The organism is Amycolatopsis sp. H20-H5 (assembly GCF_035828755.1).
Classification (GTDB): domain Bacteria; phylum Actinomycetota; class Actinomycetes; order Mycobacteriales; family Pseudonocardiaceae; genus Amycolatopsis.
The window spans coordinates 1-100,512 of the sequence record NZ_JAYMZS010000021.1 but is presented as its reverse complement, the minus strand read 5'-3'; the positions used below and the strand labels follow the sequence as shown (position 1 = coordinate 100,512).

At 69.5% G+C, this 100,512-nt stretch carries 42 protein-coding genes and 1 rRNA gene; 15 read left to right on the top strand and 28 right to left on the bottom strand.

Going from position 1 to position 100,512, the window contains the following annotated elements; genetic code table 11:
- Positions 1–268: 268 nt before the first annotated feature.
- The 3 genes from QMK34_RS15155 to QMK34_RS15145 form a co-directional block, all read right to left on the bottom strand.
- Complete coding sequence (locus QMK34_RS15155; RefSeq protein ID WP_326414586.1) at positions 269–1,246, bottom strand: acyltransferase domain-containing protein; 978 nt, start codon at positions 1,244–1,246, stop codon at positions 269–271.
- A gap of 33 nt (positions 1,247–1,279) precedes the next feature.
- Positions 1,280–3,712, bottom strand: a complete 2,433-nt coding sequence (locus QMK34_RS15150; RefSeq protein ID WP_326414585.1) for a hypothetical protein — start codon at positions 3,710–3,712, stop codon at positions 1,280–1,282.
- A 177-nt stretch (positions 3,713–3,889) separates the two neighbouring features.
- A complete protein-coding gene (locus QMK34_RS15145) occupies positions 3,890–4,240 on the bottom strand; it encodes a hypothetical protein (protein WP_326414584.1) in 351 nt (116 codons plus the stop codon).
- Positions 4,241–4,613: 373 nt separating this feature from the next.
- Here QMK34_RS15145 and QMK34_RS15140 point away from each other — a divergent pair, with 373 nt between their 5' ends.
- Entirely contained in the window at positions 4,614–5,423 is an 810-nt protein-coding gene (locus tag QMK34_RS15140) for a hypothetical protein (protein ID WP_326414583.1), read from the top strand.
- Between the two features lie 35 nt (positions 5,424–5,458).
- Here the strand turns inward: QMK34_RS15140 and QMK34_RS15135 are convergent, their stop codons facing one another.
- From QMK34_RS15135 to QMK34_RS15115, 5 genes are read right to left on the bottom strand one after another with little or no spacing between them, the layout of a single operon-like run.
- Positions 5,459–6,220: a class II glutamine amidotransferase gene (locus QMK34_RS15135; protein ID WP_326414582.1), complete on the bottom strand. Its 762-nt coding sequence runs from the start codon at positions 6,218–6,220 to the stop codon at positions 5,459–5,461.
- A gap of 19 nt (positions 6,221–6,239) precedes the next feature.
- Positions 6,240–7,109, bottom strand: a complete 870-nt coding sequence (locus tag QMK34_RS15130; RefSeq protein ID WP_326414580.1) for an amino acid ABC transporter permease — start codon at positions 7,107–7,109, stop codon at positions 6,240–6,242.
- Positions 7,106–7,750, bottom strand: a complete 645-nt coding sequence (locus QMK34_RS15125) for an amino acid ABC transporter permease (protein ID WP_326414579.1) — start codon at positions 7,748–7,750, stop codon at positions 7,106–7,108. The genes QMK34_RS15130 and QMK34_RS15125 overlap by 4 nt, the downstream gene beginning before the upstream one ends.
- A 12-nt stretch (positions 7,751–7,762) precedes the next feature.
- Entirely contained in the window at positions 7,763–8,725 is a 963-nt protein-coding gene (locus QMK34_RS15120) for a glutamate ABC transporter substrate-binding protein (protein ID WP_326414578.1), read from the bottom strand.
- 32 nt (positions 8,726–8,757) lie between these two features.
- On the bottom strand, positions 8,758–9,486 hold the full coding sequence (locus QMK34_RS15115) for an amino acid ABC transporter ATP-binding protein (RefSeq protein ID WP_442785154.1): 729 nt from the start codon (positions 9,484–9,486) through the stop codon (positions 8,758–8,760).
- 96 nt (positions 9,487–9,582) lie between these two features.
- Here QMK34_RS15115 and QMK34_RS15110 point away from each other — a divergent pair, with 96 nt between their 5' ends.
- From QMK34_RS15110 to QMK34_RS15095, 4 genes are all read left to right on the top strand, one after another.
- Complete coding sequence (locus QMK34_RS15110; RefSeq protein WP_326414576.1) at positions 9,583–10,494, top strand: LysR family transcriptional regulator; 912 nt, start codon at positions 9,583–9,585, stop codon at positions 10,492–10,494.
- A gap of 474 nt (positions 10,495–10,968) precedes the next feature.
- A complete protein-coding gene (locus QMK34_RS15105; RefSeq protein WP_326414575.1) occupies positions 10,969–62,436 on the top strand; it encodes an MFS transporter in 51,468 nt (17,155 codons plus the stop codon).
- 55 nt (positions 62,437–62,491) lie between these two features.
- A complete protein-coding gene (locus tag QMK34_RS15100; RefSeq protein WP_326414574.1) occupies positions 62,492–63,103 on the top strand; it encodes a LysM peptidoglycan-binding domain-containing protein in 612 nt (203 codons plus the stop codon).
- A gap of 16 nt (positions 63,104–63,119) precedes the next feature.
- Positions 63,120–63,755, top strand: coding sequence for a S1 family peptidase (locus QMK34_RS15095; RefSeq protein WP_326414573.1), 636 nt, complete (start codon positions 63,120–63,122; stop codon positions 63,753–63,755).
- A gap of 6 nt (positions 63,756–63,761) precedes the next feature.
- Here QMK34_RS15095 and QMK34_RS15090 read toward each other — a convergent pair whose 3' ends face one another.
- Positions 63,762–64,520: a FadR/GntR family transcriptional regulator gene (locus tag QMK34_RS15090; protein ID WP_326414572.1), complete on the bottom strand. Its 759-nt coding sequence runs from the start codon at positions 64,518–64,520 to the stop codon at positions 63,762–63,764.
- A gap of 261 nt (positions 64,521–64,781) precedes the next feature.
- Here QMK34_RS15090 and QMK34_RS15085 point away from each other — a divergent pair, with 261 nt between their 5' ends.
- Positions 64,782–65,267: a peptidase inhibitor family I36 protein gene (locus tag QMK34_RS15085; RefSeq protein ID WP_326414571.1), complete on the top strand. Its 486-nt coding sequence runs from the start codon at positions 64,782–64,784 to the stop codon at positions 65,265–65,267.
- A gap of 240 nt (positions 65,268–65,507) precedes the next feature.
- Here QMK34_RS15085 and QMK34_RS15080 read toward each other — a convergent pair whose 3' ends face one another.
- The 6 genes from QMK34_RS15080 to QMK34_RS15055 all read right to left on the bottom strand — a co-directional run bounded on the left by QMK34_RS15080 (position 65,508) and on the right by QMK34_RS15055 (position 70,630).
- Entirely contained in the window at positions 65,508–65,909 is a 402-nt protein-coding gene (locus tag QMK34_RS15080; RefSeq protein ID WP_326414570.1) for a DUF4352 domain-containing protein, read from the bottom strand.
- Between the two features lie 339 nt (positions 65,910–66,248).
- Positions 66,249–67,574: an MFS transporter gene (locus QMK34_RS15075; RefSeq protein ID WP_326414569.1), complete on the bottom strand. Its 1,326-nt coding sequence runs from the start codon at positions 67,572–67,574 to the stop codon at positions 66,249–66,251.
- Positions 67,575–67,682: 108 nt separating this feature from the next.
- Positions 67,683–68,432 (bottom strand): SDR family NAD(P)-dependent oxidoreductase, encoded by a 750-nt coding sequence (locus tag QMK34_RS15070; protein WP_326414568.1) that lies wholly within the window; start codon positions 68,430–68,432, stop codon positions 67,683–67,685.
- Entirely contained in the window at positions 68,425–69,432 is a 1,008-nt protein-coding gene (locus QMK34_RS15065; protein WP_326414567.1) for an alpha-ketoacid dehydrogenase subunit beta, read from the bottom strand. The genes QMK34_RS15070 and QMK34_RS15065 overlap by 8 nt, the downstream gene beginning before the upstream one ends.
- A complete protein-coding gene (locus QMK34_RS15060; RefSeq protein ID WP_326414566.1) occupies positions 69,429–70,406 on the bottom strand; it encodes a thiamine pyrophosphate-dependent dehydrogenase E1 component subunit alpha in 978 nt (325 codons plus the stop codon). The genes QMK34_RS15065 and QMK34_RS15060 overlap by 4 nt, the downstream gene beginning before the upstream one ends.
- Positions 70,403–70,630, bottom strand: coding sequence for a lipoyl domain-containing protein (locus QMK34_RS15055; protein WP_326414564.1), 228 nt, complete (start codon positions 70,628–70,630; stop codon positions 70,403–70,405). The genes QMK34_RS15060 and QMK34_RS15055 overlap by 4 nt, the downstream gene beginning before the upstream one ends.
- Positions 70,631–70,725: 95 nt before the next feature.
- On the opposite strand from QMK34_RS15055, the gene QMK34_RS15050 reads away from it, so the two are divergent.
- Positions 70,726–71,439: a FadR/GntR family transcriptional regulator gene (locus QMK34_RS15050; protein ID WP_326414563.1), complete on the top strand. Its 714-nt coding sequence runs from the start codon at positions 70,726–70,728 to the stop codon at positions 71,437–71,439.
- Positions 71,440–71,441: 2 nt separating this feature from the next.
- Here QMK34_RS15050 and QMK34_RS15045 read toward each other — a convergent pair whose 3' ends face one another.
- Positions 71,442–71,930, bottom strand: coding sequence for a PPC domain-containing DNA-binding protein (locus tag QMK34_RS15045; protein ID WP_326414561.1), 489 nt, complete (start codon positions 71,928–71,930; stop codon positions 71,442–71,444).
- Positions 71,931–72,325: 395 nt separating this feature from the next.
- Between QMK34_RS15045 and QMK34_RS15040 the strand changes: the two genes are divergently transcribed.
- Positions 72,326–75,406, top strand: a complete 3,081-nt coding sequence (locus QMK34_RS15040) for an AfsR/SARP family transcriptional regulator (RefSeq protein WP_326414560.1) — start codon at positions 72,326–72,328, stop codon at positions 75,404–75,406.
- Positions 75,407–75,572: 166 nt separating this feature from the next.
- Here the strand turns inward: QMK34_RS15040 and QMK34_RS15035 are convergent, their stop codons facing one another.
- From QMK34_RS15035 to QMK34_RS15020, 4 genes are all read right to left on the bottom strand, one after another.
- Positions 75,573–78,716 carry an AfsR/SARP family transcriptional regulator gene (locus tag QMK34_RS15035; protein WP_326414559.1) on the bottom strand — a complete coding sequence of 1,048 codons (3,144 nt, stop codon included), beginning with the start codon at positions 78,714–78,716 and terminating at the stop codon, positions 75,573–75,575.
- Positions 78,717–79,225: 509 nt separating this feature from the next.
- Positions 79,226–79,756 (bottom strand): hypothetical protein, encoded by a 531-nt coding sequence (locus QMK34_RS15030; protein ID WP_326414558.1) that lies wholly within the window; start codon positions 79,754–79,756, stop codon positions 79,226–79,228.
- Positions 79,757–79,772: 16 nt separating this feature from the next.
- Positions 79,773–81,170: a hypothetical protein gene (locus QMK34_RS15025; protein ID WP_326414557.1), complete on the bottom strand. Its 1,398-nt coding sequence runs from the start codon at positions 81,168–81,170 to the stop codon at positions 79,773–79,775.
- A gap of 396 nt (positions 81,171–81,566) precedes the next feature.
- The gene (locus tag QMK34_RS15020) at positions 81,567–82,475 is read right to left on the bottom strand and encodes a hypothetical protein (RefSeq protein WP_326414556.1); all 909 of its coding nucleotides are present in this window, start codon (positions 82,473–82,475) and stop codon (positions 81,567–81,569) included.
- Positions 82,476–83,046: 571 nt separating this feature from the next.
- Between QMK34_RS15020 and QMK34_RS15015 the strand changes: the two genes are divergently transcribed.
- Positions 83,047–83,817, top strand: a complete 771-nt coding sequence (locus QMK34_RS15015; protein WP_326414555.1) for a C40 family peptidase — start codon at positions 83,047–83,049, stop codon at positions 83,815–83,817.
- Positions 83,818–84,163: 346 nt separating this feature from the next.
- Here the strand turns inward: QMK34_RS15015 and QMK34_RS15010 are convergent, their stop codons facing one another.
- Entirely contained in the window at positions 84,164–85,540 is a 1,377-nt protein-coding gene (locus QMK34_RS15010; RefSeq protein WP_326414553.1) for a transglycosylase family protein, read from the bottom strand.
- A gap of 808 nt (positions 85,541–86,348) precedes the next feature.
- Here QMK34_RS15010 and QMK34_RS15005 point away from each other — a divergent pair.
- Both QMK34_RS15005 and QMK34_RS15000 read left to right on the top strand, forming a co-directional pair.
- Positions 86,349–87,893, top strand: coding sequence for a hypothetical protein (locus QMK34_RS15005; RefSeq protein WP_326414551.1), 1,545 nt, complete (start codon positions 86,349–86,351; stop codon positions 87,891–87,893).
- Between the two features lie 590 nt (positions 87,894–88,483).
- Positions 88,484–89,431, top strand: a complete 948-nt coding sequence (locus QMK34_RS15000) for a hypothetical protein (RefSeq protein WP_326414550.1) — start codon at positions 88,484–88,486, stop codon at positions 89,429–89,431.
- 337 nt (positions 89,432–89,768) lie between these two features.
- Here QMK34_RS15000 and QMK34_RS14995 read toward each other — a convergent pair whose 3' ends face one another.
- The 3 genes from QMK34_RS14995 to QMK34_RS14985 form a co-directional block, all read right to left on the bottom strand.
- Entirely contained in the window at positions 89,769–90,527 is a 759-nt protein-coding gene (locus QMK34_RS14995; RefSeq protein WP_326414549.1) for a choice-of-anchor P family protein, read from the bottom strand.
- Positions 90,528–90,568: 41 nt separating this feature from the next.
- On the bottom strand, positions 90,569–91,471 hold the full coding sequence (locus tag QMK34_RS14990) for a L,D-transpeptidase (RefSeq protein WP_326414547.1): 903 nt from the start codon (positions 91,469–91,471) through the stop codon (positions 90,569–90,571).
- 129 nt (positions 91,472–91,600) lie between these two features.
- Positions 91,601–91,957, bottom strand: coding sequence for a winged helix-turn-helix transcriptional regulator (locus tag QMK34_RS14985; RefSeq protein WP_326414546.1), 357 nt, complete (start codon positions 91,955–91,957; stop codon positions 91,601–91,603).
- A 91-nt stretch (positions 91,958–92,048) separates the two neighbouring features.
- Here QMK34_RS14985 and QMK34_RS14980 point away from each other — a divergent pair, with 91 nt between their 5' ends.
- Positions 92,049–92,888, top strand: coding sequence for an SDR family oxidoreductase (locus QMK34_RS14980; RefSeq protein WP_326414545.1), 840 nt, complete (start codon positions 92,049–92,051; stop codon positions 92,886–92,888).
- A gap of 97 nt (positions 92,889–92,985) precedes the next feature.
- On the opposite strand, the gene QMK34_RS14975 is transcribed toward QMK34_RS14980, so the two are convergent.
- The gene (locus QMK34_RS14975) at positions 92,986–93,609 is read right to left on the bottom strand and encodes a TetR/AcrR family transcriptional regulator (protein ID WP_326414544.1); all 624 of its coding nucleotides are present in this window, start codon (positions 93,607–93,609) and stop codon (positions 92,986–92,988) included.
- 81 nt (positions 93,610–93,690) lie between these two features.
- On the opposite strand from QMK34_RS14975, the gene QMK34_RS14970 reads away from it, so the two are divergent.
- Together QMK34_RS14970 and QMK34_RS14965 are read left to right on the top strand one after the other, a co-directional pair.
- Positions 93,691–94,242, top strand: coding sequence for a nuclear transport factor 2 family protein (locus QMK34_RS14970; protein WP_326414543.1), 552 nt, complete (start codon positions 93,691–93,693; stop codon positions 94,240–94,242).
- A 253-nt stretch (positions 94,243–94,495) separates the two neighbouring features.
- Entirely contained in the window at positions 94,496–95,458 is a 963-nt protein-coding gene (locus QMK34_RS14965; RefSeq protein WP_326414542.1) for a lysyl oxidase family protein, read from the top strand.
- Positions 95,459–95,463: 5 nt separating this feature from the next.
- Here the strand turns inward: QMK34_RS14965 and QMK34_RS14960 are convergent, their stop codons facing one another.
- Positions 95,464–96,990 carry an alpha/beta fold hydrolase gene (locus QMK34_RS14960; RefSeq protein WP_326414541.1) on the bottom strand — a complete coding sequence of 509 codons (1,527 nt, stop codon included), beginning with the start codon at positions 96,988–96,990 and terminating at the stop codon, positions 95,464–95,466.
- A 623-nt stretch (positions 96,991–97,613) separates the two neighbouring features.
- Positions 97,614–99,605 carry an NAD-dependent DNA ligase LigA gene (gene ligA / locus QMK34_RS14955; protein ID WP_326414540.1) on the bottom strand — a complete coding sequence of 664 codons (1,992 nt, stop codon included), beginning with the start codon at positions 99,603–99,605 and terminating at the stop codon, positions 97,614–97,616.
- A gap of 107 nt (positions 99,606–99,712) precedes the next feature.
- Between ligA and QMK34_RS14950 the strand changes: the two genes are divergently transcribed.
- Positions 99,713–100,300 (top strand): dihydrofolate reductase family protein, encoded by a 588-nt coding sequence (locus QMK34_RS14950; RefSeq protein WP_326414539.1) that lies wholly within the window; start codon positions 99,713–99,715, stop codon positions 100,298–100,300.
- Between the two features lie 87 nt (positions 100,301–100,387).
- On the opposite strand, the gene rrf is transcribed toward QMK34_RS14950, so the two are convergent.
- Positions 100,388–100,504 (bottom strand): 5S ribosomal RNA (gene rrf / locus QMK34_RS14945).
- Positions 100,505–100,512: the final 8 nt, after the last annotated feature.

Below are 100,512 nucleotides of genomic sequence, written 5' to 3'. Positions count from 1 at the left end.
AACGCAGCAGTGGGCGGTTTGGAACCGCCCCCCACAGGGAGGTTCCGGAGGGCCTACCTCCATCGTCCGCACAGCACCAGGTCCGAAGCTATACCTACATCAAGCTTCCTTCCTGTTCAGGACACACGGACCCATAGGAGACATACTAGGCGTCCCGCCGAAGCCTGGTAAGCGCGCTTTAGCGAGGGTTAACTGGTACTTCGAGCAACCCTGTCACAGCTCCCTGACCTGCGGAGAGTCACCATCCGAGCACCCGGTCGGGTGGCCGTCACCGCAGTGGTGGCCACCGGAGGGCCGGCAGGACGCTCACCGCGTCACCCATTTCCACGTACGACGTCGACGCTCGCATCGGGGCCACGGCCACCACCTCGGGGGCGATCGAGGAGATCGACCTCACCAGATTCGACCCCGGCCCGCATTCGACCATCGCGGTGATCCCCGCATTGGCGAGCGTCCTGATACTCGACGCGAAACGCACCGGCATCGTGAAATGCCGGGAAACCGTCCAGGATGGATCGTCGTCCAAACCGAACCACCGCTGCTCGTGCGAAAGGAATATCGGCACGGAGGGGGGCCGCATCAGAACCATGGCCAGCGATTTCCGGAAAGCGTCCTGCGCGGGCGCGGCGAGCCGGTGGTGTTCGAGCCGGGGTGCCCGCACCCGAGTGCACCGGACGCCTTCGGCCAGGCAGAGTTCGGCCAGCTCGGCAAGGCCGCCGATCCGGCCGGACACGATCGTCTCTTCGGAGGTGTTCTGTGCGGCGACGGTCAGTTCGCCCCGGGAGATCAAGGACAGCAGCCGAACGGTTCCGGGTAAGGACGAGCCGATCGTCAGGAGACCGCCGGGCGGGCAGGGGTGCCGCAGAAAGGCTCCGCCACGTTCGCACACCGCGCGGGCGCCGTTCTGCACCGAGAAGACACCGGCCATGGTCAGCGCCGCGAGTTCGCCCATGCCGTGGCCGAGCACCGCGTGGGGGAAGACGCCGAATTCCTGCGTCAGCACCTCCGCGAGCGCCACCGAGGTGGCGAAGATCGCCAGGTCGTAGAGGTTCGGATCGCCAAGCAGCCGCTGGACGTCTCCCGGCGCCGAGCCCAGCAGCAAGGGGGACACCGGCGGCCTGCCGAACCGCCCGGCCACCTCGTCGATGATCGCCAGCGTCCGGCGGTGCTCACCACCGCCGAGCAGGGAAAACGCACCGGGGAGGTACGCGCCCTGGCCGGGGAACACGAAAGCGGTTCGCACCACGGCAGGCACCTCCCCTCACCCGCGGTCCGGGGCTCAAGCCGAATGGCGACCGGACTGCGGAGCCGAGCCCGCTCCGGACCGCGACGACCCGCCGGTGGTCGCCTGCCGGTCCGCTCCTGCTTTCGACTGACGGCTGCCGGAGGTTGCCGCCTGCCGTTGTCCCTTGGACATCGGTGTCGCCGCCGACGACCCCGCCCCACCGGGCCGCGACTTGCTGGTGCCGGAACTCGACGCGGCCGCCGGTGTGCGGCCGCCGGTCCTGGACCCGGCAGCCGGCTGCGGCGACGCCTCGGCGCCCTGACCGCCGGACGCCGTCGTGGAGGACGAGTCAGCGAGGCCGCCGGAATCCGATGAGGCGTCGGCAGGCAGGCTGTCCTGCGCACTGGACCCGTTCTGCTGCGCGGCGGCCCGCAGCGCGAGCCGGATCGCTTTGCCGACCACGGAACCGTGGCCCCCGGACTTGCCAGCGTCCGCGCCGGTCAACCGCTGGGTAACGGCTTCGCGCACCTTGTCCTGGAGCGAACCGGCCGTGGGGTCCGCGGACGGCGCCTGATCCTGGACGGGCCCGGCGCCCGCGCTGTCACCGAGCTGCTGCGCCACCGCGTTGTGCGCCTTGTCCCGCACGGAGTCGATCGCGGCGTTGCTTGGCAGGCCTTGGCCGGGCCCCGAGTCCGGACCTTTGTCGCCGAGCCGCTGGGCGACGGCTTCGTGGACCGCGTCGCTGATGACGTTCATCGCCGCGTCGACGGCTTGGTGCGCCTGATCCGCCTTGGACGGCGGCGAGTCGCTGACGCCGCCACCGGCGGGACGGGCCGCTCCCCCGTTACCCGCGGCCTGGTCCAGCACCGCGTTGACCCGGTCCAGATCGGACTGCGGCGCGCCGGGCGTGGAAGCCTGGCCGGGGCTGACGACCTGGTCCAGGGTGTCGGGAACAGCGGGGAGTGCGGCCTGCGGGACGTCGGCCACCGGGATCCGCGGGAGCGGCGAGGCGCCGGGCCCGGTCGCCGGACGGAGCGAAGCCGACGGATCGGACGACGGCACCGGAAGGGTCTGAGGCAGCCCGTCCGGATTCCGCGCGGCTCCCGGATGCGGGAAGAGCTGGGTGTCCGGGTAGGCCTGCGCCACTCCCGGGTACGCGGCGTTCTGTGGGTCTCCGGGATAGACGACGTTCTGCTCGGCAGCTGGGTCGGCGGCCAGGCCCGGCTGGGGAAGGACCGCCGTGCCCGGCACCTGGCCGTCCGGCGGGGTCACGCCGCCGGACGGCGCGGGTGCGGCCGGGCGGGACGGGTCCGGCGGAGCGCTCGTCCCCGCGGTGGGCGGCTTCGGGACGGTCTTCGCCGGGTGCGGCACGACAGCCGGGGTCTGCGGCTGACCGGCGGTGGGCTGCTTGGGCTTGTCCGGCTGCCGCTTGGTGAGGGCGAGCACCGAGTTGACGATGGGTTCGGTGGTCTTGGCCAGGTCGGCGGGCGGGTTGGCCATCGTCGTGGCGATCCCGGTCTGCGCGCCGTCGACCAGCCCCTTCAGCATGTCCCTGCGCTTGGTGACGGCGCCGAGCTGCGAGGAGAGCTGCTCCCGCGCCGCCGTCGACGCGGGGGAAGCCTGGTCCAGCGGCAGCGCATCCATGGCCTTGCTCAGCCGGGCGCTCTCTTCCTGCGCGCCGTCGTACATGGTCTGCGTCTGCTTCAGTGAGTCGATCCCGGATCCCAGCGACTCCAGGGCCATCTCCTGCTGCTGCAGCGTCTGGGCCTGGGCCTGGGCCTGCTTCACCGGGTCGTCCGCCGCCTTGGCGGGAGCCTTGGCCGACGAGGCCTGGTACTGCTTGGTCGCGGACTGGAGGTCGCCGAGTTGCTTGTGGACGGACGCGAGCCGCACCTTGAGCTGGTCGGCCCACTGGTCGAGGTTCTCCGGGCCCGACACGGCCACCGGCTGTGGCGGCCGTCCGGCGTTGAGCGACTGGGTGTTCGACTGACCGGCGGGGGGCACCTTGCCGCCGCTGGAGGGCAGCAGGGCGCCTTCATTGGTCACCATGATGGCCCCGCCGACCAGAGCGCCGACGGTGCCGAAGGCGATGGCCGCCTGCCTGCCCTTGCCGCTGGCGACCTTCTTCTTCCCGTTCTTGCCGCGCCGGACACGTCGGACCTTCTCCGGCTTCACCGGCTCGCGCCGCCTGCTCGCCTTCGGGCGCACAGGCTCGTCTTCCACCGGCTCGAGCAACTCCGCGTTCATGGTGTCGTCGACCGACACCTCGTCGGGCACGGACAACCGCTCCGGGGGCACGGTGAACGCCGTCCTGAGGGAGAAGACCTCGTCAGCCCCTATCTTGCGGTTGGCCTGGCTGGCGCGGCGGACCCGCCGACCGGCCGCGCGGTGTTCCGCGCAGCAGTACTTGCGGCGAGGTCCATCACCGGGCGGCTGCTCGATGAGCACACCGCACCCGTCGAGGGAACAGAGATCGCTTTCGTTCACCACGGCACACCCCGATATCACTGAAGCGAACTGTAATTCCTTTGCTGGAATTACAGCAGAAACTTGATCAAGGTCAAGTGATAGTTCTTATACCACTACGCAATGCATGCCGATTAGAGACTTATCCCGCTGACAAGGCATAGCAATTAACCCGCGTTTCGGCAAGTGTTCCCCGCGTCACGACTTGGCGGCCGAAGGTGGCGGCTGACGCCGCACAGCCACTCCCACAGGCTTGGCGGGGCTCGCCGGGGCGGCTCCGTTCGTCGGCAGGGAAGCCCCGCTCCTCGCCCAGTTCTTGACGTCCTTCACTGGCAGGGCACCGAATTCGGCCAGTTCCTCGGCGCTCACGTGCTGGGTCGCGGCCGCGACCACCGCGTGCAACCTGCGCTCCGCCTCGGCTGCCTTGCCGACCGCCTTCTGCCACTGGCCTGCCGCGCCGACGACGGCCAGGACCGCCTCCTCACGCGCTTTCAATCGGCTCGCTTCGGCTTGCAAAAGCTGCTGCCGGATCTGTCGAGCACTCGGCATGGAACACCTCCTGAATCCGGGTGACGTGAAATCAGCCTCGCGCGGTCCGGTGGAATTGGCAACCCGTCGGCAGCAGAAATATCGGCGGCGGCGCTTGACCGGTGAGGCTCCGGGCTCGTATCGTCGTTTTCGACTCTTTCGGCGGTCGCCGGATGCGATGTCGCTCCGCACACCGCACGCGACCACCGCGGCTCGGTGTGCCGTCCTCCGCCGGGCGTTGGCCAGACCAGGGCCTCCGGCGTGCCCGCTCCGCCGGGAACCGGCCCGTGCAAGCATCCCGCCCGTCAGCTGCCGGATCCAGGAGCGCCCGTCATGCCGGAAAACACTGCCCTTCCCCCGTCCCCCCCAGCACCCGCGCCTCCGGCGCGCGCTCGTGCCACTCGGTCTCGCCGCCGGGGCGGGTGCGCTGTGGCTGGGTGCCGCGCTGGTCGCCCCTGGCATGGCGTCGGCCCAGGAGATCGGCACGACCGAGGACACCGGGCCGACGGCCCCGGAGCCGCCTTCCCTGCCGATCGACGTCGGTGCCTTGCTTCGCGCGGTACTGCCGACCACCCGTGAGGAGTCCGCCGCGCCCGCGGTCTGTGGCACGTCCCGTTCCCGGTGCGAAGCGGCGGAAACGGACGAAGAACAGCCTGCGCCGGTGTTCGCGCGAACCCCGCGGGTGACCGCGCCGGATGCCGACGTCACGGGAACCGCTTGCGCCGCGACTCCGGCCTGCGAGCCGCGGGTACACCGGCGGCACTCCTCGCGGCGATCCTGTGCCATGGCCGCCACGGAGATCCCGCAGGTGTGCACGACTCCCCTGCCGCCCTGCGCGACGGCCGCCGTTCCCCAGACGGCCGCTCCGGCACCGGCCGCGAAAGCCGTCCCCGCGCCCAAGAAACCCGCCGCCAAAGCCGCTCCCAAGAAGAAGCCCACGGCCAAGAAGCCCGCGCCGAAGACGTCCACGGGCAAGGGCCCGGCCGCGGAGAAGCAGAAACCCGCAACCCCGAAAACACCGAGTCCTGGCCCGGCGGCCGCGAAGCCGGCTCCGCCCGCCCCGCCGCAGACCGTGCAGACCAGCGCCCAGACGGCCAAGAGCGGCGACCACGTCGACTGGCTCGTGAACCTGCTGGCCGGGATGTTCGCCGGAGTCGTGCTGACCATGTCGGTGCTCGCCTTCCGGCGCAAGCGGCGCAGCTGAGCCCAACCGGAGGATGCCGGTGCCCACGGGCAGGGTCAGCGGTAGCAGGACGCGGCGAGGCGGTGGATCGACACCCGCAGATCGGATCGGCGGATCTCCAGGACGGTGCCGGACACGAGCGGTTCCCACGTCGGCAACGGCTGCTCCCAGCCGCTGGACGCGACCAGGACCGCGCGCTCGGAAACGCGGAACCGCAACTCGTAGGAGTGTGCTTCGGGATCGGCGGGGACGGCCTTCTCGTCGTAGAACGCGAACGCGTACAGCGCCTGGTGGGTCAGCATCATCGTGTTCAGCGCTTCCACCTCGGCCAGCTCACCGATCATCGTCGCGGCGCGCAACATCGCCGACGCCGGATCGTTCGTCCGCATCAGCGCGAGCACGAGGCTGAAGTACCGCTCGCTGTCGGTCTCCCCGACGGGCGGGACGGCGTTGAGTCCCTCGAGCAGCTTGTCCACTTCGGGGTTGAGCTGGAAGAACCCGTTGTGGGCGAACGCGATACTGCCCGCCGAGAAGGGATGCGTGTTCTCGGTGGACACCGCCATCCCGGCCGAAGCCTTGCGCAGGTGCATCAGCGCGGCATCGGTGGTGGTCCGTTCGCACACGTCGATCAGGCCGGGCTCGACGAGTGCGGCCGTCGTCTGTCTGTGCAGATCCAGATCACCGGCAGGAGTCCAGGCGGCAAGCCCCCAGCCGTCGCAGTGCACCGAAGCCAGCCGGGAAAACGGTTCGAGTTCGTCGGTGAGGATCTCCGTCAGTGGCGCCGGCTCCGCCGAGACCACGCCGAGCAGTCGGCACATGGGCTTTCACCTTTCGTGTTCAGGCCACGGGGGCGTCGAGCGCGACCGGGTCCGCGGCGCCGGCGATCGGCGCCACGCGGCCTTGGATCCGGCGTCGCCGCATCCGGCGTTCGACCAGATTGGCCAGTTGTGACAGCGCGAAGTTCAGGATCACGTAGAGCACGGCGATGATGAGGTAGGCCTGGATCAGCAGGTGCGTGTAGACGGTGAGGTCGTTGCCCTGCTTCATCAGTTCCGGGTAGCTCACGATGTACCCCAGGGTGCTGTCCTTGAGCAGGTTGACGAGCTGGGCCACCAGCGTCGGCAGCACCAGCCGGACGGCCTGCGGGAGGACGACCAGCCGCATCGACGGCCAGTACCGCAGCCCGATCGCCGACGCGGCCTCGGCCTGCCCCCTGTCGAGGCCGAGCACACCGGCACGGAAGATCTCCGCGAGCACCGCCGCGTTGACCATCACGATCGGCACGACGAGCTTCCAGAAGATCGGCAGGTTCACCCCGTAGCCGGGCAACGCCAGCAGGAACGCGTAGAGCAGCAACAGCAGCGGCACGCTGCGGAACAGTTCGATGTACGCGGTCGCCAGCCAGCGCACCGGCCTGCTCAGCGAAAGCCGCAGCAGCGCGAGCAGCGCACCGGCCGGAAACGCGAGCAGCGCGCTCATCGCGGTCGCCGCCAGCGTGCCTTCCAGACCCTGCCACAGGAATTTCAGGTACGACGTCTGCGTGAACGGCGTCCACCGGTCGGCCGCGAGCTGGCCGTGCTGCCCGAACTGCCGGAGCGCGACCGCGACGAGCAGCACGAAGAGCAGCACCGAAACGACGGTGAAGACCCGGATCCGGCGACGGGCCCGTGGCCCCGGCGCGTCGAACAGCACCCGGTCCGCGGTCATCGCTTGATCGCCACCTTACGTTCGAGCCAGCCGCCCGCTCCGGCGCCGGCGAGCGCCAGCACGACGTAGAACGCGCCCGAGGCGAGGAAGAACAGCACGGCTTCGGCGTAGCGCAGGGTCAACTGCTGTGTCCGGTTCGTCAGTTCGGCGACGCCGATCGCGGCCGCCAGCGACGAACTCAGCGCGACGCCGATGAAGACGTTCGTCAGCGGCTGCACCATGGTCCGCAACGCCTGCGGCAGGATCACCGAACCCAGCGACTGGCGGAAGGTCAGGCCGATCGCCCTGGCGGCCTCGGCCTGCCCGATCGGGACGGAGTTGATCCCGCCGCGGATCGCTTCGCACGCGAAGGACGCGCCCGACAGGACGAGGCACAGCGCGGCGGAGGTGAACAACGAGTACGTCACCCCGACGTCGGGCAGGCCGAACACCACGAGGATCAGCAACGACAGCAGCGGGATGTTGCGGAAGAACTCGACGTAGACCGTGCCGAGCACGCGCAGCGGCGCGATCGGCACCACCCGGCACACCGCGAGCACCGTGCCCAGAACCAGCGCGCCGAGGAAGCCGATGGCGGTCAGTTGCAGGGTCACGCCGAACCCGGCGAGCAGATCAGTGAGATGGCTGAGAACGACGTTCACCGGACGCGCCCCTCACGATCCGGGGACGGAGCCGATTTTCGGCGGCTCCGGGGTCGCGCCCTGCACGACCGTGCCCAAGGTCGCCTTCCACAGCTTCGCCCACTGACCACTGGTGAACATCGTCTGCAGCCACGCGTTGACGAACTGTTTCGCGCTGGGATCCTGCTTCGGCAGGCCGATGCCGTAGGGCTCGTGGGTGAACGGCTGCCCGACGACCTTGACCGCCGGGTTGCTGCTGGCGTCGCTGACCAGGATTCCCTGATCCAGGACATAGGCGTCAGCGCGGCCCTGCTGGACGGCGGCGACGCATTCGGGGTCGTGCTGGAACAGCAGGAGGTTCGCGTTGGGCGCGAACTTCTTGATCTCGAGCGCCGCGGTCGAGTCGGCTTCGGTGACCACCGTCTTGCCGTTGAGGTCGGCGACGGAGTTGATCGAGGTGTTGTCCTTCTTCGTCATGATCGCGTCGCCCGACTCGTAGTACGGACCGGCGAAGTCGACCTTGGCCGCACGGGGCGGGGTGATCGTGTACGTGGCGAAGACCGCGTCGATGGAGGAGTTCTGCAGCAGCGCCTCGCGGGTGTCGACGGTCGTGATGGTGAGCGTCGTCAGGTCCTTCACCGCGGACTTGCCGGTGATGTAGCGCGCGAGCATCTGCGAAAGCCCGGCGTCGAATCCGGTCAGCTCGCCGTTGTCGAGACTCTTGATCGAGAACAGCGGCCCGGCGTCGGTGCCGCCGACGCGCAAGTTCCCCTGAGCGCGGATCTTCGACGCCCACGGGCTCGCGTCGACCAGGGACGTGGGCGCGACGGGTGCGCTCTGGATCAGCGCGTCGTAACCTTCACCGCCGGAAGCGCCGGGCAACGCGGGCGCGTTCGGGGAATCCCCGCAACCGGCGGCCGCCCCGAGCAGGGTGATGGCCGCCGCCACGACGGTCCAGCCGCGTTTCCCGCCTCTGCGGAGCTGGGTAGAGGACATCATCACTCCTTGGTCGGTCCGGGCACGCCGGATCAGTGGGTCAGGATCTTGGACAGGAAGGCCCTGGCACGTTCGGTGGCGGGCCGCTCGAAGAACTCGCCGGGCGCGCCGGACTCGACGATCCGCCCGGCGTCCATGAACACGACGCGATCGGCGGCGCGGCGCGCGAAGCCCATCTCGTGCGTGACGACAACCATCGTCATGCCTTCGCCCGCGAGACCGGTCATGACGTCGAGTACTTCTTTGATCATCTCCGGGTCGAGCGCCGAGGTCGGTTCGTCGAAGAGCAGCACCTTCGGCCGCATGGCCAGCGCCCTCGCGATCGCGACACGCTGCTGCTGGCCGCCGGAGAGTTCGGCCGGGTACGCGGACTCCTTGTGCTCGACCCCGACCCGCTCGAGCAGTTCCAGCGCTTCGCGCCGGGCGTCTTCCCGGCGCAAACCCCGGACCCGGACGGGCCCGAGCGTCACGTTCTCGAGCACCGTCTTGTGCGCGAAGAGATTGAAAGACTGGAAGACCATGCCGACGTCGGCACGCAGCCGCGCGAGCTTGCGGCCTTCCGTCGGCACTTCGACGCCGTCGATCAGAATGGCGCCGGAGTCGATCGTCTCGAGCCGATTGACACAGCGGCACAGGGTCGACTTGCCGGATCCCGAAGCGCCGACGACGACAACGACCTCGCCGCGGGACACGTCGAGGTCGATATCGCACAGTGCGTCGACGGCGCCATAACTTTTCCGGGCGCTACGCACACTCACCAACGGCTGGACTGACATGCGAGGAACCTAGGGAACCACAGCCGGAAAAGGCAAATAGAGATCCTGTTGTCTTCCGCCAGAATTCTTTTATAGTTGGGTATGCTGGATCCCGGACAGTTGAGGTTGCTGCAGGTGGTCGCGCGCACTGGTTCCTATTCCGCCGCCGCTCGCGAACTCGGTTACACCCAGCCCGCGATCACCTACCAGATGCACAGCCTGGAACGGTCCGCCGGGAGCACACTGGCGGTGCGCAAGGGCCGCAGTATGCGGCTGACGGCCGCCGGGGAGCTGCTGCTCGCCCACGCCGACCGCATCCTCGCCGCGGTCCGCGGCGCGGAGAACGACCTGGCGGCGCTGGCCGGGGTGCCCACGGGCACCGTCCGGCTCGCCGCCTTCCCCAGCAGTTGCGCGTCGCTGGTCCCGTCGGCGATGGTGTCCATGCGCCACGGCCATCCCGGAGTCCACATCGAACTCGTGCAGGCGGAGCTGCCACAGGCCCACGAGTTCGTGCAGCGTGGCGAGGTCGATCTCGCACTCACCTACCACTTCGGACAGCCTCGGACCGACGAGACGGTCGTCGACAACAACAGTCTCACCCGGCTGCCCATCACCGTCGACGACGTGCACCTGATCCTGCCCGCCGACCATCCGGCCGCGGGCAGGCACGAACTCGGGATCGAGGAGCTGCCCGGCGAGACCTGGATCGTCGCCAGTCCCAAGTTCCACGGGATGCTCGACGCCGCGGCGGCGCCGTTCGGGTTCACCCCGCGCGTCATGCACGTCGCCGACGACTACGTCACGATGCAGTCCCTCGTCGCGCACGGGTTCGGCGTCGCGCTGGTACCGAACTTGGCGCTCACCGCGCACCGCGACAGCAGGGTCGTGCCGCGGTCGCTGCGGGGTTGGCCGCAGCGCCAGATCGAGGTCGAATGCTGGCCGGACATGCTCCGCGTGGACGCCGTCCGCGTGCTCATCGAACACCTCGAAAAGGCGGCGGGCGCCAGTACCTGAAACGGCCCTTTTCCCGGCCACCGTGACGCGGAAAACGTGCTTGGACGCGAAGGAGAAAACGGCCGTTCCGGTTCATCGCGAAAGACCGCGATCGCGCGCAAGCGGAAGCCGGGAAACCGCCCTTCCGGCAACCGGTGAACAGGCTCGGGAGCGAGACCGCCGGAGGAAAAAGTTGCCATCCCCGCACCACCGGACCTAACCTTGCGAGATCTCTAGCTTCGGCTGGAGCCAGCGGTCTGGACAGATCATCGCCGAACAGGTGATGAGACGGGCTTGGTGTGTATCCCCGCCAAACCGGAAAAGACCAGCTGGACCTGGTGTTCTTATGGATACCGGGCGAGGTCGCAGGCGCTGCCGCGACCGTTTACGCATCTCGCGTAGCACCTCTGTGTTCCTCTGTGTTCCGCATCCCCCTTCGGCGTTTCCCGCCGGTCCCAGGCCCTCTGGCCACCCTGCTTCCCAGGAGCGACTTCGATGTCCAGCCACACCCCGCGCAGCACCGCCGTGATGGCGGCTGTGTGGCGTGCGGCGAAGTGGACAGGACAGGCGCTGGGGAACCTGCTGGTGTGGTCGTTCGCAGTGTCCGCAGGCATCGTCACGGTGTGGTTCGCGCTGAGCCTTCTGGGCTCGCCCCACACCGCCGAAGCAGCAGGCCTCCCTGGCGGCGGCGGACGCGCGATCGACATCAAGCCACCGACCCAGAAGGTCCAGAAAGCGACCGGCGGCGGAGGCGACAAGAAGGCCCAGGGAAGCTCGGGCAGTGGCCCCAAGCCCCAGGGCAACTCGGGCAACAGCGGCCCCAAACCCCAGGGAAGCTCGGGCAACAGCGGTTCGAAACCCCAGGGCAACAGCGGGCCCAAACCCCAAGGCAACTCAGGCAACAGCAGTCCCAAACCCCAAGGCAACAGCCAGGGCAACAACCAAAGCCACCCCACTGGAACGAGCAACCAGAACCGCTCCAACTCCGGCAAGTCGAACGATCAGATGGCGCGGGAGAACCCCTCCCTGCGGCCCGACTTGCACCCGAACACCCCCCAGGCGCACGCGGCGCAGGACTACCAGCGCCAGCAGAGCGACATACAGCGCCAGCCCGGCGTGGCCGACTCACGGCAGCAGGCGCAGAAGCGGATCGACAACGCGTTCTCGGGCAACCAGAACACGAACAAGCCGGGCCCGCAGAGCTCGCCGATCCCCCAGCGGTCGACACCTTCGTTCGACTCCAGCATGCCGGGCAGCGATCGCAAGGACCAGCGGACCGCCCGGCAGAACGCCAGCGACGGCGTTCCGAACGGCAACAGCAACGGTCGGCCCGCCGCACCTCCGCAGCACGCGGCACCGGCACCGGCCCCCGCGGTGCGGACCCCTCAGGTCCCCGCGGCACACAAGCCGACCGCCGCTCCCAAAGCACCAGGAGCCGACGTCGCGCCGCTGCTCGACGGCAAAGCAATGGTGGGCCCGGTCGGCCCTGGCGCGGCTATCGGACAGGTGATGAGCGCCGGGCAGAAGAAGGACCTCGCCAAAGAGGAGCTGACAAGTGACCTGAACCAGGTGAGTCGCTCGGACTCGCGCTCCGGCGCCGTCGTGGGCAGCAAGACAGCGCTGAACTACGCCCATGCGAACGGCAAGTCCACGATCAACGACGTCGACGTCAGCGGGCGGGGCCAGGTGGACAACCGGGTGGGCACCCCGGACGGGCAGGCGTACTCCGAGTTGCACGGGAACGCCTCCTCGTGGAACGCGACCAGCAGCACCCGCGCGGTCTCCGGCGGGCCGGTCGCGACGCAGCACACCGAGGGCAGCGGCCCCGGCACGAACACCTCGGGCAACGGCAAGGGCGGTCCGCAGCTGGCGGTGTCCGGCAAGGGCAAGAGCGACGGCTCGAACGGGCTGGGCGACTCGGTCCACAAGGACGGCACCGGCAAGCTCGCCATGACCACCGACGCCAAGGGCAAGACCTCGCTCGACGGCCACGTCACGGGCGTGGTGGACACCAAGAGTGTGCGCGGTAAGAACATCGACCAGGCTCATCTGGCCGGTGACCTGACCACCCACCAGGAGTTCGCCGACCGCAACGGCAACGGCGGTCACCTCAGCTTCAGCGGGTCCAGTGCGCCCGCACCCGACAGCGTCTCGGTGCAGAGCACCCGCGGCGGCGGCAGCCGGATGATCAACGGCCAGGGAAACTTCGGCGGAAACCCGGAGACACTCGGCCAGACGCGGTTCGACTTCGGTGACCAGAACGGCGCCGGCGCGCGCGTCCGGAGTTCGGTCAGCAGCAACATCAGTCCCCAGAGCCCGCCGGGCAGCCCGCTGCAGGGCACCCTCACGACCACGGCGGTCAACGGCGACCGGGTGCGCAACTTCTCGTTCGGCGGCTCCGAGGGCGGGGTGGACCATCAGTTCGGCGACGCCACGGGTGTGGGCAGCAGGACCGACTTCGCCGGGAACGGCCGCTTCACCACCTTCGACAGCCAACCTGGCCGCAGTTCCGACCACGGGGAATGGGTCGGTGACGGTGTCCAGGGCTACCACGACTTCCGCACCGCCGCGGGCGGTGCGATGGGCGGCACGGTGCAGGCGGGCACCGTGACCCTGACCAACGCCGAGAACCAGTCCCGCACGGTCGGCGGCCGCGACGTCGGAGCCGGCCTGCTGATCCCCGACGCCCAAGGCGGGCACAACGGCCAAGCCGTGTCGATCGGGCCGGACAGGAACGGCTACACCTCGGGCACCGACCCGAACCCGTTCCGGATGCTGCCTTCGAACGCGGGCGTCATCGAGGCGGTGGGAGTCGCCGGTCAGGAGCAGAGCCAGCAGGCCTCCCTGACGCAGTCGCCGCCCAGCGCGGGCCAGGCGCCGAACGAGTTCGCCAGGCTTCAGAACCAGGCGTCCGAGACTCTGCTCGGCCTCGACAGCGCCGACCGCGGAGCGCTGCAGGCGTACAACACGAACCCCCAGCTGAAGACTGCCGTCGACCAGTTCACCAAGGACTTCAACGCCGCACAGGCGGCGGGCGACACCAGCCCGGCGACGCTGGCGAACCTGAACAAGCAGGCCAAGGCTATCAACACTGTCGCGCCCGGGTTCGCCGGAGGCTGGGCGGACGCCCGCGGGAAGATCCAGAACGCCGAGCAAGCGGGCTGGACCCCGCCGACGATCACCGCCGCGCAGGCGGCACTGATCTCGAACCCGGACCTCGTCTCCAAGTACGTGCGCACTTACACCGGCGGCCGGGCACCCACCTCCGCGGAGGTGCAACAGGCCGCCGGGGCGATGGTCACCGACATCACCACGCAGCACTCGACAATCCTCGCCAACAACGTCACCACTCAGCTCACCTTGACGCCTAGGGTCGCGGCCCTGAACAAGGCGGGCGAGAGCTATGTCGGCAAGGTCGACGCGATCAACGCCCGCGGCGGGCTGACCCCGGCGGAGGCCGACAAGAGCAACCCGAACAGCCTGATCAACCAGCTCAACGCCGAACGGGCCTCGCTGCAGGCGGCCGGGCAGGCGATCGACGCCGACCGAGCGACGCTCCAGGCGTCGAGCGACGCCGCGCAGCAGAACCTGCGCTCCGTGGAAGGCGCCGTGGCGGCGGCAGCGGCCACCGGCGACCCCGGTGTTCCCCCGACCGGCGCCGGAGGTTCCGGCAAGCTCGTCGGTGCGGGTATGCCGCCGGGAAATCTCGGCCAGCCCCCCTCTTTGAGCAGCGCCTACGCGTCCGGGCTCCAGTCCGCGAACGCGGGCCTGACGTCCGCGGAGAACGCGGACCGCGCCGGGCTGCTCCTGCCCGCCGATCCCCACAACGCGGGGGTGAAGTCCGCCCTCGACAACGCCGCCGCGCTCGCCGGGCTCGGCTACAACTCTTCGCTCGGCCAGCAGAGCCCCACCGGCGTCCTGGCCGGGCTGAAAGCCCCGTCGCAGGGCTACAACGACTATCTGCCGGTGGCCACCGCGGCCAAGAACCTGCCTGACTTGGCGCAGCTCAGCGGTATCCCGCGTGACCAGTACGCCAAGCTCAACGCGGACCAGCGCGCCCAGGTGGCGAGCGGGAACACGGCCCAGCAGTTCACCGACAAAGTGCTGACGCCGACCAACGGGGACAACTCCGGGCTGACCAACGGGGTCAGCAAGGCCTGGATGAACGTGTCCAACGACCTGTCGGAGGCCATGCAATGGGCCACCCGGACCGGCGAATCGATGAAATCGGCACTGCCCCCGTCCCCGATACCGCAGACGGAGTTCATGACGGAGACGAACTCCTTCCTGGAGCAGCTGCCCGCCAACGTCTCCGAAGGGATCCGCAAGGCTGCGACCGAAACCGGCAACGTGATCAACCCCTGGGGCCCTGGCGGTCCGTGGGGCTCGCAACTGCTGGCACCGCAGCCGGGAGAAGATCCCAATGCGATGTTGTTCACCGAAGCCTGGAACAAGCAGCTCAACGCCACGGTGACCGCCGCGGACGGCACCGTCAAGGGCACCAGGGCGGACTACCTCCCGTTCACCGCGATGGTGAACACCCAGGTCCGGGATCTCACCCAGGCAGCCGCCCCCGCGGTGACCCGGGGCGACTTCGCGCCGCTGGGCCACTACTTCTCGAAGCCTGCCAACATCTACAGCACCGCGTTGCTGGCCGTGCCGGGGGGCGCCCTCACCAAGGTGGCCGCTCGCACCGCGGGCGATGCCGCGGCGGTCGCGGCGGCGGAGACCTCCGGTGCCGCGTCGGCCTTCTTCAAGGGCACCCAGTACACGATGAACGGCATCGGCAGGGTCGCCTCGATACCCGGCAGAATCGCCACCGCCCCCGCCATCCCGTTCCGCGCCGCCGCGGGCGGCACCCTGGAAGCGACCTCACGCGCCATGGGCATCTCGGCCAACGTGGCGGACGCCGGTTCGATCGCGGCCCGCAACCGCGGCACCGCCGCGCGCGACGCCGGTAACACCGGCCGGGCGCAGGTCTGGGACGGGACGTCGACCGCCCTGCGCGGCGCCGCCACCGGTCTCACGAGTGCGGGCAAGGTGGTGGGCAAGACCGGGCAATGGGTCATGCCAGGGCTGCTGAAGGGCCCGTCGCAGAGCGCCGAACCGCAATCGCGGCCGGACCCCGACGGCAACTACGTGAGTCACGTACCTGGGGCCAGGGGCCAGTCCGGGCCCACCCCTGCCCAGGCACGGCAAACGCTGGGCGGCCTCTCCAGGACCGCGACACCGGCGGAGATCAACCGCGCTTACAAGAGGGAATCCAGGACTCAGCACCCCGACTTCGGTGGGTCCAATGAGGCAATGGACAACCTGGGCGCCGCACGAACCAAGCTGACAGAGGACTACAACGCGCGAGGCTGGGCCAGCCGGACACTGCTGCCCGTCACCGGACGTCTCGGCGACGCGTTCGACAGCGCGCGCACCCGGCTGTTCGGCGACCGGGCACCGGCCGCGGCGCCAGCACGCGCACCGGCACCGATTGCAGCGCTGACCACCGGCCGCGCCCTCGCGGAAGAGGGCGCCGCGCCGATCGTGACCGAACGGCCTGTCACCGCCGAGCAGCCGACGCCCGCGACGGCGCAACGTGCCCTCACGCCAGAGGACAGCTGTGTCGGCGCCGTGTGCAACCGCCTCGACGACGTCGAAGCACCGCCAGGCCTGGCCACCCGGGAGTCACAGCAGACGGCACTCGCCATCCGCGCGGCCAACGGCATCGAACAGCGGTACGGCAGCACGTTCCAGCCCGCCGACTTGGGCGCCATCGCGACCTCGCTGGGGTTGGCGCCCAACGGTCTGCCCCGGCCGGGGGAACAACCGGTTCCGGACGGCAAGTACGGTGTCGCCGCACTCTGGAACAAGGACGCGGCCGGAAAACCGGTCGGCGCCATGCACCTCGTCACCGTCGAGGTGATCGGCGGCAGGATGCAGGCCGTCGACTGGAACCCCGCGCTGCGCGAGTACCAGACGCTGGACCCGGCCGACCCGGCGCTGCGGAACGTCCAGGCCTTCATGAACCGCAAGGAACCCACCTCGGCACCGGGGATGGACCTGAGCAAGATGCCGACGGAGGTCGGCGCCCGCGACGGCGCGCTCGAACCCGTCCCGGCGGAACGGCCGACCTTGCCCACCGAACGACCGAACGTCCCGGCCAAACGCGCCGCTGTTCCCGCCAAAGTCAACGTCCCCGGTGGACGGGTGGGCACCCCCGCCGAACAGGTCAACGTCCCCGGCGGGCGGGTCGACGTCCCCGCCGGACAAGTCAACGTCCCCAGTGGACGCGTCGAAGCCCCCGCCGGACAACCGGTGTCCGTCGAGAACCCCGGCGGCCCCGCCGTCGCCGTCCGTAATGGCACCCCGGCAGTCGCAGAAGGCGCACGGCCCGGCTCCCAGGTGGCAGCCGGTCAGCCGGTCACCGCCAGTGACAGCGGGCCACAGCCCGTGCCGGTTCGTCCCGTGGCCGCGGCCGTCCAGGTCGGACACCCGGGCGCGCCGGTCGCAAAGGGAACGACAGCCGACGCCGCGACGCAGCGGCCCGGCGCCGTCACACCCGGCCGGGCAGCAGCGGAGCCAGGCTTCGTACCGGCAGCCGCTCCTGTCCGGAACAACGGTGCACCAGTCGAACCGGCCGCACCGGTGGTTCAGGCTCGTCCGGCGGCGCCCCCGGTCCAGCAGGCCGCGCGGGCCCCTGACATGGCACCCGACAGCGCTCTCCTCGCGCCAGAAGTGACCGAGACCAGCAGCCCCCTCGCCGAACCAGCACCACGACTTGCGTCGGCGAAAGCCGACAGCCGCCCCATCGTCCAGCAGCACCACGCCACGGACGGCGAGCGCCATCCGGCCAACCGTGACGACGGCGATGGCTCCGGCGGCACCCCACAGCAGCCGCTGGCCGTCCAAGCCCCGCCCGCACCCCGCGTGGTGCAGGAGGAATCGGGCACGGCCGGTGGGACCGGCGGGACCGGTGGCTCAGGCGACGGCGGTGATGGTGGCGGGCCGGACGACGTCGGCATCGACATCGACGTCCTGCTGGCAGAGATCCGCGACGTGCTCGACAACAACCGGACCAAGGTCGCCGCGGTCAGCGGCGAGCTGGACATGCCCCCACCGGTCGGCACCTCAGCGTTCACGACCCTTCTCGACAACGTAAGGGCTCTGCTCAACGGCACGACGACGACAGGAGACCTCCCCGACTTCTCCGAGAGTGGCCTCACCCGGAGGCAGCAAGCAGAACTGCACGACAGGCTCAACGACTTCATCAACCAGTGGACCAACCTGCGGACGGACGAGCTGTCCGACCAGCAGCTGCAGGCCAGGCAAGCCCAGCTGAACCGACTGGGTCAGCAGGGCACCCCGTTGTCCGAAACCATGATCCTGTCCTTCGCGCTCACCGCGGAAGCGATCCTGCGGGCGAAGGGCGAAACAGTAACCCTCGAACAGGTGGCTGCCGCCATCTTGATGACCCGCGGGCACTGGGCCGAAATGAAGACCGGCGAAGGCAAGTCCAACGCCATCATCCTGACGGCGAACCACCGGGCAGTGCACGGACGGGACGCGAACGGCGACCCGGCACCGGGCAAGACTGTCCTGGTCATCACCTCCGATACCAAACTCGCTCAGCGCGACGCCGAAACACTGGCCAGGGTCAACCGGCTCCTGGGTCTCACGGTCGGCCGCGACGCGCCGGGAATGACACTGCTGGAACGGCAGAACGCCTACAACGCGGACGTGACGGTCACTGACCCGAACACCCCGGTCTTCACCTACCAGGCCGACGGTCTCGCCCAGTCGCTGGCCGAGCAGGCCTTGCGCACGCCGCAGCTCATCATCGGTGACGAGATCGACTCACTGGTGCTCGACCAGCAGACGGACGCCATCACGACCCAGCGGGACCCGGCGGCCGCCAGCGCGGCGCTCGACGCCGACGTGCAGACCGCCGCAGGACTGGCCCTGCGGCTCGACCCGTCAGTGCACTACACGGTGACCTGGAACGGGATCGAGTTCACCGAAGCGGGTATCGCCCGGATAGAAGACGCACTACTGGGCGTCGACAAGGTGTACGCCTCACCAGCTCAGGTGCACATGATGCACCTGATCGAGCAGTCGCTGGTGGCCATCCACCACTATCTGGAGAACGAGCGCTGGATCCCCGGTGAAGACGGCGGGATCCAGATCGTCGACGAAGCGAGCGGGCTCCCGCTGCCCGACCGGCGCTGGCAGGCCCAGCTGGACTCGGTCATCCAGGCGCTCGCCCGGATGGATTCCTCGGCGACGCCGAGCCGCACGGTGGCCTCGATGTCGGTGAAGTCCTTCTACGGCAGGGCCCCCGAGGTCGTCGGGACGAGCGCCACGCTCAGCCCGGCCGCTGAGGAGATCCGGCGGACCTGGAACGCCGAGGTCGTCCGGATCCCGCGGCACAACCCGTCGGCCCGCCAAGACCTCCCCGACCGCTTCTACACCGGCAACGGCCCGAAACTGCAGGGCGTGCTGGACAGGATCGCCGCCGCCCACGCGAACGGCCAGCCGGTCCTGGTCGGGACGCCCTCCGTGCTGGCCTCGAAGACGCTTTCCAAGCTGCTGACCGGCCGGGGGGTCCCGCACGAGGTGGTCAACGCGACGAACGCAGACGAGCTTGCCAAGATCATCGACACCTCCGCGCGCGAGGGCGCGGTCGTCGTCGCGACCAACCTGGCCGGTCGAGGGCAGAGCCCGATAGCGGGTGGGCATCCGGACAGGTTCCCCGACGCCGCAGCGAACGCGGAAGCCGTACGGGCCGCTGGCGGGCCGCTCGTGCTCGGCACCGAACGCAGCCCCTTATCCAGCCGCATCGACGAACAGCTCGCCGGTCGGACCGCGCGAAACGTGTATGTCGGCAAGGACGGCATCGAGCGGCCCAACCCGGGCGAGGCCGAGTTCCACGTCTCCGTCGACGACCGGCTGATCCGCGAGTTCGCCGATCCGGCGATGCTGGCGGCGCTGCTGAAGAAGGCCGGGAAAGACACGGAGATCGGCCCGGAACACCCGCTCTGGAACGACTTCCGCGACTTGGTCACCGACGCCCAGCTCAAGGCCGAGGAACACTACGCCGCACAGCGCGAACACCAGGCAGACTACGAAAAGGTCGTCGCCGAGCAGGAGAAGGCCCACCGCGGCAACCGCGACAACGTCCTCCGCAGCGGGCACGACCCGCGCGCCGTGCTGGTGGACGGCCCGCCGGTCGGCGACAGCCCGCTCAACCCGGACGTCGTCCGCGACAAGCTCGGCGCCATGGTGGAACGGATCGCCCGCGAGCACCTGGGCCTGATCGTCACCAAGGCCGACCTGGCCGCGCTTTCGCAGCACCTCGCCCAGCTCTACGCCCTCGGCGTCGACCTCCAGGCGCCCGGCACCCGGCTATCCGGCCGCAAGGCGATCATCAGCAAACTGCGCGACGACATCGGCGCGGCCTACGACCGCTACGCCGCGGGCCTCGGCCCGGAGAAACTGCGCGCCCGTGATCGGCGTGACCTGCTCGCCATCGACGACGCACTGTGGTCACAGCACCTCGAGAACCTGGCCGAGCTTCGCACCGACGCGCAGCTGCACGCGGCCGCGGGCCTCGACCCGCTCGAGGTCTACCGCGGCGAAGCCCGGAAGCTTTTCGACGCCATGAACGACCAGGTGTGGGAGAACTACAGCCAGACCGTCTTCAACGGCCAGGCACTCCCCCAGGCCCGTGTCCCGGAAGCGGCCGTCGAGCGGGCGCCCGAAACAGCCGTGAGCCGCGACCCGGTGACGGCCGCCCAAGGCGAGTTCGACCACCAGCGTGCGGTCGCCGAAACCGGTAACCAGATCGACTACTGGCAGCGGACCGTCGACCACACCGCGGCGGAACTGGACGCGACCCGGGCGCCAGGCACCGGGCTGGACGACCTCACGAACCGCATGGCCAACCTGAACCGGGCACTGGACCTGGCCCGCGAGCGTGGCGACGTCGCCGCTGAGGACGTCCTGACCGACCAGCTCGCCCGCGCCGAACACGCACGGGCACGGATCCAGGGCATGCTCGACGAGCGCACGGCGCTGCTGGACCGGGCACGCGACCAGGTCGCCGCCGCGCAGCGCCGCTACACCGAGCTCACCGGCCGGGCGTACGAACCGGCGTCGGCCGCAGCTCCCGCCGAACCGCTGTTCACCGTTCCCGAGAACCCGGCCAAGATTGACCTCCCGCTGTACGACGCGATCACCCGCGGCGAGAAGCCCGAAGGCCTCACCACCGGCGAGGACGGCGACCTCGCCCGCATCGGCGAGCTGATCGACGAGTTCGGCGACCGGCTGCTCAACCCGGTGACGGATCTGGAAAAGGCCGCGGCTCGCGAGGTGGCCGCACTGATCCCCGCGCGGCCCGAGCTGGTCCCCGTTCGCAGGCAGCCGGGCAAGTTCAGCCTCGGCCGCGCGGTCAGCGCCGTGGTCGCGACGACGCTGTACGTGGTCAACCCGCACGCCGCGCCGGTGGACGTTCCCCCGGTCGTCACGGATCTCGCGCCGCACGACACCGTGGACACCGCCGCGCCCGGGGAGACCGGCGGCACGGGCGAAACCGGCCAAGGCTCCACCGGGCAGGTGCCACCGGGCGCCGAAGTCCCGACCGGCGGCACCGGCGACGAGACCCCGCGCCAGACGACGACGTCCACCGAGCTTGTCCAGCAGCACCCCGAGACCCCCGCGACGACCGGTCTGGACCGGGCGACGGGCACCGGCACCGCGGCCGAAACCGCCCAACCGGGCAGCTTCGGCTGGTGGCTCACCACGGCGGCCAACCAGGACGACCAGCGCCACCTCACCACCGACCGGCGGATCGTCGCGCCGGAGACGGTGGGCCAGTACATCCGAACGCCCATCGGCCTGCTCGACAGGACCGCCATCAGTGCGGCCCGCCGGACGGCGCCGGAGGTCCCGGATCACCACGTTCCCTTTGTCCCCCATCACCTGTGGTGGACCGCTGACCGCGCGGTCGCCCGCGGGCAGCTGGCCGGGCGGCTCGGGATCTCCGAGCAGGAAGCCGAGATCGTGCTGTCGGCGATCTCCACCCTCTACGCGATGGGCGAACCGACCGAAGGCCTGTCGGCGCAGGATCGTGAGCTGTACCGGGGCCAGCTGATGGCTTCGGCGAAGGCGGCGAACACCGCCGGACAGCAGCAGGTGCTCGAAGCCTTGGCGGACCTGGTGTTCACCGGAACGACGATGAGCTGGGACGAGCTGCGCCTGCTCTACGCCCACCTCGTGCAAGGCGCCGACACGGTCGAACTGCTGGAGCAGCTGGATCTGACCGACGCGCACCGCCGGTCCGTGCTCGAGACCATCGAGGAGTATCTGACCGCCGTCGCCCAGACGACGAGCAACCCGCCGTCCACCATCCGTGACTACGTCGCCAGCAGGCTCGGCCCGGCCGTGGCCGACGGGATGACCACGGCCGACCTCATCGGGCAATACATCCGGCTCGCGTCGCTGGAGGACGTCCGTGACGCCGATGGCAAACAGGCTCTCTACACCTACCTGCGCTCCCGCATAAGCGGCGAAGGCGGCAAAGAGGCACTCGCCGCCATGCGAGCGCAGGTCCTGGCTCACGACGGCGCGGACGCCGGGCTGCTGGAGCCGGAGGACCTGGCCGATCGTTACCTGGCTCTGGCGCAGGCCGCCCACCTGGCGACGACGCTGGAAGGAGCCTTGGGCAAGCTCGGCGCGCCGTCGATCCGAGCCGCCGTGGCGCTGGCCGCCGAAGCCGAAGGTGAGCCGTGGTCGGCGCTGGCGGGCACACAGCTCGACGTGGTTTCAGGTGCCTACCTCGGCACCGTGACCCGCCCGGCCCACCAGGTCGCCGGGGCGGCGTACCACGGCCATGACGACCGGTTCACCGAGAACGCCGAGCTGGCCGACGCCACCGACCTGCTCGACGCGTTGACCAGGGCTGCCAACGCGGTCGAGGTGGCCCGGGAGCACCGCGACGAGACACGGACCGCGGGTGGATCGGACCTCGACGCGGCGGAGAAGGCGCTCGAAGCCGCCGAAGCCGAACTGACAGCCGCCAAGAGCGCGGCCGCCGAGGCCGCGACGGTTCCCACCACCCGAACCGATCACCGCCGCCCGCTCGTCACCGTGTTGCAGCGGGCGTTCGCCGACCTCGCCGACGACTTCACCGATCCGCTGGACGCCGTGGCAGGCAAGGTCGGCGCCACCCCGGAGCAGCTGGCACGGCTGTTCGGCCTCGGGCTGATCCCGGCGGGCGGGAACGGCCGCCGCGGTGGCTCCGGCCCGGCCGACGGTGTGACGCCAGGGCGACGTCCGCTGCCCGGCCCCACGGAACAGGAGCGCACCGAAACCGACCAGGGCAACTCCGGTCAGCCGGACCCGGCCAACTCGGGACGGGACCCGCCATCGGGCAACGGCCCGGCCAACGACGACCCCGCGTCGTCCGCTGGCAGCACCGCCCCCGGCACCCCGGCGGGCGAGGAGGAACTCGGCACCCCGAGTTCCACTGTGGACCCGAAATCGCTGCGGGGCAGGCTGACGACGGCCTTCACCCGGCTGGGCCGCAAGGTGTACGTGCCTGTCGAGCTGGGCCGCACGGCGCCGTCCATAGTGGACAACGTCGGCCGCATCAGCACGTCGCTGGCCAACGGCGAGATCATCGAGCCGACCGGCACCGTGGTCGCCGAGGACGAGCGCTACTACTACGTGGCGACCAACAAGCACGGGGTCGAGAAGCCCGTCGGCGACATCCGGTTCGACCTCGGCGGCAGCCGATTCGTCCTGACACCGCATAGTCAGCACGCCGTGCGGGACGTGGCGGTCCTGCGGCTGGACAAGGCCGCGGTCCAAGCCAAGCTGGGTTACGCGCTGACCATGCCGGTGCTGGACGACACCGAGCAGCACCCCATGGACCTCGTCGGGATCGTCGGCTACCCCGGCGGCGGCGGGCACCCGGCGCTCGCGGTGGGTCGTGTCGGAAACATCGGCAAGCACATCACCGTGACCGGCCTGTCGCGGGTGACCCAGGGCTCCTCCGGCAGCCTCGCCTTCCGCTGGACGGGTGACCCGGACTCGCCGCCGGTCGTGATCGGCATCTACGTCGGCTGGAACGCCGAGTCGACACCCGAACTGGACAGCCTCCTGATCCCGGTGACCGTGCTCACCGAGCTGCTCGCCGGCCGAAGCCCAGCAGACGCCCCCGCCGCCGACACCGGCACCGGTGACGTCGTTCCCGCCGGGTTCACCACCGGCCCCAAACCCACCGGTGATGAGTCCGACGCACCGCTGGACCAGCCCGGCGCACAGGTTGGCCCGATCGCCAGGTGGGCGGCCGTGGTGAGCGCCGAGGCGCGGCAGGGGATGCTGCGCATGGGCGGAGTGTTCGACGGACGTGCACGGCGCCATGCGGAACCAATGGCAGCACGGATACGGTCCGCGGTGATCCCGCCAGCACTCACGATAACCGCAGGCCTGATCCAGCTCACCTTCGCCGCAGTGCTGGGAGCTTGGGCACTCGTGATCGCCGCTCCCACCGCGATCCCCGCGGCGATCATGCTGCCGCAGCGCAGCGGCCGGTTGAGCACGGCTGGACGGGAGGCGCGCCGCGCCATCGCTGGCTACGTGGCAGAGCTGACCACCCAGGCAGAGCAGCTGAACCACGCACGGCGGGACTTCGAAGCGGCCGACCAGACCAATGCCCCACCGCTGCTGAACAAGCTGAACAAGCTGCGCGAGGACGCCGGCACCAAGCTGGCACGCGGCCCCGCCATTAAAGCTGAGCTGCTGAAGGAGGCGAGCGAGGCCGGCATCAGCCGCCCGTACCTGGCACGGCTGGCCAGCAAGCTGGACACCGCCCAGCAGCACCTGCGCGACCGTCACCGTCCCGGTCGGGCAAGCTGGCAGCACACCTGGGCCGAACGGTTCGCGAACTGGATCGTGGTGCTGGTAGCGGGCAACTTCTTCATGAACGGCTACACCCCGCCGCTGCTCGGTGACCCCCTGCGGGAGCACCTTCACGTCAGCAACAGTCCGATCTACGGCATCGCCCTGGTGGCAATGGGCTTGATCGGTTTGCCGCTGTCCAACCTCATCCCGCGAACCGGGGTGGCCCGATTTGTGGCGATGATGGCAACCGTGGCGGCAGCCGGGTTCGCCACGTTAGCCCTCGCACCCCTCGCCCCCACTCTCACCGTCACCCAGGTGGTGGTCTACGCCGGGATGGCGCTGATAGGAACATCCGTAGGCGGATTCTTCGCGATCACCGGATACCTGACCTCCCAGGCACATCAACGATCCCAGCAGCTTGAACGCGCCCGCCAGCCACGGGAGCGCACCCCCGGCGAGATCAGCGGGCGGAACTACATGGTCATCCTCGGAGTGGTGACCGGGCTGCGGTTCGTCTACGACGGCGCGCTGCGCACATCCTGGCCGCTAGGCCTCGCGGTCGGGATCGGACTGAACGTCCTGTTCGGCGTAGTGGGCTGGCGATACGCCAGCCACGACAGGTCCGCCGAGGACAAAATCAACGTCTTCCAGGCATACGCTGGGATTAGCCGGGCGCTGCGCCAGCACGTCCTGGCACGCTGGCTGGCAGCGATGAGGTTCTTCACCGGCGGGCTAGGGGCAGTGTTCGAAGGCACTGTGGTCACCGCGTTACGTCACCGCCCGTTCCCGGACCTGCCCACCATGGTGGCACCAGTCGGTTTCATCTACCTCCTCGGCGGCTGGGCGTCCGCGTGGCTCTCCCGCTTCATCAACCGCTACCCCACGCAGCTGCTGGCGGGAGCCGTGCTGGGCACCCTCGCGGCCGGCGTCGGTCTGCTGAGCGGTGAGCTACTGCTGACCCCCCGTGCGTTGACCGCTGCCTGGTTCGCCAACCTGGCGGTCTGGTACCTGGTCATCGAGACCTCCACCAGCACCATCACCGTCGCCGCCCCCGTGTTCATGGCCGGCAGGGTCAGCAAGAACGAGAGCATGGCCACCCAGAACACGGTCACCTTCACCCACTACATCGGCGGCACCATCCTGTCCTACGTCGGTCTCAGATTCTTCGACCTCCATTGGCTCCCCACCGCCTTTACCGGACCCGCCGCCCTCATCGCGTTCCTCGGAATCGGGGCGGGCATCGCCACCTACGGCTTCCGCCGCGCAACACGCCCGGCCACCGACCCCAACACCGTGACCGCAGCGGCGCACACCGGACGGAGCCGGCGACTGACCAAGGCGGCGGCCAAGGCAGTGGTTGTGACCGCGATCCTTACCACGACTATCTTGTTCCTCGGACCAGGCGTGGCCAGGGGCGCCGCGGATGGGCACGCGACGCCACCTTACGGCGGCACCGGCTCCAGCCAGAAAAACCCCTCGCCCGAGAACACCGACGGTCACGGTGCCCAAACCGACCAGCTTCCGCCGAAACGCGGACCACCGCCGCAGACTGGCACCACCACGAACGGCAACGTCACCGACGGCAACGTCACCGGCGCTGCCGAGGAAGACAACGGCCCCGACAACCCGACCGTAATCCAAAACCACGCCGGAACGAAGCCAACCACCGCACGAATGACGGTGATCGCTCAAGCGGGCCAGCCGACCGTGGTCCTCGCGGGCTTCCCGGTCCCGGCCGCCGACGAGCCGTCCGGCCGGGCGCCGACCGAGCGCGTGCTCGTCGTCGACGACATCCCCTACCGGCTCACCGGCGAGCCGGTCGGCCTCGGCGACCGCGACGACATGGGCGTCTACCTCAACCTCCGCACGCGGCGCGGTCACTACGCGACGGTGCGATACGACCCCGCTGCCGGTGAATGGACCTTGCAGACCGAGGGCGAGTACCGGGTCACCAGTCGCGGCCGGACACGAAGGTACCTGCACCTGCGGCCCGGCGACACCCTGCGCTTCGACGGCCACGAACTCGTGTTCGGCGAACTGTCCGAAGCGGACAAGGACGTGGCGCCGGCGCCGGCACTGCGTGCGAACCCGCTCGCGGACCGCCGCCGGGGAATGGCGGCGAAACAGGCCGCCACGAGCTACGTCGAAGCGCAGGAACATCTGCGCTGGCTCGACTGGGGCGTGCACGAACAGGTGACGGAACCGGGGATGCGCTACAGCACCCTGCAAGCCGCGCGCAAGGCACTGAGCGACGCCCTTTGGGAGCTGCGGGGCATCTCGACCCCTGGCCTGGCCAACATCGTCGGGCTGAACGCCGCGGTGGCTGGCAAGGCCTTCCCGCTCACGCCGGAGGCGGTGGACGTTCTCAGCTCGCTGGCCCAGTCCGTCCTCGACGACCGCACAGTCGAGTACTCCGGCACCCCGGACACCGCCGTTCCGCCCGGAGCGTCCCTGATCGTCGACGACGTCGAACTCGAACTGACCGGTGAGCCGCTGACCTTCGGCAGCGACCGGGACGCCACCGTCGTCGTGCCACAGGACTACGAGGTCAACGGCGAGCAAGCCGCGGTGAACCACGTCCCGGGTGTCGGCTGGGTGCTGCGACAGACTGGTGGCCGCGGGATCCTGGTCAACACCAGGTCCGTTCCGTACTGGCACCTGCGGCCGGGAGACGAATTCTCCCTCGGCGACGTCAGGATCCTCTTCATCGACGAGTCGGCGGGAGAGCCGGACGAAGGCGACGTGGTCCAGGCCGGTTTCGGCAGCGCCGGTCCCGACCAGCCGCGGGACGAGCCGGACGAACCGCGCACCTTCACCCTCGACGGAGTCCCCCACCTGCTCACGGGTGAAGCGGTCGGCATCGGTTACGGCGACGCCATGGGGCTCCGGCTGCCCAAGCGGCGCGGAATCAGGAAACACCAGGCGACCGTCCGCTACGACCCGGGTTCGCGGGAATGGACGCTGCAGGCCCGGCCCGGTGGCCTGATCAACGTCGACCGCGTCGCGCGGCCGTATGTCACCCTCGTTCCCGGCAGCACCGTGGTCATCGGCCGCCACCTGCTGGTCTTCGGCGGACTCGCAGACGCCGTCGGCACCATCCCGGTGGCGCGGGCGCTGGAATCCGTGCCCGACACCGACGCCGAGCTCGGCAAGATCGCCAGGCGCGCGGCCCACTTCTACGCCGGCTGGCAGCGCGGGCTCGCCGACTTCGACCGCAGGATCGAACTGGAGCCGCGCAACATCGACCTGTTCAACGACCGGCGGACGGCCAGCGCCGGCATCGAGGCCTGGAACACCGCCGGGGCCGGGGCGTTGCGGGGGATGTCCACGACCGCCCTCGAGAACATCCTCGGGCTCGCCGCCGGCCTGGGCAGAGCACCGATCACCCTGGACCGGACCACCCAGGTCGTGCTGGGTTCGATGGCCGCACGGACACTCGACGAACGGCTCCTCGAACGGCGGGGCGGGCCCGCCGCCGAACCCGTCCGGCTGCCGACGGCGTGGTTGATCGTCGAGGGCCGCCACCACGAAGTGACTCGCCGGGCCACCACCGTGGGCAGCGGCCCGCAAGCCGACGTCGTCCTGCTGGACGACCACGCGGTGGATCAGCGACACGTCACGCTGTACTACGAGCCGAGTCTCGGCTGGTTCGTCCAGGCGGAGGAAACCCACGGGATCGGCTTCGGCGAGGCCACCATCCCCTACGCGCACCTCATGCCCGGCGACTTCTTCCGGCTCGGCCGGACCGTCGTCCAGTTCGCGGGCGACCCGGGAGCCCGGGGCGACCAGGACACGACGGCGCTGGTGCTCGCCGCCCGCCCGACGACACCGGCCAACCATGAAGCCACCCCGGGCACGCCCGACGTGATCAGCCACACGACCCGGACGACCGGCCGGGCAGGCCGCGACGACACCGCCGTTCTCACCCCCGGGGGTGCACCCATCACGACGACGAGCCGGTCCGCGCTGACGGCCATCGCCCGCGCGGCACTGCGGACCGCCCGCTCGGCCAACAACATCCGCGCACCCTCACTATCCACTTCGGACACCACCCGCACCGCGGCACGCACCGGGTCCACCCGGCTGCTCACCGCGGCCCTCGTGCTGCCCGTCACCGTCGCGGCGGCGACGCTGCTGAACACCGCGACAGCCGCCGCCGACACCCTCGACGCCGCACCGGCGATCCACTCCGGCACGGCGTGGATCGCCGCGGCCGGGCTCGCGGCGGCGACACTGCTGCACTCGAGGGCGCGTGCGGTAGTCCTGACCATTCTCGGCGGGCTGATTCAGCTGACCGCGGCCACGGCACTCGGCCTGCACCTGCTCGACCGCACGATCGCCGGCCCGCTGGTACCGGGCCTGCGGACCCCGCCGAACCGCCACCTCGCCGACCGCATGAACGGCTGGTTGGGCGAAATCGCCGAGCACCGCCCGGAACTCACCGTCTTGGAAGCGGAACTGGCGAAAGCCCAACGGCGCTACAACTCAGCGCTGCCGAAGTCGCGGCGTCGCGGGAACGACGATCCCACGCTCACCGCCCTGGACAAGGAACTGGCCCAGGCAAAGGATCGGGTGGACGCCGTGCGGGCGAAGCTCGACCGGGCGCTGCGTGAAGCCGTCGAGGCAGCCGAGAACGCGGGAGTGACCGTCCGGGGGCTGCGTAAGCTCCATGACGCCGCGATGACCAGGAACCAGCAGGCACAGGGTCCGTGGATCGGCCGGTTCAACGGACTCGGCGGTGCCGCCGACCTGTTCCCGTCGATCGCCGCGCTGATCATCGCGAAAACCTACGACGACCTCACCACGCCGTACCTCGACATTCCGGTGACCAAGGTGCCGATCCTCGCTTCGGTCGCGCTCGCCAGCACCGCGGTGGGCTTGCTGCTCGTGTCTTTCCTCGGCAACCGGCTCGGCCTGAAGAGCGTGGCGGTCATCGCCGTGATCACCAGCGCCGCCTTCCCCGCCATGGCCTTGCTACCGCACACGCCGGCGGGATTCACCTACGGACTGATCCCCGCCTTCTTGGTCGTCGGGCTCTATGGCATAACCGGCGGCGTGGTCCGCGACGAGCCACGGACCCGCCACCCCGTGTCGTCACTGGCCGAGATCCGGCGCGACTCCCAGATGCAGGCCAACTCGGGGCTGGCGGCGGCCGCGTTGCTGGCCGTCGACGTGGCAGCCATCGCGTTGTTCGGGCTGGGCATGGCATTCGTGCTGACTGGGGCGATTGTCGCCGGGGTCACGGCCCGCGCGCTGTGGGTCAGCTCCGGCGGCATCGTCCCCAACCGCAAGAGCACCATCGCCCCGGCCAGGGCCCTGCCCCGGAACTGGGGCTGGACCGCGATGACCGAATCGACCAACACCTACACTGTCATCGCCGGAATCACCTTCGGCCTGATGTCCGCACCGTTGGGGACGCTGGCCATCGCGCATCTCCCCGGGCTCAGCTCCGGCATCCAATCGCTGGCGATCCTCGGGCTGGTGCTGGCGAACAAGCTCGTCAGCGCGAGCGTTCAACAGGTGTGGCCACGGCTGCTCGGACGACTGTCCCCGGCCGCCGTCACCCGCCTCCCGGTCAGCCTGACCCAGTGGCACCTCGGCGTGCTCACGGTGCTGTTCGCCGTGGAGTTCGCTGTCTCGTCGATCGTGACGCTGAACTTGCTCCTCGCGGCGGCCGGGGTGTTCTACCTGCTGCCGTATTCGTCGATGAACGCGCTGTCGCCGGGTAAGGCCAACAAGACACGCATCCTCGCCTCGACCATGTTCGGCGGCTTCCTCGGCTCGCTCCTGTCCACAGTGGTGCTGGGACCGCTCGAAGGTCCGACCGGCGCGCTGCCCGCCCGCATGTCCGTCCTGCATCTCGCCATCCCCTACCTGGCCAGCACCATCCTCACCCTCGCCGCCGCCACCAAGCTGATCAACCGGGGCGGCCCGCTCCACCTGCTCAAGACCCGGCTCGAAGAAGAACTCGGCAAGACCTACTGGAAGAACAAGCCAGGCATCGGCAGCAGCAGCGACCTCACCAACGCCCTCATCGACCGCAAACTCACCACCGTCGGCGATGTCGCACACTGGCTCACCACCATCACCGCGGACACCGCCACGCACGCCGGATTCAGCGCGGATCAGGTCGACCTGATCCGCCAGGCGATCGCCCCGCTGCGGCCCGGACAAAAGAAAGGCCGCCCCACCGGCGCCGGTGAAGACCCGCGCTTGGGCAAACACGTCATCCCCGCACCGGAAACCGACTCCGGCGAGAACACCGACGGCGAGGGCCGGGTGTTCCCCGCCGCCCACAGCAGCAGGCCAGGAAAGGAACCGCGGCCGGACGACGTCGATCAGCGGCAGACCCGGGACGGTGATCGGGGTGGACACTTCCGGGCCGGGGCGTTGGTCGGCTCCGCGGTGGCCGGTCTCGCCGCGGCGGCGAAGACCACGCTCGCCGTGGCCACCCTGCTATTCGACAGCGCGATGTCGGCCCCGGGCGCAGGCTCCCGGGAAACAACGACCGCCGCGGTGTCCACCCCGACCGCGCGCGAACGCCTCGCACCCCCAGGTGTCCTGAATGCCGACGTGCCTGACGCGGCGGGCCCACCGGTAGCCGCCACACCGGCCACCACCACCGCGGGGCACACCGCGAACCCGTGGGAACGCGGCCGCGGACCACCGCCGCGGATGGCTACCGTGCTCCAGCGGCTGGCCGCCGCGGTGACGTTGCTCGCCACCATGGCGGTCGGGCTACTCCTGAGCGCGGGCACCGCCGACGCGAGCACACCGGCCGCCACGTCGTGGACATCCACGATGCTCACCGCCGTGTCCGCGAATCCGGACCAGGCGGCACTTCCGACGCATCTGGTCGTGCCGGGCGACACGCTCAGCGGGATCGCGAGGGGGAAGAACACCTCGCTCGAGCGGATCCGGCAAGCCCCGGCCAATGCCGGGAAGATCTTCTTCGGTGACCTCATCCATCCCGGCACCGTGCTCGTCCTGCCGCCATTGCCGGCAGGCATGGTCCAGCTCCGCCACGGCGACAGCTGGTGGCGCCTCGGCGAGCAGTACCGCGACAAGCACGGCGTGCCGCTGGTGCAGGCCATCGCCGAACTTCGCAGCCTGAACCAGAACCTCAAGACCAACAAGCTCGACGAAGGTGGGGAATTCCGCATCGCGCCGACACCGACACCCGAGGAGGAACCAGCACCGATCCACCAGAAGGAGCCAGCCAAACCGGTTCCGCCTCAGCAGAAGCAGCCCGTACACCAACCGGGCACCTCGCTGTGGGACGGCCTGAAGGGCGTCCCCGGCACGGTGACGGCACTGCTGGGCAAGTCCGTCACGACCCTGCTGGCCGAACTCGGTGGGCTGGTGGCGCTCGTAGGCGCCTATCAACGGATCAGGAAGTGGCGCAAGCCCCCAACAGCGAGCGGGACGAGTGGCCCGGCGCTGAGGCCGAGCGACCGCGGACAACGGGCAAGGCTCCCGCTGTGGTCGCAGGATCGGGCGGGCCGCCGGGAGCTGCGCGCGTTCTTCGACGAGACCCGCTCGGCGGCGAAGCGAACTCGGGACCTGGCCAAGGAGCTCATCACGGCGCAGCGATCGGCCGCGAGGGCGAACCAGGTGATCCAGGCACAGCGACGGCGAGAGGAGGCCGCACAACGAGTGGCCCAGATACGGGCTGATCTCCGGGGCGGCCCGGGTGTCGCACAGCGAGTACGGCTAGTCACGGCCCTGCTGAGCGCGTCCATCGCTTACACCACCGCGGTGGTGAGCGGACTGGTCGCATCGTGGCGGGTGCCTGCCGGGCTGCGAGCCGAAGATTGGCCGGGCACACTGGCCGCGCTTCAGCGGACGGTGGACGCACTGACCAGTGACTACACGGACGCGAAGCAGCGCAGGGATGACGCCGCCCACCGGGGCCGGACCGAAGCGAACGCCGCCGGATTCTCCGGCAAGCGGATCACCCGGGCCGAGAACTGGGCCGCCGGGCGGTGGCTCGCGGTCCTCGCCGAACTGGTGGCGTTGTTCGATGGCGAGACCTCGGTGGCGACTCAGCTCAACAGCATCGCCTCCGCGCCGCTGGCCGGGCAGACCGGGATGAAGCCCACCGAGGTGGCGCGAGCCGGCTCGTCCGCCGGGAATCTTTCGATCAGCGGCGCGCTGGCCGGCGCGCTGTTCGGCGACCGGCTCAGCAAGAACATGATCGTCATCAATGTCGGCGGGATCGCCGGAGTCGCCGGGCTGGTCCTGCTGGCCACCAGCCACAACGCGGCGACGCTGATGTTCTCGATGTACTTGATCGCGGCCGGGCGTGCGGTCGTCGGGCAGATGCGGGGCCGCTACGACGTCCTCTTCCCGGTTCACGGTGACGACAAGACCCGCCGGGAAGGGCGCTACCAATCGACATTCCGGCTGCACCAGGTCGGCCGCCCGCTGCTGTACGTCCTCAGCTTCGCGACCGTCGGCGTCCCGGCCACCTTGCTGAGTGCGGCTGGACTGTTCGCCGTCGTCCTTGGCCTGTCCTTCGTCGCACTGCGCCGGGCCGACCCGCTGGCCCGCCCCCGGCCGCCACCGACACCTCTCAGGTCGCTCACCGGCCTGCTCGGCCAGGTGCTGGGCACCCCACGCGGCATTCAGCGCTTCCTGGCGTCGCCGACGCTGATCGTCCTGTTCTCCGGGCTGTACTTCTATGGCCTGGCGGGCGGAGTGCTCGATCAGGTCGTCGGCCTCAACGCCCCGTTCGAGGCCAAGGCCGCGATCGGTGTCTTGGTCGGGCTGCTCATCGCCGTCTCCCGCGGCGTCACCGTCCTGATCATCAAGGACTGGAAGCGGCTGAACAAGGTGCTCGGCTCCACCGGTGGCTGGCGGCTGTTCCGCGACGAGAACGCCCAGGTAGGCCCGTTCAGCGAGGCCAGAGTGCTCCGGGCGGTCACGCTGCTGCCCATCACACTGGTGCTTCCGGCGGCGGCCATGGTCCTGTGGCCTGCCAGGATCGAGCCCCTGCTGGTCATGCTCACGATGGGGTCGCTGTTCCAGTCACTGGCCCAGATCCCGCCGATCAAGTGGACCGAAGGCGGCGCCGGGGCCAGCATCAACAACGCCGCCAAAGCCAGCGGCCCCGTGCTCGGCACGAAACTCGGCCTGTTCGCGATCGGTGGCATCGGCCTCGCCGTCGCCCAAGCCGTGACTTCCGGCGCGAGCGTCGAGTCGGTTCACGATCTTGTCCGGGCAGCCAATCTGGCCATCGCGGTGATGACTCCGGTCGTCGTCGGCATCCCGTTCATCCTCTCCAACCGGATCGGCAAGCTCCGCAAAGCACCCAAGGACACCCTCGTCCTCGCCCTCAAGGCCAGTGGCATCGGCGACCGGCTCATCGAGCAGATCACCGGAGCCCTGCAAGCCCGTGGACTGCGCGACCTCGGCTCGATGGCGGCGGTGCTGTACCCCGGGAATTGGACTCCCTCGATCCCCCTCGGCCGGGCGGGACGTTTGGTACTGGGGCAGCAGCGCCGGGACGACCTCATGGGCGACCTCGACCACATCATCGAACAGGCCGCCGCCGACGCATCTCCCAGCGAGAAGCAGGCCGCCAAACAGGCCGCCACGGAAGCCGTGTCCGCCTTCCTCGACATCGTGCGGGACTATTCCGAAGACGCCGAGGGACACACTGACCACTCCGGTGGCGGTAACCGCAGCCCACCGGACGCCGGTGAGCGCACCACACCGACCGCGACCAGCACCGGACCCATCCGGCCGCTCACCGCGACCCTCGCCGTGCTCGCGAAGTTGTCCGGGCGCGTTCAGTCCGCGGTGCTCTCGCTGGCGCTGCCCGTAGCCGCCGCTCTGCTTCAGCTGACCGTGGCCACCGCACTCGGCCTGCACCTGCTCGACCGCGCGGTCGCCGGCCTGCTGGTACCTGCCTTGCGGACCCCGCCGAACCGCCACCTCGCCGAAAGGATGGACGGCTGGCTGCGGGACATCGCCGGGCCCCGCGGGGAACTCACCGCACTGGAAGCCGAACTCGCACAAGCCCAGCGACGCTACAACTCCATGCTCCCGAAGAAATCACCGCGACGCCGGACCATCACCGAGCCGATCGCCGCGGCTCTCAAAGCGGACCTGGCACAGCTGCAGGAACGGGTGAACACCGCCCGCGCCACGCTCGACCGGGCCTTGCGTGACGCCGTCGCGTTCGCCACCAACGCCGGGGTGAAAGGCAGCAAGCTCAACGCACTGCACCGCGCCGCAATGACCAAGCACCAACGGGTCCAGGGCCGGTGGATCGGCTCACTCATCGGGCTCGGCGGTGCAGGCGACCTGTTCCCCTCCATCGCCGCACTCGCCATCGCCCGCACCTTCGACGACCCCGCCACACCGTTCCTCGACATCCCCGTCACCCACGTACCGATCCTCGCCGCCATCGCACTGGTCAGCACCACCGTCGGCATGCTGATCATGCACCGCGTCGGCGACCGCGCCGGGCTGAAGACCGTCGCGTTCATGGGCGCGCTCACCGTCACCCCGTTCCCGGTGATGGCGATGCTGCCCCACACCCCGGCCGGATTCACCCTCGGCATGATGCCGCTGTTCGTCATCGTCGGGCTCTACGCCATCACCGAAGGCGTCATCCGCGACGAACCCCGCACCCGCCACCCCGTCTCACCCCTCGCCGAAATCCGGCGGGACGCCCACATGCAAAGCTTCTCCCAGCTCGCAGCCGCGGGTCTGCTGGTCGCCGCCGTCGAGGCCATCGCCTGGTTCGGCGTCGACACCGCCTTCATTCTCACCGGGCTCATCCTCACCGCCGTCATCAGCCGCGCCCTCTACGTCACCTCCGGCGGCATCATCCCTGACCGGAAACCCACCACCGACGACGCCGAGGACAGCAGCGGCACCACCGGTGGCACCCCGGCCCGCGCGCTGCCCGCCACCCGCGGGTGGGCCGCCATCCGCGGCTCGCCCAACACCCACACCCTCATCGTCGGCATCGCCTTCGGGATGATCTCCGCCCCGCTAGGCGCGCTCGCCGGCGCGCATTGGCCGGGACTTCCCTTCAGCATCCTGTCCCAGCTCATCGTCGGGCTCGTGCTCGCCAACAAGGTCTTCGGCGCCGTGGCTCAGCAACTGTGGCCGCGGCTGCTGCACCGCCTCACCCCCGCCGGGCACGCCCGGCTCCCGGCAACGCTGTCCACCTGGCAGCTCGCGGTCACCAGCGCGCTGTTCGGCATCCTGATCGCCGCGCCGTCGTTCGGCACACTCGGCCCGGCCATCGCCGCGGTCGGTGTGTTCTACGGCCTGTCGTTCTCTATGACCATGGCGCTGGCACAAGGAAAGTCCGCCAAGACGGGCATCCTGATGTCCACCATGTTCGGCGGTTTCCTCGGCACCACCCTGTCCACCGAACTCCTCGGCCTCCTCGAAGGCCCCACCGGCGACCTGCCCGCCCGTTACGCCGACCTCATCCTCGCCGTCCCCTACGAACTCGTCATCGCGGCCTCCATCGCGGCGGGCGTCATGCTGTTCAAGGCCCGCGGCGCACCGATCGCCCTGCTCAAGGCCCGGCTCGAAGAAGAACTCGGCAAGGCCTACTGGAAGAACAAGCCAGGCATCGGCAGCAGCAGCGACCTCACCAACGCCCTCATCGACCGCAAGCTCACCACCGTCGGCGATGTGGGACGCTGGCTGGACACGGTGACCGCAGACATCGTTACGCACGCCGGATTCAGTGCCGATCAGCTCGACCTGATCCGCCAGGCGATCGCCCCGCTGCTACCCGTGCGAGAGAAGGACGGCCCCACCGGCGCCGGTGAAGACCCGCACTTGGGCGACCACGTCATCAAGGCGCCGGAAACCGACCCCGACGAGAACACGAACGGCGAAGGCCCCGTGTTCCCCGCCGCCCACAGCCGCCGGTCCGGGGAAACCGGCCCCAGCCAGGAAACCGTGCGCCGCGCGGTGCTGGGCGGGGGCCTGTGGGCCGAGACCACGCTGACCGACGACCGCGTGGTGATCACCATCCACGAGGACGCCGGTGGCAACCTGGCCGAGGTCTCGGTGCGCCGGAACCGATTCACCGGGTTGGTCAACGGCAAGCTGCGGGCCAGGCTGATGGCCGACCTCGAGCAGGTGCTGGTGGAGGGGCAGCGGGCCGACTCGGCCACGCAGGTCCGCGTGGTGAAGCCGGTGCTCGACGGAGCCAAGGCCGCGCTGGACGCCGCCGCTGACGCGGCGTCCCCGATGGCCGGTCACCAGCTGTGGCCCACCGTGTCGGCGGCGCTGGACGCGGCGCGCGGCGCGCTGCGGGTGGACCCCCACGGGGCGGCCTTGACGCGGGCGTTGACCGGACTGACCGAGACGGCCACCTCACTGTCCACTGTGGACGGTATGGGTCCGGTGGAAATCGCGATGCTGAACGCGGCGGCGGTGCTGCGCCGGGCGCTGCCGGTGCTGACCGCGACCGATGTGCTGCGACCCGGCTTCGGCACCGGCCCGCTCACTCCGGCCGACCGGCAGAGTGAGGCCGAACTGGTGGCACGCGCGGAGCAGATCGCCGCGGCCACGCCGGAAACCGACGGCGGCCATCTGCTTCACCTCCGGGCGCAGTCGATCCGGCTCCAGCAACTGCGGCAGGCACTGGCCAAGGCCGGGCTGGCGAAAAAGATGGACGACCTCGTCGACGTCCGGCGCGCCCTGCTCGGCGACGCGGCCCGGCGCGTGGCCGAGCAGTACGGCGGACGCCGTCGCCCCCGGGTCACCCATACCGCAGACCGGTGGTGGGTCACGAAGACCCTGCTCGAGCTGGGTGCGGTGACTGGAACGACGATCACCCCGGCCGATCCCGGGATTTACCAGATGCGCTACGACGGTGGGGAACTCCTGCTGGACATCCCGCCGCCGCCCGCCGTCATGGACCTCACCCACGCCCGGTGGGCCTTGGCAGGCGCGATCGCTCAAGCGGTGGCGGCGCACCGTGGCCTGTCCGGACCCGAACTGTTCGTCCGGCACGCGCTGGACGACGCGACCCTGGCCGCGCTGCGGCGCGGGGACCTGCCCGAGCGCGCGGTGAAGGACGCCGGTATCGCGGTCTGGTGGACCGCGTTCATCGAGAGCTGGCAGCAGGCCCCGCGGTGGCAGCGGCTGCTCTGGCGCCCGCTGCTGCGCCGCAAGGCCCACGACTCGGGCTTCCTCGGCGGAAGGCCGGGCAACCCAGACCGAGAGGAGAAGCTCGACGCGTTGCGGGCCACCCATCCCGCCACCGCTGACTGGCTGCGGAAGGAAGCGCGCCGAGGACCGCGCGCGCGGCCGCTGCCAGCGCCGGGCGAGGACCGGGAACGGCTGTACCTGCCCCTGTTCAGCGAGCACTCGCTGCCCGGGTTGGTCGACCTGCTCACCATTCACGAGCGCTCGTTCACCGTCCGGCTCGAGCCCGGGGGGACCGCCGTGATCGAACGGCCCGACCTCGAAGTGCGCATGACCACGACTCACGCGCCACTGCCAGGGAACAAGGATTCCCGGCTGCTGCAACCTTCTGCGACTCTGTTCGACGGCATCGTCGACAGCGCGCTGGACGACCGCCGAGGCGGCCATGAATGGCTTGAACTCCTCTACGGCGCGGTCAGCGTGGCCACCAGAACGCCCGTGTCACCCACCGCCGCACAGCTCGCGTTGCGGGAGCGGAATCTGGCGGCCGCGTCCAGCACGGCGGACAGGCGCCTGCAGCTGGGCGACCTGCGAGCTCACGTCGACACCGTGGACCGCACGACCCTGAGCCCCGCGGCCGCGGCGTTCGTGCTGCGGGCGCTCTTCCCGGGGCGCGCGAAGTCCGGCGACGTGGAACGGCTGGGTACAACCGGCCCGCTGCCGGGCAGCCCGGCGCCGAACTCCAGACTGTCTCCGGAGGCCCGCGCGAAGCTCACCAGCGGCGACCGTCCGTCGCGAGTGGCGACCTACCCGTTCTTCCTCGCCGGGTGGGCCATCGCGCGGATTCCCATCGGGCTGATCACCTCCGCGCTGGGGATCCTGCACGGCCTCGCGCCGGTGCGGGCGCTCGCCACACTCGCGTACGAGGTGGTCAACGCCGTGGGCAACTCGCGGATGATCTACCTCAACGAGACCAACACCAACAAGACGCAACGCGAACTGGTGAAAACCCAGGAGGAGCGTGGCGTCGCGGGTCGCGCGTCGGCGGGTGACAAGGTCTTCGACCTGCTCAAAAACGCCATCGCACCAGGACGGACGCACCAGACGCCGCCGGAGCGGGAGAACGGCGAGGTGCTGGCGAGCAGGCACGCGGACACCAGGGCGGGCGCTGTGCGGTTCACCCGCATCCTGGCCGCGGGTCTCCTGGGCGCCGCGGCGCTCGTGGGCAGCGCGGTCGTCGCGGGCTACTCGACCGGCGAGTGGGAACTGGCACGGGGCCTGGCCACCATGATCGCGTTCCAGTGGCTGCTGTCCTCGATGAACCAGCGGGCCCTGTCCAGCCGCGAGATCCGGCTCCGCAGCGCCCAAGAGGCCTTCGACGACAACCACGTGGAGGCGGGCCAACGCCGCCTCGCCGCGGACAGCACCGCGACGCTGACCGGCCGCCCCGCACCCGCGCTGGGTGGCGACGTCTGGCACACGGCGCCGTTCGCCGGCACGCGTCCGTCGCGGACCCTGAACTGGATGGATCAGCTGATCGCACGGCAGTGGGGTGAGCTCTACCCCGCGGTGATCGGCGCGTTGTCTGTGTACTTCCAAAACCCCTCAGCCGCCGCGATCGTCCTCGCCTCCGGTCTGGTCCGCTGGATCGTCGGCGGCTGGGTGTCGACGAACTTCGCGCTGCGCAACGAGCACCCGCTGCTACGGCTGGTCTCCCACCTGCGTCTCGCCGTGGAAGGAACGCGGGACACCGACGTCCAGCGGGCCATCGCGATCGCCAGGACACGGGGCGGGCTGCCCAGGTCGGCGCTCACCCCGGTGCTCCCGGACCACACCTCGCCGATGCGGGAGCAGACCGGCAGGAGGCCGGTCTGGCAGTTCATCGCCTACGCGGCCTTGCCGTCGACGATCATCGAAATGATCCTGTCGCTGGGTGCCAACCTGGTGCCCTCGAAGCCTCTCAACCTCACCACCGCCAAGCAGGCGGGCGAGCAAGCGGGCCTCTATCACCAGAAGGCCCAGACCTACGCCGGGAGCGACACGGCCACCGGTATCTACACCCCCGCCGCCGACTCACTCCTGGGCCTCGAGTCGGCACTGACCCGCTACGAAAACCTCAAACTGACCTACGACCTGAACCCGAGTCCCGCGAACCTCGCCGCCATGGACCAGGCCGAGGTGGCCACCCAGCACGCCAGGTCCGCCGCGCAGTCACTCACCCAGGCGGCGGTGGAGTACGACCAGGGCAAGACCACCACCACGGGCGTGGTCAACGTGGGCAGCTACAACTTCTTCGGCGCCCTCGGCGGGCTCATGACCTGGCTCAAGGAGATCCCCTCCGAGGTCAGCGCCGCGCTGTGGACGATCCTGAAGGCCTCCGACCAGATCACCGAGTCCTATGTGGACGCCGCGGCGAGACTCGGCGACCAGCTGGCCGCCGGGGAGCTGATTCCCACCGGGGTCACCGACCCGAATCACGGCGAAGGCCCCGTGTTCCCCGCCGCCCACAGCAGCCGGTCCGGGGAGGAACCGCGGCCTGACGACGTCGATCAGCGCCAGGCGCGGACCGGTGCTCCGGGCGGACAGTTCTGGACCGGGGTGCTGGTCGGCTCTGCGGCGACTGGCTTCGTCGCGGCTGCCGCGAACCTCATCCTCCCCGGCGTCGCGCTCACGACCGTCCTGCTGACCGCCGCGGCAGTCTCGGGCGTCGCGGCGATCTTCCGCGGTCAGTCGCGGCCGCGGCGGGGGGCGGCAGACCGAGCCACGGCACTCGCGGCGGCCAACGCCACGCTGGCAGCGGCTCGGGAATCGTTGGCGGAGGCTCAGAAGGCTCTCGCGGCGAAGAGGGCCGTGAGCGACGCTGTCACCTCCCAGCTCAACTACTTCGAGCAGGCATTGCTCGACGTGTGGGCGGACCACCTCGACAACCAGAGCATGGCGCTCCAGACGGCAGTCATGCAGAACCTGCAGCGGGCGGTGCAATGGCTGATCGACCGCTACGAAGGCCAGCTTCCCCAGATCATGGCGGAGATCAGCATCCAACTGCCGGTCGCGGTTCCCCCCGGTGCGCTCGTGCACTGGATGTCCCGGACGCCGCGGCGTCCGGGCCTCCACGCCGTCGGTCCCCGTGGTCTCGCCGTGGCCGAGGCCGCACTGACCGCCGCACTCGACACCATGCTCAACGACGAAGCCCGCGACCGGCTCGCGCTGTCGAAACAGATCGAACACGCACAAAACGCGCTGAACGCGCAGCGGGACGAACTCGAAGAAGCCGCCGTCGCGGTCGCCGCGGCAGAAGCCGGGGTCCGCGCCGCGAAGGTGGCCGAACAGGGCGCCGAGCTGGCTGTCAAAAAGGCAGAACAGCGCGGCCGACGGAACCCTGCCGCTGCCCGGCGAGCCTTCGGTACACTATGGACAGTCGCACGGACCTGGGTGGAGCGTCTTGCCCAGCCGTTCCGGACCTGGCTGAGCACCGCCTCCGAGCGGCAGCTCGCGGCACTGAAGTTCGTCGTCCTGCCGCTCGCGGCCACGCTCGTCGTCGCGGCGGTCGCCGTGCTCGCGTACCTGCTGGCCCAGCAGGTGGCCGCCGGGCTGTTCGGCAGCGCGGTGTTGCCCCTGGGCGCACGCTTCTTGGGAACGAAGCCCACCGAACGCCGCGCGCCCCCAGGTGTCCTGAAGGCCGGGGCACCACCCACCGCGGTGCACCCGGCGGTCGCCACACCGGCCACCACCACGGCGGCGCATACCGTGCGCCCGCAGGCACGCGGCCGCGGACCGCCGTCGCGGACCACTCGCGTGCTCCGGCGGCTGGCCGCCGCGGCGACGGTGCTCGGCATCGTCGCGGGCGGGCTGTTCCTGGGCGCGGGCATCGCCGAGGCGAGCACACCCAGCGCACCGGCCGCCACCTCCTGGACGTCCACCGCGCTCACCGCGGTGAGCTACCTGGCGGCCGCGGTCCTGGCGGGTTCCGTGCTGGAGCGGATCGGCCACGCAGGGTTCGCCCGCGCCCATCCGCACCTGGCGGCCGGTCCGACAGCCGCCACCTCGGCGGTGCCGGACCTCGTGTTCAACCTCCGCAAGGGCACGGCCTCACGGCTCCCGCTCCGGCTGCGCGGACGCCAGGGCCGGGCGCTGGCCGCTCAGGTGCGCCAGCGCCTGGACGCGGTCCGGGCGGCACAACGGGAACTCGCCGCACTCGGCCCGCGGGCACGGAACGAGCCCGGACCGGAACGGCGGAAGCTCGACAAGGCCGTGGAGGACGGCGTCTTCTTCGCCGTCCTGACCGCGAGCCTGCCCGCCGACCGCACGAAGCAGCGGTTCGACCGGGCCGCGCTCGGGTTCCGGCTCGCCACCCAGGGCACCGTCGTCGGTGACTACGACGGATGGGGTGGGGCGATCATCCGGATGACCGGCCTGTTCGTGGTCCCCCTCGCCATGGCCTACGGCGTCAGCATCGGTGACGCCATGCTGCTGTCGATCGTGGCCGGGATCAGCGGCTCCGTGTCGCTGTTCCTGTTCTCGGTCATCGGCAAATACCTGGGCCTCAAGACGATCCAGGCGATGCCGGTGGTCGCGGGCGTCGCGTTGGTGGGCATCGCGCTGTCCCCGAGTTGGTCGGTGGCCCTGGTGCTGGGTGTCGCACTCGGCGCCTACGACGCGACGGCGGGAATCGCGCTCGACAAGCTGGACTGGCATCCACTATCCGCCGCCCAGGACGCCCGGCGGATAGCCGCGTTCGCGTCGGCCGGTGCCCTGGCATGGGCTGTCGTCCCGACGATCTTCGTCGTGGGCAGCAGCGCAGTCCCGGCCTTGCTCGGTGCGAGCCCGGAATTCGCCGTCCGACTGACCCTCACAGCGCTCGGCATCGCCACCATCGCTCGCGGCCCGCTTTACCGCTGGTCGATGGCGGGCGGTACCCCGCCGAACGGCGAGATACGGGCACCGGCTCGAGGCCTGCGCGGCAGGATCGCCGCCGTCAGGGAAGTCCTCAATGACATGAAGACCTCCATCGACCGCATAGTCAAACGGATACGCGCTTACCCGGCGACGGTGGGCCGGCTGGTGTTCTCACCCATGGCGCACATGTTCTTCACCGGCATGGCCGCCACCATCCTGCTCGGGCAACTCGGCATCCTGGTCACCGCGCACTTCCCGGAAGTCGCCTCGGCCGTGCTGTTCTACGAGGTCGGCATCAAAGCCCTCGGCTCTCAGGTACTGAAACGAACACCAACCATCATGAGATGGCTCAGTGGTGGCAAAGACAATCCGAAACGACTGCTCATCGCCAGCACGGCCACCCAGCTGACGGTGCTGCCCGCTGCGCTTGTCCTGCTGCCCACCGCGGGGCTGGTTGCCGCGGCCGCACTGTTCGTCACGTTCATGCTGGCCGACCTAACCTCACAACTGTCGGAAATCACGATGTTCGACTACGCCCTGGACGGGTCGGCCAAAACCCGGGTGTTCAGTGGCCGCGTCGCCGGGATGTTCGCGGCGGGCAACATGCTCGGGCTCTGGCTCAGCAGCAAACTGGTCACCGCGCTGGACCAGCATGTCCCCGCCGAGCAACTCGACATCGCCCGGCACAGCACCGAACTCCGGTTGGTGCTGACCTACACGGGCGCGGCCCTGCTCACCCTGCCCATCGTGTGGGCGATGAGCCACTTCTCCGGCCCGCCTTTGCGCGTGCTGATGGCGCGGATAGGAGCCCTCCACCACGAGGAACATCCCGAGGACGAGCCACACCACATCAAGGAACACGCGGCGGAACTGGAGAGTGTCTTTGTCGCGACGGCTGTTCACGACCAGGGGACGGCCACCAGACTTCCTTCGGTTGAGCTGAACAAACTCACTGACCTCGACCGGCTGCTGCTGGCACGACTGCGGGCCGCGCTGAGCGGGAGGAACGACCAGGACCCCGGGAACGGGCCGAAGGCACGGGTGCTCATCGGGCCGGTCCTGATGGCGTCGCCGCTGCTGGTGCCCGGCCTCTCGGCACCGATGTCGCTCGGCTTGGTGCTCGCCGGTGCGGGCCTGACCGTCGCCGGGGTCGGCGGCCGTGGTGGTGTACGCGGCGGTTCGGCCGTGCTCAACGCCGCGCACGCGCTCCTGAACGCCGCCCGCGGCGTCGCGACCACGGTCACGACGACCGCGATCCGGCTGGCGCACCTGCTGGCCCGGATCCGCGGCCCGCCGTGGCTGACCCGCGCGCTGGTGCTCCTCACCGCGATTCCCGTGCTCTCGCTGCTGAGCGAAGGCACGGCGATCGCGGACGTGCTCACGCCCTCGGCGGCCACCACCACCGGCACAGGCTGGGTGTGGCCCGCCGTGACGACGGCAGCGGGTCTCCTCGCGGCGGCCGCGCTGCACCGGCACCTCAAGGCAGGGCGGGACACCGCGCGGTCGTTCCTCCCGCCGGTCACGCGGGTGAGGGCCGCCGCCGGTGGCGAACGGAGGAACTGGTTCAACCGCAACCAGGGCGCGCTGGTCGGGTTGTTCAGTTCGGTCGCGCTCACCAGCGCGCTGTTCGCGTCGTATCAGGCCTTCTACCTGACGCCCAACTATCCCGGCTCAACCTCCACGCAGGTGGCTCTGTTGTCCGCCTACGGCTGGGGAATCGGCCTCATCGGCTTCACCCTCAACGCGCTCTACGGCAACCGCCTCGGCCAGAAATGGTCACTCGGCACCGCGATCGTGGGCAGCGTCGCCGTGATGGCGCTGCCGCTGACGCCACCCAGCTTCACGCTGCTGCAAGTCGTGTTCTCCGCCGCGGGCGCCTACTCCTGGGCGGCGGGGCTGTTCCAGGCCCGAATGGATCGGCACCGGCTGAGCAAGGAGGACGACGAGAAGCGCCGAAACCAGTTCGTCGTCTGGGGCGCCATCGGCCGGGCGGTGCTGCCGCTGGCCGTCGCGGGCACGGTGTGGGCACTGGGCTACCACGCCGGGAACTACACCCTCGGCGCCACTTACGTCGCACTGGCCTTGGCCACGTGGGCGTCCGTGCGTGGCGGGGCGGAGGTCGAACTCGCCCGGCAAAGCCGCTGGCAGATCGTCGTCTCGCCACTCATCGCCATCAAGGCGGCCTGGAACCGCACGTTCTCCTCGCCGCGGGCGCTGCTGCTGTTCGTCGCCGCACCGGCGTTGCTGGCCACCGTGGCGGGAGTCGGCAACGGCATCCTGCTCGCGCCGCTCAACCCGCTGCTGAAGATCCACGAACCACTCGTGACCGGGGCGGCGCTCGTCTGGTACGCGGGGCTGCTCACCTTCGCGTTCCGCACACTGGGAGCTGTCTCGAGCTGGCTCCAGCCGAAACTGAACAAGCGGCTGCCCGCCGTCCTCAACCGCAACGCGCTCGTGTACACCACCGCGACCACGCTGCTGCTCGTCGGTCCCGCGGCCGTAGCCCTGCACCTGGCCCCCAGCACGCTCACGCTGGTCCTGTACTACCTCGCCGCCGGGATCGCCATCCAGTTCCCCCTCGGCCCCACCACCACCGGGTACGTCTTCGGCGGCCCCGGAGTCACTCGCGTCCTGTTCGGCGTCCTCGGCGGCGCCGCGCTCGGCGTCATCCTGTCCAAGGCCACCATCCTGCCCGCGGGCAACATCACCGCGACCCAGCTGCCGCACGTCGAAGACGTCACCAGCAGCACCTACCTCGTCATCTCCGCGACCTCACTCGTCGTCGCCTATGCCGTCAGCAAACTCAAGATCGGCAACGTCAAGGACCTCACCACCAGGCTGTCCCAGCTCAACCCCGCCGACACCGACCGGATCATGAGTTACTTCCCGGCCATCGGCGTGCTCACCCTCGGCGACCTGACCAGCGTGACCCGCGAGCAGCTCGCGGCGATGATCCTCGACCGCGTCCACCCCGGACTGGCCGAGGACGAAGGGGTGGCCGCCGAAGTCAGCAGCCACGTCGATCAGATCGAGCAGGCGCTCGCCGGGCTCGCCCTCCAGCTGCGCACCACACCGGCCGACTGGAGCCGCCTCACCTCCTGGCTCACACACCACCGGGTCGCCCTGGCCACCGCCGCAGCCGGAATCACCGTCCTGGCCACCACCGGCTCCCTCGCACTCGCGACCCAAGCCGCCGTACTGGCCGCCGCGACCACCTGGGCCGTCATCCAAACTCGACTCGGCCCGCCAGCGAAAACCGACCCCGACCAGCCACTCGCCCTCCAGCCGAGCACCACACCGGCTGACTGGAGCGGCCTGACCTCCTGGCTCACACACCACCGGGTGGCCTTGATCACTGCTGCGGCCGGGACCCTCACGCTGACGCTGACCGGCTCCCTCGCACTCGCGACCCAAGCCGCCGTACTAGCCGCCGCGACCACCTGGGCCGTCATCCAAACTCGACTCGGCCCGCCGCTGAAAACCGACCCCGACCGGCCACTCGCCCTCCAGGCCACGGCGAGAATCCCCGACAGCGTCGTCCGTGCCCTGCAAGCCCTGCGAGACCGCCTCGCCGCAACAACCGGGAACGCGAGGAATCTGCTCACCAGGCTCAGCCGCGACCCCGCGACCGTCACGGCCTCGGCCACCGGAATCCTGACCTACGCGCTCACCCGGTCCCCGGCGCTCGCGACCGACGCGGCCGTCATTGCGGCGGCGACCGCCTGGGTCGTCGTCCAGTTGCGCCGGGAACGCGCCCCGCCGACCGAGCGCGAGATCGCCGAATGGGCGAGCGTGCGACCGGCGGCCTATCCGGCCGCCCGCACCTGGCTGCCCATCTGGCGCCTGATCGCCGTCACCCAGCACACGCGCGCCGCCGTTGGCAGCCACGTGCGCGGCTTCACGCTGGACGACGTCCGCCGCGGACTGGCCGGTCTGCTCCCCGCGACCGCACCCGCCTGGGCACGCGCCCTCGCCGGGGAGGCCGCCGCGCGCCTGCGCACCCGGCCCATGACCGCGGCACGGGCGCTCGTCGACCCGTTGGTCGCGCACGGCCTGCTCGTGGCCGACGACCACGCGGGCACCACCTACTACCGCCTTCCGGACGGCCTCTCCGGGCTGCTGGCCGGGCTGCCCGCGGAGTACGCGGAAGCGTTCCTCGCCAACCCCGGGCGCCTGATCGGCACCCACCTCGACCGGCTGCCGGTGGCCGAACTGGCCGCCGTCCTCACCACCGAACTCCGCACGGCACACGAACGCTGGGGCTTCACCCGCCCCGTCCACCGCGAGCTTGTCCCGTTCCGCTTCGGCTCACCCGCGGAGCGGCTGCTCGCGCGGGACCTTCGGCGGATCAAGCAGACCAGGAGGCTCATCGACGACCTCGAACGTCTCATCGACGACGCGCGGCGCATCGGAGCCGCCGAGGTCGCCGGGCAACTCGGCACAACGCTCAGCGACGCCAGTACCCGCCTTGGCAGGCTGATCGACACCACCCGCACCACGTCGATCATCGCCGGAATCACCATCGACCGCACTGAAGTGATCGTCCAGAAAGCCGCCCGGCAGCGCGGTGCGGTGACCAACACCAACCACTCCGGCAACGCACCTCGCCGAAGCCCGGCAGCCCTCACTCTCGCGGCTCCGGCCTACCTGATGCTGCCGCTGCTGGTTCCCGGCCTGTCCGGCTTCGTGCTCGCAGGTGTCGGCCACGCGCTGCCCTGGCTCCTGCCGATCGCCGCGGTGAGCCTGCTCGGCGGGGCCGCGCTGGTCCATCGCACGCGACGGCTGCAGCGCGAGGCCCACCAAGCCGCAGTGGCACTCGACAACGCGAAGACAGCGCTCGCCGCCGCTCAGGCGGCCGCTGCCAGGACACACGACGAAGCGAATCAGGACACCACCCCCGCGCTGAACGCCCCGGCGGAGGCCGCCGAGCAGACTCTCCGTGAAGCCGAGGCGGCACTCGCCGCCCTGCTCACCGAAGCGTCCACAAAGGACTCTGCGACCAACGTCCGGCGCGCGATGGTCGCCAGCATGGTCGGCAACCTCATCGAGTCCTATGATTTCCTGCTCTACGCGCTGGCGGCGGCGGTCGTCTTCCCGACCGTGTTCTTCCCCAGCCAGGGTCCCGTGCTGGCCGCCGTGCTCTCGTTCTCGACCTACGCCGTGGCGTTCCTGGCCCGCCCGGCGGGCGCGGTGGTCTTCGGCCGCATGGGCGACCGGTTCGGCAGGCGCCGGGCACTGGTGATCACCGTGTCGATGATGGGCTCGGCGACCGTCGCCATCGGACTGGTGCCGGGCTACTCGGCGATCGGCTCCGTGGCGGCCGTCATCCTGATCGGTCTGCGGATCGTGCAAGGCGTCGCGCTGGGCGGCGAATGGACGGGCGCGAACCTGCTCGCGATGGAGTCGGGTCCCCGCGACCGGGTCGGCTACCGGACCGGGTTCGCGCAGTCGGCGAACCTGCTGGGCATGGCGATGGCGAACCTCGCCGTGCTCGCCGCCCGATCCTGGCTGCCCAAGGCGGACTTCCTCGTCTGGGGCTGGCGGATCCCGTTCGTGGCCAGCGCGGCCTTGCTCGGCGTCGGACTCTGGCTGCGCTTGCGCGTCAAGGAAACGGAGGAGTTCACGAAGCTGGCCGAAGGCGGCGAGACCGTCGACAAGCCCGTGCGGGCGATGATCCGCGGACAACCCGGCACACTGGCGCTGACCACGGTCATGAAGTTCGGCGACATGATCGCCTACTTCGTGTTCACCGTGTTCACCCTCGACTACGGCAGCCGGGTCCTTGGCTACCAGCAGAATTTCCTCCTGCTCGCCGTGGCGGGCGCGGCGCTGGTGAACGGATTGGCGACCCCGCTGGTCGGGCGCCTCGCCGACCGGCTCGGGCACGAACGCGTCATGCTGACCGGCGCGCTGCTCACCGCGGGGCTGGCCACGGTGTTCTTCCCCTTGCTGAGCCTCGGCAACCCCATCCTGGCCGCCGGGCTGATCTTCACCGGACTCTTCGTGTACACCCTGATGTACGCCCCGCAGGGAGCGGTGTACGGCAAGGCGTTCAACCGGGCTTGGCGCTACACCGGCGGCGCCGTGGCACTCAACCTCGCCGGGGTACTGGCCTCCGCGCCCGCGCCGATCTTGGCGAGGCTGTTCACCGAGATCGGCGGCATCCCGGCGCTGAGCGGCTATGTGGCGACAGCCGCCCTGATCACCGCTGTGGCCATGCACCGCCTCGCCAAGAAGATCGCGCCGCCGTCGGCCCGGCGCGGGATCTTCCGCCGGATCGCCGACCTGTTGCGCCACCGGGGCGGAGCGCTGGCTACCCGGGAACCGACCAGGAGGGAGACCGCCTTCCTGCGGCGGATCATGCCCGCGCTCTGGCTCCGCGGAGAACGTCTGCCGCCGGAGATGTCGGACCTCGCGGACCACCCGGCAGCGTTGCTCGACCGGGTCAGGGTGGTGACGATCGGAGACTTGCTCGACCACGGCGTCCGGCCCGCGCTCGCCGCACGGTTGATCGCACTGGGGATTCCGGACGACACCGGCGGCAAGATCGTCCTGGTCGCCGAGCGTCTTGACCAGGCCGCGCCGCTGATCGAGGCGGGCAGCCTCCCGGCGACCTGGGTGCACGACGTGCTGGCCTACGAACGTGACCACCGGCTCGACGCCAAGCCGGGCCGGGCGCGCGCGGCGAAACTCCTGCGCGACCAGCTCGAAACCGCCGTCGGCGGAGGCAGCATGGACGACCGGCGGGTGCCAGCCACCAGGGCCCAGAAGCTCGGTACCCGAGCCGCTGTGCTGGCGACAACGCTCGGTCTGGGCGTGCTGTCGGTGCCGATCGCCGACGCCGCGACGGTGACGAGCCCAGCGGCGCAGATCGGCGCCGTGGCGCTCACCGTCCTCGCGGCAGCCGGTCTCGTGGCCGGGGCGAGGTATCTCCACCGCCGCACGACCACCCTCCACACGGAGACTTCGGGTGCCCGGCTGATCGCGGCGCTCGGGCCGACCAAGGGCTGGGCCGGGCGGCTCGCCGGACGTGCCGCCGTCGCCTACACGCTCGCCGGGAACGCCCTGCTCCAGCTCGGCACGGCCTGGGAGCGCACTGCCGCCGTGTTCGGCCGGGCGGGTACCCGGCGGATGACGGTCGCCACCGCGCTCGTCGGCACCGACTTGGGTGCCGCTTTCCTGGCGGGCACCACCCATTCGCGCTCTCTCTCGGTGAGCGCGACTGTCGCCGTCGCGGCCGTGACCGCACAGCTGGCGTTCTCCCTGTACCGCGGTCGCAGTCCACCGCTCGGACTCGCCCACCCCCACCCGACGTGGCTCGGGACACGTCCGGCGCACCCCGGGGCGACGAGCCTGGGGCTGGCACTGTGGCAGCTACTCGCCGCGGCGCGGCACTTCCACGCCGAGACCGGCGGCGACACCCGGGGATTCACGCTGCCCGACATCGCTTCGGCGCTGCGCGGACTCCTCCCGATCGCCGCGCCCGAGTGGCTGCTCAGCCATTCCGACGAGCTCGCGCTCAGGCTCACCGGCACTCATCCGTCCACTGTGGAGGGACTGCTCACCGCGCTGGCCGACCACGGCCTGCTCGCACGGACGCCGGACGAACACGGCGTCCCCCACTACCGCCTGCCGGACGTCGTCACCCGGCTGCTCGCCGACCTTCCTGGCTACGCCGAGGCGTTCCTGAGCAACCCCGCGCAGATGGCGGGCACCGAACTGGACCACCTCGACGCCCGTGACCTCGCGACGGCGATCCGCGCGGCGCTGACCACTGCCCGGCGGCAGTGGGGCACGGACCTTGGCCGCTGGGGCGGCGGGCTGCCACTGCGGTTCCAAGGCCACTGGGCGCGACAACTCGCGACGGCGCTACGCGACATCCGCGAGCGGCGCCGTCAGCTCGCGGCCCTGGACAAGCTCATCAGCCAGGCGGAACGCGCACAGCCCGCACTCGTCACCGGCCTGCTCGCCACCCGTGACACCTACTTGGCCGACGTCGACGCGGCCGTGAACCACGCGCACGTCCTCGGCGCGGCGTCCGGGCTCACCGTCGCACGGGCAGGCCACCTGATCACCCGCGCCCGGCTGGGCCTTCGCGCCCAGAACGACGCCTGGCGGAACGGGGACACCGCGGGCCATCGCCGCACGTTCTTCCTGGCGGGCTCGTTCGCGTTCGGCGTCGCGCTGTCGAGCACCTACGCCACGTCGATCATCTCCGGCGGAGAGCTGTACCCCGTCACGCTGGCCGGGGTCCTGGTCGGCGCGGGACTGCTCGCGCCCTGGTGGAACCGCTGGTCCCGGCGGTGGCAAACCGTGGGCTCCCTGCTCATGGTCGCCGGTGCCTACCTGTTGCTCGCGACCGGTGTGCCCGGCCAGCTCACGATGGCGGCAGCTCTGCTCGGCGTCTTCGGCAGCGCCTGGTCCGGCATCAACCAGCTGATGGACGACTGGGTCGCCACCTCGGTGAAGAAACGCCCCGAAGTGAAGCTTCCCGGTACCACGCGAAACCTGCCCGTGGTCATCGTGGTGCTGCTGCTCTCGAGCATCCAGGTCATGCAAGACACGCTGACGCGCGCGGGTGCCCCCGGGGTCGCGGCGCTCGTCTCCGCCGGGTTGCTGGTGATCGCGGCAGGGGCCGCGGCGCTCACCATGCCCGCCGAAGACCCGGACCGGCAGCGCCCGGAGCCACGGGAGTTGCTTTTCGGTCCCTTCGGCGGGCTGGTCCGTCATACGCTGGCCGCGCTGGCCGCGCTCGTGCTGGGACTGGCCGCGGCCACCATCACCGCCTATGACGGCAACTGGCGGCAAGCGCTGCCCGCCGACTATCTCTGGGTCAGGACACCACTGGCCTTCGGGTTCCTCGGCGTGCTCGCCGTACTGCTCACCATCTCACTGACCAACGACGTCAGGGCCCTGCGCAGTCCGGGAAACACCAAGACAGACCTCGTCGAACGGTCCCCCGCCGTGTTCGTCGTCATGATGGGCGCCTTGATGGCGGCGGGGAGCACCGCCGCGTTCGCCGGTGCCCACCTCGGCGGCGGCTGGCAGGTACTCGGCATGGTCCTGGAGTCCGTATTCGGCGAGGCGGGCTCGGTCGGGATGCTCCTCGGCCTGCTCGGCCTGTTCGGGAAGTACATCCCCGCGCGCGACCGCGGCCTGGCGTTCACCGGCGCCATCTTCGTCAAGTACGTCTTCCAGCCCTCCGGCAGCTGGCTCAGCTCCCGGATCTGGGCGGGCGCGACTCCGTTGCCCGCGGGCTGGGGCGGGGTGACGCTGCAAATGGTGACGACCGGGTGGGCCACCTTCGCCGTCGCCATAGTCATCTGGGCCTTGTACGGCCGCGCGCGCGGCGACCGGCAGCAGTGGCGTTCCCAGCTACCGAAGGCACCCGTGAACCGGGCGGCCCTGCTCATGGCGAGCACCGCCGCAGGGCTCACCGCCCTGGGCTCCTACGTCGGGCTCGCCGCGCTGGGCGGGTTGACGGCGTTGCCCGCCGGTGTGGTCAAGGCCGTCTCCGGGGCCGTGGTCATGGCGGGCATCGTGGCAGCCGCGCAACGGGCAAGGCGCGCGTTGTCCTGGTCGGCACCCGGCACCTGGGTGCCCCCGTACGCCGCGCCTCGCCCGACGCTGCGCGCACGAGCACCACCGCTGCTCGTGCGAACGGCGGCCGTCGTCGTGATCACGGCCGGGCTGATGGCCCTCGTGTTCACCGGCACCGCCTGGGGCGCGAGCGACGCCCTCCCCCGCACGCCCGCGATCGCCCCCTGGACCTGGCTGGTCGTGGCCGGTGCGGTGGCGGGCGGGATCCTGGCCGTGGCCAAGCGGACAGGTCTGCGCTCGTGGCTGGGCCGCAACCGGGACTGGCGCGCGGGCTACAGCCGGGGCCATCGTGCGCTGTTCGTCCCGTTCGCCGGGCTCATCTGGGGACTGGGCACCGCGTCCATCGGCACCACGGCCGTGCTGACCGCGGCCGAGCTGGGGCTGCGAGTGGGTCAGCTGTACGTGGTGGCACCGCTGGGCGCCGTCGCGGGCCTGTTCCTGATCCGGCCGAAATGGCACCCGGGCTGGCATCTGTCCCGCAGCCGGATCGCCACCGCGTCGCTACTCGGCCTGTTCGTCTTCTACGGCCTGTTCGCCGCCGGGGGGTCACCGGTCCTGTTGTACGCGGCCACCTTCGGGCTGGGGCTGTTCGGTGCTTCGATGAGCGGAGCGAACCTCTGGGTGAGCGATTACGTCGCGGAGTCCAACCGGCGGCTCACCGAAACCGGCACGACGAACCACCGCAGCGTCAGCAGCGTCACCATGACGGTGAACGTCTACTTCGGACTCTCCACGGCCGGCACCCTCCTGCTGCAAACCTGGTTGTACCACGCGGTTTCCCTGACCGCGGCCGCGCTGGTCTCGGCAGGGCTCATGGCGGCCGCCGCCGCGGCCACGGTGTACCTCGGGCCGCCCGAGGTCAGCGACGTCACGTCGGCCAAGACTCCCGTGCGCCCGGCGGCGGCCAAGCCGGGCCTCGGCCCGATCGCGGTGCTGAACACGCTGCGCCATCCGCTGGTGCGGTGGGTCGTGGCCCCGATCGCCATGGTCGGGATCGCGGCGACGATGTACGAGACGGGCTGGCGTCCCGCGGTGGCGGCGATCGGCGGCGGCCCCGTGCTGGTGACGCTGTTCAACAACAACGCGCTGCTGGCGAGTATCGCGCTGACCGTCGCGTCGGTGGCGCTGGACAAGCGGGTCAAGACGACCGAGGCGGAAAGGCAGGGGTACCTCTACCACCACGCTTCTGGCTTCACCCTCACCATGGCCGGGCTGCTGGCCGCGGGCGGCCTGGCCTGGGTGGCGGGTGACCGGCTCGGCGGCGGCTGGGTCGCCACCGGGATCGGCGCCGCCGTGTTCCTCGGCACCGCGGGCTACATCGGCACCGTGCAGGGAATCCAGCAGCTCCTGCGGCGGCACCTGACCGGACGCGAGCGGGAACTGACGCTGAGCGCCATCGGCATCGTCCGCTACCTGTTCCACTCGCTCGGCGCGTGGCTCTTCGTGCGCGCCGGGGAGGACGCGCTCCCGGGGTTCTCCGGGTCGCTGGCGGTGCCGGGCCTGATGGCCGTGAGCGGCTTGGCGACCGTCGGCGGGACCATCGTGCTGATGCGGCACACGCTGGGCAAGTCGCCCGGACCCGCCGCAGCCCGTCCGGCACTGCTGGAGCGGCTTCTTCCCTTGCTCCGCAAGCTCGCCTTGGTGCCGGTGCTCGCGAGCACCCTGCTGTTCCCCTCCGCGGCAGCCCACAACAACACCCACAACAGCACCCCCGACGTCAGCCACGACGGCACGGTGGCCGCCGTCCACAGCCCGGAAGCCGCCGGGCGTCGCGGCCCGACGACGTCGCCTTTGCCCTCCGCCACACCGATACCTGGCCGCCTGTACACGATGTCACCTGGCGAACTGCCGGGCGCCATGGTGAGCAGGGCGAACCGGGCGGGCACCGGCGCCGAGACCTCCTTCGAAGCGATCATGCGGGCGAACGGGATCACCGACGTGCGCCACTTCCCGGCACACCGGCCGATCCTGCTCGCACTCGTGCCGCCGAACACGCTGGTGACCAAGGAGAACACGACCTTCACCGGACTCGCACTGGCCTTGGGCGCGACTGGGCGGGCATGGGCCGAGGCAAACGGCGGTGCACTGGTCGTCGGGCAGGAAATCACCGTGCCCCCCGGTGTCGTCCTGCCGGGCACTCCCCTGCCGCAGCCCGCGAAGCAGCCGGTGGAGTCGCCGGTGCAACCGCCTGCCCAGCCGGTGCCACCGGCCCCGGCACCGCACGGTCACGGTCTCACCCCTCTCGGCATCGGTGGCCTGGCCGCGGTGGCCGTGACACTGGCGGCGATACTGACCGGATGGCGTTTCCGCCGCCGCACCAAGGTCGACGGCGTCATCGCGCCGGTCACCGAACCGTGGCTCGCCAATGCGCCGATGACGCGATCAGCCCTGTTCGGTGTGGTGCTGGGCATGATCACGCAAGCCAGGCGCGAAGGCTCACCTGACGCTGTTTCCCTCTCCGCAGCAGAGATCCGGCAGAATATCGACGCCTACGCGCGAGAGACGGGCCGCCGTTACCGTCTCACGATTCCGGCTGAGCACTTGGACTGGGACGACGGCTGGCTGGCCGATCTGGTCGACCACGGCTTCCTGACGGTCGACGACAACGGCCGTTATCGGATCGCGCCGGAACTCGCGACGCCACTGGACCACACGGTGGTGCCGTTCGAGCACGATCTGGCCGCGAATCCGCGCGCGGTGTCCACGTCGCTGAGTGCGCTGGACGATGTCGAGGTGGACAAGACTCAAGCGCGTCAGGCCCTGCGTGACCTGACACGCGTGATCGCGGCCGCGGTCCGTCAGTCCACAGGCAGCACAGAGCTTCTCGGCGTGGAACGGGCTGAAGCCACGCAGCGAATCATCGACGCGCTAGGCGCCTCGGTGACACTGCCGCCCCACCACGACGGGATCGACACCCGGCTTCAGCAGCTACGGCAAGCGGTCCGCGAACTGCTCCAAGGCCAGTTCAACGGTCCCGCGCTGACCGCGCTGGGTTTGGCGGCCAACGGGTCCCGGGCGCCCCCGTTCGTGCTGGTACACCTGCACGACGAACGTCTCGGAGCCCAGCGCGCGGACAACCGTGTCGAGGTGGATTCGCGCGGCTGGCTGCGGGTGCACGTCGTGGCCGAAGCCGGTGACCTGGTGAACACAGTCGTGCGTGACCACCTCGCGGCGGAGATCGGCTTCACCACGGACTGGCGGCGCGAGGTCGTCGCAGACCTGACGGAGCGCGCCACCGACCCGGAAGCCGCCGCCGACTCGTGGCTGACCCGACGCTTCCTGACCGGGCTCGACAAGCTGGCCGCGACCAGCATCGGCAACCTGCGGGAGGCCGCCAGGCTCCTTCGTGCCCGGCGAGATGACGCGACAACCCTTCCCCTGCCGTACCCCGGCGTGTGGCGGAACGTGTTCGCCACCCACGCCGCGCAAGCCCTGCGGGAGGCCGAAGACAGACTTACGCTGCTCTCCGCGCGGGGCGTCGAAAGCCGGAAACACGCTGCCGGACGAGCTGTCGCGCGTCTTCGCGGCCAGCTGGCCAAGTACCGCACGGCACCGAGCGTCCGCACTACCCGGTACCGGCTCGGACCTCCCGGGCCGGGCAGGATTGCGGCGTGGACCTTCGGTGCCACGGTGGAGATCCTCGGCATCTACGGCCCGGCGGTGCTCCTGCCCGATCCCGGGTTCCACCTCAGCGGCGGGACGTTGTTCTGGGTCGCGATGACGGGCAACCTCGCCGGCTTCGTCCTGCAGCAGACCTGGAGTTCGCTGTCCAGACGCGGCCTCGCGGTCACCTCGATGCTCGCGATGGGCATGGCGTTCACGGCCTACGGCCTCGCGCAGTCCGCTCCGCTGTACCTGGCCGCGGCGTTCTTCGTCGGCTACTTCGGCAATCCGTGGTCGGCGATCTACGATTTCATCAACGAAAAGGTGTCCCAGGCGGACAGTCATCGTCAGCGGCGAGGCGAGAGTGCACAGCGTTTCGGCGCGAGCGCGATCATCCTCGTCGTGGACTTCGGGGTGAACCTGGGACTGAGCGTGCTGCTGGACCGGCTGTCGGCACTCGGCGCGCACCTGGGCGGGCTGGTCATGGCCGGACTCGCCGTCATCGGCGCGGCCGCCATGTTCTCCACGATGACGCCCGAGCGGCCGGACCGGGCGATCCTGCCGTTGAAGGTTGCCCTCACCGGCTCGCTCACCTCGCTGAAGAACCCGTTCTACCTGGTGACCGCCGTGTTCGCGGCAGTCGTCGGCTTCACGATCGAAGCGTTCGACGGCGTCCGGGTGCCCGCGCTCAACCTGACTGGGCACGCGAGCGCGGCAGGCTGGACCGCCTACGGAGCCACGATCTCCGGGGTGCTCCTCCTCATTCCGGCGCTGACGCGGCTTCTTCAGCGCCGGACGGCCATCTTCATGCTCATCATGGCCGTCACCGTGCTGGGTGGCGGTGTTTCCTTCTGGCTCGGCGCGCACGTCGCTCCCGTGCTCTTCCCGCTCGCGGTCCTGGTCACCTACGTCTTGGAGGAAGTCGGATCGAACGGGGTGATCGCGGGCCGGTACGAGATCGCTCACCGGCGGTACCCCGGCGAGGCGAACGACCAGAAGCGCACCTTCGGGAGCACCGGGGGCAATTTCCTGAAGACCGCCGGGCAAGTGGCCGGCGCGATGGCGGGTGAGCAGGCGCTCGCCGGGTTGCTGCCGGTCGCGGGCACGGGAGTCCCGGGCGTGGCCACCGTGATCCTGGTGGCCGGGGCGGCGACGATGATCGCCTTCGCGGTGTACTGGGCGGCGTTCATGCGCGGTGACCGCGCCGGGCCGCCGGTGTTGAGCGGGGCTGCCGAACTACGCGCGCGGATCATCGCGGCGGGTCCCGTGGTGCGACGGTCGCGGGCGGTCTACGAGCAGAGGGTGCGGATTCGCGACCAGCTCGCCGCCTGGCTGGCCGCCACCGGCATGTCCCCCGGCGAAGTGCTGGTACTGCTGGATCTCGCGCCACACGACCTGACTCGCATCCTGGGCGCTGTGCGCGGCCCGCGCGCGCCACCAGGGGTGCCCGACGTCATGAACGAGCGGGCGGCGGCCGCCGCGACACGGCGGTTGCTCGATGCCGCGCACGCCGAACTGCGAGCCGCGCAAGAGCAGGCGCAGGTGTTGCTGGATCAGGTCGCCGACGCCGAATCGGCCGAAAATCTGTTGCTGCGGAAGCAATTGGGCCTAGACCGTTTCAGTGAAGCCGCCAGGCTGGACCGAGCGGCCGAAACACTGTCGCGCACCTTGATGATCGACCTCACCGATCCGCACCACCGCAAGTTGACCGCGCACGATCGCGCGCTCCGACGGGCGCGATCGGCCGAAGACCGCGAACACGCGCTGGCCGCCGCCCACGCCGCTTTGCGTGAGTTCACCGACGAAGTCCACTGGCTCGTCCAGCGAGGCGCGCGAAACGGTGTGCCTTCGGCGTTGGCTCGGTGGCGTGCGATGGTCCAGGGGCTCCGCAGTGCGGTCGTGTACAGCGACAGTCACGACGAACTCGACCAGGGTGGGCTGTCGCGGCGCGAGGGGTTGAAGGGACTGCTCCTCGGCGTCGCGGTGCTGGTCATGACGACCGCGGCGGAATACTGGCTCGCCAGCCACTCACAGAGCGCGACCGTGTGGGTCAACTGGCTGCACGACGTCACCTATTTGAGCACGATCCCGCTGGTGGCGTGGTCGCTGTCCACCAACTCGTCGTTGGCGAGACGACTGAGCGGGTACACGATCGCGGCCTCGATCGCGATTTCCGTGGGCATCGCCGCCCACACCGTCCTCGCGACGATTCTCGATCCGGTGGACGCCCCGTACCCCTGGCTGGTGCTGCTCGCCGGAACGGCGAGTGTGACCGGAAACCTCGCGGCGGCCAGGATCTGGCTGCGCAGCGGTCGCCGTCACGGCGTCCGCCAACTGGAGTACGCCGGCAAACACGCGTCCGCGCGGTTCCGGGCGGGCCTGGGTGTCGCCGTGACCGGTGCGCTCGGTGGCGGTGCCACCGCGACCGTCCTGATCGGCGCGGTGATCACGCTGTGGATGGTCCAGAACGGCTGGTCGGTGTTCTCCGACGTCGACCCGGCGTCGGCGGGCCGGATAAACCAGCAACTCGGAAAGGCCTACCACCGGCTTCGCGGCCCGCACAGCCACACCTACCGGCTCGCGCTCGGCAGGGACAAGGTGGCCCCGCTCACCGCCAAGCTCCACGCCGCCCGCGTGGCCATGATCGCCGCGCAGCAGGTACAGCGGGACGAAGATCTGGAGGCGGCGCGAAGCGCCGGGAAAGCCGCTCTCCACCAGGCAGAACGTGAGTTCACGGAGATCGCGGCCACGGCTGCCCGCCGGATGACGATTCGCAACGTCCAGGCCCTGTTGAAACGCGCCACCGACGAGCACTACTGGCTGCTGGAAGAACTCAGCCAGGACCAGGCCGGTGAAGCGGACCTCTCACCACGAAAGATCGACGCCGCGATGCGGAGCGTGCATCGCCGGGCGCTGCGGCTGGGCATCGCGATCCATGAAGCGGAAACGCGGGTCGGCGGCCCCCTCGCCAAGGGAATGACCCACCAGCAGGGCGCGGCGGTCCCGTTGCTCGTGGCCCGGCTCGGCGAGCACGCCGGGCGGCACACCGCCAAGTCGTCGAAATTGCCTTTCACACCGGGGACAGTGCTCCACGTCCTGCCAAGGAATTCGACCGTCGACGATGCCTTCGCCGCCGCCGGGATGCCCGCGGAACTGCTCGACGGGCTGGAGATCTACACCTGGCGGGACGACCGCGGGGTCGTGCACCACCTGATGTTCGCCCCCGTCTTCGAGCGGTGGCAACGCTGGCTGGCCACACTGCCCCACGAGACCTTCACCAGGATCTTCGCCCTCGTGCTCAAGCACGAAGAGCGTCACCTCGACGAGCCCCACTGGATCGGCCACGACGCCGAAGTCCAGTACCTGCTCGACTTCCTGGACAGGGTCGAGCAGGTCACCAGTGCCGGTAGGGAAACCGGCCTCACCCAGCTACTCGCCGACCTCTTCGCGCTGGAGCAAGCGACCACCGTCGAGGACGCCGCCAGTGCGTTCCTGCTCGTCGACCACGGCCAAGGCGGCGCTGATCCGGAAGGGGAACTATCCCGCCTGACCCAGCGGGCGATGAGCCGTGTCGGCTCCGACCAGCAGTCGCAGGCCGGGGTCGACGCGCTGCACGACGAGGTCACCGCCCTGCGGGACCGGATCCGGCGAGCCCATCCCGTCCGGGCCAGGGTGCCGGGCACCACGCTGAACACGATCGCCGCCAAGCTCGACCATCTCGCTTTCACGCTCAAACCGTGGGGCGGCCTGCACAGCGCGTTGCTGACGCAGTCGGTGCCGTTGTCCGCGACAGCCAAGCAAGTGAAGCGGTTGCGAGGCAGGGAAGCACCCGAGCAACTACTCCGCCATTGGAGCACGACGGTGCGTCCCGCGCTCATTTCCGGCTACGGCGGAAGTCTGGACGAAGCGCGGTGGCTCGAGACCGTGGCCGGGGCGTCGCGGGAGTTCCTGCTGGGCCGGTCGGACGGACCGAATCTGGTCGCGCTGGGGTTCGGCGGCGGAAAACTCAAGGCCACCGTGAAGGAGCTGACCCGGCCGTTCACCCATCCGGTGACCGGGCTGCCGGTCCGGTCCGGCCATCTCGACCGCGGTGGCAGGCTGGAGCTCTACGTCCTGGACGGCGCTGGCGTGGCCGAGGAGCTGCTGCGGGCGAGGTTCGGTCCAGCCATCGGGTTGACCCCCGGTCAGCTCGAGGTGGCCGCGAAACTCGTCACCGTCGCCGCGACCGGCCGGTTCGGCACCACGCTGCTGCCGCCAGGTACCCATGACGCGCTGACCGAACTGCTGGACGCGGCCCTCGAACCCACCACCGCGCTCGGCACGTGGGTGCGGGCGGTACCGGCCGGTCTCTGGGGCCCCGACCAGTACGGCTGGCTGCAGCTGGACGTGCTGCTGAGCAACGACATCAACGCGCAGATCGTCGGGCTGGCCGGGCTGGCCGCCGCCGACCAGGCACGCAGCCTGGCGAACCGGAAACCGGCAGGTCCAGGCTGGGGTGTCGCCGGTGCGCTCTTCGGGACCGTCGTGGGCCGCATGCTCAACGACACCGGTCGAGCACCCGAAGCGGTCGAACTCGCTGTGTTCGTGGTGTCCCTGGCGCTTTTCGCCGAGGTCGTCGCACTCGCCATGGTGGCGGCGCAGAAGCTCATAGGCCGGGCCAACCGGCGCACCGTTGAAGCGTGGAGGCGGGGCGGGCGGCCGGCGATCTTCGCCGCGACCGGCTTCCTGACCGCAACGGATCTCCTGCTCTGGCAAGGATCCGACCTGGGCACACTGACCGTGCTCGGCGGTCTCGCCGTACTGGCGATCACCGGCTTCCCGAAGATGGGTGCGGCCAGGCTGTCCGGCCGTGGACTCGGCGTGTTCGCGCAAGCCCGGCTGCGGCGGTACCTCGCCGACGCGGACGTCGTACTGGCGGGCCGCGAACTGGTTCCGCCGGGCACCCGGGTCCCCCACGGGCACACCGTGTTCCTGCACGCCCGGCCGCTACCGGTGCGAGGCCTGCTCGCGGTGACCGCCGGCCTCGGCACCCACCTGTCGGCGGCCGATTACGACCTGCTCAACGCGCTCTGGTCGGCCGACGAGGTGCGCCGGTTCTTCGAGCACGAAGGCGGTCACGCCGAGGATCCGGGCGCGACCGAACGGACCGTCACCCGGCGTCACCCGCTGCCCGACCTCTCGCCCATCCTCGCCGCGCGGGTGCTGACGCTCCTGCGAGCGAGTCCCGGCGGTGTCCGATCGTCGCTGTTCGTCCGGTGGAAGCTGGGTGTGTCACGCGGTCAGCTGGAGTCCGCGCTCGAGATCAGCCCATGGCTGACGATGGCCGGGAGTTCGGTGCGACTTCGCGCCGCGGCGGCCGAGGGTGTCCTGCGGATCGCCACCAACGCCCCGGACACGCTCCTGGCTCGGCTCGTCCCCACCGGCCACGACGAAATCCACTGGTCGATCGACGACGGATACACCGGGTTCGGCCTCGCCGAAGTCGTCATGGCGGTGCGGCCGGGCGGTGTCCTCCACATCACCGACGCCGCTCCCGGGCGGCTCGACCAGCTCGCGGCCGACCTCGATCGGCTCGGCATGACCGGCATCGTCGTCCGTGGCCGAGAACTCCACGCGGACAAGGGCTTCGTCGCGCCTCCGGCGAATTTCGCCGAGTTTCATCGACGCGCGGCCAGCGCGGCCCAACTCGGGTCGCTCGCACTTCGCGACGGCCCGGAGCCGGAAGGCGAGGCCGAGGTCAAGACGCGTCGGGCGCGGCTGAAGGAGTTGACCCGCCGCTCCGCCCACGCTGTCGACCGCGCGGAGCAGTTCGAAGAGCGAGCAGCCGCGCTCCTCTGGCCGGGCAAGACACTGTCGGAGGCGCCGACGCTCAGCCAGGATCTGAAGGACAGGTCACGACACGTCTTCGAAGCCCGTCAACGTCTTCGCGAGCTGGAGAACGCCTTACGCGCGGCCGGAGCCGCCCAGGTGGACGAAGCGCAGCGCGCCTGGGAAACAGCGCGAGCCGAGCTGAGGCGCCTTCACGACGAGGTCCTGGACAAGGCGATCGAAGACGGTCTCCCGGCGCGTAAGGCCGCGCAGGTGATCGGGAGGGCAGCCGAGCTGCCGCAACGCTGGTTCCGCCCCGTGATCCTCGGGCTGCTCGGCGGTTCCGGTGCCGGGCTGACGTCGCTCGGCGCGATCGCGACGGTCCCGCTCGCCACGTCGGCCGGGCTGACGTTGACGAACGTGCACCTGCTCACCAGCGGGGCCATCGCCGTCGCCTTGGCAGGGCTGCTGCTCCTCCCGAGTCTCGGCGCACGGTTCAGGACGGTCATGGTGGTGTCCGCGCTGAGCACGCTCGCACTGGTGGCTCTCGGCGTGACGCCCGGCTACGCGCTCGTGCCCCTGCTGCTACCGGTGCTGGGGCTCGCCGGTGCGGTCGCCGGTCTCAGCACCGGCAGCGTCAAGGCCTTCGCCCTCGGCGTCACGACCACGTCACTCGCCTTCGTCCTGGCGACCGCCCTATCCGGCCTGCACCTCGGTTTCCTGGTCGCGGCGGCCATCCACGCCACCCTGACCGCCTCGGCCTGGTGGTCACTCCGGGCGTCAGCCGAACCGGCAACCACTATCCACAGAGGACTGGAAGGCCACGCCACACGGCCGATCGACTCCCTGCTCGAGTTCTGGCGCGAGGCGTCAGCCCTGAAGCGCGCGCTGGTGCTCACCGCCGCCCTCGCGGTCCTCGTTGCCGCACTGGACGCAGCGGGCGTGCTCAACATCCCGTTCGTGCACTGGCTCGGGATGGCCGCCGACGACTTCCGGGAACAAGTGGACCTCACCGCCAGGCCACCTTAGGCAGGACCGAAGCCACCGTCCTCGCCATAAACCCTTACCAGTCAAGGAGAAAGCAATGAAGAACCGACTCACCCGGCCGCAGGTCAACCGCGAACTCGCCTACTTCCGGCTGCGGACCCAGGCGGTGCTGACCAGCACTCTCGACGTGATCACCTTCCACCGAAGGAAGATTCTGCTCGGCGCCGCGGGAATCCTGTTCCTGGTCGTGCTGGGCGTGGCGCTGGTCGAAACCCAGCGCGGCGACCAGTCCACGACGGCCGCTTCCTCGGCGGCGTCGAGCACGACGGAGCCGACGGCCACCACCTCGGCACCGGCACCGTCCACTTCGGTCACCAGCCCGCCGCCCCCACCCGTTCCCCCGGCCCAGGAGCGGCCCGCTCACGTCGTGACGCCAGGAGAAACCCTCGCGTCGGTGGCCGTCCTGCACGATGTCCCGGCCGAGCAGATCGCCGCCGACAACGGCCTGCGCCCGCGCCGGGGACTCACCGTGGGGCAACGGCTGGTGATCGGCGTCCGACCGGCCGGGATCGAGGTGGTCGCGCCGGGAACGACGTTGACCTCCTACGCGCACCGGCTCGGCCTCTCCGTCGAGCGGCTCGCCGAACTCAATCCCCAGCTCACCGATCCCGATCTGATCGTGGCCGGCAACGGCCTCCACATTCGTTGAACCCAAGGAAAACACCATGACCGAGATCCACTTCCCGCCCGCGGTGCTCCCTGTCCACGGAGTCCACGGCACCGTCATCGGCACCGGCACTGTGGTCGCGCCGGGATTCGTCCTCACCGCGCTGCACGTCATCGACCCGGAGCCGGTGCACGGCCTCCAAGTCGGCGAAGGCAGGCAGGTCGCGGCGTCGGCCACGCTCCCACTACGGCGATACGGCGAGGACAGGCACCTGGCGCTGATCTCGTATCAGCGCGACCGGATCCTCACCGGCGGCGACCTTGGCACCGCCGACCTCGCCATGCTGGCCGTGCCCGATCTCGACGTGGAGGTGCTTTCGTTGCGGCACAACACCATTCGGGACGGCGAAATGATCTCGGTGCCGGGCTATCCCACCGGCGAGCGTCGGATCAGCAGCGGCCCGGTGGTCTCGCACGACGACGCCAACTTCATCGCCGAGGTCGCGCTACAGACGGGCAACAGCGGGTCACCCGCGCTCGACCGGCACGGGCGGGTGGCCGGGCTCGCCATCCTCGACTACGAGCCGCTCGGGGCGATCTTCGTCGGGCCGCAGCTGCTGCTCACCTTCACCCGCCGGGCGATTCCCCTGCTGACCCGGGTGCTCACCCACGACAAGGGGGACGCCGGGGAATGAGGTTCTTCAGCGCCGGGCGGCGGCCGACGGTGCGTTGCCTTCCCGCTCCTGCCGGGCGATTTCCGCCATCGCTTGGTCGAACGCCGCGAAATGGCCGTCGACCGCGGCGGCCGCCGCGGCCGGGTCACCCGAGGCCACCGCCTGGTAGATGCGCTCGTGCACGTCGATCATCAGCTCGCGCTCCCCCGCCAGCCGGCGGAGCCCGGCTCGGCGCCCGGCGAGCGCCTCCTGGATCACCCCGGCCAGCGCCGCCGCGAAGAACGTCAGCGCCGGGTTGTCCGCTGCCTGCACCAGGGTGTGGTGGAACTCGACGTCGGCCTCGTCGAGCGCGTCGTCGTCCTCGGCCAGGCTCATCCGATCCGCCGCCTTGCGGAGGTACGCGATCAGCACCGGATCCTGGAAGAGCGTCGCTTCGATCGCGGCCTGGCGCTCCAGCGCCACCCGGACGCTGTGCAGCGCGCTCAAGTCAAGCTGAGAAGCGGTCAAGGCGATGTGCAGGCCCATCGCGAGCCCACTCGGCTCGATCCGCTGAATGAACGTGCCGGAACCCACCGCGCGGCGCAGCACGCCCAGCGCCTCGAGCAGCTGCAGCCGATCGCGCAACGCCGTCCGGCTCACCCCGAGTTCGGTCGCCAGGTCCCGTTCGCTGGGCAGCTTGCCGCCCGGCCCGAGTGAGCGGATCACGGTGGCGAGTTTCGCGGTCAGCGGATCAGCCCGGTACCGCGCGGCGACCACCCCAGCCGCCACCTTCGACCCGTTCTCCATGTCCCCCGCCTTCACGCGCGCCTGATCGAGCCCTGTGCCTATTACCCAGGCTATCACCTTGAGCGGTCTTGGTACTACCTTCCAGCACTTTGGTCGGACCACTCACTGCTGACGGCGCGGAGATCCTGCCGCGCAACCACAAAAATGATCATATTATTATTTACACCAGAATTGCGTCATCCTTGACAACTAAAGAAGCAGCAAAAATACCGCGCTCCCGCCACACTTTTGCCGTCGAGGCCTTTTCGTCGTCATGTTTCCATGCTTGACTGGTTCGGCTTCTTCCAATCCATGCCCTCGCCAGCCCATATCCGAATCAGGCTGGCTATCCACGATGTGAAGAGGAAAGGTTCGAACACCATGAAGATCCCTCGTATCACGGGCCGCGTCGCGACTGTCGCCGGTGCTGTCGCAGTGGCGGCCGTGATGAGTGGCGTCACGGTCGGCGCAGCAAACGCCGCGGCAAACGTCGCGGGTCCCGAATGCGCCAAGGGCACCGTCTGCTTGTGGCAGCACTCGAACTACAAGGGCGACTCGTACACCTTGCCTGCGGGCAATGACGATTCCGACCTTGGCAAATCCGACTTCGACAACAAGGCTTCGTCGGTGTACAACCACACCAAAGACAAATACTGCTTGTACCAGGACAAGAACTTCTCCGGCAAGAAGATCACTATCAATCCGGGCAAGAAAGTGTCGAGTCTGGGTAAATTCAGCGACCACGCTTCATCCATCAAGGCCTGCTGACTCAGCAGGTTCACTGCTCACCCGGCCGCTCCGGAAGCTTCGCTTCCGGAGCGGCCGTTTTACATCCACAGGAATGACTTTTGGCACACACCGCCGGACCCGGTCAAGCCCTCGGTCGACCCCCGCATACCTGCGTCAACGTCGGCGTCTGGCAACAGGGACTGCTTACGCAAAGCACAAAATGGTCATGGGCTCGTGACACATACTGTCACGAGCCCATGATCATTGCGCTGATGAACGCTAGCCAGCGAGTGTGATATCAAAACTCTTGGGTGGTATTTTCTCACCCGAGTCCACAACCTTGCCACCGAGCCGCTTGAACCGGAGAGTCAGTTTCTGACTATTTTTTGCGGATACCGTAAAGGCGATCCAGCCTGAACCGGTTTGGTTCGAGGCCACTCCGGCGCTCGCCAAAGGCTCTTTGCCTGCGGCCCGCATCTGACTCTCGACGCTCACCGTTGTCGGAATCTCCTCGCCACTATCCGGAACCAGAGAAAAGTCGCTGTGACTCACCGACTCGTAGAACTTCGACCCCGTGGTTATCGTGACGTCCACGAGAATCACCTCACCCTCGCCGATCGAGGAGGCACTTCGCTGATACGATTCGGCCGTGATCATCGTTCCGATCACGTCGTCCTTCACTGACTTGTCCACCGCAGTGGAGCCCGAAGGACTCTTCGGCTCACCCGTGCTCTCAGGCGAGGAAGAACCACCGATCTTAGGCCCAGCAGGCGCGGAAGTCGCCGGAGCTGACGCTGGCGTGTTTATCGTGCAGCCACCTGCAAGCAACGCCGTAGCAGCCAGAAGGGCCGCACTAGCGCGCCGAGATCGCACAGATCTCCCTTCGGTCGCAGATATATTCCGTTTAGACAAACGCGTCGTGCTTTCCATCATAAGCGTTGATAACGCAGAATCTTCGTTACGTCAAGGGGTGCGCAAGTGTGACAGCGTAAACCATTATCAATGACAATACGGTGCGGATTAGTCGAGTGCGCGATCCTTTGTCTCACGGAGCGCGGCGACGCAACCCAAGCTGATCAGCGCGACCAGCGTGACGTACCCGCCGACGGCCCAGCTGCCGAGATCCGCCTGCAGCCCGGTCGAGATCAACGGCGGCAGGGCGCCGCCGAGCACCCCGCCGAGGCTGTAGGCGAGCGCGGCGCCGGTGTAGCGGTAGCGGGTCTGGAACAGCTCGGGCAGGTAGGCGCCCATCGGGCCGTAGCTCAGCCCCATCACGCCCAGCGCGCCCGCCAGCGCGATGAAGATGAGCAGCGAGTTCTTCGAATCGATCAGCGGGAACATCACCAGCCCCCAGCCCACCGCGAGCACACACGCGCCGAGCAGCACACGGCGGCGCCCCCACCGGTCCGAGACGATCGCGGTGAACGCGGTGCACAAGCCCAGCACGACGACGGCCAGCAAGGTCAGCGTCAGCATGGTGCTCTTGGGGATCTTGAGCACGCTCGTCCCGTAGGACAGGCAGTACGCCGTGGCGGTGTAGAACAGCGTGTACTGCACCATCATCGCGCCCGAGCCCAGCAGCAGCTGTCGCCACTGCTCCTTGAGCAAAGGCACCAGCGGCACCCGTTCGACCGCCTTTTCCTTCAACGCTTTCATGAACGCGGGGGTTTCGCTGAGCTGCACCCGCACGTACAGCCCGATCAGCACCAGCACGATGCTGAACAGGAACGGGATCCGCCAGCCGCCGCCCTTGAACTGATCGTCGGTGAGCCAGATGCCCATCAGCAGGAACAGGCCGTTGGCGGCGATGAAGCCGACCGACGGGCCGAGCTGCGGGAACATGCCGTACAGGCCGCGCTTGCCCGGCGGGGCGTGTTCGGTGGCGAGCAGTGCCGCCCCGCCCCATTCGCCGCCGAGCCCGATGCCCTGCAGGAACCGCAGGACGACGAGCAGGATCGGCGCCAGCACCCCGATCGTCGCGTAGCCGGGCAGCAGGCCGATCGCGAAGGTGGACAGGCCCATCAGCAGCAGCGACGAGATCAGCATCGCCTTGCGGCCGATCCGATCCCCCCAATGCCCGAAGAGCATGGCGCCCAGCGGCCGGGACAGGAAAGCGACCGCGTAGGTGGAGAAAGCCGCGAGCTTCCCGCTGACCGGGTCCAGCAGGGGGAAGAAGACTTTGTCGAGCACCAGGGCGGCGGCGATGCTGTAGGCGTAGAAGTCGAAGAACTCGATGGCGGTGCCCATGAAACTCGCCGTCGCGAGGCGCCCGATGGGCTCACCGCCGTCCGGCCGGGTCACGGTCGCCGCGCCCGTCCTCCGCCGGGGAAACATCCTTGTCGGCACGGGTTTCTCCCTTTCGGTCGTCGACCCGGGCCCTTCCCGGCTCGCTATTGGTACAACCAAATCGTGTAATGGTAATACCTTTTGCTTCGCGGACCAAGCCCTGACGCGCTAGGCGAGCACGATGCCGCCGTCTACGTGAAGCACAGCGCCGGTGACGAAGGCCGCGTCCGCCGAGAGCAGATACGAGACCGCCGCGGCGATCTCGTCCGGCCTCCCGAGCCGCCCCATCGGCACTTCCGACACGGCATACTCGGCACCGGCGGTCATGGCCGACTCGATGGGCCCCGGCGCCACGGCGTTGACCGTGATCCCCCACTTCCCGACCTCGCGGGCCATCCAGCGGGTCACGTTGATCACCCCCGCCTTCGACGCGGCGTAGGCAGGCCCGGACCGGCCGCCACGACCGTCCTCGTGGACCGGCCCGATGCCGCCGACCTTGCCAGAGACCGAGGCGACGTTGATGATCCGGCCGCGTTTCCGCGCCTTCATATGCGGGAAGACCGCGGCCTGGCAGAGAAAGAACAACGCGGTGAGATTGGTGGCGAGGTCGATGTCCCATTCCACGCGGGTGATCTCCTCGAAGGACTCGCGATGACAGGTCCCCGCACAATTGACCAGCCCGCCGAGCCCGCCGGCCCGGTCCACGAAATCCGCGACGATCCGGCCGCCCGCCGTGGTGTCGCGCAGATCGGCGCAGTAACCCACGACGGCCCCGATCTCCCTCGCGGCCTCGACGACGTCCGGCCGCACGTCGATCATCCCCACCGCCCAGCCGCTGACGACCAGCCGGATCGCGATGGCCCGCCCGATCCCCCGCGCCGCGCCGGTGACCAGGACAGACGGGCGGTTTTCAGGCACCCGACACCGCGTGCCTGTCGCCCACCAGCGCGAGCACGGCCCGCACCACGTCGTCGACCTGGGGAACCACGGCGTTCTCCAGTACCTCCGAATAGGGGATCGGGGACCGCGCCGCGGTGACCCGCACCGGTGCCTCGTCGAGTTCGGACCAGCAGGCCTCGACCACCCTCGACACGATCTCGCCGCCGAACCCGTAGGGCCCGCACGCCTCGTGGACCACGGCGAGCCGCCGGGTGCGGCGTACCGAATCGAAAACGGGGTCCAGATCCAGCGGGTAGAGCCCGCGCAGGTCCACCACTTCGGCCGACACCCCCGCGTCGCTGAGCCGCTCCGCCGCGGCGAGCGACCGGAGCACACCCTGCTGCGTGCCGACCACCGTCACGTCCGTGCCGGTGCGGCGGACGGCGGGCACCCCCAGCGGCAGTATCTCGCCGGTGACCGGCCCCTTGGTGGTGTACAACGCTTTGTGCTCAAGGAAGATCGTCGGATTCTCGGTCTTGATCGACGCGCGCAGCAGTCCGTAAGCGTCGTCCGCCGTGGTGGGCAGCACGACTTCGAGGCCAGGAATGTGCGCGAAGAGCGTCTCGAGCGATTGGGAGTGCTGCCCGGCTTTGCCGATGCCCGCACCGCCGTTGGTGCGCAGGACCATCGGGACACTGAACTGCCCGCCGAACATGTAGTGCGCCTTGGCCGCCTGGTTCACGATGCCGTCCATGGCCAGCAGCGTGAAGTCGGAGTACATCAGCTCGACGACCGGGCGCAGGCCGAGCATGGCCGCGCCCACCCCGGCGGCGACGATCGCCTCCTCGCTGATCGGCGTGGCCCGGACCCGCTCCTCCCCGAACTCGTCGACCAGTTTGCGGGTCACGCCGTAGATCCCGCCGCCGGTCCCCCACTTCGTGATGTCCTCGCCCATCACGAACACCCGTTCGTCCTCTCTCATCGCATCATGCAAGGCGGTGTTCAACGCTCGCCACACCGTCGTCTGCCGCACGTTCATCGGGTCACCTCGTAGACGTTCTCGACGGCTTCGGCCGCCTCGGGGAAGGGTTCCAGCCCGGCCAGCCGCTCGGCCGCGTCCACCGCGTTCACCGCGTCGGTGTCGATGTCACGCACCTGGGACCTCGACAGGACCATGGCGGCGATGAGCCGCTCGGACAGCTCGGTCAGCGGATCCCGCTTCAGCCACTGCTCGACCTCCGCTTCGTCGCGGTAGATCTCGGTGTCGCCGACCATGTGCCCGAGGAAGCGATAGGTCTCCGCCACGATCAGCTCGGGCCCAAGCCCCTTGCGCGCCCGGCTGGTGGCCGTCCTGGCGGCGTCGTGGACGGCCTCGACGTCCATCCCGTCCACTGTGGTCGCCGGGACCCCGAACGGCGCCGCGCGCCGCTCGAGCCGATCGTCGACGACCATGTCGCTCAGCGCCGCGGACTGCGCGTACCGGTTGTTCTCGCACACCAGCACCAGCGGCAGCTTCCAGATACTGGCCAGGTTCAGGGATTCGTGGAACACGCCCTGGTTGATCGCGCCGTCCCCGAAGTACGCGACCGCGACGCCGTCGGTGCCGCGCAGCCGGTGAGCCAGCGCGGCCCCCGTGGCAAGGCCGATCCCGGCGCCGACGATGCCGTTGGTGCCGAGGATGCCCAGTTCGCGGATGCCCACGTGCATCGACCCGCCCTTGCCGCGGGAATAGCCGCCCGCGCGGCCGAAGATCTCCATCAACAGGCGGGCCGGGTCCGCGCCGCGGGCCAGGCAGTGCCCGTGCCCGCGATGGTTGCTGGCGATGCTGTCCTGCGGCTCGAGCGCCATGCTGACGCCCACCGCCACCGCCTCCATGCCCACCGCGGGATGGGTCGACCCGCGGATCAGTCCCTCCTCGGAATACCGGCCGAGCCGTTGTTCGAACCGCCGGATCAGGTTCATGTCATACAAAGCCTTGACACCCGGCCCGGCGAGAAAGGTGAAGTCGCTCATGCGACGCTCCCCAGTACGGCCCCTGGCTCGAGCAGGTCGCCTCCGGCAGCCTTGCGCCGCAGGACACCGGCTCGGGGCGCGACGATCTCGACGACGGCCTTGCCGGTCTCGATGGTGGCGACGACGTCGCCACTGCCGACCTCCGCGCCGTCGTCGACCTCCCAGCCGGTGAGCTCCGCTTCGGTTTCCTCACCCAGCAAGTCCTGGCTGAGCACGATGTCCATCCTGTTGCTCCCATCAATCAGACCGGTGGTACCGGCCTGGGTTACAGTTGATCCGCTTGGTGGTGCGGGGTCCCTGGTGGTTCTGGAAGGTGGCCGTGAAGTCGGAAGATCCGGGCGACGCCCAGCCGTCGCCCGCGGTGTTCGCCGGGGACGCGGTTTCCGCCGCGGTGCTCGAGTTGCTGAGCGGGCTTTCGGTCGGTGAGAAACTCCCGCCGGAGCGGACGCTGGCCGCGGACCTCGGCGTCAGCAGGCCCGCGTTGCGCGACCGGCTTCGGCTGCTGGAGGCGTTGGGAGTACTGCGCCGCCGCGCCGGCGACGGGACGTACCTGCAATCACTGCGCCCGGAATCGCTGACGCTCGCGCTGAACGTGGCGATCCAGGCGTCCGATCTGTCCAGGGGCGCCCTGCATTCCGTGCGCGTCGGGCTCGAACGGCAGGCCGCCCGTGAGGCCGCGCTCGCCGCCGAACCCGTGCCCATCGCCTACATGAAGCGGGCGCTGAACGCGATGGCGAGCGCCGAGCACACCGCGGTGGACGAGGCGGACATCGCCTTCCACCAGGCCCTCATGCGCTCTTCGCTCAATTCTTCGCTCGTGTTCTTCGGGGAAGCCCTGCACGGGGTGCTGCGGCAGGAGATCCTGGGCAACCGGCGGATCATGCACCCGCTGGCCGACGACTCCCGGCTGATGATCGACCTGCACGAACCGATCTACGCGGCGGTGCTCGCGGGCGACGCCGAGGCGGCGATGCGGGCCGTGGACGGACATTTCGAAGGGTTCGACGCGCTGTTGCGGCGCCTGCGCGGCTGAGGTCATACCTCGGCCCCGGCGCGCTCGAGACAGTACGGCTCCAGCACGGGAAGTCCTTCCACCGCAACGCTTTCCTTGGCGGTGGTGCGCAGCCAGCCGACCCCGGGCACGAGCAGGATCGCGATCTCCAGGGTGACCAGCACCACGCCGTCGTCCACATGCCCGGCGACGATCTGGCCCTGCGCGCCGGCGAAGGTGCCGTGCACGTGGTGTTCCACCGTGCCCGTCTTGCCCCGGCCGAGCTGCCCCTGCAAGGACGTGACCTCCCACGGCCCGAGCCTGCGCATGGCGGGGGTGTACCCGTGCTGCCCGTCGACCGTGGTGGCCGCCCGCACGGTGACCTCGGCGAGGCTGCCGACCCCGCAGACGAGGACACCCGAAACCAGCTCCGACTCGTCCATCAGCCGGTGCAGCGAGCCGATGAGCCGGTCACCCGGTTGCAACCGGAGCAGGACCACCTGGCTGCCCGCTTCCGTTCTGGCGCTCTTCATGCGTTCGGGACGGCGTCGGGCAGGGACGGAAGGCGGGGCGAGCGCACGGGGGAGGACATCGAAACCTCGTTTCGCCGTTTGTACGGCGGAGTACGGCGGGGGGTCCGGGACCGGCCTGGTCGGCCGGGCTGGATCACTTGGTCTTACCAATGTATAGTTTGGTAGTACCACTCGAAGGTGTCAAGGTTTACGGTTTGCCAGTCCGAGCCCCCCGTCGCGCGGCGCGAATGGCCTTAAAAAGGTTCACCCAAACGAGCTAACGGGGGGTCTATGTACCGGCAAGTAAGGGTTTATCGTTGCCACCACCTGCGGGTTCTCGTCCCGTCGAGTCCGATGCGGGACGCCGCACTGGCGTAAGGGGTTCAGCGATCGTGTACTTCGCCCTGCTGGGGTCGTTGGAGGTTCACGAAGGCGAGCGGACGTGTACGCCGCGCCGCACGAAGTTGCGCGACCTGCTCGCACTGCTCCTGGTCTCCGCCGGGCAAGAGGTGTCGAGGCAGAGCCTGATCACCGATCTCTGGGCGGGCAAGCCCCCATCGACCGCCGTGCCCGCACTGCAGGTCTACGTGTCCCAGCTCCGGCAAGCCCTTTCACCGGGCAGCTCGCCGGACGCCGCGGGCCAGCTCATCCAGACCGTGCCGAACGGTTATCGCATCTCGGTGAGCCCCGCGGACTGCGACCTGCTGTCCTTCGAGGACGCCGCGCGCCGGGGAATCGCCGCCATGGCCACGGGAGATCCCGCCACCGCGGCCGACACGCTCCGTGCCGCGCTCGCGCTCTGGCGTGGCCCCGCCTTCGCCGACATCTCACTCCCGGTGATCCGCGAGCTGCACGCCCCGCAGCTGGGCGAACGACGGCTCGCCGTGCTCGGCTGCCGAATCGACGCGGATCTCGCGCTCGGCAGGCACGAGCAGGTCCTCATCGAGCTGGCGGAACTGGTGGCGGCGAACCCCTTCAATGAGCGGTTGGCAGGCAGGCAGATGCGCGCGCTGATCGCGAGCGGGCGGCAGGCCGACGCCCTCACCACCTACCGCGACCTCGACGTGCGGCTGCGCGAAGGCCTCGGGCTGGAACCCGGTGCCGAACTGCAGGTGCTGCGCCAAGCCCTGCTCAGCACCGAAACCGGCCCGGCCGGGAGCGACTGGAGCGAGCTGACACAGTGGCAGACCCCGGCCCAGCTTCCCCGCGACCTCCCCGATTTCACCGGGCGCGCCGACCCCACCGACGACGTCAGGACTTCGCTGATCAGCGCGGACCCGGCACAGCCGCGGCGGCCCTGCCTGATCATCGGCCCGGCGGGGGCAGGCAAGACCTCGCTCGCGGTCCACGTGGCGCACAAGATGAAGGACTGCTTCCCCGACGGCCAGCTCTTCGTCGACCTCCGCGGGTTCGAGGAAACGCCGCTCGATCCCGGCCGGACCCTCGGCAACCTGCTGGCCGACCTCGGCATGGACCGGCGCTTCATCCCCAAGACCACCGAGGAACGGAGCGTCTGCTTCCGCGCCAAGGTCAGGAACCGCCGGATGCTCGTCGTGCTGGACAACGCCGGCTCGCTGGCCCAGCTGCTTCCGCTGCTGCCGGACGAGCCCGGCTGCATGGTGCTGGTCACCAGCCGCAGCGCGCTGGCGGCGTGGTCCGGCGCCGACCGGGTGCTGGTGGACGCGCTGGACCTGCCCGAATCCCTCGAGCTGCTCACCCAGATCCTTGGCGAGAGCCGGGTGTCCGCCGAACCCGCTGCGGCCCGGCGCATCGTCGACGCCTGCGGCAGGCTTCCGCTGGCCGTGCGGATCGCCGCGACGCGGCTGAGCGTCCGCCAGCACTGGACGCTCGCCCAGTTCGCCGACCGCCTCGACGACACGAAGACCCGGCTCGACGAACTCGTCGCCGGGGACCTCGAGGTCAGCGCGAGCATGGCACTGACCTACCACGCCTGCACCGACGAGGAACGGAACGTCCTGCAGCTGCTCAGCACCCTGCGGGTGCGCGACTTCCCGGTCTGGCCAGCCGCCGCCCTTGTCGGCGGCGAGCTGGCGGACAGCCAGCGCATCGTCGACCGGCTGGTCGAGATCCATGTGCTGCGCGTGGTCAGATGCGACGGCGTCGGCCAGGTCCGGTACCAGTTCCACGACCTGGTGCGGGTGTTCGCGCAGGGCAGGTTCGAGGAAGAAGCGTCACCGGCGTATCGCCGGGCCACGGCCGAGCGCGCTATCGCCGCAGTCCTGGTGCTCGTCGACCGGGTCGAACAGGTGGCGCGGCCGGGGCGGCGGCATCGCCTGCCACTGCCGGAGGCCAGCTGGTCCCCGCTCGACCATGGGCTGGAACAGCTCGTCGACGCGGATCCGATCGGTTGGCTCACCACGGAGATCGACAGCATGGTGGACGCGACCTTCGCGGCACACGGAATGGGGTTCGATCGCCACGCCGCGGTGATGGCGGACAGGCTGAGCTGGTACTTCGACCTGCGCAGCAACTATGGGGCATGGTCGACGACCCTGTCGCTGGGGCTGGAATGCGCCCGCCGGTCCGGGGATCGACAGGCCGAAGCCGCGCTGCTGGTGCACAACGGCAACCTCGCGGGCGAGCTGCTGACCACGGAACAGCAGTACTACGACGACGCCATCGAGCTCTACCGGCAGGCGCAGCTCATCAGCGAGCAGCTCGAAGATCCGTACGGGGTGGCGCTGGCCCAGCTGGGCATGAGCCGGGCGCTGCTCGAGCGTGGGGCCACCGACCAGGTCGACCGCCTGCTCGCCGCCAGCGCCCAGGTTTTCGAGGCGGAGAAAGACATCCGCTGCCAGGCGAAACTCCGGCGGGTCCAGGGCATGCTGAACCACCACCGCGGCCACTTCGACGAAGCGGCGGCCTGTTTCGCCGAAAGCGTCAGAATGTTCGGTGCCGTTGGCGACCAGGGAAACCGCGCGGTGCTACTGGCCGATCTGGGCCGGGCTCGCTTGAGCCAAGGCAGTTTCGCCGAAGCGGCGGCGCTGTTCGGCCAGTCGATTCCGCAGCTGGAGAAAAGCGGCAACATCAAACAGGCCGTTTTCTGGCAGGCTTTCGCGGCCGACGCGCTGCGTGCGCAGAACCTTCCGCAGCAAGCCGAGGCCGGCTACCTCCGCTGCCTGGAATCAGCGGGGCGGATCGGTCATTGGTGGGCACGGGGACTCGCCCTCATCGGCCTCGGCGAGCTCACTCTCGCGAAGGGTGAATACGCCGCGGCGGAGGTCTTTCTCCTCGACGCGGTCGCCGCCTTCCGCGACAGCCACGGCGATCCGCGCCGGGCCGCGCACGCCCAGCTCGTCCTCGGCAAGTTGTATCTCGCCAAGGGTGAGCCCGCCGACGCGATCTCCGCCTTCGACGAGGCAGCGCACGGTTTCGCCGCATTGGGCGTGACATTCATGGCGGGACAGGCGCAAGCAGCATTGGCCGACGTCCTGTCCGGAAAGCTCTCGAAAGAAAGCACCAAGGTATTAGACTAAATCACCTTTGACACCGTTGCCTCACCACACCGATACTGATCGTCGTGCCGGGCTGGCGCGGCGTGACCCCCGGTTCGGCATACACTCGATTCGGGGAGAAAGTCGAGTGTCAAGATGTCGCCTGACGGGTTTCGGGGCCTTCGCCGTTTTCCGTCGAAGATTTCCGTCAGGCGACATCGCTCGTCGGCCGAGGGGGGCCGGCGATGAGCGCGGCAAGTTCACCGGCGTCCGGCGCGGACAGCTGACGCAGGATGACCAGCGCGTTCCGCCACACCGGAACGGCCTGGCACCGCAGCCCCTGATCCGACAGCACGTGCCCGAGCCCTTCGAGCGCACGCGCCTGCCAGCGCAGCAGCCCCAGGTCACCGAAGGCCGCTACGGCGCCGCGGAAACCCGCGGCCGCATCCTCGAAGTCGCCCGCCGTCCGCTGGATTTCGGCGAGCACACAGCGGATCCGCGCCGCCCCCCGCGGGTCCGCGGCGAGTTCCGCCTTACGCAGCGCCTGCCTGAGCCAGTCCGCGGCTTCCTCGGGGTAACCACGGTCACGGCTGAGTTCACCGAGGCCGGACAGGATGTGGGCGGCCAGCCGGGGATCGCCGATCTGCTGGCAGAGGACCTTCGCCTCGGCCAGTTCGGCGGTGGCTTCGTCCAGCCGCCCGTCGAGGCGGTGGATCTGCGCCAGCTGACTCAGCGCCCAGCTCTCCAGCCGTCTGTCCCGGAAGTACCGGAAGACCTCCAGCCCTTCCTTGTACTGTCCTTCGGCGGCTTGGAACTCGCCCCCACGCTGCCGGGCCTTGGCCAGCTTGACCAGCATCTCCGCCCGGGTACGCCGGTCGCCCACGATGCCGAACAGGTGCGCGGACCGTTCGAAACTCTCGGCGGCGCTCGCGTACTCGCCCCGGTCGTACTCCAGGGCACCGCGGACGTAGCACACCGCGGCCTGGGACGCGAGGTCGCTGCGTACCAGGAAAGTGGGCGTACACCGGTCCAGGAGCGCCGCGGTGCGGCAAGCGGAACCCCAGTGCAGGTGCACGATCGCGAGCTTCAGCGAGATCTGCGCCAAGGGCTCCTGCTCGTCCAGTGCCGCCCAGATCCGGCGGGCGTGGTGCAGGTTCCGCAGCGTCTCCCGCACCTGGTTCCGGTTCCAGGCCAGCCTGCCCGCCATCTGCCGGGTGATGGCGGTGGACCTGCCGTCCCCGAGCCGTTCGGCGGCCTGCTCGGCCTGGGTGAGCACCCGGCCCCACCGGTCCCAGTCGCCCCGCAGCTCGAAGAACCAGACCAGCCTGTCGGCGAGCTGGAGCACCACCTCCGGTAAGCCCGCCCGGCCCGCGTCCTGGATCGCGGCGACGAGGCACTCGGCCTCGGTTTCCAGCCAGGACACCAGGTCGCGTTCGTCGAAGGCGGGCAGGCCGTGCTCAGCCGGGTCCCACTCAGGCCGCCCGGTCAGGCGATGCGGCCGCCGCGCCGGACTGACCACGGCCTCCGCCCGGCCGACCAGCGTGTTGTAGCCCTCGACGATCCGCCGGATGACCGCACGGCGATCCGCCGCGGGCTCCTCGAGGTACAGCTTTTCTTCGGCGTACACCTTGACCAGATCGTGGAAGCCGTACCGGAGCTGCCCGGCTTCGTCGCGCCGGATCACCCGCAGCAGGTGCATCTCGACCAGGCTCTCGACCAGCTGCTCGCCGTCGCGCTGGTCGACGTCGACGGCCGCCGCCACCACCCAGGAAGGGAAGTGCGGCGCCGACACCTGGCTCAACCGGCGGAAGGCGCGTCGCTCACGTTCCGAGCAAGCCTGATAGCTGGCCGCGAACGCCGCCCTGACCTGCAGCTCCCCGGCGGACAGCTCGCTGAGCATGTCGAAACTGGCCGCCAGCTGGTCCGCGAACTCCCCCAGGCTTCGGTCCGGGGACGCGGCCAGGCGGGTCGCCGCGATCCTGACGGCGAGCGGCAGCCGCCCACAGGCGGCCACAATCGACGCCGCCGCGCCCGGCTCCGCCCCGGTCCGGCCCGCGCCGAGGATCTCGGTGAACATTCGCAGCGCCTCGGCGGGCCCCGGTACGTCGAGCTGCACCCGGTCGACGCCTTCGAGGCCGACGAGCGGCCGTCGGCTCGTCACCACCGTGGCGCAGCCTGCCGCGCTGGGCAGCAGCGGCCGGACCTGCGCCTCGCACGCGGCGTTGTCGATGACGAACAGGAGTCGCCGTCCCGCGATCGCGGTGCGGAACTGCCGGCTGCGTCCCTCGAGGTCTTCGGCGAGCGAACGACGTCCCCTGCCGAGCGCCTCCAGCCAAGTGGCCAGCACGTCGGCCGGATCCGCCGGGCAGTCGTCGAACCCGCGGAGGTCGGCATACAGCCTCCCGTCGGGGAACTGGGGAGCGAGTTCGTGCGCGGCGTGCACGGCGAGCGCGGTCTTGCCGACGCCCGCCAGGCCGCCGACCAGGCAGACCCGCGACCCCGACGGGTCGGCCGTGAGCAGGTCGCGCAGCTGGTCCAGCGCGGCCTCGCGGCCGGTGAACCCGGGAGTGTCCAGCGGCAACTGCCCGGCCTCAATCCTGGACGTGGGCGCGACGGGAGCCGACCGGCCGAAGTCCTGGCTGAGGATGGCGTGCTGCAAGCGGCGCAGCCCCGCCGACGGTTCGGTGCCGGACTGCGACCGGACCTGCCGCCGGACATCGCGGTACAGCTCGAGCGCGTCCACCTGGCGACCCGAACCGGCGAGCGCGGTCATCAGCCGTTCGGCGAGACGCTCGTTCAGCGGGTTCGACGCCACGAGCTTGGTCAGCTCCGGGACGAGGTCGGCATAGCGGTCGAGCTGGAGGTCCGCGTCGATCCGGCCGAGCAGCGCGGTCGCGCGCAGCCGCTCCATCGCGCCCGCGTGGTCCTGCTTGACCGACTGGACATCGACGTCGGCGAAGGCCGGGCCACGCCACAACTCCAGCGCACGGCGCAGCGTCGCGGAAGCGGACTCCGCGTCGCCGTGGTGCAACTGGTCCATCCCGGCCTTGGCCAGCTGGTCGAACTCGACCACGTCGCAGGTGTGCCCGGTGAGGTCGAGCCGGTATCCGGCCGCCACCAGCTTCAGCGGCTGTGCGGCGTCCCGGCCGCCCCGGCCGGGCATGAGCAGTCGCCTCGTCTGGTGGACGTACACCTGCAGCGCGGTGTTGGCGGTCGGCGGCGGCTCCCCGTCCCACAGGTCCATGATCAGCCGGTGCACGGGCACCACCTGGCCGCCATGCGCGAGCAGGAGGGCGAGCAGCGCCCGAGGCTTGGCGGCGGTCGGCGCACACGACCGCTCACCATCCAGCACAGCGAGTGTCCCCAGAACCCCAAACCACACGGCAATCACCCAACAAAAAATAATACGCACGAAACGACCGGAAGTGTAGACATGATCATGCGACTGAACGGAGTCGAGCGTGACACTTTCGAGGAGGGCGTCACCCAGACGGGTACAGATTGGTTGAAGTCTGCAGCAAGATTCGCTCACGGGCCGGTGTCGATGACCGAACGTAACACCCGAACGCATCCGGCACATTCAGCGCGAAGCGCGTTCGGACGGTCACCTACCGTCTCAGCCAGGAAGCGGCACCAGGGAAGCGCAACGACAGCATCCACTGTGGACGGGAGCGGAACAGCAGACGCCGGGCTTCACACGGCATCGGCCGAACTGGTCACGACCGGATATGCACGGAAGTTCACCGAAGCGGTGGCTTACCCGCCGACTGAACAACCCGTCTTAAGCATTGTGCGGCAAACGGGTGACCACAGACAACTGATAGTTTTTCCATCCCCCAGGATGGCCACCGCGAACAACGCTCAACGGCCGACGCGGCCGGGCACCGGCAACAGACCGGCTGAAGCCTCTTCGACGGTCGTCCGTCCGTTGTTCCGTTCCGGCGGCTCGACGGCCGGTGCGGGCGGGCGCTTCTCGCCGACGACCTGCTCGGACGACGAGTCCGACTTCGCCGCGGAGCGCAGGATCCGCCGCACCCGGTCCTTGGGCAACTCGGCGAGCACAGCCACTTCATCGGCCGTGCGACCGGCCTTGTGCAACTCGACCAGCGCGGCCGCCTGCTCGGCCCGGATCCGTTCGACCCTGACCACGGACTCCGCGCGCACCTGTTTGATCTGGGCCTGCAACTCGGCGACGCGCTTCTCGCCGTCGTTCTCCAGCGACTCGATCCGTGACCATGACTCGGCGAGTTTGGCCATCGCGGCTTCCTCACGCTGCTCACGCTCGACCTTGTCGGCGTCGAGCTTCGCCTTGTTCGCCCGAAGCCGCTGAAGATGGTCCGCCGAGGTGTCCCCCCGGCGACCCCGCCGCCCGTTGTCCTTGGCTTCAGTCACCACGAACGCCCTTCCCCTAGCCGAACCCCACGCCGGTCAGCACCTTGTTGATGAGACCTTCGGCGAATGCCCTCGTGTCCACAGCAGGCTGCTGCTGCTGGGACGACCCCGTCCGCTTGCCCGAAGCCTTCACCTTCACCTGCGGCGCGGCAGCCTCGGCGCGGACGTCGGGTGACGGCGGCGTCACCTCGGGGGCGCTCGCTTGCTGCGCCAGCCGGATCACCGCGTTGACCAGGTCGATCGTCCCGTCGTTCGAGCCCGGCAGCGGCGCGGCCATCGCCGAGACCAGCACCGGGTGCAGCCCGGCCAGCTCCCGCTGCAGCGCGGTGCAGCGGTCTTCGAGGGTCCGGATCTGGTCCGCCGTCCCGTCGATCGGGACCGCGTCACCGCGTGGGATCTTGACCCCGACGGCGGCCGCCTGGCTCAACGAAGCCGACTCCGCCTCGGTGTCGGACAGGTTCACGGTCGTGGCGGTGAAGTGCTCGGTGTTGCCGAGCGCGCTCTGAAGCTGCTTCTCCTTCTGCAGCAGCTCGGCCTCCTGTTTCTGCAGCTCGGCGTACTTGGCGGCGAGTTCCCCGGTCCGCTTGCCTTCCGGCACAGAGCTCCAAGCCACCTTCGCGGGGTTGATCTCCCCGACCTGGGTGCGGATCGACAGCAGCACCGCGCGCGCCCGGTCCGTCCACTGGCTCATCCCTGGCGGCGCGGTGCGCAGCGTGGTGTCCTGCCGGGCGGCGGACTGGACGGGCGCGTCCTGCTGGTAGGTCATCGCGGCGGCCCACGCACCGGCGCCGCCGATCAGGATCCCCGACATCACGACGGTGACCGTCCACCGCGCACGGGGCTCGAGGGACAGGTAGGAGATACGGACCCGGCAGACGGCGCGCTTCGCCCACGACGTCGCGGCGGTGACATTACGCATGGTGGCCGCGGTGAGATTCCCGGTGACCGAAGCCGCGTGCGCGGGCGCTGAAGCAGCTTCCTCGGGGACGTCCTCAAGCCGCGGGGCTGGCGAAGGCACGCGACCGGCGGCGGGTATGGCTTTGTGCCGGTCCAGCAGCAGTGTCGTCATTCCCCCGGTGGAACCGTTCCGCCAGATCAGCGGGACCTTGACGAACTTGCCGGGCTCGGCGAAGGCCGCGACCGGCGCGACGGCTTCCGATTCGCGAGCCTCCGCGAGCACGTTTTCGACGGCGTCTTCGACGGCGTTTCCGACAACTATGTCATCAAGGACGTCGTCGAGGACGCGGTCGAGGACGTCTGCGACGGCGACGTCGGCGCGCACCTCCTGCCGCAGCCTGCGCGCGGCGATCCGATGCGCGGCGCAACAGTACTTCCGCTGCATCCGGGTGTCTTCAGTGGGCTCAATGAGCTCGTCACACCCGGGCAACACACACAGAAGCTCTGGCGTGGTCACGGTTGAACTCCTTAAATCCCCGGTCGTACAGAAAGAAGAACAGGCCATATTGTCGTCCACCCAGATCGACACCTGGTAAAGAAGTACCAAAATAGCTGACGGGGGAACTTAAGAAGTCCCAAAATCCGTCGATGAAAACGGATTCACAATTTGGGAGTTGTTAAGGTGGAATGTCGCAACGAACGTAGACTAAGTCCGCGGGACGCAGCTCGTCCCGCGGCCGAGGTTCCGATTCTCATGCCCTCCGGCATCGGAACAGGCGCGAACCGGCCAGCCGGTTGGCGTGGCGCGGGGCGTCGGTGAGTGTGAACGCACGCTCACCGACGCTCCTCTTTCGTTTCCCGGCCTGAACGCCCCAGCGCACCCCGAGCAGGGTGAGTGTGCGGACGCGCGGCATTACTGGCCGAGAAGATAGCCGCCCAAGCCCCAGTACCCGATGGCGGACACGACGTCCTCGTTGGCCGCGGCCGGTCCGTGGTGCGGGCGGTGTGCGTGCCCGCTGCCCGCGGAGTGGTTCAGCAGGGAAACCGACGGCGACAGCACGTCCCGCAGCGCACTCGTCACCTCGGTCAGGTCGGCATGGACCGGCAAGGAGTCGAGTGACAGCGCGCTCAGGTCCCGCCTGTCCGAGTCCGCGAATGTCCATGAGTAGCTGCCGGGTACCCATCCGGACAGCACCCCGTCGAGCAGCCCACCGGGCGCCTGCGACGGCTCTCCGGCTTCCGGAGGCGCGGCGGGAACCTTCTTCGGCTTCGCGGGATGGTGCTTCACCGGTGGCGGCGTCGACGGGGCTGGCGGCTGCGACGGCGCCGGGGGCTCCACCGGTTCGGGCGCCACCGGCGGTGCGGCAGGTGTGGGGGTGGGCGCGACCGGAGTTGTCGGCCGCGGCGCTGTCGGCGTGCTGCTGACGGCGTTCGTCGTCGACGGCCCCGGTTCGTCCGGCGGCGAAAGCCACTGGAGGAACACGACGCCGCCCAGCCAGCCGGCGAGACCCAGCACGGCGAGCACGGCCGCCACCCTGGTGGGCAAAACCGCGCGGCGGCGCCGCCTGGCGGCACGGGACCGGGACGCCGGTCGCCTGCGGACGGGAGCGGGCACGGACGCGGACTCGGCTTCGTGAGGTCGCTCGTGGTACTGGAGCGAGTCGGCGTACCGCGAACCCTGGCGCTCGATCTCGTCGATGGAGGGCAACCGCCACGACGGCCCTGGCTGACTCGGGATCTCGGCCGGGTCGGTGACCCGTGCGGGCGGGGAGACCGGGTTGCTCGCCACGTCCGGACGGTGGGCCCGCTTCCTCCTGGGCATCGCGAAGTCCTTCTGTCGGTTCGGATCGAGGATGAGGTGAAGGTGCTCCCGGATGCGGGTAACCGCACGAAGACCACCTGGACTGAGAAAGGAGACTCTCGACCGTGCCGCGAAACCCAGCGGGGCCGGCGCGCGAACTGCTCGGTGCCGGGCTGCTCGCCTCGACGCGAAACCCAGCGTCCGACGTCTGCCATGGCCCGCACCTCGGAGGCAAAGCCTCACAGTGCGCCGAAACCACGGTAGGTCCCGCCGCACCGCCCGTCAAGGCTAACCAGCCGGAACTCTTGACCGGTCACCGTGGCGGGCCTACCGTGACCTTGATGTCCGGCTCCGGAGCTCGACTCCGAAGCAGACCAGCCACCACCGTGACGCCGCTGAATCGCCGCGTCGGCACGGATTTCTGGCCCACTGTGCAGACTCCACTGGACCGGATCGACGTGGCGCGGGCGGACAGTCGTTGACTCGTGAGAACGCCGGGTTACCCGCCCATCCTGTGGCAATTCGGTTCGCGCCGACGAAGTTCGAGGGTTTCCTCCACGTCCGCGCGCCTTCCCTCTCGGAGGTTCCAGCGATGCCCATCCGCAACGTCACGGCACTACCCCGGCCCGGTTCGCCGGAGGCCCGGTCATGGCCGTGGTCGATGTTCGGCCCCGGTCCTTCCCAGCCGAGCAGCCCGGTCACCGTCGTGCTCAAGGTGACCGGATTCGTCGGCTACACGCTCCTGCTCATGGCCGGCTCAGTACTGCTGACGAACAAGGTCGCCGCGGCTTCGTCCAAGCCCGCACACCCCACCCCCGCCCCCGCCGCCATCGCGGCGCCGCGAGTCGCCAAGGCGCCCGTCACACCGGCGGCACCGGCACCGGCCGTGCCCGCCGGGAACACGCTCCCGGCCATTCCGGTTCCCGCGCCCGCCCCTGCCCCCGTACCCACGCCGGCTCCGAAGCCGCAGCCCCCCGCGCCGAAACCACGTCCGCAGCCGGTCCCGGATCCCGGTTCCGGCGGCTCAGGAGCGGCCCAGATCGCCATCCGGTTCGCGCTCGCGCAACTCGGAAGGCCGTACGTATGGGGCGGCGCCGGGCCCACTGGATTCGACTGCTCCGGCCTGACGATGAGCGCGTACCGCGCGGCGGGGAAGAGCCTTCCGCACAAGGCGAGCATGCAGGCGAACGCCGGGAAAAGGGTCAGCACGGCACTACCCGGTGACCTGATCATCAGCAATGGCGGACGCCACGTGTCGCTGGCACTGGGTGACGGCAAGGTGATCGAAGCGCCCGACTTCGGGCAGCGGGTCTCGATCCATCCCATGCCGAAGCACATAGTCGCGATCGTGCGGATCGCCTGACCCACACACCCCCCCCGCGGCCCCCGGCACCGCACTCCCGAACTGTCCCTGAAGGCCACCATGACGGCGTCTAACGCCGTCATGGTGGCCTTCAGGGACCATTGCCGACGGCGGCACGCGAGGGGGAGGGGGTGAATGAAGGGCACGCCAACGACACCTACCGGCCAACGTGGGCAGGTGGGCGAAGACGGCGACAACTCAACAGTGGGGCTGGAACGGGACGTGCGCGGGCGGGCCGTCACACCATCAGTGGCGACAGGGAGAGCGCCAAGAAGGAAGGCAGCCCGAGGCCGTATTCACTCAGCCTGCCAACCGGATCGAAACAACCTGCCGAGGCCGTACTCACTCAGCCGGGTTGGACCCGATGCTGGTCGGTCACGCCGTCGCCCTGTGTGTCACTGCGGGGGCACGAGAGCCGGGTGACCGGACCGTCGGCACCGACTGGCCGCTCTCCGCACCCGGCGCCAAGCGACGGGCCCCGCAACGCGGACTTGGCGGCATCACGGATTACGTCGCCAAGCGAGGATTTGTGCGCCGGACGGGCGTCGTGCTCGCAGGGCTGGTCGGGCAGATCCGGCGGCTGAAGCACCGGCGGAGACACGACCGGGGGCACGCACGAGCACGGCGGGACCGTCGGCTTCGGTGCGGGCGGCGCCGGGACCGGGGTGGTCGGCGGAGCGGGAACCGGAGTCGTCGGCGGCGCGGGAACCGGGCTGCAGGGCTTGCAGATCGGCTTGGCAGGCACCGGCTTGGCAGATACGGGCTTGGCGGGAGGCTTCGGGGTGACCGGCTTGGGCGCGACGGCCTTGACCGGAGCGGGTGTGGCGTCCTTCACCGGTGCGGGTGTCGTGTCCTTGCCGGGCGCGGGGACCGGGGTACCGAGCATGCCCGGGAGCGCTGAGCGCGGGACGCCCGCCTTGCCTTTGGCGAGGCAGGTGGGCCAGGCCTTGGCACCCTGTGTCTTGAGGATCTTCCGGCCGACCGCCTTCTGCTGTTCGGGGGTTGCCAGGTCAGCGGAGCGGGCGTAGGCCGTGCCACCGAACGACCGCCAGGTCGACGGCGAGATCTGCAGCCCACCGAAGTAGCCGTTGTGAGTGTTGACGTGCCACCGGCCACTGCTCTCGCATTTCGCGAGCTTGGCCCAGGCGTCGTCACCGGCCGCGGACGACGGTGCGGCCGGGGTCTTCGGCGGCTTGTCACCCGCGGGCTTGGCCGGCGCCACCGGGGCAGCGGACGGCTTCGACGGCACCGGGGACGTCGGCTGCGCACCCTTGGCGGGCGAGCTCGGCGGCGGCGAGGACGTCGGCGGGGCGGGGCTGCTGATCTGCTGCGCGTTGGCGATCGTCGTCTCGTCCTGGCTGCCGAAGAGGTCACCGAGCTGAGCGGCGAGTAGCGCCGAGGCCGACGCGATGGCGACCGTATAGAGACTGAGTCCGACGATGCCGACGCGCAACGGGCGCCGGGATCGGGACTGCCAGAACTTCGCTCCACTCGGCTTCGCGGCACGGCGGCCGCGGTCACCCGACGGACGGGGGCGGACCGGGCGAGCGGCGCGGGCGGACTCGGGGAGTTCACCGAACCGGTCGATGAACGTGGTTCCCGGAACCTCTTCTTCGCGGCTGCCGGGCCGGGCGGAGCGTCCGGTGCCGGCGGCGGAACGGGCTGCCGTTCCGGAGCGGCGCGGCGGCGACTGCGGCCGGGCGGGTTTCTTGTTAACGGGCATGAGGTGCGCCTCCACAGGAGTGGGCCGGGGCGAGATCCGATCGGGAAGGAAGTCCGATGAGCGAGATCCCGGGTGACCCAGGGTTGGTGTTGATCGAGGGTTCCGGCCTCAGCCGCGTAGCCGCGGAGAATTCGGTGGGCTCCTCGATGGGCAGGAATTCCGGTCAGGAACGACGGGAACCTGGTATCCACCACGCCGCGAAAAACCAGCGGCGCAACCCGGGCGAACCACAGCCCGGACCGCCACGAAGAGATGCTCCCGATGGACTGTGTCGACATCAGGAAGGTCGTCTGTCCCACGGACTGCGAGTACTCAGTAGTCCCTTGTGGAGGCGGCCATCTCGGTTCATGACATCCGGCCAAGGGCCGGATACAGTTCACGTTAGGCCTATCAGGTGGAAAGCGTCAACCCTGTTCGCCCAGGTAATCACCGCCTCTGCGGCCCTTCGTATTGACGATCGGCGACTCAGCTCGTATCTTGACCTGGACTCGACAGGTAAAAGCCACGCCGCACTGTCCACCTGTGCCGCACCGGCCACCTCGAAAGTCGCCTTTCATCGTGCGGGAAGGTGGTATTTCTTCCACCAGGAACGCCTTTGCCGGGAAGTCACCGGTGGTGCCGTGAGGCCCCACGTCAGGTTCCCACCCGGGCCAGTGTTCGTCGCTGTAGAACTCGCGATACCGCTCCATGAAAGTAGATTTTCTTTCGAGCTGTTGGCGCTGAATCCGGCGCGTCACGCTCCCCCGATTGCCACTACCTCCGGTCGGCTCCGGCCGTATCCGGTTTACCCGTGATCTGGAGAAATGACATGCCTACGCAGCGCACGACCCGCTCGGTACGAGAGAACCCGTTGATGGTTCCCTCTCCCGATTCGACCAACCGGCGAACCTCCGTCCTGCAGCGGAGCGCCGCCATCGGCGGCCTCGCGCTCGGCAGTTGGTTGCTGTCCGGTGCGGTCCACGACGCCGGTGCGACCACCATGGACGCCGGCTCCCCCGCCACCGCGAGTTCGGCGACGGCCGGGACCCACCAGAAAACGGCGGACGCGATCCACTCGGCCCGCACCTCAGGGTGGGACCCGGCGACCGGCGACACCGCCGGTCCGATCGGGGGTGGCGCCACCGGCAGCACCCCCGATCGGGCTGGCAAACCCGCCGCGGCGAGCCAGTCCGCAAAGGGCGGCGCCGACACCCGAAAGTCCAACTCGGCAAAGGGATCCGCCCGCGCCTCCGCTCCGGCCGCCAAAGCGGGCGCGAAGGGAACAGCGGGCACCGGCGGCAGCACCAGCGCACGCGGCCAGGCCGAGGTTTCCGCCTCAGGCACCGCGGGCGCGTCGGCCACCGCAGGCCATGTCCAGGCCAGTGCGGGCGTGTCGGCCTCGACGCAACTGCTCGACAAGCTGGTCCCCGGCCCCGGCGAACTGGGGCTCGGGAAGAAGGCCCCCGGCCTTTCCGGTGACCTGTGCTCGCAGATCCCCGACCTGAGCATCATCCCGTCACTCGCCCGCTCGTGGACCGACTGGGCACTCGGCGGTTGCCAGGGCGGCCCGGTACACAAGAACCCTTGTGCCTGCCCGGCCCCGACACCCCCGGCGACGCACAAGCCGCCGAAACACACTTGCCCGCCCGCAAACCCGTGCGAGCCCACCCAGCCGCCGAAGCCCACACCGCCGGTCTCGTCACCGAAGCCGCCGAAGCCGAAGCCCGCGCCGTGCACGTGCCCGCCGGAAAAGCCGACGCCGCCAGTGCAGCACCCGTGCCCGACCCCGCCGGAGCAGCCCAGCCCCGTCCCCCCGGTCCCGCTGCCGCACCCGGTGCCCGCACCCGCGCCCACACCGCAGCCTGCCCCGCACCCCACACCCACACCGCGGCCGCCACACCCCAACCCGCCGGTTCACCACAAGCCGCCGGTACACAAACCGTGCCCTGTCCACCACCCCAAGCCGGTCAAGCCCTGTCCGCCGGTCGGCGTGCCCGCTCCGCCCGTGGCCCAGCCCGTGCCGCCGGTCAAGCCCTGCCCGTGCCCGGTCCCACCGATCTCCCAGCCTGTCCCGCCGGTGAGCCAGCCCGTTCCGCCCGTCGCGGCACCCACCCAGCCGGTGCCCCAGCCGCGTCCGCACAAGCCCTGCCCGTCGGCGGCGACGCCAGGCGGAAAGACGGCGACCCCGACCTGGGACACCGGGTCGGGTCAGGCGACACACCCCAGCAAGCCCACCGGCAAGCGTGGACGCAAGTGCGCGCAGGCCTCAGAAGCCGGTGACACCCGGCAGGCCAACTCCGGTAACGGCGTCAACGGTGACGCGGGAGCCGACGGTCACGCCGCATCGGGCGCCTTGACCGCCAGCGGAGTCTGAGCGACGGAACGACCGAGGGTGAGCCCGGCCCCGAAGAGAAACTGCCGGGCTCACTCTCGGAAACCGCCCGCACGGCCGGGATCGAGCAACCGCCGCACCCGTGGCCGAGCACAGCGCACCGGTTCGGAAGGTGAGTCCCATGACGGTTCGACTCAGCGGCCGGTCCTTCCTGGAAGGTCGGTCGCCGCACCGGTCCGGAGCAAGGGGGAAGCGTGACCCAGAAGAGGCAACCTGGCCGGATGGCCATCGAACGGCAGGGATGCCGACGCGGGCCCTGGCGGTGCGGCTCAGCCACGCCTGTCACGCCCGACTCGTCTGGCCGTGGACAGCACCGGACCACCCGGTCGCTGGGGAAGACGTTCGACCCGCTGCCCGGCGCCGGGCAGCCTTCCTTCGCTAGGAGCACCTTGAAGCACGAGGAACTCGGCACCGTCGTTCCCCTGGCGTCATTTCGACGGGCGGCCTCCGTCTCCGACCTCGCGACACGCGGGCCGGGCGCCGGTTGGCCTGCCGATTCTGCTGCCTTCTCGCGGCAGGCTCACGACGCGGGGCGACCGGCGGCCCCCGAGTGTTGCCGACGGTTCGGCGGCGTGCGGCGAACAGCGAACCAGCAGGATCCCGGCGACGCCATCCGCGAAGACCGGCAGTCCGCGGCAGGGGAGGAGAAGAGCGGCAAGTCGTTCAGGCTGACGATAGTTCCCTGGGCAGACGACGGCACCAGCCCGGACCCCACCGCGGGCCCGGACCCGATTCGCCGGCTGGCGGGTGCGCGGACCGGTCAACGGCACGGCGGCGACTCCCGCCGCTCCACATTACGTCTCGTCGGCCGCATCGACGAAACAGCCGCGGGCGAGAGGGCGTGGTGGGCAGCGGCCGGTCCACCAACCGATCGGGCAAGACCGGGCACCACGACCAATTCCGCGGCGCGGTCTCCTTCGCCCGTGATCACCCAGCGCGAACCCCAGCGTGCGACCGATTCCCCGGTCCTTCTCCTGACCCCGGCTGACGAAGACGTCGGCCCAACGGAAACCTCAGTAGCCGCCGCCCATCGCGTGATGCGCTGGATGAAGGCAGAGCGGGAAAGGCTCCTCCGGACCGTCGCCCGGCTGCGGCGAACAGGAGCGTCACCGGGCCGCGGACGTTGGCTGGGCCTCGGCGCCGCACCGGCCCGGGTGGCCGCCACCCGGGTCTTCCTACCCGAGGACGCGGACGAGGTGCAGCTGCCCTGCTGGTCAAGGGTGCTCCGGCTCCGGCTGGCTCTCCTGCTGTTCGCCCTCACCTGGACGCTGGCATGGCTGCTCGTCCTGCGGGAACCCACTGTGATGCAATACAACAGGCCACATGTGACACCACCGGCCGCGCCGCAACCCGGCCGCGGGACTACCCGCCCGGCGGCACCCACCCCGTCCCCTCAGCGGCCGGGCTCCGGTGCCACCGACAGGAAGGGCATTCGACACCGTGCTGCCTTCACTTCGGCGATTCAACCCGGCGCCGCTTATCGCCGAATACCCATTGTTCCAGAAGACCCCGGGTTTTAACGATCTTTAAGCTGTTCTTTCTGCGCGCTGCTAATCTCATTTCCGACGAGCTAGCGGATACGCTCTACCCCAGCTCATCCGCCTGCTGGTCGGGCCCGCTGACCTTCCCCTCCCCATTGGGGGCGGCGTGGCTTTCAGGGGGGCAAGAGGCGCGCACTACACCCCCCAGGTAGGCGCGTCTCTTGTCAACCTTCCTAGTCACTTGTCGGCGCTCCCGTGCGGTGAAAACCGATTCCCTACCGAGCCGAACGGGCAGGGCTGACCGAAGGTCGCCCTGCCCGTTCGCAGCTCATTTGGTAATCCAGGCGGTCAGGCAGTCCACGCAGGATTGAAAGCCTCAACCGGTGACGGGCAGGTGACCGGCCACCGGCACCGGCGTCGGCGCCTCCGGCAACGGCCCGGCCGGACTCTCGTTCGGCGAGGACGGCGACGGCGCCGAACTGGTGGGCGGGCTCGTCGCCGGTGGTGACGAGGGAGACGTCGGCGACGGCGTAGGTGTCGCCGTCGGTTCCGGGCAGGAGCAGGTCGACGATGCGATGTCCAGGCTCTGGTGGCCGTCGACCTTCACCGAAAGCGCGACGACAGTCAACGAGCCGTCGGCGTTCCTCGTCTGCTTGTTCAGCAACACGGAGACATACCCAGGGATCGAGATACCGGTGTTGGGCGGCGGAGCGTAACCCTCCCGCTTGTCGCCCCACTTGAAGTCGGCGAGGTGGGCTTCCCCGCTGCCGCCCGAGCAGGACGAACTCAGGACCGAGGCTTCCAGCTCCGAATTGCCGGAACCGCCGCCGTAGGCCTGCAACTTCAGCCGCAAGTCGGCCAAGCTGGACTTCGCCCAGCCTGGGCCGGCCTCGGCGTTCAGGACACCCGCGACGAGCGAACCATCAGGCGCCCGATACTCCTGCATGGACTTCTTAGCTGGCCCTGACGCGCTATCGACCGCCGAGATGGGGCCGTAGTTCACCGCACCCCGTGCCTGCAGCGCGAAAGCCGCCCCGTGCGGGCCGCCACTTGCGTTGGCCGTGCCGGCCAGCGCGAGCGGTATCGCGAGGACCATCGCCCCCATGGCCACCTGCACACTTTTTCTTCCGGACAAGGGATTTCCTTTCACCAAGAGAACTACACGCGCGGCGGGGATCACCGCACGCTGACCAAAGTGCCTAGTGGCAGTTTGACCAGCCGATCCAAGGCGTCCTTCGAAACCCGGATACAGCCATCACTGTCCTGCTTACCGAGGTGGTCGTCCGTGGGCCACGTATGGATCGCGACCGTCCCGGGACCACCCGCGAACGTTTCGTGCGATTCGGAATGCGCACTGAGGGGGAGGACCAACGGACTGTACTTGTTTACCGTCTCCCGAACCGAGGCGAGAATGAAGAAATTTCCGACGGGCGTCGGATACTTCTCCTTTCCGATACCCACCTTCCAACTGGCTTCAGCGGTGCCGTTGTTCACCACCCGGAGGCTGTACCCGTCGCGGTCGACATCGACCCGGTAGGAGTTCCGGGCACGGTCGACCTTGCCCCCAGCGGTGTTGAGCCAGCCGGTCGACCCGTTAGGCCGCGAGGGAAGAAGCACCCGCACCCACTCGCCGCGCGCGGCCAGCACCGGTAGCCAGGTGGGGCTACCGACCTGCTGTGCGGGCAATCGAGCGATGGGACGACCCCCATACTCGTTATACACTGGGAGTTCTTCCACGGGATGCACCACAACGGTCCCGGCGTCCGTTCCTGTGACGGAATCGATCGAGACGCCGGTGAGACTGGTGAAGGTGGTCGACTCCGGCAACGTCTCGAGCGCCACCGCGCCGCTGGCCGGGGGTACGGACGGAGCGACCTGTCCCGCGCCCGAGCAGGAAGCCACCCAGCAAGCCACGGTCAGGAAAACAGCCGCCCTGCGGACCGGCGAAAGCCTGCACCCTGGCCCCGCTTTTGTCTGCTCCACAAACCACCTCGCTACCTGTTCGGCTTCTCCGAATAAGGCCAGCGAGCGGCCAAAGAGCAAATCACCCTGCCCGGCCACTGGCGAAGTCGTCACCACGACGAATTAGATAAGTCCCAAATGGACAATACAGATCTGGGCGACAGGCACAAGGATAATCCTCATGCTATGACAGCCACTACCACTCTCCGAATCTACGGATTTGGCTTTCTTCACGCCAGCGCCGCGCTACGACAGTCGCTGCGTGATCCGGTCGAACAGTTCCGTCAGAGGCTTGCCGAGGTCTTGACCGAACTCGGTCAGGCCGTAGGTGACCTGGGGCGGTGCCGTCGGCTCAACCTCCCGCCAGATCAGGCCGTCTTGGACCAGCGCGCGCAGGGTTTGGGCGAGCATCTTCTCGCTGATGCCCTGGATGCTCTTGCGCAGCTCGTGGAACCGAAGGTCGTTGTTCCGCAACGAGATCAGCACCCAGACGCCCCACTTGCTGGTGACATGGTCGACCACGTCGCGCGCGGGGCAGTCGGTGTGAAACACCTCATACCGCTCCGCCGCCTCGGCCCGCGTGAACTGCGTACCTCCCGCCACGTATTGAGCTTACCTCAAGGTATGTCCTTACCAAGAGTTAGCCCGACTCCTAGCGTCATGACCACAAAGGACATCGGACAAGGAGCTAAACATGATCGTGGTGACCGGGGCTACCGGCAATGTGGGCCGACCGTTGACGCGGGCGCTGGCCCAAGCGGGCCAGGAGGTGACGACGGTGTCGCGGCACGCGACGGCGACGCCGGACGGCGTCCGCCACGTGGTGGCCGATCTGGCCGAGCCCGCCAGCCTTGAACCCGCGCTGGCCGGGGCGAAGGCGTTGTACCTGCTACTGCCCGGCGACATGCACGCCGCCGGGGCCACCCCGGCCGACGTCATCGGCCAGGCCGCGGCCAGTGGGGTACGCCGGATCGTTCTGCAAACCTCGCTGGCCGTGGCGACCAGGCCGCACGGCCCGACGCGAATCGGGATGCACGCGGTGGAGGACGCGCTGCGGGGGTCCGGCCTGGACTGGGCCATCCTGCGACCGGGCGGTTTCGCCTCCAACGCCCTGTGGTGGGCCGAGTCCGTCCGCGCGCAGCAGCTCATCGCCGCGCCCTTCGGCGACGTCGGGGTGCCGATCATCGATCCGGCGGACATCGCCGAAGTCGCGGCGGCCTGCCTGCAGGACGACCGGCACACCGGCAGCGTGTACGAGCTGACCGGCCCGGCGGTGATCACACCGCGCCAGCAGGCGGAGTCCATCGCCGCCGCGCTGGGCTCGCCAGTGCGGTTTCACGGCCTCACCCGCGACGAGGCCAAGGCCGCCATGAGCCAGCGCATGCCGTCGGAACTCGCCGACGACACCCTGGACATCATCGGCTCGCCGAGCCCGGCCGAACTGCGCGTCAGCCCGGACGTCCAGAGTGTCCTCGGCCGTGCCCCGCGCACTTTCGCGGACTGGGCCACCCGCAACATCGCCGCGTTCCGCTGACACTGCTCGGCGTTGGCACTCTGCGCGGAACCGACTCCAGACAACGCGGCTCTGGCAGCGGCGGGCGCGGGCGCTCAGGCGAGTGTCCGTGCCCGCCTCAGTCACGCAGTAACGCCAGTCGTGTGATGAGGGACGACTGCAGGTCCGGCGGCCACGGGAACAGGGGTGCCGCGACTTGGAGTTGGGCGAATCCGTGGAGCGCGACCCACAGCGCCGCCGCGTCGGCCTGTGGATCGGAGCTGGTTGAGCGGCCCTTTTCGACGCAGGCCGCGACGGCTTGCCGCAGGACGTGGAAGGTCTCCATCCCGAGCGCCGTGAGGTCGTCGGTCAGGGCGGGAGCGCGCTCGAGGGCCTTGCTGGCGTCCCAGACACCACCGAACAGGATCCGGTAGCGGTTGGGCCGCTGCTGGGCGAACACCAGGTAAGCCGTGCAGACCGCCCGCAGGTTCTCGGCCGGGTCAGCGTGGTCCCCGACAGCGCGGAGCTCGTGACCGAGCTCCGCGAAGGCGAGTTGCGCGACAGCGAGCAGGATCGAGTCACGGTCGGGAAAGTGCTGATAGATGGCCGGAGCCGAGATCCCGACCTCCCTGGCCACCGCGCGCAGCGTCACGCTCTGTTCCGTACCGCCATCGAGGAGCCGCGTGGCGCCGTCCACGATGTCGTCGCGCAGCAGGGCGCCCTCGCCGCGCTTGTTGCGGGCTCGAGCTTTCGAAGTCGTCACCCAGATCACTTTACACCCGTTTATCGATCGTGTAAGTTAACACTCGTAAAGTTAACCGGCAGGTCGAACGAGGGAGCAGCCATGAACTGGAACTGGACAAAGGGCACACTGGCGGTCGCGGTGGCGAGTGCCGGAGTCGCCATGGTCATGCTGGCCGCCCCCGCGAACGCCGGGGTCGAGGCCACGTCTTCGTCGACGGTGTCCGCCGACGCCGGTCACGGAACCCAGCAGCACACGCGGGCCATCGTCACCACGTGGGAATCGGCGTGGAGCGAGAACCGGCCGGACGCGATGGCCGCGCTGTTCACCCGCGACGCCACCTATACCGACCTCGCCTTCGGTGCGACATGGCACGGCCAGGCCGAGATCGGCCAGTGGGTGACCAAGACCCACTCCGCTATCAAGAACGCCAGGGTGAAGGTCTCGTCATTCTTCCGCGGCGACAACCAAATCGCCATCCAGTGGACCTTCTCCGGCATGATGCCCGGTGCCACCAAGCCGTTCGCCGTGCCCGCCACCACCATCATGAAGTTGCGGGGCGAGCGCATCGTCACCAATGCCGACTACTACAACCTCGCCGACCTGCTCAAGCAGTCGGGCCTCCCGGCCGACTGGGCAGTCCCGGGCAACTGACGGCCATTCATTGTCTCCACATTGAAATTCTTCCCACCGTAACGCGCGAAATGCACACCGCCGCGATGACGATTCTGTTGAGATCAAGACACTGGCCACGTCGACGTCGTGAACGGTTACCGGCTGATGTCTCGGTGCTGGCATTCGGGTCCATCTGATCGCTCATTCGGGTATTACGGAACACGCGCGGGCCGATACGGCGGACCGGCGGCTAGGTTCGTCCCGTCCACTGGAACCCGGCGAAGTGGGGACGATGAAGACGATCAGCACACGGTCGGCAGCGACGCTGGCCGCGGTACTCGCGATAGCGATGACGCCCGCGGCCTCCGCCGCCGCCGACGGCCCTCTCCTGCCCGATCTTCGGCAGGCACCCGTGGGCTGCCCCGGCGGGTACGGCGGCAATCCCGCGCGGTGTAACGACTGGGACGTCTGCATGGTCCGAGACGCGTCCGCCCCGAACGGCAGATGCGTCAACGGGGGGACGGTGCAGGCCGTGCGCTTGCGCTTCACCACCTCGGAGGACAACATCGGCGACGGCCCACTGCTGCTCTTCGGGCAGCGTGACAGCACGGACCGGCCAACAATGGAGGTCCGTCAGGCGTTCCAGACCGGAGTGGACGGGCCGATTCCCGACTCGTTCCAGGCCGCCCAGCGGCCGACGGCGAACTCGACCTACTACGAGCCCGCGAAGATGCACCAGCACTGGCACCTCATGGGCTTCGAGCATTTCGAACTACGCGCGCCGGGTGGCGGCGTCGTGGCGGCCGACCGCAAGAACGGTTTCTGCCTGGGCGACCGCTATCACACCGCCGACGCCGACACCCTCCCCCACGCGGTGCGCAACGACAACACTCCACAAGGGCTGCTGGGGCAGGGGCTGGCCGGGAACATGTGCAGCATGCACAATCCGGACGCGCTGAAGGTCGTCGAGGGAATCTCAGTCGGACGTGGCGACGACTACACCTACGACGTCGACTTCCAGTGGCTCGACATCACGTCGGTCCCCTCAGGGACATACGACGTCGTCAACACCGTCAACGCCGACCACACCCTCCTGGAAAGCAACTACGAAAACAACTCCTCCTCCATCGCTATCTCGGTGCAATGGCCCCACGGCGCCCACACCCCGCCCACGACGATCACCCAGCCACCCCGCGTGAAACTGCTGCGCAGCTGCCCCGGGCAAACCCACTGCGCAACACCCCCGGCTCCCTGAACGACTCAGTTGCCGGAGGGGACGTCAGGTGCGATGTCCTTGGCCGCCGCGCAACTGGTGCGCTTACCGGATAGTGACCCGGTGATCAGATAAGCGTTGACCGCGTCGTCCACGCAAGCGTTGCCGGTCGAGTTGTAATGGCCATGAATGCCGCTGTTGGTCACGGTGATCAGCGACATACCGAGGTAATCGGCCGCGGCCGCGCCGTCGGCATAGGCGGTCTGGGTGTCACCTTCTGCTTGGACGACCAGACCGCCGCCGTACTGCCGTGGCCCGATCTCGACCATCGGGTCCCGGCCGTGGGAGAACGCGCAGTTGAAAGGCGCGACCCGGCCGACGGAGTCGCCGAACGGAACCTCGGCCTCGACCCGCTTCATCTCCGGGTAGTAGTCCTCGGGGTTGCTCGGCCAGGCCCAGTCGCAGAGGATGGCCTGCATGGTGCCGTTGCCCGGCTTCGGCTTGTCGTTATCTTTGTCACCGTCTTTGTCACCGTCTTTGTCGCCGTCCTTGTCGCGGTAGTCAGCGTCCTCGCCCACGCGGGCCTGCCGATGCACCGAACTGTCGGGCTCATCGTCAAGCTTGGACAGCGATTCCAGCGAACCGGCAGGTTGCGCCGCGGGCTTGCTCCCGCTGAGAGTGGGCAGCAACGCGGTCAGCGTCGCGGCCAGGTCCGCCCAATGCGCGCGATAGCGGGCGCCGCCACCGACTGCCTTGTCGAACAGCCTGGTCGCCGCGTCCTGGTCGTCGGCGGGCACCGCCACCAAGCGATCCATCGTCGCCCGGATCTGCTGCGGATCAGTGCCAAGGTGGAAGCGGCTGTCACGGGCGGCGGCCCACGACTGCCAGGCCGCCACGTTCGCCTTGGTGGCCGCGACGTCAGCGGCCTCACCCAGCTTCCAGGTCTTGCGGGGATCCATCGCCGAGTCCAGCACGATCCGGTCCAGATTCCGCGGGAACAGCTGGCCGTACATCGCGCCGAGGAAAGTGCCATAGGAGAATCCGAGGAAGCTGATCTTCTGCTCGCCGAGGACTTGACGGATCAGGTCCAGGTCTCGCGCGGTGTTCATCGTCGTGACGTGCTGACGGAAGTCCCCGCCCGCTTTGACGCAGGCGGCCTCTTCCTCCTCGGCAGCCTTGGTGATCTTGGGAAAGTCGGCCTCGCTGGGACGGCTGCCGACCGCTGCCTCCTGGTACGGGCCGCACAGCAGCTGAGTCGACTTGCCCACGCCACGCGGATCCATGCCGATCACATCGTAATAGTCCTGCGCGGGCTGCTTCTTCAACGCGCTGGCCAGGCTCCGGCCTTCGCTTCCCGGGCCGCCCGGGTTGGTGAGCAGGATGCCATGGCGTTTGGCCGGGTCGGCGGCCCGGATTCGACTGATCGCCACGTCGATCCGCTTGCCTTGAGGGTTGCGGTAATCCATCGGCGCGGAGATCACCGCACAGTCAGCTTGGTCTTCCTTCAGGCCGTCCGTGTCGCATTCGCCCCAGGTGACTTGCTGATGCACAAGATCGTCCGGCAGGGCGGGCAACGCCGGAGCCGCTGGTTTGACAGCGGGCTCCGAGGAGCACGCTGCCAGGCCGAACGCGGCCAAGACAAGAAAGATTGTTACTACCCTCACTGTGCAGGCCATTCTTCTAGGAGATAGATCGCTTCATTGGTCATGTTCTATCACATTCGCGAAACCAGAACGCGTAACCCATATAACGCAACCCGCACAACACACGAAAGAGGTATTTCACGAATGAGGAGAACTCACTGACACAGGAGTCTTCCCCATTAATCAACCAGCACCGAGGTGACAATCTCGGTACGACACCTCCGCGACGCCGCCTGGACGGAGACCGGCGTTCCGGCCCTCGGGGAGCCCAAGATGCGCGTCACCACCGTTGTCAGCCACGACGAGTGACCGCTCGATATACCGGCCATCGCGGGACCTGCGTCGAATACCTGGTCCACAAAGGACCGGCAATGGGCGGCCGATTCGCTCAGTTCGGGCGCAGCCGCGGCGAGCGGGAAAGCCGCCGCAGACCACGATCGCACGCTGCGTCTACTGCTCAACCTGCTACGGCGCGCGAAGGAAGCAAGCTCTTGCGGACGGACCTTGAACCCTGCCTCGGTCCGCGTGAAACAACAGCTCCCGAAGTCCGCTGTCTAGACGACGTCGGCTGCGATCAGCTGCTGCCAGATTTCGCTCTGGTCGACGACCTCGACCTCGAACTTCTCCGCCTTGGTGAGCTTGCTCGCCCCGACCTCCGCGCCGGTGATGAGCAGATCGGTGCTCGCCGAGACCGAAGACGCGATGGTCGCACCGGCCTTCTCGCACAACCGCTGGAAGACCGGGCGGGCGACCTTCTCACCGGAACGCGGGTCGCTGATCGCGCCGGTGACCACCACCGTCTTCCCGGCCAGTGGCGCACCGGCCGCGACGACCGGCGGGAGGTCCTCCTCCCGCACGTCCAGCGACACACCGCGCTGCCGCAGCCGCTCCAGTTCGGGCCGCAGCCGGGTGAGGTGCTCGATCAGCGAAGCGGCGACCTTCGGCCCGATGTCCTCCACCGCCACCAGCCCCTCGACACCCGCCTCCACGACCTGTTCCAGCGAGCCGAATCCCGACCGGCACAACCGCGCCGCGGTGCCCTCCGACGCCATCGGGATCGCGAGCCCGATCAACGCCCGGCGCAGCCCGACCTGACGACTCGCGTCGATCGACTCGACCATGCGCGCGGCCGAAATCTCGCCGATGCGATCGAACTCCAGCAGCCTCTCCTTCGTCAGCCCATAGAAGTCCGACGGGTGCTCCAGAATCGCCGCCTCGGCCAGCCGTTCGATCCACACCCCGCCGATCGCGTCGATGTCCGCCGCCATCCGCGACGCCCAGTGGATCAGCCGCCGCACTGTCTGCGCCGGGCAGGCGACGTTGGTGCAGAACAGTTCACGGCTGTTGCCCTGCTCGGTCAACGGCTGCTCACACGACGGGCACGTGGCGGGCGGCACGATCTCCCGCTCCGTGCCCGTGCGCTTCGACGCGTCGAGCACCCCGGCGACGAACGGGATCACATCGCCGGCGCGGCGCACCAGCACCGTGTCGCCGATCATGATGCCGCGGGCGCGGATCACCTCCTGGTTGGCGAGCGTCGCGCGGGTGACCGTCGTCCCGCCCACGAACACCGGCTCCAACCAGGCGACCGGGGCGATCTTGCCCGTCTTGCCCACATCCCAGACCACCTCGGACAGCACCGTGGTCTTCTCCTCCGCCGCGAACTTGAAGGCCAGCGCCCCGCGCGGTGAACTCGAGCGGGTCCCGGCGGCGGCGTAGGCGTCACGGTCCGCCAGCCGCAGCACCGCACCGTCCAAGTCGTAGTCCAGGTCGTGGCGCTGCGCCTCGATCGTGGCGATCACCGCCTGCGCCGCGTCCGCGTCCGCGCAGTGCCGCATGTCGGCGACGGCGAACCCGAATGACCGAAGAGCACGGTCCAGATCGGTCTCCGCGCTGTCCGGATCGGTGTCCAGGTCGAACGCGAAGAACCGCAGACGCCGTTCCGCGACGGTGGCCGGGTCCTTGGCCCGCAAGGTGCCCGCGGCGGCGTTACGCGGGTTGATCAGTGGCTTGTCCGGGTGCGCCGTGTTGTAGGCGCCGAAGGTGGAACGCAGCATGACCGCCTCGCCGCGCACCTCCACCCGGCCCGGCGCGTCCACCCGCTCCGGAATCCCGTCGGTCAGCGCCCGCACCAGCACCGTCACATCGTCGCCGGTGGTGCCGTCCCCGCGGGTGATCGCTCGTGCCAGCCGACCGTTCTCGTAGACGACGGCCAGCGACAGTCCGTCCAGCTTCGGCATGACCACCACCGGCTGGCCGGGAAACCGGCCGAAAAACGCCGTGACCTGCTCGGGCCGGGTCGCCTTCTCCAGCGACAGCATCCGGCGCGAGTGCCGGATCGGCGCGTGCAGTACCGCCGGCGCACCCACCTGCTCCAGCGGATTCGGCTCGGGCGCCAGCTCCGGGTTCGCCTCGATCAGCCCTCGCAGCTCGTCCTCGAGCACGTCGTACTCCGCGTCCGCCACCACCGGCGAACCCCGGTAGTAGGCGTCACGCAGCACCACGACCTGGTCGGCGAGTTCCTCAATGCGCTCCTGAGCGTCCACGGCACAGAACGCTACCCGCGCCCACCGACAGAACACTTCCAGAAACACCACCTTCGACGAGGACAGGAGTAAAAATTACGGCACCAGCAACCGGAAGAAGGTCGACGATGAGCAAGGTCTGCTCCCACATGACGATGTCGCTGGACGGCTTCATCGCCGACCCGCAGGATGGCGCCGGCGAACTGTTCGGCTGGTACAGCGCGGGGGAGGTGACCGTGCCGAGCGGCGATGCCCGCTGGTCGTTCGAGCTCGACGAAAACAGCGCCGAAATGATCCGTGAGATGCTCGCGAACACCGGCGCCCTGGTCTGCGGCCGCCGCCTGTTCGACCTCACGAACGGCTGGGACGACAGCCACCCGGTGGGTGCACCGGTGGTCGTGGTGACCCACCGTCCACCCGAGGACACCGGGCAGTGGAAGTCGACCACCTTCGCCGCCGACGTGGCGGCGGGGATCACCGAGGCCAAGGGGATCGCCGGGGACAAGAACGTCACCATCGCGAGCGCGAGCATCGCTCAGCAGGCGCTGGATCTCGGCCTGCTGGACGAGGTCCACATCAGCCTGGTGCCGGTGGTGCTGGGTGCCGGAATCCCCTACTTCGCGCAGCTGACCCGCTCGCCCCACCGGTTCGACGACCCGGTCGTCATCCAAGGCTCGCGTGTCACCCACCTGAAGTACGCCGTGCGCCCGCGCTGAACCACGAAAAATAGCCCGGCCTTCGGGAGTGCCCTGTGCAGGGTCTCGACCGAGGGCCGGGCTATTTCTCTTTCTATCTAAATTAGTGTTCGGCGGCGTCCTACTCTCCCACAATCCTTCGACTGCAGTACCATCGGCGCTACCAGGCTTAGCTTCCGGGTTCGGAATGGGACCGGGCGTTTCCCTGGCGCTATAACCACCGTAACTCTGCG

Excerpts from the sequence above, each read along its gene's own strand:
- QMK34_RS15100 (WP_326414574.1), top strand. The coding sequence starts at position 62,492 with ATGAAGAACCGACTCACCCGGCCGCAGGTCAACCGCGAACTCGCCTAC.
- QMK34_RS15065 (WP_326414567.1), bottom strand. The coding sequence starts at position 69,432 with ATGAACGTGCGGCAGACGACGGTGTGGCGAGCGTTGAACACCGCCTTG.
- QMK34_RS15105 (WP_326414575.1), top strand. The coding sequence starts at position 10,969 with ATGTCCAGCCACACCCCGCGCAGCACCGCCGTGATGGCGGCTGTGTGG.
- QMK34_RS15130 (WP_326414580.1), bottom strand. The coding sequence starts at position 7,109 with ATGACCGCGGACCGGGTGCTGTTCGACGCGCCGGGGCCACGGGCCCGT.
- QMK34_RS15015 (WP_326414555.1), top strand. The coding sequence starts at position 83,047 with ATGCCCATCCGCAACGTCACGGCACTACCCCGGCCCGGTTCGCCGGAG.
- QMK34_RS14950 (WP_326414539.1), top strand. The coding sequence starts at position 99,713 with ATGAGCAAGGTCTGCTCCCACATGACGATGTCGCTGGACGGCTTCATC.
- QMK34_RS15095 (WP_326414573.1), top strand. The coding sequence starts at position 63,120 with ATGACCGAGATCCACTTCCCGCCCGCGGTGCTCCCTGTCCACGGAGTC.
- QMK34_RS15085 (WP_326414571.1), top strand. The coding sequence starts at position 64,782 with ATGCTTGACTGGTTCGGCTTCTTCCAATCCATGCCCTCGCCAGCCCAT.
- QMK34_RS15060 (WP_326414566.1), bottom strand. The coding sequence starts at position 70,406 with ATGAGCGACTTCACCTTTCTCGCCGGGCCGGGTGTCAAGGCTTTGTAT.
- QMK34_RS15020 (WP_326414556.1), bottom strand. The coding sequence starts at position 82,475 with ATGCCCAGGAGGAAGCGGGCCCACCGTCCGGACGTGGCGAGCAACCCG.
- QMK34_RS15005 (WP_326414551.1), top strand. The coding sequence starts at position 86,349 with ATGCCTACGCAGCGCACGACCCGCTCGGTACGAGAGAACCCGTTGATG.
- QMK34_RS15010 (WP_326414553.1), bottom strand. The coding sequence starts at position 85,540 with ATGCCCGTTAACAAGAAACCCGCCCGGCCGCAGTCGCCGCCGCGCCGC.
- QMK34_RS15135 (WP_326414582.1), bottom strand. The coding sequence starts at position 6,220 with ATGTGCCGACTGCTCGGCGTGGTCTCGGCGGAGCCGGCGCCACTGACG.
- QMK34_RS14970 (WP_326414543.1), top strand. The coding sequence starts at position 93,691 with ATGAACTGGAACTGGACAAAGGGCACACTGGCGGTCGCGGTGGCGAGT.
- QMK34_RS14980 (WP_326414545.1), top strand. The coding sequence starts at position 92,049 with ATGATCGTGGTGACCGGGGCTACCGGCAATGTGGGCCGACCGTTGACG.
- QMK34_RS15090 (WP_326414572.1), bottom strand. The coding sequence starts at position 64,520 with ATGGAGAACGGGTCGAAGGTGGCGGCTGGGGTGGTCGCCGCGCGGTAC.
- QMK34_RS15055 (WP_326414564.1), bottom strand. The coding sequence starts at position 70,630 with ATGGACATCGTGCTCAGCCAGGACTTGCTGGGTGAGGAAACCGAAGCG.
- QMK34_RS15045 (WP_326414561.1), bottom strand. The coding sequence starts at position 71,930 with ATGAAGAGCGCCAGAACGGAAGCGGGCAGCCAGGTGGTCCTGCTCCGG.
- QMK34_RS14965 (WP_326414542.1), top strand. The coding sequence starts at position 94,496 with ATGAAGACGATCAGCACACGGTCGGCAGCGACGCTGGCCGCGGTACTC.
- QMK34_RS15110 (WP_326414576.1), top strand. The coding sequence starts at position 9,583 with ATGCTGGATCCCGGACAGTTGAGGTTGCTGCAGGTGGTCGCGCGCACT.
- QMK34_RS15120 (WP_326414578.1), bottom strand. The coding sequence starts at position 8,725 with ATGTCCTCTACCCAGCTCCGCAGAGGCGGGAAACGCGGCTGGACCGTC.
- QMK34_RS15145 (WP_326414584.1), bottom strand. The coding sequence starts at position 4,240 with ATGCCGAGTGCTCGACAGATCCGGCAGCAGCTTTTGCAAGCCGAAGCG.